Source organism: Streptomyces sp. NPDC003393, assembly GCF_053589015.1.
Map to the genome: position 1 here is coordinate 1 of NZ_JBSFRB010000041.1, position 86,557 is coordinate 86,557.

The following is an 86,557-nucleotide window of genomic DNA, read 5'->3' on the forward strand; positions in this document are numbered from 1 at the left end:
ATTCCCTGTCCCCCCTCTTCCCCCCCCCCCCCCGCGCCCCCTCGCCCCGTCCGGGCCGGGGGCCGGTACCCCCCGCCGCCCCCGCCGGCCGACGGCCCACAGACGGCCCAGGGGTGCGGTCACCCGCTCCGACCTGGGGCCATGTCACACATCGAAGTAGAGCTCGAACTCGTGCGGGTGCGGGCGCAGCTGGAGCGGGGCGATCTCGTTGGCGCGCTTGAAGTCGATCCACGTCTCGATCAGGTCCGGCGTGAACACGTCGCCCTGGAGGAGGAACTCGTGGTCGGCCTCGAGGCGGTCGAGGACGGCGCCGAGGGAAGTCGGGACCTGGGCGACGTTGGCGTGCTCCTCGGGAGCCAGCTCGTAGAGGTCCTTGTCGATCGGCTCGGCGGGCTCGATCTTGTTCTTGATGCCGTCCAGACCCGCCAGCAGCAGCGCCGAGAAGGCCAGGTACGGGTTGCCGGAGGCGTCCGGGGCGCGGAACTCCACGCGCTTGGCCTTCGGGTTCGAACCGGTGATCGGGATACGCATCGCGGCGGAGCGGTTGCGCTGCGAGTACACCAGGTTCACCGGGGCCTCGAAGCCCGGCACCAGACGGTGGTAGGAGTTGACCGTCGGGTTGGTGAAGGCCAGCAGCGACGGGGCGTGCTTGAGGATGCCGCCGATGTAGTAGCGGGCGGTGTCCGACAGGCCCGCGTAACCGGCCTCGTCGTAGAACAGCGGGTCGCCGTTGCTCCACAGCGACTGGTGCACGTGCATGCCCGAGCCGTTGTCGCCGAAGATCGGCTTCGGCATGAAGGTCGCCGTCTTGCCGTTGCGCCAGGCGACGTTCTTCACGATGTACTTGAACAGCTGAAGGTCGTCCGCGGCGGCCAGCAGCGTGTTGAACTTGTAGTTGATCTCGGCCTGACCGGCGGTGCCCACCTCGTGGTGCTGGCGCTCGACCTTCAGACCGGCCCGGTCCAGCTCCAGGGAGATCTCGGCGCGCAGGTCGGCGAAGTGGTCGACCGGCGGGACCGGGAAGTAACCGCCCTTGTAGCGGACCTTGTAGCCGCGGTTCTCCTCGAGCGCACCGGTGTTCCAGGCGCCGGCCTCGGAGTCGATGTGGTAGAACGACTCGTTCTCCGCCGTACGGAAACGGACGCTGTCGAAGACGTAGAACTCGGCCTCCGGGCCGAAGTACGCGGTGTCGGCGATCCCGGTGGAGGCCAGGTACGCCTCGGCCTTCTTCGCCACGTTGCGCGGGTCACGGGAGTACTGCTCGCCCGTGATCGGGTCGTGGATGAAGAAGTTGATGTTGAGGGTCTTGTCCCGGCGGAACGGGTCCACGCGCGAGGTGGACAGGTCGGCGCGCAGAGCCATGTCGGACTCGTGAATGGCCTGGAAGCCACGGATCGAGGATCCGTCGAAGGCCAGTTCCTCGTCGGGGTCGAACGCCTCAACGGGCACCGTGAAGTGCTGCATGACGCCCGGCAGGTCGCAGAAGCGGACGTCGATGAACTTGACGTCCTCGTCCGCGATGAACTTCTTGGCCTCGTCGGCGTTCTGGAACATCCAGCTCCTCCTACTCCCGACCGTCCCGCCGGGGTGGTAGATCGTTCGTGCGGCCAGTGCGGTGGCACACGCTGATGCCGACCCTAGGGACGGGTGATTTCTCGGGCGTGACCCATTTGTTTCGCAGAAGTTAACCGGCCCGGGTGGGGTCACGTCCGTGGACACCCCGGCCGGCCCCCAGCTTCCAGCCTCGCAGTACCGTGGACGGGTGGACAACAGGCAAGCAATCGGATCATGGCTCTCCGGGCCGCGGGCGGCCATGGAAGAAGCCGGGGCCGACTTCGGCTACCGGGGCGAGCAGCTCGGGCTCCCGGAGGAGGGGCCGAACTCGATCGCCCGCCCGGGCCGGCGTATCGGGGCGCTCGTCGTGGACTGGGGCGTGTGCCTGCTGATCGCATACGGTCTGATCGCGGACAGCTACAACAACGCGGCCCAGGTGTGGGCGCCGCTGCTCCTGTTCGCCCTGATGGTCCTCACGCTCGGCACCGTGGGTCTCACCCCGGGCAAGCGGCTCTTCGGCCTCCGTGTGGTCGCCCTGAACACGGGGCGGGCGAACCCCTGGCGCGCCCTTCTGCGTACGGTCCTGCTGTTCCTCGCCCTGCCGCCCCTGATCTGGGACCGCGACGGGCGCGGCCTGCACGACCGGCTGGCGGGGACCGTGGAGGTCCGGATCTGACGTCCGCACGGACCCGGCCACGCCCGCGGCATCGCTGGTCTGCTGAGTTCAGGTCACTGTGCGTCGATGCGTCCGGTGAACTCGATCATCGCCTTGGCCAGTTCTTCGGGAGCCTCCATGGCGGCGTAGTGGCCGACACCGTCGAGAGATGCCGAGCTCACTTCGCTCGCCGCGGCCTGGGTCATGGTGGCCAGGGTGAAGGAGCCTGCACGGGACCCGACCGCGAGCACGGGCACGTTCAGTCCGGGCCTCCGGGCGAGGGCCCTGATTTCGGAACCCTCGCTCAGCATCGACCGGTAGAGGCCGATCGCCCCGCGCCATCCGCCGGGCCGTGCGTAGGTGCGGGAGAACTCGTCGATGTCGGCCTCGGTGATCGCTCCCGGGGTCGCGCTCAAGGCCGGGAAGAGGAACTGTCCGAAGAACTCGCGCTCGCGGCCGGTCAACAGCATCTCGGGGATGCCGGGTGCGGCGAGAACCCCGATGTACCAGGCGCCGCCGCGGGTGATGTCGGCCAGCGCCTCCATTCCGAATCCGGGTAGTCCCGTCTCGATCGCGGTGAGGCTGAGCACGTCGTGCGGGTACGTGGTCGCGAGACGGAACACGCTCGGCCCGCCGATGTCCTGCCCGGTCAGATGGACGGGGCCGACGCCGAGCTGTTCGATCAGAAGGTGCAGGTCCTCGGCCGCGGTAGCGCTGTCGTACGTGCCGGGCCCGTTGCCGGAGTCGCCGAAGCCGCGCAGGTCGACGGCGAACACGCGGTGGTGGGCCGCGAGCAGCGGGATGAGCCTGTGGAAGGCCCACCAGGTCTCGGGGAACCCGTGGACCAGCAGGACCGGGGTTCCGCCGGTTCCCGCCGCCACGTAGTGCAGCGTGGTTCCGTTCACCTCGACGCGATGGTGGGTGATCCCTGCAATTGTCGCGCCGGCCGGTGTCGCCTTCATCGCGTCTCCCCAATTCGACAACCTGGTTGCCCGAATGTTAGCCAACCCAGTTGTCTAACTGCAAGCCCTTCTTGGCCCTTCCCGTACGCTGCTGCCATGTCCCGTTCCGGTGCCGCTCTCGCGCTGCTCCTGCTCGGGGGCTTCCGTTCGCTGGTGGACGAAGTGACCGGCGAGCTTGCTCAGCGCGGCTACCAGGACGTACGTCCTGTCCACGACTTCGCCATGCGGGCCATTGCCGCGGGCGCCGATGACGCCACGCGGCTCGGCCGCCGCTTGTCCGTCTCCAAGCAGGCGGCCGCGAAAACGATCGCAGTCCTGCAGAAACGCGGATACGTGACACGCGATACCGATCCCCTCGACGGCCGCCGCAAACGCCTTCAGGTCACCGCCCTCGGCTTCGAGGTGCTGCGCCAGGGCGAGGAGATCTTCGACGAACTGCGCGACCGCTGGGAACGGCAGATCGGCTCCGCCGAACTCGAGCGCCTGGAAGAGCATCTGGCGACACTGGTCGGGGCCTCCCCCGTCCGCCTCGACACGCCCGGCTGGATGACGCGTGACCTCGGCGAGCCGTCCTAGCGCAGCGCCGACGGTGAAGTCTTCAGCCATCCGTCCTGGCCGCGTCGGGGGTGGTGGTACGGCGGCGCTTGCGCGGCGCGGCGGAGCGGGGCGGCTGGGTGCGCATGTGGTCGCGTACGCGGGCCATGATGTCGCCGAGACGGTGCAGGTCGTCGTCGGTCAGGGGATCGAACAGCAGGCGGCGGGCGAGCTGGATATGGCCGGGCAGGATGCGCCGGACGAGGGCCAGGCCGGCCTCGGTGAGGGTGACTGCGGTCGCGCGATCGTCGTCGGGGTCGGGGCCGCGGGTGATCAGGCCGGCCTTCTCCAGCAGTCCGGCCTGGTAGGTCAGGCCGCTGCGGCTGTAGACGACACCGTCCGCCAGCTGGGTCATGGTCAGCGGGCCGGCCGCGTCGGCGAGGCGGGCCAGTAGCTCGAACTGCACGTAGCTGATGCCACCCTCGGCGCGCAGCTGCTGTTCGAGCTGGTACTGGAGCAGGCTGACGGACTCCAGCAGCACGAAGTAGGTGTTCAGCTGCGCGGGGTCGAGCGGCTGGACACCGTCGGCGTCGGGGCGGATCTCGGACATCCGCCCAGCATATGTGCTGCGAATTCAGAGCATCACGACTAGTTGGATGTGACGAACAACACGTTCCTGCCCCGGTATTGCTTTGGATTCGAAGCAAGTTATGGTCGTCATGCTTCGAGTTCGAAGCAACTGCTCACGACAGAGGAGTGATCATGAAGGCAGTGCGTTTCCACGCGTACGGCGACAGCGACGTCCTGGTCCACGAGGACGCCGACCGTCCGGTGGCGGGTGCGGGCCAGGTGGTGGTGCGGGTGGCCGGCACCACGTTCAGCCCCGTGGACGCCACGATCCGTGCGGGCTTTTTGCGTGAGGTGTTCCCGCTGACTCTCCCGCACATCCCGGGCATCGATGTCGCCGGAGTGATCGCGGAGGTCGGCGAGGGGGTCAGCGGATGGGAGGCCGGGGACGCGGTGGTGGCGTTCTTGCCGATGGACCGGCCCGGAGCGGCCGCCGAGTACGCCCTGGCGCCGGCGGTGGCGCTGGCCGCCGCGCCGAAGAGTGTCGACCTGGCCGACGCCGCGGCGCTGCCCTCGACCGGCCTGACCGCCTGGCAGTCGCTGTTCGAACACGCCGACCTCAAGGCCGGGCAGACCCTCCTGGTCAACGGCGCGGGCGGGGCGGTCGGCGGCTACGCCGTCCAGCTCGCCGGGCAGGCCGGTGCCGTTGTCACCGCCACCGCAAGTCCGCGCAGCATCGACCGCGTGCGCGCCTACGGCGCCGACCGGATCATCGACCGCACCGCCACCCCGCTGCCGCAGGCGGTAACCGGCCGGCGCTTCGACGCGGTGCTGAACCTCGCGCCCACCAGCCCCGGGGAGACCACGGCCCTGGTCGAGTCGGTCGCCGACGGCGGAGCCTTCGTCAGCACCACCACACCCGGCCCGGACCGTCCCGGGCGCGGCGTGCGCTCCGTACGGGTCTTCGTCCGCAGCGACGCCTCCCAGCTCGCCGGCCTGGTCACCCGGGTGGACGCCGGCGACCTGGAGATCGACGTCGCGCAGCGGCGCCCGCTGGCGGATCTGGCAGCCGTCCACGAGGACGCCGCCGCCGGACGGCTGCCCGGCAAGACCGTCCTGCTGCCCTGACCCATCCACATGTCGGCTGCGCCCGCCGGCCGCGCTGACCCCACCAGGAGTACCTCATGACCGCACCGGCTGTTTCCCCCACGCCTGTCCGTCCCCCGTACGACCCCGAACTCGACGCCCTGCTCGCCGACAGCCCGTTGCCCGCCGTGCTCACGCCGGACATGATCGGGCCGCTGCGGGCGGCTCCCTTCACCGCCCCGATCGAAGAGGCTCTCGCCGCACGGGCCATGGACCACGAGGTCGTCTCCGTACCCGGTCCGGATGGTGAGCTGACCGCGTCCGTCTTCACTCCGCGCGGCAGGACGAGGACCGGGCCGGGCATCTACTACCTGCACGGTGGCGGCTTCATCATCGGCGACCGGTTCACCGGCATCGAGCACATCCTCGACCACGCCCTGGACCACAACGGCGTGGTCGTCTCCCTCGACTACCGACTGGCCCCCGAACACCCCGACCCGGCCCCGGTGGAGGATGCATACGCGGGCTTTGTGTGGACCGCGGCCCACGCCGCCGACCTCGGCATCGATCCCGAGCGGATCCTGCTCGCCGGTACCTCCGCCGGCGGTGGCCTGGCCGCCGGAGTGGCCCTGCTGGCCCGTGACCGCAAGGGCCCCCGGGCGCTGGCGCAGCTGCTGATGAGCCCGATGCTCGACGACCGCGACCGGACCGCCTCCACCCTGCAGTACTCCAGAACCGGCTCCTGGAGCCGGGAGAGCAACATCACCGGCTGGAACGCCCTGCTCGGCGAGCGGCGCGCGACCGGGGCCGTCTCCCCGTACGCCGCTCCCGCCCGGGCCGCCGACCTGTCCGGGCTGCCCCCGGCCTTCATCGACGTCGGCTCCGCCGAGGTCTTCCGGGACGAGGACGCCGCCTACGCCTCCCGCCTGTGGGCTGCCGGCGTCCAGGCGGAACTGCACGTGTGGGCCGGTGGCTTCCACATCTTCGACGGCGCCGCCCCCGCAGCCGCCCTCTCCCGGGCGGCCCTCGCCACCCGCGACGCCTGGGTGCACCGCACCCTCGCCCACGGCTGACACGGCGGACGAGCAGGGGTTGCCGGTCCGACGTCTGGCTCGTGCCGTCTCCGAAATGAGCTCATGAAAGCCATGGAGGGCTTCGAAGATCTGCCCTCCCGCTGATCCTCACCCGCTGCCGCCCACGGGGATGAGCGGCGAGGTGAGGCAGGGTGTCATCCTCGCGGCGTCCGGGGGGAGCGACCGCGAAGGCCACGCCCGGGGACCGGGCCCTTGGGCAGCGGCATGTTGCTCATCAGGTCGCCCAGGGCGCGCAGCCGGTCGTTGGTGGCGGTGACCTGCGGGCCGGTCAGCACGCGGGGGAACTTCAGCATGGTGGTGCGCAGCTTCTTCAGTTCGACCATGCCCTCGCCCTGGCCGACGATCACGTCGTGCACCGGGACGTCCGCCACGATGCGGTTCATCTTCTTCTTCTCGGCGGCGAGCAGGGACTTCACCCGGTTCGGGTTGCCCTCGGCGACCAGCACGATGCCGGCCTTGCCGACCGCGCGGTGCACCACGTCCTGACTGCGGTTCATGGCGACGGCCGGAGTGGTGGTCCAGCCGCGGCCGACGTTGTCCAGCACCGCCGCCGCGGCACCCGGCTGGCCCTCCATCTGCCCGAAGGCCGCCCGCTCCGCCCGGCGTCCGAAGACGATCGCCGTCGCGAGCAAGGCGAGCAGGAGCCCCAGGATGCCCAGGTAGATCGGATGGCTGATCGCGAAGCCGATCCCGAGGAGGACACCGAAGGTGATGATGAAGATGCCCGCCAGGATCAGGCCGATCTTCGGATCGGCCTTGCGGGTCATCTGGAACGTCAGGGCGATCTGCTTCAGTCGCCCCGGGTTGGCAGCCTCGGCTGCGGTTTCCTTCCTCGCCATGCCACGAAGTCTACGTGGCCCGGCAAGCCCCGACGACGGCAGTGTCCGTAGCGCCGGGAGCGGCCCGGTCAGGGGCGGACGGCGGGGAACTGGTCGAGGACGCGCTGGGCCTCGACCCGGTCCTTGGCGCGGCGGCGGTCCTCCAGGACGGAGGTCCAGGCGTTGCGGCGGGCGGTGCGCTGGCCACCGCTCATCAGCAGCGACTCGACCGCGCGCAGTGCGTCGGTGAAGGACGGAATGGCTGTGGCGCGAACGTGCGCGGCCTGCATGGTGGAGGTCCCCCCTCGTAACGGCTCTGGTGTACGTGGTGTGAGTCCAGGGTCACTGATTGGTGTTACCAGGGCGTGACCCACCGGTCAAACACCGATGAAACCCGGATGGAGCAGGTCGAAAAGGTGACGCGGCCCCGACGGACGCCCTGATCTGGGGCGACGGTCGGGACCGCGTCGTATCGGCCACTACCTGCCGGTAGCTTCTTGTGCGTGAATTCACACGGCTGCCGGTATCCCTTGACGGGACGCTGGAGTGACGAGCTGTCAGACCGCCTGGACGGCGATGTAGCTGCCGCGCTTCTCCACGGCCATCTGGTACAGGCGCCCGGCGCGGTAGGAGGACCGTACCAGCGGTCCGGACATCACGCCCGAGAAGCCGATCTGCTCGGCTTCCTCCTTCAGCTCGACGAACTCCTGCGGCTTCACCCAGCGCTCCACCGGGTGGTGGCGCACGCTCGGGCGCAGGTACTGGGTGATGGTGACCAGCTCGCAGCCGGCGTCGTGCAGCTGCTTGAGCGCCTCGCTGACCTCCTCGCGGGTCTCGCCCATGCCGAGGATGAGGTTGGACTTGGTGACCAGGCCGAAGTCGCGGGCCTCGGTGATCACCTTCAGGGAGCGCTCGTAGCGGAAGCCGGGGCGGATGCGCTTGAAGATCCGGGGGACGGTCTCGACGTTGTGCGCGAAGACCTCCGGGCGGGAGGAGAAGACCTCCGCCAGCTGCTCGGGGACCGCGTTGAAGTCGGGGGCCAGCAGCTCCACCTTGGTACGGCCGCCCTCGCGGTCGGCGGTCTGCTGGTGGATCTGGCGGACCGTCTCCGCGTACAGCCAGGCGCCGCCGTCCTCCAGGTCGTCGCGGGCGACGCCGGTGATGGTGGCGTAGTTCAGGTCCATGGTGACCACGGACTCGCCGACGCGGCGCGGCTCGTCGCGGTCCAGCGCCTCGGGCTTGCCGGTGTCGATCTGGCAGAAGTCGCAGCGCCGGGTGCACTGGTCACCGCCGATGAGGAAGGTCGCCTCGCGGTCCTCCCAGCACTCGTAGATGTTGGGGCAGCCGGCTTCCTGGCAGACCGTGTGCAGGCCCTCGCTCTTCACGAGGTTCTGCATCTTGGTGTATTCGGGGCCCATTTTCGCCCGGGTCTTGATCCACTCGGGCTTGCGCTCGATGGGGGTCTGGCTGTTGCGGACCTCCAGGCGCAGCATCTTGCGTCCGTCGGGGGTGACTGCGGACACGACCGGCTCCCTAAAGCTTTGATTCCTCGGCGTACCTCAGGGTACGCCCATGATGTTCATGGCCCTCACGGATGGCCAACCCATGGCCCATGGGGCGCATTCCCCGTCCGGGAGGTCAGGCGGACGTCTTCTCGATCACGCGCGGCTGGAGGTCCGCGTTCCCGAGCACATCCTGCAGATGCTTCTCGGCGAGCGGCAGCACCTCGTCGATGGTGACCTCGCGGCCCAGCTCGTACGAGAGGGAGGTGACGCCCGCGTCGCGGATGCCACAGGGGATGATCTTGTCGAAGTTCGAGGTGTCCGGGTTCACGTTCAGTGCGAAGCCGTGCATCGTGACGCCCTTGGCCACGCGGATGCCCATGGCGCAGATCTTGCGGTCCTCGCGGCGCTGGCCGGCGTTCGACGGCGCGTACTCGGGGCCGTTGAGCCGGGGGTCGAACTCGGAGTCGGTGGTCCGCGGGTCGAAGTCGAGCTGGAGCCCGCCGAGCCTGGGGCGCTCCTCGACCGGGTCGCCGAGCACCCACACCCCGGCGCGGCCCTCGACGCGCGAGGTCTCGATGCCGAAGTCCGCGCACACCCGGATCATCGCCTCCTCCAGGCGGCGCAGATGCGCGACCACGTCCACGGGCCGGGGCAGCTTCTGGATCGGGTAGCCGACGAGCTGGCCGGGGCCGTGCCAGGTGATCTTGCCGCCGCGGTCCACGTCGATGACCGGGGTGCCGTCCAGGGGGCGTTCCTCGGGGGCGGTGCGGCGCCCCGCGGTGTAGACCGGCGGGTGCTCCAGGACGAGACAGGTGTCGGGGATCTCGTCGGCGAAGCGGGCGGCGTGCACCCGGCGCTGCTCGTCCCAGGCGACCTGGTAGTCCACCATGTCCGCACCGAATCCCATGCGGACGAACCGCAACTCACTCACGGCTAGCGCCTCCCTGGAAGGTCGTAAGGCACGAAACGTGCCCACGCCACTGTACGTCCGCCTGTCGCGCGTCAGCTCGGCGGGCAATTCTCACACGATCGGATGAATGCCGGACGAAGATTGCGGTCGACCGCTCACTCTCCGCTACATTCGCGCCGTTCACGAGGCCATAAGGGCTGCTCACAGGCAATCCGGGCACGCACGCGGCCGCGTGCGCTCCCGAAAGGCAGGAGACCGCACCGCAGATGACGGAACGACCCGCGCAGCGCACCCCCAACCGCCAGCTCGCCGCGCTCATCGCAGAAGCGGGGTTCTCCAACGCAGGTCTGGCCCGTCGCGTGGACCAGCTCGGTCTCGAACACGGGCTGGACCTCAGATACGACAAGACGTCGGTCACCCGCTGGCTGCGCGGGCAGCAGCCGAGGGGAACCACCCCCGCCCTCATCGCGGAGGTCTTCACCCGGCGGCTGGGCCGCCGCCTGACCGCGCAGGACCTCGGACTGGACGCCTGCGCGCCGGTTTACGCGGGGCTGGAGTTCGCCGCCGCCCCCGAGGAGGCCGTCGACATCGTCAGCGGGCTGTGGCGCAAGGACTCCGGCAGCCACGCCGAGCTGCGCAAGATCGCCTTCACGCCGGCCGGTCTCGTGGTGCCCAGCCGGGACTGGCTCATCGGGCGCGCCGACGACCGGGTGGCCCGCGGCGAGACGCCCGCCGTGCGGGTCCCGGCCCAGGGCCGGCCCACCGACGCCGCCGCGCTCGCGGACCGGCAGCCGCAGGTCGCGAGCGTGCCCCGGCAGCGCGGGCGGGCCGAACGGGACCGGACCGAGCGGGAGGCGGGCCAGCGGGTCACCGCGGGGGACGTCGCCGCGCTGCGCTCGGTCGGCGAGCTGTTCCGCACCCTCGACGACATGTACGGCGGCGGCCACGCCCGCCAGGCGCTCGTGCGCTATCTGGAACACGAGTGCGAGCCGATGCTGCGCGGCACCTACGGCGAGCAGACGGGCCGCCGGCTGTTCGCGGCGGCCGCCGACCTCACCCGGCTCGCGGGCTGGACGTCCTACGACATCGCCGCGCACGGGCTCGCGCAGCGCTACTTCGTGCAGGCGCTGCGGCTCGCCCAGGCCGCCGGGGACCGGCCCTACGGCGCCTATGTGCTGGTCACCATGAGCCGGCAGGCCGTCTACCTGGCGCACGGGCGGGAGGCGGTGCAGCTCGCGCGGGTGGCCCAGCAGGGCATCGGCACCTCGGCGCCGCCCGTCGTCCAGGCGCTGCTGCACGCCGCCGAGGCGCGCGGGCACGCCGTGCTCGGCGAGGTGCGCGCCTGCACGGCCTGCCTGGTGCGCGCCGAGCGCGCCCTGGAGGGTGCCCGGCCCGGCGACGAGGTGCCGTACTGGGCGCGCTCCTTCGACGAGGCCCAGCTCTCCGACGAGTTCGGGCACTGCCACCGGGATCTCCAGCAGTACCGCGCCGCCGCGCAGCACGCCGAGCGCGCGCTCCACTTGCGCGCTCCGGCGTACGCCCGCAGCCGCCTGTTCTGCCGCGTCGTCCTCGCCACCGCCCGCCTCGGACTCGGCGACCTCGACCAGGCCTGCCGCCTCGCCGCCGAGGCGGCAGGCCAGGCCGCCGAGATGCGCTCGGTACGCGCCCACGAGTACGTCCGCGACTTCGAGCGCCGTCTGGAGCCGTACAAGGACGCGACCGCCGTACGGACGTACCGCGACAAGCTCGCGACCCTGAACTGAGAGCGGCGCCCGGTGGGCGCCGAGGCCGCTCGCCGGGCGGCCCCGGTGGCGACGCGCCCTGGCCCGGACCCGCCCGCTCGGAGGCGGGCGGGTCCGGGCCAGGGCGGTGTCAGGCCGCCGCCGCCTTCGGTGACGTCGCCTCCGGGTCCGCGCGGTGCAGGGAGCGGCCCGCGCCCAGGTCCGCCAGGAGCGCGGCGCAGGCCCGGTGGGCCGAGTGCAGGGCTCCCTGGAGGGTGCTGGTGTCGCGGTGGTCGCCGCAGACGTACAGGCCCGTCAGGAGGCGCACCGGACGGCGGAGGTCGTGCGGGGGACGCATCGTGGGGACCGCCTCGGGGGTGCGGTGGACGGCGAGTGTCTCCCAGCGGGCGGTCGAGGTGCCGTACAGGCGGGACAGATGGCGGCGTACGGCGGCGTCGACGTCGGCCGGGGGTTCGCCCAGGACAGTGGAGGAGACCAGGGTCCGGCCGGCGGGGGCGCGGGACGGGTCGACATGGCTGATCACCGACGTGTGCGCGACCGGCCCGCCGCGCTCCGCGTCGAGCAGCAGGTGCCCGCCCGTCGCCGGGGGCTCGTCCGTCGTGTGGTGCACCACCGTCACCGGATGGAAGTCCGGCAGGCGCAGGCCCGGCAGCAGCTCGGCGGCGGTGCGGGCGTCGGTGGCGACCAGGACCGCGCGGCAGCGGATCTCGCCGTGCTCGGCGGTGGTCACCGAGTTGGTGGCGACGGAGGTCACCCGGACCCCGGTGTGCACGGTGCCCGGCGGCAGCGCCCCGGCGAGCAGCTCGGGCAGGACCTCCGCGCCGCCCTCCGGCAGGCACAGCCGGCCGCTCGCGAAGGCGTGCAGCGCGAGGTCCGCGCACCGGCTGGACGTGGTCAGGTCCGGGTCGCACAGCAGGGCGGACAGCAATGGCCGCAGAAAGCCGTCGACGGTGCGGGCGGGCAGCCCGCGGGCCGCCAGCGCCTGGCCGGCGGGCAGCTCCGGGCGGGCCAGGAGGCGTTCGACCGGGGTGGCGGCGATACGGGCGAGCGCGGTGCGCAGGCGCAGCGGCGCGCCGATGCCGAAGGGCTGGGCACGCTCGCCACGCCCGGGCCGGGCCCTGTCGGCGCGGACCGGGCGCGCGGTGCCGGGGAGGGACGCGTCGAGCCGTGCCGCGGGACCGGTCCCGGTGTCCGGCCCGGCGTCCGGAGGGAGCCCGGCGCCGGGCGGGGCGGGGCGCAGGGCACGGCCGGCCCGGACACCCCTGGAGGGCGCGGACGGCCGGGGGGCGCTCGCGAGGGCGCGCACAGCATGAAGTGCGCCCCATGCGCTCCCTACGCCCGCCGGGGCGCCCGCGCGGTGGTGCCGGCCGTCGCTGTGCAGCAGGACCCCCGGTGCGAAGGGGCGCAGCACGAGCGCGTCCAGCCCGGGACCCCGGCCCAGCTGGGGATAGGACGTGAACAGCAACTGCCCGATCCGGTCGAGCCGGAACCCGTCGACCTTCTCCGTCGACATACGGCCGCCCACGTAAGGGGCGGCTTCCAGGACCGCGGTCGTTACTCCTGCGCTGATCAGCCGATGGGCGGCCGAGAGCCCGGCGACCCCGGCTCCCACCACGACGACATCCACCTGGTACGCGGGCTCAAGCACGTGCCCCTCCTCGAGGTTGCGCGACCGGTGGAGCAGTGATGCCCCCAACCGGGTTGAGGAATACCCGAGTTCGGCACGAGGTTAAGGTCGTGATCGGTCAGGTGCAGTCGCGCATCGACAGGGCACGGTCGCACGGCGGTCGCATACGGTCGCACCGCATCACAGAGCGGCCCGTAGCGCGTCCTCGATCCCCGGGAACGCGAACGAGAACCCCGACTCCAGCAGCCGCTTCGGCACCACCCGCGCGCTGCCCAGCACATCGTCCGCCATCTCCCCGAGCACCGCCCGCAGCACCGGCGCCGGCACGGGGAACGGCGTCGGCCGGTGCAGCACCCGCCCCATCGCGGCCGTGATCTCACGGTTCGTCACCGGCTGCGGGGCGGTGAGATTGACCGGCCCCGACAGGCTCCCGGTGTCGATGAGATGCCGCAGCGCCGCCACCTCGTCGTGCAGCGCGATGAACGACCAGTACTGCCGCCCGTCGCCGAGACGTCCGCCCAACCCGGCCTTGAACAGCGGGAACAGCCGGCCCCACGCCCCTCCCCGGCGGGCCACCACCAGCCCGGTGCGCGCGAACACCGTCCGGATGCCCGCCTCCTGCGCCGCCGCCGCGGCCTCCTCCCAGGCCACACAGAGCTCGGGCAGAAAGCCGTCCCCGGGCGGCGCGCTCTCGTCGACCGCCTTGTCACCGGTGTGGCCGTAGAAGCCGACCGCGCTGCCGCAGACGAACACCCGCGGCGGCGTGTCGAGGGAGGCGACGGCCTCCGCGAGTGCCGCCGTGCCCAGCACCCGGCCGTCCCGCATCGTCTTCTTGTACGCCTCGGTCCAGCGGTGGTCGCCCACCCCGGCGCCCGCCAGATTGACCACGGCGTCGCAGCCGGCGAGCCCGGCCGCGTCCACGTACTGCCGCTCCGGGTCCCAGCGGACCTCGTCACCGCCCCGCGCCTCCCGGCGCACCAGGCGCACCACCTCGTGCCCGTCCGAGACCAGGGACCGCACCAGTGCGCTGCCGATCAGACCGGACGCGCCGGCCACCGCGATTCGCGAACGTTCCATGCGCCCATCCTGCCCGCCGCGGCACGGAAATACCGGCGCGCCCGTTCGGCCCCGGGCATAGAGTGATCACCATGTCGGCCGTCCACATACGCCCCGCCGCCCTCGACGACGAGGACCCGCTCGCCCGGCTCGACCGGGCCACCTGGTCCACACTGCACTCCGTGCAGCCGCGTCCGCAGCCGCCGTACGAGCCCTTCTTCACCGAGCGCTCCGGGCCGGACGAGATCCTCGTGGCCGAGGTGGACGGCGCCGTCGCCGGCTACATCCGGCTGGGCCTGGCCACACCGCTGAGGTCCAACGCGCACGTCCGCCAGATACGGGGTCTGGCCGTCGCCGAGGAGGCACGCGGCACCGGAGTCGGCCGCGCCCTGCTGCGCGCCGCCGCCGAGGAGGCCCGCCGCCAAGGCGCCCGGCGTCTCACTCTGCGGGTGCTGGGCCACAACACCGCCGCCCGCAAGCTGTACGAGTCCGAGGGCTTCGTCGTGGAGGGCGTCCAGCCGGAGGAGTTCCTGCTGGACGGGGCCTACGTCGACGACGTGCTCATGGGCCGCGCCCTGTGACCGACGCCCCTGACCCGCCCCGGGCGGGTCAGGAGGAGACCAGCGCGCCCGTGTCCACCGCCGTCGTCGCGGTCGCCGCCTGCCGCGCGTCCGAGGCGATCTCGTCCGCCGTCAGGGCGTAGCCCGTCTCGCTGTTCGAGGTGGAGCGGGCGAACACCATGCCGTACACGCGGCCGTCCACGGTGAGCAGCGGGCCGCCGGAGTTGCCGGGAAGGACGGTCGAACGGATCGCGTAGATCTCCCGGGTGACCGTGGCGGTGTTGTAGATGTTCTGGCCCGTCGCCTCGATCCGGTCCGCCACCGTCGCCGCCCGCAGGTTCAGGCCGCCGTCCTGCGGATAGCCCGCGACCACGGCCGGGTCGCCGCGCGCGGCGGTGCCGTCGAAGCGGAGCACGGGGGCGTCCAGGCCCGGGACGTAGAGCACGGCCACGTCCCGGTCGGGGTCGAACAGCACCACCCGCGCCTGGTACGCGTGCCCTGCGCCGCCGATCTGCACGGCCGGATCGTCGATGCCCGCCACCACGTGCGCGTTGGTCATCACACGCTCCCGCGCGTACACGAACCCGCTGCCCTCACGGCCCTGGTTGCCCGAGGTACCCAGGATCTTCACCGTGCTGAGCCGGGCGGCGTTCGTCGCCCGGGCCGTCACACTGTCGCCGGAGGGTTCGGCCACGCCGGCCGCCGGCTCGTTCTCGAACGGGTTGAAGACCTGCGGGAAACCCGCCTCGTTCAGCGCGGAGGTGGCACGCGAGAACCAGGCCGGCGTGGTGTCCGGCATCGCCCGCTGCACCGCACCGAGCAGCGCAGAGTCGCGTATCGCCGTCGTCACCACCGGGGACGAGGAGGCACCCAGCACGCTCGCCGCCACCCACGCCACGATCAGCACCGCCACCGCGTTGGCGGCGGCCCCGCCGATCCCGTCGGCCACCCGCAGCGGCCCGCGCTCCAGCCCGCCCCGCAGCCGCAGCGCCAGGCGCCCCGCCAGTTCGTGCCCCGCCACCGCGGGGATCAGCACCGTGACGACGGCGGTGACCGTCGCGGTGGTCGTCCCGCGCGTGACGAAGTCCATCACCCACGGCAGCACCCACACGCCGACGACCGCACCGCCCACGAATCCGGCCAGCGAGACACAGCCGGCCACCAGTCCGCGCCGGTAGCCGGACGCGGCGTAGAGCAGGATCAGCAGCACCAGCACGAGATCGAGCAGGTTCACCCACGCCGCCTTTCTCTCTGCCCTCTCCGCCCCGCACGCGCGCGAAACAGGCCCTTGCGGTCGACCGGCGGGCCCGTGAGCGGACGCCCGTCCACGAGCACGCGGACCCGGCGTCCGGCCACATGTACGTGTACCACCGGAAACGACCCCGACCAGGACGATGGTTCCACCAGGTGGCAGACCACACATCGCGGACGGACCGGATGGGGGTGACAGTGATCCCATGCGTGGAGTGCGGAAGGCAGGGCACACCTGGGGACGGCCGGGCCCGCTGGGGCGGAGCCGGCCCGGCGTGCCGCACCGGTGCCCGGAGCGGCTGCGGAGCACCGCCGTGACACTGCTGTGCTGCCTGACGGGCGCCGCCGCCGTCGGCGCGGTGCTGCTGGGCGCCCAGAGCGTCGATCGCACACTGGCCCTGGAAGCGCCGGACGCGCTGCGCGCCCAGGCACCGGGCTCGGAGCCCGCGCAGGCCGTGGCGCCGCGGCAGGCCGAGGGCCGGCACACCGCACCCCGGCCGCGCATCGTTCCGCGATCGGTGTGGCTGGACCCCACGACGCGGCACCAGCAGCCGCCACCGCGCTACGACGACAAGGTGGTCGCCGTCTTCGTCCACCACACTGACACGCCCAACGGCTACAAGTGCGCCGACACCCCGCGCATCATCCGATACCTGTACGCGGGACAGACCGGCGCCCGCAAATGGGACGACATCGGCTACAACTTCCTCGTCGACCGCTGCGGCACCATCTACGAGGGCCGCGCGGGCGGCGTCGACCGCCCCGTCACCGGCGCCCACACCCAGGGCTTCAACCACCGCACGGCGGGCATCGCGGCCATCGGCACGTTCGTGGCCGGTACCCCCGTGCCGCGGGCGATGACGGACGCGATCGCCGCGCTGGCCGCCTGGAAACTGGGTCTGGCCGGGGTCGACCCGCGCTCCTCCGTCACCCTGGTCTCCAGCAACACGCTCAGCCGGTACCCGGCCGGCACCACCGCCCTGCTGCCCGCCCTGGCCGGCCACGGCGACGGCTTCCCCACCGACTGCCCGGGCGCCGCTCTCAGGATCCGTCTCCCCGCCATCCGGGAGGCCGCGGCCCGGCTCCAGGGCAGGAGGAACTGAGCGGTGCGACCGGGGCGCGGGACGTCACTCCGGGACTCCGTGTTTCCCTGGGCCACTCGCGGAGTCCGTGTTTCCGGGATCACTCCCGGAATCTGTCCCACAGCCTGGGGTAGCGCTGGGCGAGTGCCCGGTCGTCCTCGAAGGCGATGGGGGAGCCCTCCGGTTCGGGCGCGGCGGGTGCGATGCCGAGGTCGGGGGCGACGGTGCCGGTGAGCTGTTCGTAGGCCTCGTCGGCCGCGTAGCCGAGCTCCTCGCCGTCCCCGTCGATCTCCTCGTCGAAGTCGTCCAGGAGATCGGCGAGCGAGTCGGGGTCGTTCACGGCTCCCTCGAAGACCTCCCGGCCCTGACCGATCAGCCAGCACCGGAAGAAGTCGAACGCGTCGTCGCTCGCGCCGTCCAGCAGCACCCAGGCGGCGCCCCACAGATCCCAGCGGTAGGCGCGGTTGTACCGCGCCTCGAAGTGACGGGCGAAGTCCAGCACCAGTTCCGGGTCGAACTCGAGCAGCCGCTCCACGAGCAGGTCCGCCTGTTCCTCGGGGTCCCCCTCGGCGGCCCCGCGCGTGGCGTCGATCAGCTCCCAGAACTCCGTCTCGTCCATCACGGGTCAAGCATCGGCCTTCGGGCCGGGGCCCGCACGCGGAGTGCGGCGGAGTGCGGCGGATCGTTATCAGGGGCGTGCCGTCAGCGGTACAGCGCGGCCAGACGCAGCGCGTCCCGCGCGAAGCGCTCGCGCAGCGAACCGGGGGCCAGCACCTCCACCTGAGGGCCGAGCGAGGTGAGCTGGTCGTGGGCGACCTCCTCGGACTCCACCGGGACGGTCACCGTCAGCCACCCGTCCTCGTCCGGCGATCCCGCGGCGGCCAGGGCCTCCCGGGCGGCGGCGGGATCGACGGCGTACGGCAGTCGGCGCGCGCCGGCCGGAGACAGCCGTACGACGACCTCGGCCCGCAGGATCGACCGCGCGAACTGTTCGGCGCGCTCCGCCCAGAAGGCGGGCAGCTCGAACTCCTCGTCGCGCTCGAACCGCTCCTCGCCCACCTCGACGGCCGTGAAGCGGCCGATGCGGTACACGCGGTAGGACCCTCGCGCCGCCACCCGCGCGCAGAGGTACCAGACCCCCGCCTTCAGCACGAGCCCGTACGGCTCCAGCTCGCGCTCCACCTCGGCCTCGCCGCGCCGGTAGCGCGCGGTGATCCGGCGGTCGCCCCACACCGCGTCGGCGACGGCGGGCAACAGTGCGGGCGTCCTCGGCTCGGTGAACCAGTTCGGAGCGTCCAGGTGGAAGCGCCGGGCGGCACTGCGGGAGGCGCCCCGCAGCGACGGCAGCAGCGCCGCCGACACCTTCAGCCGGGCCGCCGAAGCGGCGTCCTCCAGACCCATCTCGCGCAAAGCCCCCGGCACCCCGCTCAGGAACAGGGCCTCCGCCTCGCTCCGCGCGAGCCCGGTCAGCCGCGTCCGGTACCCGCCGATCAGCCGGTACCCGCCGGCCCGCCCCCGGTCCGCGTACACCGGCACACCCGCCTCGGACAGCGCCTGCGCGTCCCGTGTGACGGTCCGCTCGGACACCTCCAGCTCCCGGGCCAGCTCGGCGCCGGTCATGGAGGGCCGGGACTGCAACAGCAGCACCATCTTGATCAGGCGGGCGGCACGCATGGGCCCATGATGCCGGGGGCCACTGACAGCGAAGGGGTACGGCCAGTGCCGTACCCCTTCGTCACCTGTCGGCCGTCGGTCCTTACAGGCCGTACTTCTCCCGGGCCTCCTTGACCGCCGAGGCCTTCACCTCACCGCGCCTGGCGAGCTGGGCCAGGGCGGCGACGGCGATCGACTCGGCGTCCACACCGAAGTGGCGGCGGGCCGCGTCACGGGTGTCCGACAGACCGAAGCCGTCGGCGCCCAGCGAGGACCAGTCCTGCTCGACCCACTGCGCGATCTGGTCCGGGACCTGGCGCATGTAGTCGGAGACCGCCAGCACCGGGCCCTCGGCACCATGGAGCGCCTGGCGCACGTACGGCACCCGGTCCTCGCCGCGCAGCAGGGCCGCGTCGGCCTCCATCGCGTCGCGGCGCAGCTCGCCCCAGGAGGTCGCGGACCACACGTCGGCGGCCACGCCCCACTCCTCGGCCAGCAGGCGCTGCGCCTTCAGCGCCCAGTGGATCGCCGTGCCGGAGCCCAGCAGCTGGATGCGCGGGGCGTTCGCCGGGACCGTCAGGCCCGCGGACTCCGCCGTGTTGAAGCGGTACAGGCCCTTGACGATGCCCTCGTCGATGCCGAGGCCGGACGGCTTGGCCGGCTGCGGCAGCGGCTCGTTGTAGACGGTGAGGTAGTAGAAGACGTTCTGGTCCTCGCCCTCGGCCGCCTCGCCGTACATGCGGCGCAGGCCCTCCTTGACGATGACCGCGATCTCGTACGCGAACGCCGGGTCGTACGTCAGTGCCGCCGGGTTGGTCGCCGCGATCACCGGCGAGTGGCCGTCGGCGTGCTGGAGACCCTCACCCGTCAGCGTGGTGCGGCCGGCCGTGGCGCCGACGAGGAAGCCGCGGCCGAGCTGGTCGCCGAGCTGCCACATCTGGTCGGCGGTGCGCTGCCAGCCGAACATCGAGTAGAAGATGTAGAACGGGATCATCGCCTCGCCGTGCGTCGCGTACGCGGTGGACGCGGCGATGAAGTCGGCCATCGAACCGGCCTCGGTGATCCCCTCGTTGAGGATCTGGCCGTTCTTGGCCTCCTTGTAGTACATCAGCTGGTCGCGGTCGACCGGCTCGTACGTCTGGCCCTTGGGCGAGTAGATGCCCAGCGGGGGGAACAGCGACTCCATGCCGAAGGTGCGCGCCTCGTCCGGGACGATCGGCACCCAGCGCTTGCCGGTCTCCTTGTCGCGGACCAGGTCCTTGACCAGGCGGACGAACGCCATGGTGGTGGCCACGTTCTGCGAGCCGGAGCCCTTGTCGAAGGCGGCGAAGGCCTTCTCGGCCGGGGCGGGCAGCGCCGGGAGCGGGTGGACGCGGCGGGCCGGGGCGGGGCCGCCGAGGGCGGCACGGCGCTCCTGGAGGTAGCGGACCTCGGGGGAGTCGGCGCCCGGGTGGCCGTAGGGGACCTGGCCGTCGGCGAAGTCGCTGTCCTTGATCGGCAGGTCCAGACGGTCGCGCATCGCCTTGAACTCGTCCACCGTCAGCTTCTTCATCTGGTGGTTGGCGTTCTTCGAGGCGAAGCCGTCACCGAGGGTGTGACCCTTGACCGTCTGGGCCAGGATCACCGTCGGCGCGCCCTTGTGCTCCAGGGCGGCCTTGTAGGCGGCGTAGACCTTGCGGGACTCGTGGCCGCCGCGCGAGAGGTGGAAGCACTCGAGGATCTTGTCGTCGCTCAGCAGCTTCGCCATCTCGGCGAGCGCCGGGTCCTTGCCGAAGAAGTCCTCGCGGATGTAGGCGGCGTCACGCGTCTGGTACGTCTGCACCTGCGCGTCCGGTACCTCGCGCAGCCGGCGTACCAGCGCGCCGGTGGTGTCGAGCTGGAACAGCTCGTCCCAGGCGGTGCCCCACAGCGTCTTGATCACGTTCCAGCCGGAGCCGCGGAAGAGGGCCTCCAGCTCCTGCACGATCTTGAAGTTGGCGCGGACCGGGCCGTCCAGGCGCTGCAGGTTGCAGTTGATGACGAAGGTCAGGTTGTCCAGGCCCTCGCGGGCGGCGAGGGTGAGCGCGGTGGTGGACTCCGGCTCGTCCATCTCGCCGTCGCCGAGGAAGGCCCACACGTGCGAGTCGGAGACGTCCTTGATGCCGCGGCTGGTCAGGTAGCGGTTGAACCGCGCCTGGTAGATCGCCGAGATCGGGCCGAGGCCCATGGACACCGTCGGGAACTCCCACAGCCAGGGCAGGCGGCGCGGGTGCGGATAGGACGGCAGACCGTTGCCGCCGGCCTCCTGGCGGAAGTTGTCCAGGTGCTGCTCGGTGAGCCGGCCGTCGAGGAAGGCGCGGGCGTAGATGCCGGGGGAGGCGTGGCCCTGGATGTACAGCTGGTCGCCGGAGCCGTCACCCTCCTTGCCGTGGAAGAAGTGGTTGAAGCCCGTCTCGTACAGCCAGGCGGCGGAGGCGAAGGTGGCGATGTGGCCGCCGACGCCGTGTTTGCTGCCGCGGGTGACCATCGCCGCCGCGTTCCACCGGTTCCACGCGGTGATCCGGGCCTCCATGGCCTCGTCACCGGGGACGGCCGGCTCGGCGGCGGTCGGGATGGAGTTGACGTAGTCGGTCTCGAGGAGCTTCGGCAGGGCGACGCCGGTGCCCTCGGCACGCTCCAGGGTGCGGCGCATCAGGTACGCGGCACGGTGCGGCCCGGCCGCCTTGGCGACGGCGTCCAGCGAGGCCTGCCATTCGGCGGTCTCCTCGGGGTCGCGGTCCGGGAGCTGGTCGAGCTCGCTCGGCTGGATGGCGTTGGGGTCGGTCATGTCGCCGCCTTCCTCAGTCGAAGGGGGTTCCCTCATCTGGTAAGGGTTCGGGGGTGCCCTTGGTCTTTGGCAGGACAGGGCTGAGGCTCTGGTGGAAGCCCGTGGTGACTGTAACTCCCTGATCGATGATCGATCAAAGGTTTCAGGGTCAAAACCTCTCGATACCGAGAAAGTCGGCACGGGGTGCCTTTCGGGCAGGCACGCGGTGCCGCGTTTTCGAATTGTTTCCGCAGGTGAGCGGGGCGGTGCTCGACTGGGTGGCCCGGTTCACGCCCGCGGCGCGCACCCCAGGACATGGGCCTTCACCAACTCGGGGATCCGCGGGTCGCGCCTGCGGAACGCCTGCACCAGTTCCTCGTGCTCCTCGGCGTACGACTGCTGGACGGTGCCCAGCCAGCGGATCGACAGCGCGGTGAAAACCTCGATGCCCAGGCCCTCCCAGGTGTGCAGCAGCACGGAGTTGTGCGCGGCGCGCACCAGTTCCCGGTGGAAGCCGACCGTGTGGCGGACCTGGGCGGTGCCGTCGGCGTTGCGGTCGGCCTCGTACAGGGCCAGCACGTGCGGCTCCAGGGCCGAGCAGTCCTGCGCGAGACGGTCCGCCGCCAGCTCCGCGGCGATGGCCTCCAGACCGGCCCGGACCGGGTAGCTCTCCTCCAGGTCGGCGGCGGTGAGGTTGCGTACGCGTACGCCCTTGTTCGGCGCCGACTCGATCAGACGCAGGGACTCCAGCTCCCGCAGGGCCTCGCGCACGGGCGTCTGGCTGACCTCCAGCTCGGTGGCGATCCGCCGTTCCACGATCCGCTCGCCCGGCTTCCAGCGCCCGCTGACGATCCCCTCCACGATGTGCTCGCGGATCTGTTCGCGCAGCGAGTGGACGACGGGCGCGGTCATGAGGGCTCCTCAGTCGGGGCGTTTGACGTTTAGACAATACGGCGGGTTCGTTCCGCGGGAAGGGCGCGTGGGGGCGCTCGCGCGCAGGTGAGACGAGGCGCACACGGTGTTCGCGACGCCCGGGGCTCGGTTCCGCCCCGTCTCGGGCGGGTGCGGGTCGTTTGTGGTTGATCGTGCCCACGCGGCACAGCCGCATGCCGACACGGCCCCGCGCCCCCTACGCCGGTGCCCCCGCCCGGAGGTTCCGGACGGGGGCACCGACGTACTGCACTGACCGGCGACTACAGGCCCAGCTCGACCTCGAACTCGCCCGCCTCCAGGATGGCCTTGACCGCCGTCAGGTAACGGGCCGCGTCGGCGCCGTCGACCAGGCGGTGGTCGTAGGAGAGGGTCAGGTAGGTCATGTCGCGGACGCCGATGACCGTGCCCTCCTCGGTCTCGATGACGGCGGGGCGCTTGACGGTGGCGCCGATGCCGAGGATCGCGACCTGGCCCGGCGGCACGATGATCGTGTCGAACAGCGCGCCACGCGAGCCGGTGTTGGAGATGGTGAAGGTCGCGCCGGACAGCTCGTCCGGAGTGATCTTGCTGGCCCGGACCTTGCCCGCCAGCTCCGCCGTGGCCTTGGCGATGCCCGCGATGTTGAGGTCGCCGGCCCGCTTGATGACCGGGGTCATCAGGCCCTTCTCGGAGTCCACCGCGATACCGATGTTCTCGGTGTCGAAGTAGGTGATCGTGCCCTCGGCCTCGTTGATCTTGGCGTTGACGACCGGGTGGGCCTTCAGCGCCTGCGCGGCGGCCTTGACGAAGAACGGCATCGGGGAGAGCTTGACGCCCTCACGGGCCGCGAACGCGTCCTTGGCCCGGGCGCGCAGCTTCATCAGACGGGTGACGTCGACCTCGACGACCGACGACAGCTGGGCCTGCTCGTGCAGCGCCTTGACCATGTTGTCGCCGATGACCTTGCGGATGCGGGGCATCTTGACGGTCTGGCCGCGCAGCGGGGAGACCTCGAGCGCCGGGGCCTTCTTGACGGCCGGAGCGGCGGCGGGAGCCGGTGCCGCGGTGGCGGCCTTGGCGGCCTCGGCGGCGGCCAGGACGTCCTGCTTGCGGATGCGGCCGCCGACGCCGGTGCCCTTGACGGTGGCCAGGTCGACGCCGTTCTCCGCGGCGAGCTTGCGCACCAGCGGGGTCACGTACGCGCCCTCGTCGGTCGGCTGGACGGCGGCCGGAGCGGCCGGCGCCGGAGTGACCGGGGCGGGCGCGGGCGCCGGGGCGGGAGCCGCGGGCGCGGCCGGCGCGGCGGGGGCCGGAGCCGGAGCGGCAGGCTGGGCCGGGGCCGCGGGGGCGGCCGGAGCCTCGGCGGCGGGCGCCGGGGCCGGGGCCGGGGCGGCGGCCGGAGCGGCACCCGGGGCGCCGATGACGGCGAGCTTGGCGCCGACCTCGGCGGTCTCGTCCTCGCCGACCACGATCTCCAGGAGCACGCCGGAGGCGGGCGCCGGGATCTCGGTGTCGACCTTGTCCGTGGAGACCTCGAGCAGCGGCTCGTCGGCCTCGACGGAGTCGCCGACGGCCTTCAGCCAGCGGGTGACGGTGCCCTCGGTGACGGACTCGCCGAGCGCGGGCAGGACCACGTCCGTGCCCTCGGCGCCACCGGCCGGAGCGGCGGCGGGGGCCGGGGCGGCGGCGGGGGCCGGGGCGGCCGGTGCCTCGGCGACCGGGGCCGGGGCGGGCTCGGCGGCCGGAGCCGGGGCCTCGGCGGCGGCCGGGGCCGGAGCCGCGGCCGGGGCGCCGGTGCCGTCGTCGATGACGGCCAGCTCGGCGCCGACCTCGACCGTCTCGTCCTCGGCGACCTTGATGGAGGACAGCACACCGGCGGCGGGGGAGGGGATCTCGGTGTCGACCTTGTCGGTCGAGACCTCGAGCAGCGGCTCGTCGGCCTCGACGCGCTCGCCCTCGGCCTTCAGCCAGCGGGTGACAGTGCCCTCGGTGACGCTCTCACCGAGCGCCGGAAGGGTTACGGAAACCGCCATGGTTTCGGTTGCTCCTTAACGAAGTGCGGAAGTCTGTGTCGTCGCGCCCGAAGACTGAAGGCGTCAGTCGTGGGAGTGCAGGGGCTTGCCGGCCAGGGCCAGGTGGGCCTCGCCGAGCGCCTCGCTCTGCGTCGGGTGGGCGTGGATGAGCTGGGCCACCTCGGCCGGCAGGGCCTCCCAGTTGTAGATGAGCTGGGCCTCGCCGACCTGCTCGCTCATGCGGTCGCCGACCATGTGGACGCCGACCACGGCGCCGTCCTTGACCTGGACGAGCTTGATCTCACCCGCGGTCTTCAGGATCTTGCTCTTGCCGTTGCCCGCCAGGTTGTACTTGAGAGCGACGACCTTGTCCGCGCCGTAGATCTCCTTGGCCTTGGCCTCGGTGAGGCCGACGGAGGCGACCTCCGGGTGGCAGTACGTCACCCGCGGCACACCGTCGTAGTCGATCGGGACGGTCCGCAGACCGGCCAGGCGCTCCGCCACCAGGATGCCCTCGGCGAAGCCGACGTGCGCGAGCTGGAGCGTGGGGACCAGGTCACCGACGGCGGAGATGGTCGGGACGTTGGTGCGCATGTACTCGTCGACGAGGACGTAGCCGCGGTCCATGGCGACCCCGGCCTCCTCGTAGCCCAGGTTCTGGGAGACCGGGCCGCGGCCGACGGCGACGAGCAGCACCTCGGCCTCGAACACCTTGCCGTCCGCGAGGGTGACCCGGACGCCGTCCTGGGTGTACTCGGCCTTCTCGAAGAAGGTGCCCAGGTTGAACTTGATGCCGCGCTTGCGGAAGGCGCGCTCCAGCAGCTTGGAGGAGTTCTCGTCCTCGACCGGGACCAGGTGCTTGAGGCCCTCGATGACCGTGACGTCGGTGCCGAAGGACTTCCAGGCGGAGGCGAACTCGACACCGATCACGCCGCCGCCCAGGATGATCGCGGACTTCGGCACGCGGTCCAGGACCAGGGCGTGGTCGGAGGAGATGATGCGGTCGCCGTCGATCTGGAGACCCGGCAGGGACTTCGGCACGGAACCGGTCGCCAGGAGGACGTGGCGGCCCTGGATCCGCCGGCCGCCCACGTCCACGGAGGTCGGGGAGGACAGCCGGCCCTCACCCTCGATGTAGGTGACCTTGCGGGAGGCGACGAGACCCTGCAGGCCCTTGTACAGGCCGGAGATCACCTCGTCCTTGTACTTGTGGACCGCCGGGACGTCGATGCCCTCGAAGGTGGTCTTGACACCGAACTGCTCGCTCTCGCGGGCCTGGTCGGCGATCTCGCCCGCGTGCAGCAGGGCCTTGGTGGGGATGCAACCCCGGTGCAGGCAGGTACCGCCGACCTTGTCCTTTTCGATCAGGGCGACGTCCAGGCCCAGCTGTGCCCCGCGCAGGGCCGCGGCGTAACCACCGCTGCCACCGCCGAGGATCACTAGGTCGAAAACGGTGCTGGCGTCGTTCGCCACGTCACGTCCTCCATGCATGTGCGCCGTGCGCCGGTCGTCGCTGACCGGTCGGCGGCTGGTGTCCGGCCGCTCGTTCTTCGGCCCTTGGGTGGGGCCCTGTCCTGCCGACGCCCATCTTCGCACTTGTCGGGAGTGGACGAGACGCGGGGCCGGGGTGTGAGACATACCACCCGGTTGCCGCAACCGGACGAAACGGCCCCGAGTGCGAGGCGCACCCGGGGCCGTCACGGCAAGAGGACGAACCTTTAACCGAGGTCACCCGCGGCCGTCAGTTCGGCGAGCCGGACCAGCGTGCGCACCGCCGAGCCCGTGCCGCCCTTGGGCGTGTAGCCGAAGGGACCCTGCTCGTTGAAGGCGGGACCGGCGATGTCCAGGTGCGCCCAGGTGATGCCCTCGCCGATGAACTCGCGCAGGAACAGACCGGCGACCAGCCCGCCGCCCATGCGCTCGCCCATGTTGGCGATGTCGGCGACCGGCGAGTCCATGCCCTTGCGCAGGTGCTCGGGCAGCGGCATCGGCCAGGCCTCCTCGCCGACCTCGGCGGCGGCCTCGTGGATCGAGGTGCGGAACGCCTCGTCGTTCGCCATGATCCCGAAGGTGCGGTTGCCGAGCGCCAGCACCATCGCGCCGGTCAGGGTCGCCACGTCCACGAGCGCGTCGGGCTTCTCCTGCGAGGCGGCCCACAGCGCGTCCGCCATCACCAGGCGGCCCTCGGCGTCGGTGTTGAGCACCTCCACCGTCTTGCCGCTGAGCATGCGCAACACGTCACCCGGGCGGGTGGCGGAACCGGAGGGCATGTTCTCGGCGAGCGCCAGCCAGCCGGTGACGTTGACCTCCAGGCCGAGGCGGGCGGCCGTGACGACGGCGGCGAACACCGCGGCGGCGCCGCTCATGTCGCACTTCATCGTCTCGTTGTGGCCGGCCGGCTTGAGGGAGATGCCGCCCGAGTCGTAGGTGATGCCCTTGCCGACCAGCGCCAGGTGCTTCTTCGCCTTCGCGTTGGTGTACGACAGCTTCACCAGTCGCGGCGCCGACGCCGAGCCGGAGCCCACGCCCAGGATGCCGCCGTAGCCGCCCTTGGCGAGCGCCTTCTCGTCGAGCACCTGCACCTTCAGGCCGTGCGCCTTGGCCGCGTCCTGGGCGACGGCGGCGAACGCGGCCGGGTTCAGGTCGTTCGGCGGGGTGTTGATCAGGTCGCGGGCGCGGTTGAGCTCCTCGGAGACGGCCGTGGCGCGCTCGATCGCCGCCTTGTAGGCCTTGTCGCGGGGCTTGCCGCCGAGCAGCACGACGTCGGCGAGGGGCGCCTTGCCGTTCGAGGACTTCGCGTCCTTGCCGTTCTCCTTGTAGGTGTCGAACGAGTACGCGCCGAGCAGCGCGCCCTCGGCGACCGCGCCGGCGTCGGCGGCGTCCGTCAGCGGCAGCAGGAAGCCGGCCTTCTTCGACCCGGCCAGGGTGCGGGCGGCCACACCGGCGGCCCGGCGCAGCGTCTCGCCCTCGTAGCCGGCGTCCTTCCCGGGCTCCGCGCCGAGGCCCACCGCCAGCACGAGCGGGGCCTTGAAACCGGACGGCGCGGGCACCTTGGTCACCTCGCCCTCGGCACCGGAGGCGCCGAGGGTCTCCAGGACGTCGGCGAGCTTGCCGTCGAACGCCTTGTCGACGGCCTCGGCGCCCGGTGCGACGACCGGGCCCTTGGTGCCCTTGGCGACGCCGACGACGATCGCGTCGGCCCGCAGGCCGGGCGCCCCGGCGGTGCTGAGAGTGAGAGCAGTCACGGTGGTGAAATCTCGCTTCCCTGTAAAAGGTGATGTGGCCGAATGCGGGTGGGGTCGACCGTCCCGACGACCGACCCTAGATCCCTCCTGCGGTGCGGTCTTCACCCGGGCGGGCAAACACCCGGCACGAGCCTACGCGCGTTGCTCCGTCGACCGTGTCCCGCGGGTCGGCCCGGCGGCGGCGTCGCCGTCGGCCACCGGGCCCCGCGCTTCACGCCCGCGGGCGGTCCGAGGAACCAACTCCCGTTCCCGCGAGGGCGATCGGCGGTGATCATCGGGCGCGCGTTCCGGCGCGTCACCCGGCCGCTGCTCAGGAAGCGCCGACCGGGGGCGTGGCCCCGGGCGCGCTGCATTCCGCCGGCCCGGTGGGCGTCCGGGGCCCGGGCCCGAGCCCGAGTCCGGTGACCGCCGTACCCGCCACCCGGTCGGCCAGGGACCGCCGGCCGGGGAGGAGCACCGGCAGGGCGTTGAACAGGAAGACCAGTACGGCCACCGCCCACACCAGCACCGACAGCAGGAACTGCCCCTCGACCAGCAGCACGCAGGCCACGGCGTAGACGGCGACGTCGGCGGAGGTGGTGACGGCGGCGCGGGCGGCGGCCCGGCGGGCCCTGCGCGGGGTGACCTTCAGCCCCAGCAGCCCCTTGCCGACGGTGCGCCCGGCAAGGGCCAGGCACCCCCACTGGTAGAGGAAGGTGGCCGGCACCAGCAGCCCGAACGCCTCCTCCACGTACAGCACCACCTTGTCCCACAGCGACAGTCCGAGGTGCTCCGAGGCGCCGATGACGTCGCCGCGCGAGGTCAGCAGGTCCAGGCCGCCGCGAGTGGCGAGTTCGGGCACGTCGGTGACGAGCGCGGACATCCGGTGGAAGGTGAGCACGGCGAGCACGCAGGCCGCCGCGACCACCAGTGCGAAGTCGATGAACCAGGCCACGGCACGGCGCAGCTTCGGCACGGACGTCCCCCGATCACGTCACTGTCTGTCCGGCCGCTCAGGCTAGTGCTGTGGCCGGGGCCGGCCGAAGGGATCGGCGGAGATCGTTTCAGCCCAGTGACAGAAGGACCAGGGCGCTGGTGGCCGCCGCCTCCGCGAGGGCGCCGAAGACATCGCCGGTCACGCCGCCGAGGCGGCGCGTGCAGTGGCGCAGGAGAAGCTCGGCGACGAGCAGGGCGGCGATCACCGCGCCCGCCGCGAGCAGCGCGGCGCGCATCCCGAGGCCGGCTCCCGCGGCGCCGGCCGCACCCGTGACGACGAGCACGGCCGCCAGCGCGCCGGGCACCGGGACCACCCCCGCGACGGCCGCCCCCAGCCCCTCCGGCCGGGCGGCCGGCACCCCGCGGCGCGCGGCCAGGGTCAGCGCCAGCCGGGCGGCGGTCGCCGCGACGACGGCGGCCAGCGCTCCGTGCGCCCACGAGTCGCCGTAGGCCCGCGCCAGGGCGGCCAGCTGCGTGAGCAGCACGAGCACGAGGGTGATCACCCCGAAGGGGCCGATGTCCGACTGCTTCATGATCCGCAGCGCGTCCTCGGCGGGCTTGCCGCTGCCGAGCCCGTCGGCGGTGTCGGCGAGACCGTCCAGGTGCAGACCGCGGGTCAGTACGGCGGGCACGGCTGCGGTGGCGACGGCGGCGAGGAGCGGACCGGCGCCGAGGAACAGCGTCACCAGACCCGCCACGGCGGCGGCCACGCCGACGACGAGCCCGGCGACCGGCGCGCAGAGCATGCCGCCGCGCGCCGCGCCGCGGTCCCAGCGGCTCACCCGGACCGGAAGGACGGTCAGCGTCCCGAAGGCGAACCGGAGACCGTGCAGCGCGGGCATCCGCGAGGACGGCACGGAGGACGGGGGCGGGGAGGCGGAAGGCGACGACGGAGACGCGGGGGACGAGGGGGAGGAAGGCGCGGACACGCGGGCAGGTTACGGGACGCGCGCCGGACCCGGCTCGGGTGGCGGGACCCGGCGGCGCCGCCCGTACGGCCAACGGAGTCGTACGGCGGACAGCGCGCACATCAGCGCCACGGCCGCGAGCGCCACCAGATGCTCCCGGCCCGCCAGGTTCTCCTTCAGCGCCACCTCGACCGCCATCGCCGCGGCCACCGCGGCCGCCGTGACACGGGCGCCGTAACGCCACCCGAGGTACACCGCGAGCCCCACCACCGCCGCGGACGGACCGGTGTCCAGCACGTGCGCGTCGGTGCGGGGCAGGCCCAGCGGACGGCCCGGGCCGAGCGCGATGCCCAGTCGCGCGTACAGGGTGCCGGCGAGGGTGGCGGTGTAGGCGACGGCGAGGGTGCGCCGCCGGCCCAGGCAGATCTCGGCGACGCCGAACACGCCCAGGATCTGTGCCAGTGCCCCGTACACCGGCAGGTCGGGGGCCGGCACGAACAGCGACAGGGGGGTGCGCAGCAGGCACAGCCAGAGCGGGTCCTCGGCGCGTACGGACCCGAGGCCCTGGACGAGGCCGTGGCCCCAGGGCTGGTGCTGCGCGTACCGGAACAGCGCCGTCAGGCACACCGCGGCGAGCGTCATCGGGGCCGCCCGCAGACGGCGCCGCAGCAGCGGCTCGCGCACGGCGTCGTACAGCAGCCCCCATTCGGCGCGGGACCAGCGGGCGAGTGCCCAAGCGGGTGTTCTCATCACGTCGTCCTCGGCGTCCTCAGCGCGGTGTCTCCAGGCGCCGGCGGTACGGCCACCCGGGCAGCACCGGCGCGCCGGGCCCCGCCGCCAGGAAGCCCTCCGCGCGGGCCGCCGCGAGGCCGATGCGCGGCAGGTCCGCGCTCTTCTCGAAGAGCAGGAACCGCGGCTCCCAGACGGGCCGGTACTTGGCGTTGGCGCGGTACAGCGACTCGATCTGCCACCAGCGGGAGAAGAAGCTGAGCAGCGACCGCCACAGCCGCAGCACCGGTCCGGCCCCCAGGCGCGCGCCGCGCTCGAAGACCGAGCGGAACACGGCGAAGTTGAGGGACACCTGGGTGACCTGGATGTCCCGGGCGCGACGCAGCAGTTCGAGCACCATGAACTCCACCAGCCCGTTCTCCGCGTGCCGGTCGCGGCGCATCAGGTCGAGGGAGAGCCCGTGCGGCCCCCACGGCACGAAGGAGAGCAGCGCCTTCAGGTCGCCGTGGGCGTCGTGGCATTCCAGCATCACGCACTGTCCGTCCTCGGGGTCACCGAGCCGGCCCAGCGCCATGCTGAACCCGCGCTCGGTGGCCCCGTCCCGCCAGTCGTCCGCTCGTTGGATCAGATACGCCATCTCGTCCGCGGGGATGTCCTCGTGCCGCCGCACGCGCACCGTGTACCCGGCCCGCCGCACACGGTTGCGGGCCTGCCGCACGGTGCGCATGGCCCGGCCCTCCAGGGTGAACTCGGCGACGTCCACCACGGCCTCGTCGCCGAGTTCCAGGGCGTCCAGCCCGTGCCGGGCGTAGACCGTGCCCGCCTCCTCGCTCGCGCCCATCACCGCCGGGATCCAGCCGTGCGCCCGCGCCTGGTCCAGCCAGGGGCCGATGGCGCCGGGCCAGGCCTCGGGGTCGCCGAGGGGGTCACCGGAGGCGAGACTGACGCCGCCCACCACGCGGTAGGCGACGGCCGCCTTGCCGGTGGGCGACCAGATGACGCTCTTCTCGCGGCGCAGCGCGAAGTAGCCGAGCGAGTCCCGCTCGCCGTGGCGCTGGAGCAGCTCCCGCAGCCGCTTCTCGTCGTCCGCGGAGAGCGGGTCGACGGCGCGCCGGGAGCGGAAGGCGGCGTAGAGCACGGCGAGGACGAGGGCGGTGGACAGCGCGTTGACGGCGACGTTCACCCAGGTGGGGGTGGCGACGTGGGGGAAGCGGGCCTCCGGCGCGGCGACCGAGACCAGCCGCAGCGTGCCGTAGTGCCAGCGCTGGAGGAACGTCGAACGGGCCGCGTCGGGCGCCTGGTTGGTGACCGTCACCAGCAGTGCGGCCAGCAGTGAGGCCGCAAGAGCGCCGCCCCCGGCGACGGCGGCGGCCAGGCGGGGGTTGGCGCGGTCGCCCTTGGCGTAGAACTCGCGCCGCCCGAGCAGCAGCGCGGCGACGAAGGCGGCGGTCAGCCCCAAGGAGACCCAGTTCTGCGCGGAGCCGCGGACCTCCGGGAACGCCGCATGGGCGAACACGAACAGCGCCAGGAACGACCCGCTCAGCCCGAGGTTCAGGATCCAGGCGGCCCGCTTGCGGCGGCGCATGGTGACGGCCAGGAACGCGGTGAAGACGCCGGAGGCGAAGCCGGCGGTGAGCAGATACGGAGTGAAGAGGTTCTGCTGGTTGTGCCGCCGCACGTCCTGGCCCAGGGAGACCCACACCGCGCTCAGGAAGTTGACGAACGTGGCGGCCCGCAGGTACCAGACGGCGAACACGGCGGCCCGCCGGGCGCTCGTGCCACCGGGACGGACGGGTGCGACTCGGGCATCTCCCATGAAGATTGATCATATGGGGGCTCTTGCGACGAACATCCGTTTTGTCGACGGCCCGTCATCGCAAGAGCGGGCAAGGGAGGTGCGGCACCCGGCACGTCGCCGGACAGGCCCCGCGTCAGTCCGAGCCGTGCTCGGCCGCGCCCCCGTCGGCCTTCACCTCTTCGGCCTCCTCGCGCGCGGTGTCGTCGGGGGCGGCCTCCGCCTTCGCGGCCTCCTCGGCTCCTTCGGTCTCCTCCCCGGCCTTCTCGTCCGGCTCCTCGGCGGTGGCCTCGGGAAGCTCCGCCGCCAGTGCCGCCGCGGCCTGGACCAGCGGGAGCGCCAGCATCGCGCCCGCACCCTCGCCGAGGGTCACCTTGTGGTCGAGCAGCGGCTCCAGCGCCATCCGGTCCAGGGCCTTGGCCTGGCCCGGCTCCCCGCTGCTGTGCCCCGCGAGCCACCAGTCCGGCGCGCGGAACGCCACCCGTTGCCCCACCAGGGCGCACGCGGCCGAGACCACACCGTCCAGGATCACCGGCAGCTTGCGCACGGCACACTGCAACAGGAACCCCGTCATCGCGGCCAGATCGGCCCCGCCCACCGTCGCCAGCAGCCGCAACTGGTCCCCGAGCACGGGCCGGGCCCGCCGCAGCGCGTCCCGGATCGCGGCGCACTTGCGCATCCACGCCAGGTCGTCGATCGGCTGACCGCCGCGCCCGGTGACCACGGACGCGTCCGTCCCGCACAGCGCGGCGATCAGCACGGCCGCCGCGGTGGTGCCGCCCACGCTGACGTCACCCAGCACCACCAGGTCCGTACCGGAGTCGGCCTCCTCGTCGGCCACCGCGACGCCGGCCCGGAACGCCTCCTCGGCCTCCTGAAGGGTCAGCGCGTCCTCGACGTCGATGCGTCCGCTGCCCCTCCGCACCCGGTGCCGTACCACGTCCCCGGGCAGCGCGTCGGGCGCGCAGTCCAGGGCCATGTCCACCACCCGCACCGGCACCCCGAGCCGCCGGGCCAGCACGGACACCGGCCGGCCGCCCTCCAGGACCGCCCGCACCAGCCGCTCGGCACTGCCCGCGGGCCGCGCCGAGACGCCGAGTTCCGCGACCCCGTGGTCGCCGGCGAAGAGAATCACCCGTGGCCGGTCGACCGGCCGCACCGGCACGGCCCCCTGCGCCGCGGCCAGCCACTCACCCAGGTCGTCGAGGCGCCCCAGCGCACCGGGCGGCACGATCTGACGCTCCCGGCGCGCCTCGGCAGCACGGCGCGTGCCGCCGTCCGGACGCTCGATCAGATCGGTGAAGTCGTCGAGATTCAGCGAGCTCATTCGCCGAACAGTACCGGCCCCGGTGGAACGCGCCCGAGCCACGTCGCCACCACACCCGTACGGCGTCTTCCCGGCCGGGATCCCGATCTCATACGTTCCCTTTGCCGTGATTCGTCGTGGTGGGCCACCGGCATCGGGTCGCGCGGGCCGGCGGCCCACCACGCCCTCTCGCCCCACCGGGAGCCGCCCATGCCGCCCCTGCCGTACGCCTCGCGGGCCTTCGACCCGCACCGGATCGTGTACGCCACCGAACTCGCCCAGGGCATCGACCGGTTCCACGAGCCGCGCCGCGAGAGCTGCCCCTGGTGCGGCTCGGCCCGGCTGCGCACCCGGCTGCGCGCGCCGGACCTGCTCCAGCACAAGCCGGGCCGGTTCGCGCTCGACCAGTGCGAGGACTGCGGGCATGCCTTCCAGAACCCCCGGATCACCTGGGAAGGGATGGCCTTCTACCGCCGGGACCTGGACGAGACCGGTCCCGGCGCACTCCCGCACCAGGTGCTCGCCGCCCACCGGCACCGGCGCCGCCACCGCACCGACGCGCACCTGATGCGCAACGTGGGGGAACCGGAGAGCTGGCTGGACGTCGGCACGGGCCACGGCCACTTCCCGGCGGCGGCCCGCGAAGTGTTCCCGTACACCTCCTTCGACGGGCTCGACCCGTCCCCGCGCGTGGAGGCGGCCCGCGCGGCCGGACGGATCGAGGAGGCCCACATCGGCCATCTGGCCGACCCGCACATCGCGGGCCGCCTGCGCGGCCGCTACGACGTGGTCAGCGTCTTCCACCACCTGGCGCACGCCCCCGACCCGCGCGCGGAACTGCGCGGCGCCCTCGACGCACTGCGGCCCGGTGGCCACCTCCTCGTCGAACTCCCCGACCCGCGCAGCCTGTTCGCTCTGCTGCTGGGCAAGTGGTGGCTGCCCCACGGCCAGCCGCGCCACCTGCACCTGCTGCCCCTGCACAACCTCCGCGCGGAACTGGAGTCCGCCGGCTGCACGATCCTCGTCACCGACCGCCGCACCCCCCACACCCCCGACGACCTGTCGGCGGCCCTCGCGCTGGCCCTCGCCCACGCCCTGCCTGCCCCCGACGCCCCCTGGCGCGAGAGCCCGCCGGGCCCCCTGAGCCGCGCCCTGCGAGCGGTCCTCTCCACCGCCACCACCCCCCTGGTCGCCGCGGCGGCGGCCGCGGACCTCCTCCTCTCCCCGCTCCTGCGCCGCACCCCGGGTCTCTCCAACGCGTACCGGATCGTGGCCCGCAGAGACGCATAGCCGCACCGGGCGGCGCCCCGGCCGCGGCTCAGCCCCGCAGCACCAGCGCCTGGCCCGCCACCACCAGCAGCACCTGCTCGCACTCCGCGGCGAACGCCACGTTCAGGCGGCCGAGCTCGTCACGGTAGCGACGACCCGACGCGCTGGCCGGGACGATGCCGGAGCCCACCTCGTTGGAGACCGCGACCACCGTCCGGCGGCTCGCCCGGACCGCGTCCGTCAGCTCGGCCACGCGCTCCCGCAGGGCCCGCTCGCCGCCGCCCGCCCACTCGGCGTCGTCCCAGGCGCCGACGGAGTCCATCGCGTCCGTCAGCCACAGCGACAGACAGTCGATCAGCAGCGGCGGACCGTCCTCCGCCAGGAGCGGCACCAGGTCGCAGGTCTCGGCCGTACGCCAGGAGCCCGGCCGCCGGTCCCGGTGCGCGGCGACCCGGGCCGCCCACTCGGTGTCCCCGCTGCGGGTGCCGCCCGTGGCCACGTACAACACGCCGGGGAAGGTCTCCAGCCGCCGCTCGGCCTCCACCGACTTCCCCGACCGGGCGCCACCCAGCACCAGCGTGCGCCGCGGCACGTCCGGTACGTCCTCGTACGCACCGACCGTCAGCGTGGTGCCGTCCGGCACCGCCCGCGCCCCGGCCGCCGCGAGCCGCCGCCGCAGCTCCGGCCCCGCCGGCACGTCATGGTCCAGGTGGACGGCGAGGACGTCCGTGGCCGGGCCCGCCGCGCCGACCGCCCGGAGCCTGGCCAGGGCGTCCGGCCGCCCCACGACGTCCGCCAGGACCATGTCGTACGGCCGCGCCGTGTCGGTGTCCTCCTCCAGTCCGGCCGGCGCGCCGCCCGGTGGCAGGTACAGCAGCCGGCGTCCGTCCGGCCCGGTCACCGCGTACCCCGTGCCCGGCGCGTCCAGCGCCACGGCCCGCACCCGATGCCCCGTCGGCAGCGTCAGCTCGCGTCCGTCCGGTGCCCGGCCCGGCTGGGGCAGCCCGGCCGGCACCTCGACGGCGGGCCCGTCGTGCGGATGCGACAGCAGCACCTGCCGCACGCCGCTCAGCGACGTGCCCGCGCGCGCCGCCGCCAACGCCGCGCCCGGCGTCAGGTCCAGCAGCACCGCCCCGTCCACGAGCAGCGCCGTCGCCGCGCGCGTATACGCGCCGAGGGCCGTCGCGCAGGCCGCGCAGGGGCAGTGGGGGCGGGGCAGTCCCGCGGGGGCACCGGTACCGAGCAGAGTCACGTCCACGGACCCGATTTTCCCGGGTCACCGCAGGTCTCGCGCATCCAGCACTAGGCTGCGGGCAGGAGCCGGACCAAGATCCGGCTCCCGCTGTGGAGTGTGCTCATACCAGGGAGGCGTACATGGCGGCATGGACGTGGCGGTTCGAGACGGCCGACGGGACGGAGGTCCAGCCCGCGGTGCAGCCCGAGGAGTTCACCACGCAGGGCGACGCCGAGTCCTGGATCGGCGAGAACTGGAAGGCCCTGCTCGACGGCGGCGCCGACCAGGTGCGGCTGTTCGAGGACTCCACGGAGATCTACGGCCCGATGAGCCTGCACGCCGAAGGCGCCCAGGAGTAGCCGCACGCGCGGGGGAGGGGCGGTCACCGGCGGCCGCCCCTCGCCCCCTTCCCGTACGGCTGCCCACGGCTCTCGGGTCACCATGGCTCCTCACGTCCCCCGTCGCTTCCCGGCGGCTCACTGCTCGCCCAGCGTGACCTCGACCGTCTTCTCGACGCCGTCGCGCACGTACGTCACCTTCGTCTTCTGACCCGGCTTGTCGGACGCCAGCGCCTCCGACAGGGAGGTCGTCGTCGTGATGTCCGTGTCACCGAGCCGGGTGATGACGTCCCCGGGCCGGATGCCCGCCTTCTCCGCCGCGCCGCCAGACCTCACCTCGACCACGGCGACCCCGGCGGGCTGGTAGGAGGCGTCGACGACGGTGCGTCCGGTGATGCCCAGCGCCGCCCGTCCGGAGTCGACGACCTTGCCGTACTTCACGATCTGGCCGGCGATCGTCTTCACCGTCGACGCCGGGATCGCGAAGCCGATGCCGGGCGCCGCGCTGCCGCCGAGCTGCGGATCGGTGGCGGCGAGCGTCGGGATGCCGATGACCTCACCGTTCAGGTTGACCAGCGCGCCGCCGCTGTTGCCCGGGTTGATCGCGGCCGACGTCTGCACCATGTTGGCGATCGTGGCCCCGGTGCCGCCGTCGCTCTGCCCCTCGCTCACGGTCCGCCCGGTCGCCGACACGATCCCCTGGGTCACGCTCGACGACAGTCCGAGCGGCGAACCCATGGCCAGGACGATCTGCCCGACCTCCACCTTGTCCGTGTCGCCGAGGGTGGCCGCCTTCAGTCCGGGCGGCACCTTGTCCAGCTTGACCACGGCGAGGTCCTGTTCCGGGTAGGAGGAGACCAGCGTCGCGGCGAACGGCTGCTCGCTGCCCGCCGTGGTGACACGGAACTGCTTCGAGTTCCCGACCACGTGCGCGTTGGTGACGATGTGCCCCTTGTCGTCGTACACCACGCCCGACCCCAGCTCACCGCCGGTCTGGATCTGTACCACCGACGGCAGTACGTCCTTGATCACCCGCTGGTACGCCGCCTGGAGGTCCCCGGCGGTCGACGGCGCGGCCGCCTGCCGTTCCCCGATGGTGTCCTTCGTGCCCGAGGCCGTGGCCCCCTCAGGAGTCGACGAGCCGGTGCAGCCGGACAGCAGCGCGGCACAGAAGATCACGGCGACGGCGAACGGAACGGCCGGCCGGACGGCACGGCGGGAACGGGCAGGCTGGGAACGGGCACGGCGGGAACGGGCACGGCGGGAACGGGAAACGTCCATGCACCGAGTCTCAGGGCGGGGTCCACACCCGGCTTGCCGGGCTCACCCGAAAGAGCGGATCGACGACGGACAGCGGCCTCAGCCGCGCACCCCGCACAGATGCAGCAGCGCCGCGACCGCGCGATACGGGTCGGTGCGCCCGGCCCGCTCCTCCGCCGCCAGCAGCGTCTCCACGTCGGCCGGAGGCCGGGCATCGTCCGCCGCCAGGTCCGTGAAGACCCGCACCCCGTACCAGGCGTGCAACGGTGCCCCGATCCCGCCGAGCGTCGCCGTCAGATCGGCGAGCCGATCCGCCCGCACATCCAGCCCCAACCGGTTCCGGTAGGCCGTCGTGTCGAACGCGGCCAGCGCCCCCGGCCAGTCGCCGGACAGTCCCGGCCGCAGCGCCAGCGCGTCACCGTTGCGCACCAGCAGCGACAGCAGCCCGCCCGGCGCGAGCATCCGGGCCAGCCCCGCCAGCAACGGATCGGGCTCCTCGACGTACATCAGCACGCCGTGGCAGAGCACCACGTCGAAACTGCCCGGCAGGAAGTGGACCCCGGTGTCCTGGCCGTCGGCCTCGACGATCCGCATCCGGGCCCTGATGCCCTGCGGCTCGACGGCCAGCGCCGCACGGGCCACGGAGATCATCTCCGGGTCGCGTTCCAGGCCGGTCACCTGGTGCCCGGCCCGTGCCAGCCGCAGCGCCTGCGTGCCCTGCCCCATTCCCACGTCGAGCACCCGCAGCCGCTGCCCGACCGGGAACCGCCCGGCTATCTGCTCGTCGAGCTGCCGGGCCACCAGCTCCTGCCGTACGACGTCACGCAGCCGGCCCAGCCCGTCCAGCCAGGCCTCGGCCGCACCCCCGGTGAAAGGCTCCGCGCTCAGGGCCGCTCTCCGCGCTTGACCTGCGGCTTCGGCAGCCGGAGCCGGCGCATCTGGAGGGAGCGCATCAGGGCGTAGGCGACCGCGCCCCGCTTGTTCTCGTCCGGGAAGCGCTCGGCGAGCCGCTTCCTCAACCGGAAAGCGTTGCCGATCGAGTCGAGCACGATCAGCACGATCACCACGAGCCACAGCAGCAGCGCCAGGTTCTGCAGATAGCCCACCCGCACCATGCTCAGCACCAGGATGACGACGGCCATCGGCAGGAAGAACTCCGCGATGTTGAACCGGGAGTCGATGAAGTCACGGGCGAACCGGCGCACCGGGCCCTTGTCGCGGGCCGGCAGGTAGCGCTCGTCGCCACTGGCCAGCGCCTGGCGCTGCCGCTCCATCTGGGTGCGGCGCTCCTCGCGCTGCCGCTTGGCGGCCTCCTTGCGTGTGGTCGGCGTGTTGGCGACGCTGCGGCGTTGGGCCTGGGCCTCACTGCGCTTCGGCGTGGGGCGGCCCTTGGGAGCCTGCGGGTCACGGGTCTGCTTGGAGAAGTTCACCGGCGCCTTGTCGGCGGCCGGGGCCTTCTCTTCCTTGGCACGGCTACGGAACACAAAACCCAAGGGTAAGGGCTTGACCCGCATGGACCCCAGCCCCGCGGGGAACGATCCGGCAACACCGGTCGTCTTCAAAGGGACAGACGGGGACGTCACGCACGCGGCCGTCCGCGGTTGCCCGGGGGTCACCTACTCCCTACGCCGGAGCGGAATCGTGCGCAGTCGTCCTTGGGGATGACCGCATCCGTTCCCGAACAGTGCGGTAATGGATGCAGGGCCCGTACTGTGGGTTCTGTCGCAGAGCTGTGAGCTGGAGTCCGTCAGAAGGGGGCGCGCGAAGCCCATGAGCGGTGTCATGAAGCGTATGGGGATGATCTTCCGCGCGAAGGCGAACAAGGCCCTTGACCGGGCCGAGGACCCGCGCGAAACCCTCGATTACTCGTACCAGAAGCAGCTGGAGCTGCTGCAGAAGGTGCGGCGCGGCGTCGCCGACGTGGCGACCAGCCGCAAGCGCCTGGAGCTCCAGCTCAACCAGTTGCAGCAGCAGTCCGGCAAGCTGGAGGACCAGGGCCGCAAGGCGCTCGCGCTGGGCCGCGAGGACCTGGCCCGCGAGGCGTTGTCCCGCAAGGCCGCGCTGCAGCAGCAGGTGACGGACCTCGAGACGCAGCACGCGACCCTCCAGGGCGAGGAGGAGAAGCTCACCCTGGCCGCCCAGCGCCTCCAGGCCAAGGTCGACGCCTTCCGCACCCGCAAGGAGACGATCAAGGCCACCTACACCGCCGCCCAGGCGCAGACCCGGATCGGCGAGGCGTTCTCCGGCATCTCCGAGGAGATGGGCGACGTCGGCCTGGCCATCCAGCGCGCCGAGGACAAGACCGCCCAGCTCCAGGCCCGCGCCGGCGCCATCGACGAGCTGCTCGCCTCCGGTGCCCTGGACGACCCCACCGGCATGGCCAAGGACGACATCGCCGCCGAGCTGGACCGGATCTCCGGTGGTACGGATGTGGAGCTGGAACTGCAGCGCATGAAGGCGGAGCTGGCCGGCGGCTCGTCCGGCGACCGGCAGGCCATCGAGGGCGGCCAGGGCCAGGCGCAGCCCCAGCAGCAGCCGCAGGACACACCCCGCTTCGACAAGCAGTAGACCCACTCACCGACAGCCGGGGCCCACGCCGCCGAGGAGGGCGACATGATCGTACGGATCATGGGAGAGGGACAGGTGAGGCTGGCCGACGGCCACCTCGCCGAGCTCGACAAACTGGACGAGGAACTGCTGGCCGAGATGGAGAACGGCGACGGCCCCGGCTTCCGCCGTACCCTGCACAGCCTGCTCTCCAAGGTCCGTGAACTGGGCGAACCCCTGCCGGACGACTCCCTGGAACCGTCCGAACTGATCCTGCCGTCCCCGGACGCCAGCCTCCAGGAGGTACGCGACCTGCTCAGCGACGACGGCCTGATCCCTGGGTGACCATCCCGTCCGGGGACGTCCCCTCCGCGGCGGGTGCGCGGAGCGTGCCGCACGAGCACCCCGTACCCTTCGCAGGCGTGACCACCTCGTTCGAGCGCGCCCGCTGCCGGATCAAGGCGCACCCGTTCGCCCTGGACGCGGCCCTCGCGGTCGCCGTCCTCGCGTGCATGGTGGTCGGGTCCTTCGCGGACCCGCGCGGGCACAACGGCGTCAACTGGGCCGTGCGCCGCCCGGAGCTGCTCAGCCTCGTCCTGATGACCGTCGGCGCCGCGGCGCTGGTGCTGCGCCGCCGTGCCCCACGCACGGTCCTCGCCGTCACCGGCACCGTCTCCCTGATCGAGTGCGTCACCGGCGACCCGCGGGCCCCCGTCGCCATGTCCGCCGTAGTCGCCCTCTACACCGTCGCCGCCACCACCGACCGCCCCACCGCCTGGCGTCTGGGCCTGACCACGATGACCGTGCTGACCGGCGCCGCCATGCTCGACGGGACGCTGCCCTGGTACGCCCAGGAGAACCTCGCCATCTTCGCCTGGACCGGTATGGCCGCCGCCGGCGGTGACGCCGTACGCAGCCGCCGCGCCTTCGTCCGCGCCATGCGGGAGCGCGCCGAGCGCGCCGAACGCACCCGCGAGGAGGAGGCACGCCGGCGCGTCGCCGAGGAGCGGCTGCGCATCGCCCGCGACCTGCACGACGTGGTCGCCCACCACATCGCCCTGGTCAATGTGCAGGCCGGGGTCGCCGCGCACGTCATGGACAAGCGCCCCGACCAGGCCAAGGAGGCACTCGCCCACGTCCGGGAGGCCGGCCGGTCCGCGCTGAACGAACTGCGCGCCACCGTCGGACTGCTCCGGCAGTCCGACGATCCGGAGGCCCCCACCGAACCCGCCCCCGGCCTGCACCGCCTGGACGAACTCGTCGGCACCTTCCGCAGCGCCGGCCTGCACGTCGAGGTCGCCCGCGCCGACGAGAGCACGACCCTGCCCGCCGCCGTCGACCTGGCCGCGTTCCGCATCGTCCAGGAAGCCCTGACCAACGTGCAGAAACACGCCGGCGGCCGGGCCCGGGCCGAGGTCAGCGTCGTACGCGTCGGGCCGGACGTCGAGATCACCGTCCTGGACGACGGCGCCGGCACCGCCGCCGGTCAGACCCCCGCCGGCGGTGGCGGCCACGGACTGCTGGGCATGCGGGAGCGGGTCACCGCACTCGGTGGCACCCTCAGCACCGGCCCCCGCCACGGCGGCGGCTTCCGCGTCCATGCGATCCTGCCCGTCCAGGCCCGTAGCACCATCAGAACCGGCACCGGCGCGGCCGACGGCGACAGCGCCGCCACCGGCACCCGTGACCACACCCGCGCCCCGGGGGACGCCGCATGACGATCCGTGTCCTGCTCGCCGACGACCAGGCCCTGCTGCGCAGCGCCTTCCGCGTGCTGGTCGACTCCGAGCCCGACATGGAGGTGGTCGGCGAGGCGTCCGACGGCGCCGAGGCCGTGCGCCTGGCGGAGGAGCGGCGCGCCGACGTCGTCCTGATGGACATCCGCATGCCGGGCACGGACGGCCTGGCCGCCACCCGCCTGATCAGCGCCGAACCGGCGCTCGCCGACGTCCGTGTGGTCATCCTGACCACCTTCGAGGTGGACGACTACGTGGTGCGGGCGCTGCGCGCGGGCGCCTCCGGGTTTCTCGGCAAGGGCAGCGAGCCCGAGGAACTGCTCAGCGCCATCCGGATCGCCGCCCAGGGGGAGGCACTGCTGTCCCCGGCCGCCACCAAGGGCCTCATCGGGCGCTTCCTCGCGCAGGGCGATGCCGCGGACGACGGCCGCGACCCGGCCCGCTCGGAACGGCTGGACGCGCTGACCGTGCGCGAGCGCGAGGTGCTCGTCCAGGTCGCCGGCGGACACTCCAACGACGAGATCGCCGAACGTCTCCGGGTCAGCCCGCTCACCGTGAAGACCCACGTCAACCGGGCGATGGCCAAGCTCGGCGCCCGGGACCGGGCGCAACTGGTCGTCATCGCCTACGAGTCCGGGCTGGTGCGGCCCAGGGCCGACTGAGCCGCCGCCGCACCCGCTCCGTCCGAGGGTGGAGTGCACTCCACCCGGGCGTACTGCGCCAGGAGTAGGCGCGCGGCGGGGAAATGGACCAGGGGGCTACGGAACGGCCGGTGCCGATGCCGGAAGGTGTAGGGGTGGGCGCGTCTGCGCGCCCGTGCCGCGTTCGGCAGCTCACCGCCGCTCACCGACGTTCCCGGACGTCCACTGGAAGAGAGACCCTGACCCATGTCCTGGCTGTCCAGATTCAGCCTCGCGCAGCGGGCCCTGATCGGACTGATGTCGATCGTCGCGCTCGTCTTCGGCGCGATCGCCGTCCCCCAGCTCAAACAGCAGCTGCTGCCCAGCATCGAGCTTCCCATCGTGTCCGTGCTGGCCCCCTACCAGGGCGCGTCCCCGGACGTGGTGGAGAAGCAGGTCGTCGAGCCGCTGGAGGACAACCTCAAGGCCGTCGACGGCATCACCGGCGTCACGTCCACGGCGAGCGAGGGCAACGCCGTGATCACGGCGTCCTTCGACTACGGCAACGGCACCCAGCAGCTCGTCGCCGACGTGCAGCAGGCCGTCAACCGGGCTCGCGCCGGGCTCCCCGACGGCGTCGACCCGCAGGTGATCGCCGGTTCGACGGACGACATCCCGACCGTGGTCCTGGCCGTCACCTCCGGCAAGGACCAGCAGGCGCTCGCCGACCAGCTCGACAGGACGGTCGTGCCGGCCCTGAGGAACATCGACGGCGTCAGCCAGGTCACCGTCGACGGCGTACGGGACCTTCAGGTCACCGTCACCCCTGACGACGCCAGGCTCGCGCGGGCCGGTCTCACCTCCGCCGACCTGACGCAGGCCCTCCAGGCGGGCGGCGCCACCGTCCCGGCCGGCTCCTTCGACGAGGGCGGAGCCAACCGCACGGTGCAGGTCGGCGGCGGCTTCACCTCGCTGCAGCAGATCCAGGACCTGATGGTCACCGGTCAGGGCGGCGCCGCTCGAAGCGGCGCCCCGAAGAAGCCGGTCCGCCTCGGTGACGTCGCCGACGTGAAGCAGGAGCCGGCCAAGGCCGACTCCATCACCCGCACCGACGGCCGGCCGAGCCTCGCCGTCGCCGTCACCATGGACCACGACGGCAGCGCGGTCGCGATCTCGGACGCGGTCAAGGACAAGCTGCCCGAGCTGCGCAAGGACCTCGGCGCCGACGCGAAGATCACCACGGTCAGCGACCAGGGCCCGGCCGTCGCCAAGTCCATCCACGGACTGACCACCGAGGGCGCGCTCGGCCTGCTCTTCGCGGTCCTGGTCATCCTGGTCTTCCTGGCCTCGGTCCGCTCCACGCTGGTCACCGCGGTGTCGATCCCGCTGTCCGTCGTCCTGGCCCTGCTGGTGCTGTGGACCCGTGACCTGTCGCTGAACATGCTGACGCTGGGCGCGCTGACCATCGCCATCGGCCGGGTCGTCGACGACTCGATCGTCGTCCTGGAGAACATCAAGCGTCATCTCGGCTACGGCGAGGAGCGGCACGAGGCCATCCTGAACGCGGTGCGCGAGGTGGCCGGCGCGGTGACCTCCTCCACGCTCACCACGGTCGCCGTGTTCCTGCCGATCGGCCTGGTCGGCGGGATGGTGGGCGAGCTGTTCGGCCCGTTCAGCATCACGGTCACCGCCGCACTGCTGGCCTCGCTGCTGGTGGCGCTGACGGTCGTCCCCGTGCTGTCGTACTGGTTCCTGCGCGCGCCGAAGGGCACGCCCGCCGAGGCCGACGAGGCCCGCCGCCGGGCCGAGGAGAAGGAGGCGAACAGCCGCCTCCAGCGCCTCTACGTCCCCGTCCTGCGCTTCGCCACCCGCCGCCGCCTGACCAGCGTGCTGATCGCGGTGGTCGTGCTGGTCGGCACCTTCGGCATGACGCCGCTGCTGAAGACCAACTTCTTCGACCCCGGCGACCAGAAGGTCCTCACCGTCAAGCAGGCGCTGAAGCCCGGCACCAGCCTGGCCGCGACCGACGCCCAGGCGAAGAAGGTCGAGAAGCTGCTCGCCGGGACCAAGGGCGTCAAGGACTACCAGGTGACGGTCGGCTCCTCCGGCTTCATGGCCGCCTTCGGCGGCTCCACGGACACCAACCACGCCTCGTACCAGGTGATGCTGGAGGACTCCGCGTCGGCCGACGACGTCCGCGAGGACATCGAGAACGGCTTGCACAAGCTGTCCGGCATCGGCACGACCACGGTCAACGCCGGCGACGGCTTCGGCGACCAGGACCTGAAGGTGGTCGTCAAGGCGTCCGACGCGAACGTGCTGCGCCAGGCGTCGGAGCAGGTCCGCGGGACCGTCGCGGGCCTGGACGACGTCACCGACGTCACCAGCGACCTCTCCCAGAGCGTGCCGCGCATCTCGGTGCGCGCCAACGACAAGGCGGCGGCGGCCGGCTTCACCGACCAGACCCTCGGCATGGCCGTCGCCCAGTCCGTCAAGGGCACCACGGCCGCCAAGGCGACCCTGCACGACACCGAGCGGAACATCGTCATCAGGTCGGCCGAGCCCGCCGACACACTGGCCCAGCTGAAGAAGCTCCGGCTCGGTTCGGTGAAGCTGGGCGACATCGCGACCGTCGAGCTGGTCGACGGCCCGGTCTCGATGACCCGTATCGACGGTCAGCGCGCGGCGACCATCACCGCCAAGCCGACCGGCGACAACACCGGCGCGGTGAGCACCGAGCTCCAGTCGAGGATCAAGGCCCTGAAGCTCCCCGCGGGCGCCACGGCCGAGATCGGCGGGGTCACCTCCGACCAGGACGACGCGTTCAAGAATCTGGGCCTGGCCATGCTGGCGGCGATCGCGATCGTCTTCATGCTCCTGGTCGCGACGTTCCGCTCGCTCGCCCAGCCGCTGATCCTGCTGGTCTCGATCCCCTTCGCGGCCACGGGCGCCCTCGGCCTCCTGATCGCCACCGGTACCCCGATGGGCGTCCCCGCCATGATCGGCATGCTGATGCTGATCGGCATCGTGGTCACCAACGCGATCGTCCTGATCGACCTGATCAACCAGTACCGCAAGCAGGGCTACGGCGTCGTCGAGGCCGTGGTGGAAGGCGGCCGCCACCGCCTGCGCCCGATCCTGATGACGGCCCTGGCGACGATCTTCGCCCTGCTCCCGATGGCCCTCGGGGTCACCGGCGAGGGCGGCTTCATCGCCCAGCCCCTGGCGGTGGTCGTGATCGGCGGCCTGATCACCTCCACCCTGCTGACCCTCCTCCTGGTCCCGACGCTCTACGCGATGCTGGAACTCCGCAAGGAGCGCCGCGCCAAGAAGCGCGCGGCCAAGCGCGAGGCGAAGTCGGAGACGGAGGAGCTGGAGCCGGCGAGGGTCTGACGTCGGGTGACGGCGCGAACGGCCGGGTCTGCCGCACGGGCAGCCCGGCCGTTTTTCTCAGGCCTTCAGGCGGTCAGCTCGCTCCAGTCCCACGCGCGATCGAACATGGTCGACGGCTTCGGGATGCTGCGGTGCTCGGGGCGTGCCACGGGCGCCTCCCCTGCTTCCGGCCTGTGTCAGAGACGTGTTTCTGAGAAGTACATCTCTGAAGAACGCGCTCGCAGCCCCGAAGACATGCGCCGGGTACGGCGGTGCCCCGGCCGGTGGGTGGTCCGGCCGGGGCACCGCGCTGAGACGTACGTCCTACGGCAGCGCCAGCATGCGCTCCAGGGCCAGCTTCGCGTAGGCCTCCGTCTCCTTGTCGACCCGGATGCGGTTGACGAGGTTGCCCTCGGCCAGGGACTCCAGGGCCCAGACCAGGTGGGGGAGGTCGATGCGATTCATGGTGGAGCAGAAGCAGACCGTCTTGTCGAGGAAGACGATCTCCTTGCCCTCCGGAGCGAAACGGTTCGCCAGGCGGCGTACCAGGTTCAGCTCCGTGCCGATGGCCCACTTGGAGCCGGCCGGGGCCGCCTCCAGGGTCTTGATGATGTACTCCGTGGAGCCGACGTAGTCGGCCGCGGCCACCACCTCGTGCTTGCACTCGGGGTGCACCAGGACGTTGACGCCGGGAATGCGCTCGCGGACGTCGTCGACCGAGTCCAGGCTGAAGCGGCCGTGGACCGAGCAGTGGCCCCGCCAGAGGATCATCTTGGCCGCGCGCAGCTCCTCGGCGGTCAGCCCGCCGTTCGGCCGGTGCGGGTTGTAGACGACGCAGTCCTCCAGGGACATGCCCATGTCCCGCACCGCCGTGTTGCGGCCCAGGTGCTGGTCGGGCAGGAACAGGACCTTTTCGCCCTGCTCGAAGGCCCACTCCAGGGCCCGGTTCGCGTTCGACGACGTGCAGATGGTGCCGCCGTGCTTGCCCGTGAACGCCTTGATGTCGGCGGAGGAGTTCATGTAGGAGACGGGGACCACCTGCTCGGCGACCCCGGCCTCCGTCAGGACGTCCCAGCACTCCGCCACCTGTTCGGCCGTCGCCATGTCGGCCATGGAGCAGCCGGCCGCGAGGTCCGGCAGGACGACCTTCTGGTCGTCGGACGTCAGGATGTCCGCGGACTCCGCCATGAAGTGCACGCCGCAGAACACGATGTACTCGGCCTGCGGCCGGGCGGCTGCGTCCCGGGCCAGCTTGAAGGAGTCGCCCGTGACGTCGGCGAACTGGATGACCTCGTCGCGCTGGTAGTGGTGGCCCAGCACGAAGACCTTGTCCCCGAGCTTCTCCTTGGCCGCGCGGGCGCGCGCCACGAGGTCCGGGTCGGAGGGGGAGGGGAGTTCGCCGGGACACTCCACACCGCGCTCGCTCTTCGGGTCGGCCTCGCGGCCGAGCAGCAGCAGGGCGAGGGGCGTCGGCTGTACGTCGAGCTCCTGGGTTTGGGCGGTGGTCACGACACGCACCCTTTCTACTTTTCGTCGAACTGACGCTATCTATCATAACCGCTTCACGTCACTTTGACGATGGCGATTGTGTCCATGTGACGTGAATCCCGACACGCGTCCGCCGCCCGCCGGGCGCGCATCCGGCGGGCGGCCCGGCCCGTAACAGGCCCGCCCGGCGCCCGCCCGGCGTCGGCGTTGTCGCGTGCGTCGCTTCGTCCACAGGTCGCTGTCGGCCGTCCGGCGCATGTGCGAGCATGAAGGCGACGAGCTTGGACAAGAGAAAAAGCATGTGCTCGGCCCGGAATGAATCCGCGGCCCTGCCGGTTGCACTCGTCGGCAAGCAGTCTCCGTACAACCCGGGAGAGATGTAGATGTCCGTATCGGACGAGACCACCACCGTCACCGACGGCATCATCCTGACCGACGCCGCCGCGTCGAAGGTCAAGGCCCTGCTCGACCAGGAAGGCCGTGACGACCTCGCCCTGCGCGTCGCCGTCCAGCCCGGCGGCTGCTCCGGCCTGCGCTACCAGCTCTTCTTCGACGAGCGCTCCCTCGACGGCGACGTCAAGAAGGACTTCGGCGGCGTCAAGGTCGTCACCGACCGCATGAGCGCTCCGTACCTGGGCGGCGCCACCATCGACTTCGTGGACACCATCGAGAAGCAGGGCTTCACGATCGACAACCCGAACGCGACGGGCTCCTGCGCCTGCGGCGACTCCTTCAGCTGACCGGCCCGGCCGGAACCCACCGGCACGACCGCGTGACGCGAGAGGCGGCGACCCCCATGACGGGGGCCGCCGCCTCTCGCGTGTGCGTCCGGCGTCGCGTCCCGGTCACCTGACCGGTGCGCCCGAGGCCCGCGGCGGCGCGGGCAGCCGCGCTCCCGGCCGCTCCTGCGGGACCGGGCCGCCGTCCGACCCGACCACCGTCCGGTCCCCGAGCGGCCGGTCCAGGTGCACCGACCGGTGGTACTCCTTGGCGATCAGGATGCAGACCTTGTCCGGCCACGGGGTCTCGGTCACCGTGACGGTCACCCGGTCGGTGCTCTCCCGCGCCGACACCTTGTAGTCCGCGCACACCCCGCCCTCGAAGCTCACCGTCAGCTCGTCACCCTCGGCGGTGTAGCCCGACACCCGCACGTCACGGCTCGCCGGCACGGAGCCCGAACCGCTGGGCCGCGGCTCCGGCCGCACCGACGGCGCGCCCGGTGGGCTCAGGTACTCCGGGTCGACGGCCGGGTACGTCACCGTGAAGCCGTCCCGCCCGCCCGCTGTGCGCACCTCGAACAGCCAGGACGGCACCAGCGTCCGCCGCCCGTTCGAGGAGTGCGACGCCAGACCGAACACGGCCCGCTCGACGGTGAAGGCGTTCTGTCCGGTGACCTTCCCCGAGGCCCCGCACGGCGCCTCCAGCCGGTCCTTCAGCGGCACCGGACTGGCGCAGCCTCCGATGCCCATGCGGTGGTCCGTGCGCGGGGCCGCGTTCATCAGCTCCAGCGTCCTGCGCGCGCTCAGCACGGGATACGTCTCGCCCTTGACCGGCTCCTTCATCTGCCCGCTGCCGCCGACCACCTCGCCCTGCGGGCCGACGGTCAGGCCTGTCGTCCAGCCATAGGTCGGCAGGTCGTCGAACCGCGGATCGGCGTTGACGACCCGCTGGGCGCCCATGACCTGGCTCGCGTCCAGCTCGGCGTCGTCCTGCCCCAGCGCCTCGAGCACCGGAGTCGCCGCCTTCTCGGCCGCCGTCACGCTCACCGGGTGGCCGGTGTGCATGCCCGGGCCGGGTTTGCACACCGCGCCTTTGCAGTTGTCGGTGCCCGGCGCGTACCGGCTGAACGTCCAGGTCCCCGGCGCCTGCCGGTTCACCCGCAGCATCGGACCAGCCCCGTCCTTCCCGGTCCCCACCCGCCACGTCCGCCCGTCGGCCACGACGGTGCCCTCCACGCCGAGCGCCCTGGCCAGGCGGGTCACCTCGGCGCGGGTGACCTCGCCCCCCGGCTCGTACACCGACGCGGAGGCGGGCCCGGCGGGCAGCGTTCCGGCGGCGCGGTAGGTGGCGCCGTAGGGGTTGGGCTCGCCCGGTGCGATCCCGTTCGTGGCGCCCGTACTCCCCGCACGACCGGAGGTGTAGTCGTCGAGGACGAGCGGCGGGGGAGTGCCGTGGCCGCGGGAGGCTGCCGGACCCGTACGGTCGCCGGAGCCGTGGTACGCGCTCGTGGCGAGGTACGCCCCGCCGCCGCCCACCAGCAGCACGGCCGCGGCGACCGAGGCGGCGACCAGCGGAGGCCGGCCCCGGCCGAACCGGCCGCCACCGCCCCTGCCACTGCCGCCGCCGTCGCCTCCGTCACCCCCTCGGCCGTCGTCGCCTCCTCGGCCGTCGTCGCCCACGCCGCCGTCGCCGGCACTGCTCACCGGCGCGACCTCGGGCTCCGGCGCCTTCGGCGGTGCCGCGGTGCCCTCGGCGGCACCCGCGGCCTCGGCCGCCGCCGTGTCGTCGTGGTCGGGTCGCTCGGTGTTCACCGCATCGCTCCTTCGGCTGCACAGCTGTCCCTGCGGCCGACCCCGGCCCGGTCCTGACGAAGCAGCCGGCCCCACGGGTCGTACCCCGCCTCCCCCCTACGGGGGACAGCGATGGGACGCGGCGGGGGAGCGCGCGGTTCCCCGGTGTCAGTCCCCGTAGTCCGACATCGCGTCCAGCAGGCGGGCCGAGGAGTCCGGCACGTCCACGCCGTGGATGCGGGAAGGCGGCACCGGATGCCGGGATCCCCGGTCGGGAGCCGCCCAGTGCGGGGCCATCCGGGCGCAGTCCCCGCGAAGTGTCGCGAGATCGCCTTCCGGGTCGGCCGGAACAGGGGCAGCATGGACCGTGTGGTTCGTCATGGCCGCACCGTATGCACGGACGGGCATGCCAGGAAAGATCTACTATCGGGTAGTTTTGTCCGCTTCAGCGTCACCCGGCCACCGGGTAGCGTGAACTGTCAATCGTCTCCTCCCTCCCAGGAGAGTCCACGCCGTGCGCATCGCAGTCTCCGGCTCCATCGCCACCGACCACCTCATGACCTTCCCCGGCCGCTTCGCCGACCAGCTCGTCGCCGACCGGCTGCACACGGTCTCCCTCTCCTTCCTGGTCGACCAGCTGGACGTCCGGCGCGGCGGGGTGGCCGCCAACATCGCCTTCGGCATGGGCCAGCTGGGCACCCGGCCGATCCTGGTGGGTGCCGCCGGAGCCGACTTCGTCGAGTACCGCGCCTGGCTGGACCGGCACGGCGTGGACACCTCCTCCGTCCGCATCTCCGAGACGCTGCACACCGCCCGCTTCGTGTGCACCACCGACGCCGACCACAACCAGATCGGCTCCTTCTACACCGGTGCGATGAGCGAGGCCCGGCTCATCGAGCTCAAGACCGTCGCCGACCGCGTCGGCGGCCTGGACCTGGTCCTCATCGGCGCCGACGACCCCGAGGCGATGCTCCGGCACACCGAGGAGTGCCGTACGCGCTCCATCCCGTTCGCCGCCGACTTCTCCCAGCAGATCGCCCGGATGAACGGCGACGAGATCCGGATACTGCTGGACGGGGCGACGTACCTGTTCTCGAACGAGTACGAGAAGGGCCTCATCGAGACCAAGACCGGCTGGAGCGACTCCGAGATCCTCGGTCGCGTCGGCCACCGGGTGACCACCCTCGGCTCGCGCGGGGTGCGCATCGAGCGCGACGGTGCGGACCCGATCGAGGTCGGCTGCCCGGACGAAGAGCGCAAGGCCGACCCGACCGGCGTGGGCGACGCCTTCCGCGCCGGGTTCCTGTCCGGCCTGGCCTGGGGCGTCTCGCTGGAGCGTGCCGCCCAGGTCGGCTGCATGCTGGCGACCCTCGTCATCGAGACGGTGGGCACGCAGGAGTACCAGCTGCGGCGGGCGCACTTCATGGAGCGCTTCACCAAGGCGTACGGGGACGAGGCGGCCGAAGAGGTCCTCGCCCACCTGGGCTGACAGACCCCTGAGGGCTGTCCGACAGCCCTCAGGAGAGCCGGCGGACGACGTACGCCGTACCGTGGTCCGCCGGCTCCTCGCCCACGTACTCCTGCCCCCGCATCTCGCACCACGCCGGAATGTCCAGCCGGGCCGCCTCGTCGTCGGACAGCACCCGTACCGTGCCGCCGACCGGCACCTGGCCGAACACCTTGGCCAGCTCGATGACCGGGATCGGGCAGCGCTTGCCGAGAGAGTCGACGACCAGTTCTTCCCGGCGCACGCGGGCGGCGGGAGCCGACGGCGCGCCCAGCTTCTCCCGCACCCGCGCCACCGTCGCCGGCAGCACCTCCAGGAACCGCTCCACGTCCTCCTCCGGCGTCCCCGGCGGCAGTGACACCCGTACGTTGCCCTCGCTCAGCACCCCCATCGCCTTCAGCACATGACTGGGGGTCAGCGTGCTGCTGGTGCAGGAGGAGCCGGACGAGACCGAGAAGCCCTCGCGGTCCAGCTCGTGCAGCAGCGCCTCGCCGTCGACGTAGAGACAGGAGAAGGTGACGATCCCCGGCAGCCGGTGGACCGGATCACCGACCACCTCCACGTCCGGCACCAGCCGCGGCACCCGCCCCCGGATCCGCTCCGTCAGCTCCCTCAGCCGTACGCCCTCCGCCGCCGCCTCGGCCCGCACCGCCCGCAGCGAGGCCACCGCGGCCACGATCGCCGGGATGTTCTCGAACCCGGCGGCCCGGCCCGACTCCCGCTCGTCCACCGGCCCCCGGACCGCGAACCGCACCCCCTTGCGCACGACGAGCAGCCCCACCCCCGACGGACCGCCCCACTTGTGGGCGCTCGCCGCCAGCAGCGACCAGTCCCCGTCCACCGGTCCCCAGCCCAGTGACTGCGCCGCGTCCACCAGCAGCGGCACGCCCGCCGCCCGGCACACCTCGGCCACCTCGGCGACCGGCTGCTCGGTGCCCACCTCGTGGTTGGCCGACTGAAGACAGGCCAGCGCGGTGTCCGGGCGCAGCGCCTGCGCGTACGACGCGGCGGTCACCCTGCCCGCACGGTCGACCGGGACCTGGGTGACCGTCCCGCCCTCCGCCTCGTGCACCTCGGCCGAATGGAGCACGGAGGAGTGTTCGACCGCTGACACGATCAGGTGGTGTCCGGTGCGCCTGCGACCGGCCAGGGCCCCGGCGACCCCGGTGTGCACGGCCCGGGTGCCGGAGGAGGTGAAGCTCAGCTCGTCCGGCCGGCACTCCACCGCCTCCGCGGCCGCCTCCCGCGCCGCGTCCAGCAGCAACCGCGCCCGCCTCCCCTCCTTGTAGAGGCGTGCGGGATCGGCCCACCCCTCGTCGAGGGAGGCCAGGAGAGCCTGCCGGGCCACGGGATGAAGGGGAGCGGCGGAAGCAGCGTCGAAGTAGGCCACACGCCAACGCTACGACCCGTCGGGGTGCGGGCGAGCAGGGGGCGCGGGACCCTGCCGGTGTGCGGCTCCGCCGCGTGCCGCGCCCGACCCCGCTCGCGCGCGGTCGCCGCGGTGGCCCCGGTCCGGGCACGAGGCGCCTCGACTCACCGTCACATATCGCCCCAGCCAGGGGCATCCCACCCCTTCGGGGTGACCCGCGGCGCGTATGCCACCCTCCCCGCGACCCGCCGGAAGGCGTCCAGTAGGGTTTGGTCCGCATAAACATCCAAACCCCTGCCCGACGCAGGGCGGCGACCGACCAGCGAGAAGGCCGCAGCCGTACAGCGCGGGCGAGACTCTCGGGAAGGCGCTACGTGAGTCCCAACGGCTCCGACCGCTCGCCGCGGCGCCCGATGCGGCGGAAGCTGCTGCAGGCACTGACTGCGGGCCTGGTCCTGGCGACCGCGACCGGTTGCACATACAAGGACTTCCCCCGGCTGGGTATGCCCACCCCTGCCACGGAAGAGGCTCCGCGGATCCTCTCCCTCTGGCAGGGGTCCTGGGCCGCCGCGATCGCGGTCGGCGTGCTGGTGTGGGGTCTGATCCTGTGGAGTGCTTTCTTCCACCGGCGCAGCCGCACCAAGGTCGAGGTTCCTCCGCAGACCCGGTACAACATGCCCATCGAGGCCCTGTACACGGTGGTCCCGCTCCTCATCGTCTCGGTGCTCTTCTACTTCACGGCCCGCGACGAGTCCGAGCTGCTGGACGAGTCCAAGAAGCCCGACGTCACGGTCAACGTGGTCGGCTTCCAGTGGAGCTGGGCCTTCAACTACGTGGAGCCCGTCGCCGGTTCCACGGGTGACGCGAAGACCGACAAGAACCTGTCGGCCATCCCGGACCGGTTCAAGAACGACTTCCCGGCGAACGCCGGCGGCGTCTACGACATCGGTACGCCGGGCACGCGGAACCCGCAGAACGGCAACCCGGGTCCGACGCTGTGGCTGCCCAAGGGCAAGACCGTCCGCTTCATCCTCACCTCGCGGGACGTCATCCACTCCTTCTGGGTGCTGCCGTTCCTGATGAAGCAGGACGTCATCCCCGGCCACACCAACTCCTTCCAGGTGACCCCCAGCATGGAGGGCACCTACCGGGGCAAGTGCGCCGAGCTCTGCGGTCAGGACCACTCCCGGATGCTGTTCAACGTGAAGATCGTCTCTCCGGAGCGTTACGAGCAGCACCTCAAGGACCTCGCTAAGAAGGGGCAGACCGGTTACGTTCCCGCCGGCATCGCGCAGACGAGCCACGAGAAGAACCGGGAGACGAACAACCTGTGAGCATCCTCAACGAACCTCAGGGTGCCGCGGCGGCTGAGGGCTCTTACGAGAGCGAGCTGCCGGTCCGGCGCAAGCGACCCGGTAACACCGTGGTGAAGTGGATGACGACCACGGACCACAAGACGATCGGCACGCTGTATCTGGTGACGTCGTTCGCGTTCTTCTGCATCGGCGGCGTGATGGCGCTCTTCATGCGCGCCGAGCTGGCCCGACCGGGCCTGCAGATCATGTCGAACGAGCAGTTCAACCAGGCGTTCACGATGCACGGCACGATCATGCTGCTGATGTTCGCGACGCCGCTGTTCGCGGGCTTCACGAACTGGATCATGCCGCTGCAGATCGGCGCCCCGGACGTGGCCTTCCCGCGGCTGAACATGTTCGCCTACTGGCTGTACCTGTTCGGCTCGCTCGTCGCGGTGGGCGGCTTCCTCACCCCGCAGGGCGCGGCCGACTTCGGCTGGTTCGCCTACGCACCGCTGTCCGACGCGGTGCACTCGCCGGGCGTCGGCGGCGACCTGTGGATCATGGGTCTGGCCTTCTCCGGCTTCGGCACGATCCTCGGCTCGGTCAACTTCATCACCACGATCATCTGCATGCGCGCACCGGGCATGACGATGTTCCGCATGCCGATCTTCACCTGGAACGTGCTGCTGACCGCGGTGCTGGTCCTGCTCGCCTTCCCGGTGCTGGCCGCGGCGCTGTTCGCGCTGGAGGCCGACCGCAAGTTCGGAGCCCACGTCTTCGACGCCACCAACGGCGGTGCGCTGTTGTGGCAGCACCTCTTCTGGTTCTTCGGCCACCCGGAGGTGTACATCATCGCGTTGCCGTTCTTCGGCATCATCAGTGAGGTCATCCCGGTCTTCTCCCGCAAGCCGATGTTCGGTTACATGGGCCTGATCGGCGCGACGATCTCGATCGCGGGCCTGTCCGTGACCGTGTGGGCCCACCACATGTACGTCACCGGTGGTGTGCTGCTGCCGTTCTTCTCCTTCATGACCTTCCTGATCGCGGTCCCGACCGGTGTGAAGTTCTTCAACTGGATCGGCACCATGTGGAAGGGCTCGCTGTCCTTCGAGACGCCGATGCTGTGGGCGACCGGCTTCCTGATCACCTTCACCTTCGGTGGTCTGACCGGCGTCATCCTGGCCTCGCCGCCGCTGGACTTCCACATCTCCGACTCGTACTTCGTGGTGGCGCACTTCCACTACGTGGTCTTCGGCACCGTCGTCTTCGCGATGTTCTCCGGCTTCCACTTCTGGTGGCCGAAGTTCACCGGCAAGATGCTCGACGAGCGGCTCGGCAAGATCACCTTCTGGATGCTGTTCATCGGCTTCCACGGCACCTTCCTGATCCAGCACTGGCTGGGCGTGGAGGGCATGCCGCGCCGGTACGCCGACTATCTGGCGGCCGACGGCTTCACCGCGCTGAACACCATCTCGACGATCTTCTCCTTCGTGCTCGGCCTGTCGATCCTGCCGTTCTTCTACAACGTGTGGAAGACGGCCAAGTACGGCAAGAAGATCGACGTCGACGACCCCTGGGGTTACGGCCGTTCGCTGGAGTGGGCGACCTCGTGCCCGCCGCCGCGGCACAACTTCCTCACCCTGCCGCGGATCCGCAGCGAATCCCCGGCGTTCGACCTGCACCACCCGGAGATCGCGGCGCTCGACCAGCTCGAGAACGCCGGGCACGGGGAGAAGGCCCTCGCTGGCGGCAAGGAGGCCGGCAAGTGAAGATCCAGGGCAAGATGTTCATGTGGCTGAGCATCTTCTTCCTCATCATGGCCGTCGTCTATGGCGTGTGGTCGAAGGAACCGGCCGGCACCACGGCCCTCTTCCTGGCCTTCGGCCTGAGCATCATGGTCGGCTTCTACCTGGGCTTCACCGCCCGGCGTGTCGACGCGGGGGCTCAGGACAACAAGGAGGCCGATGTCGCGGACGACGCCGGCGAGCTGGGCTTCTTCAGCCCGCACAGCTGGCAGCCGCTGGCCCTCGGCGCCGGTGGCGCGCTGGCCTTCCTGGGCGTCGCCCTCGGCTGGTGGCTGCTGTACTTCGGCGCGCCGCTCATCATGCTCGGTCTGTGGGGCTGGGTCTTCGAGTACTACCGCGGTGAGAGCCGCACCCAGTAACACACGCTGAACGACAGGGAACCCGGACTCTCCCGACGGAGGGTCCGGGTTCCCTCGTTCGTCCGTACGCCACGGCCATGGATTCCCCCGTACGGACGACCCACCGTGCCGGAGTTGACGGAGCTACTTAGCGTGAAGTCATGAGCACCACCACTCCACGCACCCGCACCGTCGTCAGCTTCACCCTTCTGGTGGCCGCCCTCGGCGCGGGCGTCACCGCCTGTTCCTCGGACGGCAACCCACTGGCGGCCGACCCCTACGACGCGGCGGACCAGATCTCGTTCAGCGCCCCCACGGACCTGGGCAAGAAGGCCGACCCGGACAAGCCCCTGGTGGTCACTTCCGAGGACTCCGACGGGCGCATCACGGACGTCACGGTCGTGGACGACAAGGGCCGACGCGTCTCCGGTGAACTGGCCGCCGACGGCAGCCGCTGGCACAGCACCTCACCGCTGGCCGCCGGCACCCACTACACGGTCTCGGTCAGCACGGAGGACGACGACGGCGCTCCCGGCCGCAAGGTCCTCACCTTCGACACCAGCAAGCCCACCACCCAGAAGCACCTGAAGGTCACGTTCGGGCCGCAGGCGGGCACCTACGGCGTCGGCCAGCCCATCACGGCCGAACTCGACCAGCCCATCCACGACAAGGCGCAGCGCGCCGTCGTCGAGCGCGGCCTCCAGGTCGACTCCACCCCCGCCGTGCAGGGCTCCTGGTACTGGGTGGACGACAAGCACCTGCACTACCGCCCCAAGGAGTACTGGCCGGTTCACGCCACCATCGAGGTGCACAGCAACCTGGAGAACATCCGCATCGGCGACCGGCTGTGGGGCGGCGCCGCCGACCCCCTGACCATCACCACGGGCGACCGCATCGTCGCCGTCACCGACGCCGCCACGCACCAACTCACGCTGTACAAGAACGACGAGAAGGTCAAGCAGGTGCCGATCACCACCGGCAAACCGGGCTTCGACACCCGAAACGGCATCAAGGTCGTGCTGGCCAAGCAGGCGAGCGTACGGATGAAGAGCTCCACCATCGGCATCTCGGCGGGCTCCAGCGACTCCTACGACCTGACGGTCTACTGGGCCACTCGGGTGACCTGGAGCGGCGAATACGTCCACGCCGCCCCCTGGTCCGTCGGCTCCCAGGGCGTCGCCAACGTCAGCCACGGCTGCACCGGCATGAGCAACGCCAACGCCCAGTGGTTCTACAACACCATCCACATGGGCGACATCGTCCAGGTCGTCAACTCCAAGGGCGACCCGATGGAAGTCTTCAACAACGGCTTCGGCGACTGGAACATGCCCTGGCAGAAGTGGGTCCTGGGCAGCGCGCTGAACGCCTCGGGTTCGACGACCCAGTCGGACACGGCGAGGCTGCGCCCGCAGAGCCTGTGACGGCGCCCGGGACGGTCCGCGGTCCCCACGACCACGACGGCGGTCCGTCCCGCGCTCCCTGCGACCGGGCGTGCAGCCCTCAGGCGGCCAGGGCCTTCCTGCGCAGCAGGGACGCCAGTGCGGAGGCGAACTCCACCGGCTCCACCGGCAGGGCGACCGCCGCGTCGGCCCGGCTCCACGTGGCCAGCCAGGCGTCCTGCGGACGCCCGATGAGCAGCAGCACCGGCGGGCAGTCGAAGACCTCGTCCTTGATCTGCCGGCACATCCCCATGCCGCCCATGGGCACGGCCTCACCGTCCAGGACGCAGACGTCGATCCCGCCCCGGTCCAGCTCCCTGAGCACGGCCGCCGGGGTGGCGCACTCCACGAACTCGACGACGGGCGCGTCCTGGGCGGGCCTGCGGCCGGTGGCCAGCCGCACCTGCTCCCTGGTGCCCGCGTCGTCGCTGTAGACCAGCACCGTGGCGGTCGCCTGCATTGTTCCTCCACGCATCTCGTAAAGACACAGCTAGGGTCGGGAACTTCCGGGTAGCGATGGCGCGGATGCTACTCCCTTCGACTCCTGGTCAACACCGCCTGGAACGCCCCTTCGATGGGCCATCCGAGCTGGGCACACCCCGCAGACACTCCGAACGGCACCCCCCGGAGTGAGGGCGGGATAAGCGACCGACATAATGTCGGTCGTGGCGACAGCAACGACAGTAGAAACCGGGCACGCGCACCCGTCGGTCAACCGGCCGAACCTCACCAGCGTCGGAACCATCATCTGGCTGAGTTCCGAGCTGATGTTCTTCGCGGCCCTCTTCGCGATGTACTTCACCCTGCGATCGGTGACGGGACCCGATCACTGGAAGTCGATGGCGGACAGTCTCAACGTCCCCTTCTCTTCGGTGAACACCACGATCCTGGTGCTCTCCTCGCTCACCTGCCAGCTCGGCGTGTTCGCCGCCGAGCGCGGTGACGTGAAGAAGCTCCGGGGCTGGTTCATCGTCACCTTCATCATGGGTGCGATCTTCATCGGCGGTCAGATCTACGAGTACACGAGCCTGGTGAAGGAGGAGGGCCTGTCGCTCTCCTCCGACCCGTACGGCTCGGTGTTCTACCTGACCACCGGCTTCCACGGCCTGCACGTGACGGGCGGTCTCATCGCCTTCCTGCTGGTCCTCGGCCGCACCTACGCGGCCCGGAGGTTCACCCACGAGCAGGCGACCGCGGCCATCGTCGTGTCCTACTACTGGCACTTCGTCGATGTCGTCTGGATCGGTCTCTTCGCCACGATCTACCTGATCAAGTAGCCGACGAACCGATCCAAGTCCGCAAGCATCGACGCAGAAGATCCTGACACCGGGGTAATCCGTGAAAAAGCTCTCCGCACGACGACGCCATCCGCTGGCGGCAGTCGTCGTCCTACTTCTCGCGCTGGCGGCCACGGGGGGGCTGTACACCGCGTTCGCGCCCGCGAGCAAGGCGAAGGCCGACGAGTCCGCCCAGTCCCTCACCATCGAGGAGGGCAAGAAGCTCTACGAGGTCGGCTGCGCCAGCTGCCACGGCACCGGTGGTCAGGGCACCACTGACGGTCCGTCCCTGGTGGGCGTGGGCGCCGCGGCAGTCGACTTCCAGGTCGGCACGGGCCGCATGCCGGCCCAGCAGCCCGGCGCGCAGATCCCGAAGAAGAAGGTCATCTACAGCCAGGGCGAGATCGACCAGCTCGCGGCCTACATCGCCTCCCTGGGTGCCGGCCCCAACGTGCCGACGAAGAACGAGTACAGCCCGGAGGGCGCGGACATCGCCAAGGGCGGCGAGCTGTTCCGCACCAACTGCGCGCAGTGCCACAACTTCACCGGCAAGGGCGGTGCGCTCACGCACGGCAAGTTCGCCCCGGACCTCGAGGGCGTCGCGCCGAAGCACATCTACGAGGCCATGCAGACCGGCCCGCAGAACATGCCCTCCTTCCCCGACACCACGCTGTCGTCGAAGAACAAGAAGGACATCATCGCGTACCTGAACGCGGTCAACGGTGACGAGACGGAGAACCCCGGCGGTCTGGAGCTGGGCGGCCTCGGGCCGGTCAGCGAGGGTCTGTTCGCGTGGATCTTCGGTCTCGGCGCGCTGATCGTCGTCGCCGTGTGGGTCGCCGCCCGGACCGCAAAGGCCAAGAAGTCATGAGTAGCCAAGACATTCCAGAAGAGAACCTGCCTGCCGAGCAGGGCGCGGCGCACGGCGCCGTGAAGGTCGCGGACGAGAGGAACCCGTTCGCCGACCCGGGCCTGCCGCCCCACGAGCACCGGATCCAGGACCTCGACGAGCGGGCCGCCAAGCGGTCCGAGCGCACCGTCGCCCTGCTGTTCACGGTGTCGATGCTGGCCACCCTCGGCTTCATCGCCTCCTTCGTGACGATCCCGAACGACGAGTCGATCTACGTCTTCCCGATCGGGCACGTCAGCGCGATGAACTTCGCGCTGGGCCTGACCCTGGGCGTCGCGCTGTTCTGCATCGGCGCGGGCGCGGTCCACTGGGCCCGCACCCTGATGTCCGACGCGGAGATCGCCGACGAGCGTCACCCGATCGAGGCGTCCCCCGAGGTCCGCACGAAGGTCCACGCCGACTTCAAGCAGGGCGCCAAGGAGTCCGCGATCGGCCGCCGTCCGCTGATCCGCAACACCCTGCTGGGTGCGCTCACGCTGGTGCCGCTGTCCGGCCTGTTCCTGCTGCGCGACCTCGGTACGCTGCCCGGCACGAGCCTGCGCCACACCATGTGGGCCAAGGGCAAGCGCCTGGTCAACATGAACACCAACCAGCCGCTGCGTCCCGAGGACGTCGCCGTCGGTTCGCTCACCTTCGCCAAGCCCGACGGCCTGGAGGAGGCGGACGAGGACTTCCAGACGGAGATCGCCAAGGCGGCCCTGATGATCGTCCGGCTCCAGCCGGACAACATCAAGGACAAGCGCGAGCTGGAGTGGTCGCACCAGGGCATCGTCGCGTACTCGAAGATCTGCACCCACGTCGGTTGCCCGATCTCCCTGTACGAGCAGCAGACGCACCACGTGCTGTGCCCGTGCCACCAGTCCACCTTCGACCTCTCCGACGGTGCCCGAGTGATCTTCGGCCCCGCCGGTCACGCCCTGCCGCAGCTGCGCATCGGCGTGGACAGCGAGGGTTACCTCCAGGCGCTCGGCGACTTCGAGGAGCCCGTCGGTCCTGCATTCTGGGAGCGCGGATGAGTACTACAGCGAGCCACACGACCCGCTCGCGCGGGAAGGAACCGGCCGGCGAGAAGCTCGCCGACTGGGTCGACGGCCGGATGGGCATCTACAGCCTGGCCAAGGCCAACATGCGCAAGATCTTCCCCGACCACCCGTCGTTCATGCTGGGTGAGGTCTGCCTCTACAGCTTCCTGATCATCATCCTCACGGGTGTGTATCTGACGCTGTTCTTCCACCCCTCGATGAACGAGGTGGTGTACCACGGCAGCTACGTCCCGCTCCAGGGACAGCTGATGAGCGAGGCGTTCAACTCGACCCTGCACATCTCCTTCGAGGTGCGTGGTGGTCTGCTCATCCGGCAGATCCACCACTGGGCGGCGCTGGTCTTCCTCGCCGGCATGTTCGTGCACATGATGCGCGTGTTCTTCACCGGCGCGTTCCGCAAGCCGCGTGAGATCAACTGGATGTTCGGCTTCCTGCTGTTCGTCCTCGGCATGTTCACCGGCTTCACCGGTTACTCCCTGCCGGACGACCTGCTCTCCGGCACCGGTGTCCGCTTCATGGAGGGCGCGATCCTGTCCGTGCCGATCGTCGGCACGTACCTGTCGTTCTTCCTCTTCGGCGGCGAGTTCCCCGGTCACGACTTCGTGGCCCGGTTCTACTCGATCCACATCCTGCTGCTGCCGGGCATCATGCTCGGCCTGGTGGTCGGCCACCTGATCCTGGTCTTCTACCACAAGCACACGCAGTTCGCGGGCCCCGGCAAGACCAACAACAACGTCGTCGGCATGCCGTTCATGCCGGTCTACATGGCCAAGGCCGGAGGCTTCTTCTTCCTGGTCTTCGGTGTCATCGCGGCCATCGCGGCGGTCGCGCAGATCAACCCGATCTGGGCCATCGGCCCCTACCGTCCGGACCAGGTGTCCACCGGAGCCCAGCCCGACTGGTACATGGGCTTCTCCGAGGGCCTGATCCGTACGATGCCGGGCTGGGAGATCAACTTCTGGGGCCACACCCTCGTGCTGGGCGTGTTCGTCCCGCTGGTGATCTTCCCCTTGGTCCTGGTGGCGATCGCGGTCTACCCGTTCCTCGAGTCCTGGGTCACCGGCGACAAGCGCGAGCACCACATCCTGGACCGACCGCGCAACGCCCCGACCCGCACGGCCTTCGGCGCCGCGTGGATCGCGTGGTACTTCGTGCTGCTGGTCGGCGGTGGAAACGACCTGTGGGCCACCCACTTCCACCTGTCGATCAACGCCATCACCTGGTTCGTGCGGATCTCGTTCTTCGTCGTGCCGGCCATCGTGTTCGTCATCACCAAGCGGATCTGCCTCGGCCTGCAGCGCCGGGACAAGGAGAAGGTGCTGCACGGCCGCGAGTCGGGCATCATCAAGCGCCTGCCGCACGGTGAGTTCATCGAGGTGCACGAGCCGCTCAGCCAGGAGCAGCTGTACACCCTCACCGCTCACCAGCAGTACGAGCCGGTCGAGCTCGGTCCGACGGTCGACGAGAACGGCGTCGAGCGGAAGATCTCCGGCACGCAGAAGCTGCGCGCCAAGCTCAGCGGCGCGTTCTACGGCGAGGACAGCCAGATCCCTAAGCCGACCGTCGAGGAGTACAAGGAGATCACGAGCGGCCACGGCCACCACTGATCACTCAGTCCGAGCGTCGCCACGCCACGGCCGAAGGGCCCCGTCCGAACCCCGGACGGGGCCCTTCGCGGTGCGTCGGGCTGGATAGGGTGGAGTCGTTCGAGATGCGCGTCCCGCAGTCCGGGACACCGACCCAGGAGCGGCTTATGAACGCTGTGACCCCCGCTGGAGGCGACACCGCGGCGGGCCGTTCCTGGCCCCGGGTGCTGAACGGACTGCTGGACGGCCGGGACCTGACCGCCGACGACACCGCCTGGGCCATGGACCGGATCATGGGCGGTGAGGCGACGGACGCCCAGATCGCCGGATTCGCGGTGGCGCTGCGGGCCAAGGGTGCGACCGTCGAGGAGATCACCGGGCTGGTCCGCACGATGTACGAGCACGCGAACGTGATCGAGGTGCCGGGCGCCACCGTCGACATCGTCGGCACGGGCGGCGACGGCGCGAAGACGGTGAACATCTCCACCATGTCGTCGATCGTCGTCGCCGGCACGGGTGCGAAGGTCGTCAAGCACGGCAACCGGGCCGCGTCCTCGGCCTCCGGGGCGTCCGACGTGCTGGAGAAGCTGGGCGTCAATCTCGACCTGAGCCCCCAGCGGGTGGTGGAGGTCGCCGAGGAGGCCGGGATCACCTTCTGCTTCGCGGTGAAGTTCCATCCGGCACTGCGCCACGTGGGCGCCGCACGCGGGCAGTTGGGGATCCGTACGGTGTTCAACGTGCTCGGTCCGCTGACCAACCCGGCGAAGGTGAGGGCGCAGGCGGTCGGTGTCGCCGTGGCCCACGAGGCGCCGATCGTGGCGGGCGTCTTCGCCGAGCGCGGGAACTCCTCCCTGGTCTTCCGGGGCGACGACGGCCTGGACGAGCTGACCACCACCGCGACCTCGCGGGTGTGGGTCGTCCGTGACGGCAGGGTCACCGAGGAGGCCTTCGACCCGCGGGACGTGGGCATCGGCCTGGTGCCGGTGGAGGCGCTGCGCGGCGCCGACGCCTCCTACAACGCGGAGGTCGCCCGGCGCCTGCTGGACGGCGAGCAGGGGCCCGTACGGGACGCCGTCCTGCTGAACTCGGCGGCCGCCCTGGTCGCGCTGGAGCCGGGCTCCGGCACTCTGGTGGAGCAGATCAGGTCCGGCATGGAGAAGGCGGCGGAGTCCATCGACTCCGGGGCCGCCCGGCGCACGCTGGAGCGCTGGGTGACGGCCAGCAACGCATGACGTGACGGCGGGTGTCGTGGTCCCGCGATCCGGACACGGGTTGCGGGACCACGATCACCTCGCGTACGTTCCTTCCAGGTCATGAGTGACAGCCATGAGGCCCCGGCCGGCTGTCCGGCAACCCTCCGTCCGTGGCGGGGTGCCCCGGGTGAGGACCAGGCCGTAGGCAGCTGGGTCTACGGCAAGCGCGGACCCCTCACACGCTTGTGAAGAGCGTGGGGCCAGGGGTCCTGGTCGTACGAGGGAGCCTTCCGTGAGCAAGCGAATGCGATAGGGCCGCAGAGCCCCGCCTCCGCATCCCCCTTTTTCACCTTCACCCACGCTCGAGCCGTGCCCGCTCGCGTGGTGATTCCACCTGCTTCCACGGGAGTTCACCCATGTCCGTCTCCACCCTTGCCACAGACCAGTCCGTTCGTTCCCCGCTGCCCGTTCTGGGCAGGGATGTCACCGTGCCGCTCGTGACGGGTGGTGAGGTCACCTACGCCGCCCTCGACTACGCGGCCAGCGCCCCCGCGCTCCAGCGCGTCTGGGACGACGTGGCGGCGTACGCGCCGTACTACGGCAGCGTCCACCGCGGCGCCGGCTACCTCTCGCAGCTGTCCACCGACCTGTTCGAGAACGCCCGCGGCACGGTCGCCGAGTTCCTCGGCTGCCGCGAAGGGGACCAGGTGGTCTTCACCCGTTCGACGACGGACTCGCTGAACCTGCTGGCCCGTGCCCTCCCCGCCGGCTGCCGGGTGTTCGTCTTCGAGACCGAGCACCACGCCTCACTGCTGCCCTGGGAGTCGCTCCACGCCGCCCGGGGGAGGGACGCGCGGGTGACGTACCTCGACGCCCCGCGCACCCCGCAGCAGGCCGTGGCCACGCTGGAGCGGGCGCTGGCCGACCGCGAGCCCCACGGCCCGGCCCTGGTCTGCGTCACCGGTGCCTCCAACGTCACCGGCGAGCTGTGGCCCGTACGGGAGCTGGCCGCCGCCGCGCACGCGCACGGCGCCCGGATCGTCCTGGACGCCGCCCAGCTGGCCCCGCACCACCCGGTGTCGGTCTCGGACCTGGACGTCGACTATGTGGCCTTCTCCGGCCACAAGCTGTACGCCCCCTTCGGCTCCGGGGTGCTGGCGGGCCGCGCCGACTGGCTGCGCCAGGCCGAGCCGTACCTCGCGGGCGGCGGCGCGAGCCGCCGGGTCGCACGGCGCACCGACGGGGGAGTGGAGGTGGAGTGGCACGACGGCGCCGCCCGCCACGAGGCCGGCTCGCCCAACGTCATCGGCGCCTACGCCGTCGCCTCGGCCTGCAAGGCGCTGACGGAGGCCGGCTTCGACAGCCTGGTGGCCCGTGAGCAGCGGCTGATCCGCCTGGTGCGGGAGGGCCTCGCCGACGTCCCCGAGGTGCGGATCCTCTCCCTGTTCGGGGACGACGCCCCGCGCGTCGGCGTGATCTCCTTCGTGGTCGAGGGCTGGAACAGCTCCCACTTCGCCGCCGCGCTCTCCGCCGAGTACGGCATCGGCGTGCGCGACGGGCTGTTCTGCGCCCATCCGCTGGTGCGCACCCTGCTGGGCAGCGACCCCCGCACGCAGGGCGAGTGCGGCGCCCCCGAGGCCGCGCCCGGTGAGAGGTCCCTCAACGCCGTCCGCATCAGCTTCGGCGCGGGCACGCCGGACGAGCACGTGGCGCGGTTCGTGGCGGCGGTGCGGGAACTGGTGCGCGACGGCGCGAAGTGGCGGTACCGCACGGAGGACGGCCGCTGCGTCCCCGCGGTGTGACCCCGGGTCCTTCGGCGAGGCGGCGTCCGGGCGGTCGGGTCAGGAGTCCAGCCCGATGGCGAACGCCGCCTCCAGGTCGTGCTGTGAGTAGGTGCGGAACGCCACGTGCGTGTCGGTGGCCTCGACACCGGGGATCTTGCTGATCCGCCCGGGGATGATCTCCGCGAGGTCCTCGTGCCGGCGCACCCGGACCATGGCGATCAGGTCGTACGTGCCCGTGACGGAGAAGACCTCGCTCACGCACTCCAGCGAGGCGATCCGCTCGGCGATCTCGGGGATCCGGTCCACGCTGGTCTTGATGAGGACGATCGCGGTGATCACGGCTGGTTCTCTCCCTCGGGGGCCGGAGCAGGGGTGACCTTCACTCTAGTGGGCCGCCCGTACCTCGCCCACGCGTAGGCGAAGCCCAGCCCGAAGCCGATGACGTGGGCCAGGTAGGCCACCCCCGGGCCCTGGCCGGCCTGTCTGGCGGCCAGCCACTGCAGGGCCGCCCAGAACGGCAGCACCACCCACGCGGGCAGCCGCAGCGGCAGGAAGAACAGGAACGGGAAGAGGCTGGTCACCCGGGCCCGCGGGAACAGATACAGAAACGCCCCCAGGACCGCCGAGATGGCGCCCGAGGCCCCCACCAGCGTCTGCCCGGAATCGGCGTGGGCGGCGGCGTAGCCCAGCAGGGCCAGGTAGCCGCAGCCCAGGTAGAACAGCGTGAACTGAGTGCGGCCCATCCGCTCCTCGGTCATCGCCCCGAAGACGTGGAGGAAGAGCATGTTGCCCAGCAGATGCACCCAGCTGCCGTGCACGAACAGGGCCGTCGCGGGGGTCAGGGCGGCCCGTGGAGCCCCGGAGAACAGCTCGGCGGGGATCACCCCCCAGCGCTGGAAGTAGGACCGCTGGGCGAGCAGCAGCGCGTTCCCGCTGCCGTAGAAAGGAGTGAGGCCCGAGGCCGGGCCGAGCACGAACACGAGACAGCACAGGACGACCAGCGCACTCGTCGCCGGCGCCGGCATGGTCCGTACCGCCCTGAGGGCCCTGACCGTCCGGGCCGCCACCGCGTTCCTGTACCCGCTCATGTGCACAGAGCATGGCGTACCAGGACGCATCGGCATGGACCGCCTCGCCGCCGTGGACACCCGGGCGGCGAGTGCTCACCAGGCCGTAGGGTTACGAGCCGGCGCTCCAGGGAAGCTGGCGCGTCACGGACACTGGAAGGAAGGCGAACAGGTCGCGATGACGGTTCCCCTGCCGACCGCCACCACCCGGTGGCGCTGCACCCTCTGTGGCAACCTCACCCGCTTCGACGTGACGCGCTCGTCGAAGGTCGTCGAGTACGTACACCTGGACCTGGCCGGAGAGCCCACGGTCGAGGAGCGCGAGGTGGTCAGTGAGACCATCGAATCGGTGCGCTGCCGCTGGTGCAACGCCGTGGACAAGGTGGAACTCGTGGACAGGCCGGGCGCCGGCTCCTGAGCGGAGCGGGCCCCGCACAGGTGATCCCCCACCGGGGGTCCCGCAAGCATTGGGGTGACGGATGGTGGAGACACAAGGCGGGGAGCCGGACGACGGCGCCGCTGAGGTGCTCGACCGTCCGCTGCCCGACGGGGTGCGCCGCCGGGTCGTGCAGATCATTGCCGACGCCTTCGGCCGCCTGACGGTCGCCGAGCTGCCCGCACAGCTGCGGCAGTACGCCCGGTTCGCCCCCAACCGCAGGGCCAAGTTCGCGGGCAACGCCATGGCGGCGGCGCTGGAGACCGACACGCTGTTCCGGCAGCGCGTCGGGGAGAAGTTCAGAGAGGTCCAGCCGGAACTGTGCGGCGCCCTGGACTCCGGCTCGCCGCCCGCGGCCGCGGAGCCGCTCGACGTGGCGGCCGCGGCCTATGTGCTGCGCCCCGCGGGCTGGGTGAAGCTGGTGACCGCCGCCGGCGAGGAGGCCCAGCGCGCGCACGCCGAGCGCGTCGACGAGGAGAGCCGGGCCGAGCTGGAGCGGCTGCGCGCGCAGCTCGACGCGGCCCGCGAGCAGACGCGCACCGAGACCGAACGGCTGCGCGCCGAACTGGACTCGGCCAAGAAGGAGACCGAGTCGCTGCACCGCAAGCTGCGCGCCGCGCTCAGCGACGTCAAGCGCGGTGAGGCCGCCCTGCGCAAGGCGCGTGCCGAGACGGAGGCCCTGCGCGCCGAGGGGCAGGCGCAGGTGTCGGCCGCCGACAGCGAGACCCGGCGGCTCAAGGCCCGCCTGGGCGAGGCCGAGGCCGCCCTGGAGGCCACCCGCAGAGCGGCCCGCGAGGGACGCAGCGTCGAGGACATGCGGGTCCGGTTGCTGCTGGACACCATGCTGGACGCGGCCCAGGGGCTGCGCCGTGAACTGGCCCTGCCGCCGGTGTCCGTCCGGCCCGCCGAGACGGTGGACGCGGTCGAACCGGGACGGATGACGCCGAAGGACATCGCCGCCCGCGCCCTGTCCGAGCACGACCCCGCGATCCTCGACCAGTTGCTGGCGCTGCCCCAGGCCCATCTGGTCGTGGACGGCTACAACGTCACCAAGACCGGCTATCCGCAGATGCCGCTGGAGAAGCAGCGGCTCCGGCTGCTCGGGCAGCTCTCGCAGCTCGCCGCGCAGACCGGCGCCGAGGTCACCTGTGTCTTCGACGGGGCCGAGCTGGCCGCGCCGGTGCTGCTCGCGCCGCCGCGCGGCGTGCGGGTGCTGTTCTCCAAACCGGGTGTCACCGCAGACGAGTTGATCCGTCAGCTGGTGCGGGCCGAGCCGCCCGGCCGGCCGGTCATCGTCGTCTCCACCGACCGTGAGGTGGCCGACGGCGTCGCCCGGGCGGGGGCGCGCCCGGTGGCCTCGCTGGTGCTCCTGAAGCGCCTCTCACGCGGCTGAGTCCGCCCTGAAGCGCCTCCTCACCCCGCTGAGCCCACTTCTGTGCGGCCTCTTGTTCCGCTGAGCCCTTTCTGGCGTGAAGCGACGGCACCCCTTCCGTGCGATGCAAAACGGACATAAGGCGATCAGCGCATCAATCGCAACGTAGAGGTTTAACGCCTGAATTGACGGAACCGTCACGCAACGTAGCGTCAACCGTGTCTTACGCCCGGTGAGTTGTGTGCAAAGAATGCATGCTGTGATGGGATTTTTTGCTGTGAGGATTTGAATTCATCACGATGAGGTCACTAGGGTCTGGGCTCGAACCTCCAAGCGGGTGATCGCTCAGAAGAAGGAGCTCGCTTTCGTGGCCTCCCACCGTCGACCCAAACAGCCGAGCCGTGCGCGTGTGACCGTGCTCACCACCGCAGCTGCTGCCGCCGTTGCCATCAGTGCGCAGGCGGCCAACGCGGCACCGAGCGCGAAGCCGAGCAAGGACGAGGTGAAGTCCAAGGTCGACAAGCTCTACGAGCAGGCGGAGCAGGCCACCGAGAAGTACAACGGGGCCAAGGAGAAGCAGGAGAAGCTCCAGAAGGAGATCTCCACCATCCAGGACAACGTGGCCCGCGGTCAGCAGGACCTCAACAAGCTGCGTGACAGCCTGGGTTCGCTCGCGGCCGGCCAGTACCGCTCCGGCGGCATCGACCCGTCCGTGCAGCTCTTCCTCTCCTCCGACCCGGACAGCTACCTGGACAAGGCCTCCACGCTCGACCAGTTGAGCGGCCAGCAGGTCGACGCGCTGAAGAAGATCCAGGACAAGCAGCGCGAACTCGCCCAGGAGCGCGCCGAGGCCACCGAGAAGCTCAAGGACCTCGCCGCCACCCGCACCGAGCTGGGCAAGAAGAAGAACGAGGTCAAGGCGAAGCTCGCCGAGGCGCAGAAGCTGCTCAACACCCTCACGGCGAAGGAGAAGGCCGACCTCGCCGCCGCCGACAAGGCCCGCGCCACCCGCGCCAGCGAGCGCGCCGCGATGGGCAACACGGCCCCCGCCTCCGGCCGGGCCGGCGCCGCCTTCGCCGCCGCCCAGAGCAAGACCGGCTCTCCGTACGTCTACGGCGCCACCGGCCCCTCCTCCTTCGACTGCTCGGGCCTGACGTCCTGGGCCTACGCCCAGGCCGGGGTCGCCATCCCGCGCACCTCGCAGGCACAGGCGAACGCCGGCACCCGCATCTACTCGCAGAGCCAGCTCCAGGTCGGCGACCTGGTCCTGTTCTACGGCGACCTGCACCATGTCGGCCTCTACGCGGGCAACGGCCAGGTGCTGCACGCTCCGCGCACCGGGACCGTCGTGCGCTACGAGTCGATCAACAACATGCCCTTCCAGTTCGGCGTCCGCGTCTGAGTCTCCTCCCAGCCTCCCGGCGCCCCACTCGGCGCCGCCCGAACGAGCGAATCGCACCAACCCGCGTTTGACCCCTCGCCCCGCCCCTGACCTGCGTCGGAGGCGGGGCGCGGTGCTGTGCGCCCGTCGAGGTGCGCGGCCGGGGCGGGTGCGCGGGGCTAGTGTCGGCGCCGTTTCCCTCACCGCCGGGACCCGACCCGCGACCCGGCACCCGGGGAAGCTGCCCGTGTTGCCCAGTGGAGGGAGTTCGGCTTCCCGTGAGGTCCCATCGCCGCCTTGCACCGTCCGGGTTCGTCCGGGGCGCCGGCGCCGCCCGCGCCGCCTTCACCGTGATGTCCGCCGCGGCCGCCGTTCTCGGCGCCCTGCCGGCCGGCCCGGCCGCCGCCGAGCCGCACGACGGCGCCCGCTCCGAACTCGACCGCCTCTACCAGGAGGCGGAGAAGGCGACCGAGGCCTTTGACAAGGCGGGCGAGCGCGCCGGCCTGCTGCACCGGCAGGTCCGCGACTCCCAGGACCGCATCGCCCGGCAGCAGCAGCGCGTCAACACCCTCAGGGAATCGCTCGGTTCCCTCGTCGGCGCCCAGTACCGCTCCGGCGGCCTCGACCCGTCCCTCGCCCTGCTGTTCTCCGACGACCCGGCCGACTACCTCGACAAGGCGAGCACGCTCGACCGGATCGGCGCCCACCAGGCCGGCGAACTGCGGAACCTGCGGCAGGCGCTGCGGGAACTCGCCCAGGAGCGCGCCGAGGCCACCCACGCCCTCACCGAACTCCAGAAGGCGCGCAGGGCCGTCGTCACGCACAAGCGGGCCGTCGAGCAGAAGCTGGCCCGGGCCCGGACACTGCTCAACTCCCTGTCCCCGTCCGAGCGCGCGGCCTACGAACGGGCCTCCCGCGCCGGCCGCGACGACCTCCTGTCCGGTCTCTCCGGGCTCGACGGCCCGGCGGCCTCCGCCCGCGCGGCCGCCGCCGTGGCCGCGGCCCGCTCCGCGCTCGGCCGCCCGTACGTCTGGGGCGCCAACGGCCCCTCGGGCTTCGACTGTTCGGGCCTGATGCAGTGGGCGTACGCCCAGGCGGGGGTGCATCTGCCGCGCACCTCGCAGGAGCAGCGCCATGCCGGACGGCGGATCCCGCTGTCCCAGGCGCGCCCCGGCGACCTCGTCGTCTACCGGTCGGACGCCGGCCACGTCGGGATGTACGTCGGCCACGGCAGGGTCATCCACGCGCCCTACCCGGGCGCACCCGTGCGCTACGACCCGGTCGGCATGATGCCGATCTCCTCGGTCACCAGGGTCTGATCCTCTCGGTCAGGAAGGTCGGATGTCCTCGGTCACGAGGGTCTGACGGCGGCGTCCCGGCGCCGTACCATCGGGAAGTGGCTGGTCGAAGGCGGGTGTCGAGATCCTCGATGGCGGCGGTGTGCCTGCTGCTCGCCTCGCTGACGGCGTGCGGCGGCCAGACCGCCGCCGGCACGGCCCGGGACCAGGTGCAGCGGCTGCTCGACCGGCGCGCGGCCGCCGTGCTGCACCACGATCCCGCCGCCTTCGCCGCCACCGGCTACCGTGCGCCGTACCCGAACCTGAGGGCCGTGCCCTTCGCGGCCTGGTCCTACCGCGTCACCGCGCTGCGCCGCACCGGCCGGGGGGCCGTGGCCGACGCCGAACTGCGCTACCGGCTCACCGGCTACGACCGGGCGTCCGTCACCGCCGGCCGCACCCTGACCCTGGCCACCAAGGCCGACGGCACGTGGTACGTGGTCTCCGAGCGGCCCGCGCGCAAGGCCGCCCAGCAACTGTGGGACCAGGGCCCGGTGTCGGTGATCCGGGGACACAGCACCGTCGTCCTCGGGGTCGGCCAGAGCGGCGGGACCCTGCGCGGCTACGCGGACCTGGCCGACCGGGCGGTGCCCGCCGTCTCCCAGGCCTGGGGCACGGACTGGGGCCGCCGCGTCGTCGTCCTCGTCCCCAAGTCCCTCGACGACATGGCCGGACTGCTCGGCTCGCCCGCCTCCGAGTACCGGGGGATCGCGGCCGTCACCACCGGTGAGGCGGGCGGCGGCGGGCAGGCCCCGGCGGACCGTATCATCCTCAACCCCGACGCGTACGGCATGCTCGGCACGCTCGGCCGGCAGGTCGTCCTCACCCACGAGACCACCCATGTCGCCACCCGGGCCCACACCGACCCGGCCACCCCGCTGTGGCTGTCCGAGGGCTACGCCGACTGGGTCGGCTACCGGAACTCCGGTCGGACCCCGGACCAGGCCGCGCCGGAACTGGAGCACGCGGTGGCCGAGGGACAGGTGCCGTCCGCGCTGCCCGCCGACCAGGACTTCGGCTTCGCCGGGGACGCCGGCCGGCTCGCCCGGGCCTACGAGGGCGGCTGGATGGCCTGCCTGATGATCGCCGACCGCTGGGGCGAGCGGAAACTGGACGACTTCTACCGGGCCGTCGGCGCGCACCGGCAGCGCGCGGGCGCGGTCGAGGACGCCCTGAGGACCGTGCTGGGCACCGACCTGGAGGCGTTCACCGGGCAGTGGCAGGGGTACTTGCGCACGCGGCTGGGGTGAGCCGGGACGACTGGGTACGGCCGTCCGGGGCGGTGGGAGCGGATTGGATAGGGTCGGCGGCGATGCACAAGACCCTCATCGTGACCAACGACTTCCCGCCCCGGCCGGGCGGCATCCAGGCGTTCCTGCACAACATGGCGCTGCGGCTGGACCCGGACCGGCTGGTCGTCTACGCCTCCACCTGGAAGCGGAGCCGGGAGGGCGTCGAGGCCACGGCCGCCTTCGACGCCGAGCAGCCGTTCACCGTCGTACGGGACCGTACGACGATGCTGCTGCCCACACCGGCGGCGACCCGCCGCGCCACCGGGCTGCTGCGCGAGCACGGATGCACGTCGGTGTGGTTCGGGGCGGCGGCGCCGCTCGGGCTGATGGCGCCCGCGCTCCGACGGGCGGGCGCTCGGCGGCTGGTGGCCACCACGCACGGGCACGAGGCCGGGTGGGCGCAGCTGCCCGCCGCACGCCGGCTGCTGCGGCGCATCGGGGAGTCGACGGACACGATCACCTACCTCGGCGAGTACACCCGCTCCCGGATCGCCACCGCGCTGACCCCTCGGGCGGCGGCGCGGATGGTGCAGCTGCCGCCCGGCGTGGACGAGAAGACCTTCCATCCGGCCTCCGGCGGTGACGAGGTGCGGGCCCGGCTCGGGCTCACCGACCGGCCGGTGGTCGTGTGTGTCTCCCGGCTGGTGCGGCGCAAGGGGCAGGACACCCTGATCCGGGCCATGCCCCGGATCCTGGCCGCCGAGCCGGAGACGGTGCTGCTGATCGTCGGCGGGGGTCCGTACGAGAAGGACCTGCGCTTGCTCGCGGCGGAGACCGGGGTGGCGGGCTCGGTGCGCTTCACCGGCCCCGTGCCCTGGTCCGAGCTGCCCGCGCACTACGGCGCCGGTGACGTCTTCGCCATGCCCTGCCGCACCCGGCGCGGCGGGCTCGACGTCGAGGGCCTGGGCATCGTCTACCTGGAGGCGTCGGCGACCGGGCTGCCCGTCGTCGCCGGGGACTCCGGCGGCGCGCCGGACGCGGTGCTCGACGGCGAGACCGGTTGGGTCGTGCGCGGCGGCTGCCCCGAGCAGGCCGCCGACCGCATCGTCACCCTCCTCGGCGACGCCGCCCTGCGTCGCCGCATGGGCGAGCGGGGCCGCCGGTGGGTCGAGGAGAGATGGCGCTGGGACCTGCTGGCGGACCGCCTGGAGGAGCTGCTGTAGCGGCCGGGAGGGGCGGCCCGGCGGCCGGAGGGCGGGTCCGGCGCCGCCCAGCGGTCCCGGCGGCCCGGCAGCGGCCGGCTGCGCCGGGCCCCCGCGGACCTACTTCGCGTAGATCGCCTCGATGTCGTGGGCGAAGTCCTTGGCCACCACGTTCCGCTTGAGTTTCAGGGACGGGGTGAGGTGGCCCGACTCCTCGGTGAACTGGCTGGACAGGACGCGGAACTTACGGACCGACTCCGCCTTGGACACCGCGGCGTTGCCGTCGTCGACGGCCGTCTGGAGGGCGGCGAGCAGATCCGGGTCCTCACGCAGCGACGCCGGGGTGGAGCCCGCCGGCTTGCCGTGCTCGGCGGCCCAGCGGCCCAGGAACTCCTCGTCGAGGGTGATCAGCGCGCCCACGAACGGCCGTCCGTCGCCCACCACCATGCACTCCGCGACCAGCGCGTGCGCCCGGATGCGGTCCTCCATCACGGCCGGGGCGACGTTCTTGCCGCCCGCGGTGACGATGATCTCCTTCTTGCGGCCGGTGATCCGCAGATAGCCGTCCTCGTCGAGGGTGCCGATGTCACCGGTGTGGAACCAGCCGTCGGCCAGCGCCTCGGCCGTGGCGCCCGGGTTGTTCCAGTACTCCTTGAACAGGTGCTCGCCGTGCAGCAGCACCTCGCCGTCGTCGGCGATGCGAACCACCGAGCCGGGCAGCGGCTGCCCGACCGTGCCGATCTTCTGCCGGTCCCAGGGGTTGAACGCGGTCGCCGCGCAGGACTCGGTCAGGCCGTATCCCTCCAGCACCGTGAAGCCGATGCCGCGGAAGAAGTGGCCGAGCCGCTCACCGAGCGGCGCGCCACCGGAGATGGCGTACTCGCCGCGCCCGCCGAGCACCGCGCGCAGCTTGCTGTAGACCAGCTTGTCGAACGTCTTGTGCTTGATCCGCAGGCCCAGCGACGGACCCGCCGGGGTGTCCAGCGCCTTGCTGTACGCGATCGCCGTGTCGGCGGCCTTGTCGAAGATCTTGCCCTTGCCGTCCGCCTGCGCCTTGGCGCGCGCCGAGTTGTACACCTTCTCGAACACGCGCGGGACGCCCAGTATCAGCGTCGGGCGGAACGCGGCCAGCTCGTCGGTGAGGTTCTTGATGTCCGGGACGCAGCCCAGCTTGATCGGCGCCATCATCGGGGCGATCTGGACCAGCCGGCCGAAGACGTGCGCGAGGGGCAGGAACAGCAGGACGGAGCACTCGCCGGTGCGGAACAGCGGCCGCAGCCGCTCCACCACGTTCCCGCACTCGGCGAAGAAGCTGCGGTGGGTGAGCACACAGCCCTTGGGACGGCCGGTGGTCCCGCTGGTGTACACGATGGTCGCGGGGTCGTCGGCCTTCGCCAGCGAGCTGCGCTCCTCGACCGAGGCGTCGCTGATCCCGCTCCCGGCGCGGCCCAGCTCCTCGACGGCGCCGGCCTCGATCTGCCAGACGTTCTTCAGGGCGGGCAGGCTCTGGCGCACCGACTCGACGGCGGCGGCGTGCGCGTTGGTCTCCACCACGCAGGCGGTCGCGCCCGAGTCGCTGAGGATCCACTGGACCTGCTCCGGCGAGCTGGTCTCGTACACCGGCACGGTGATGGCGCCCGCGCTCCAGATCGCGAAGTCCAGCAGCGTCCACTCGTACCGCGTACGGGACATCAGTCCCACCCGGTCGCCCGGCTGGATGCCGGAGGCGATCAGCCCCTTGGCCGCGGCGTGCACCTCGGCCAGGAACGCCCGCGCGGTGACGTCCTGCCAGACACCGCCCACCTTCCGTGCGATCACGGCCACGTCGGGGTACTGCGTGGCGTTTCTGCGGACGATGTCGGTCAGATTGCCGTCCGCAGGGACCTCGTACAAAGCCGGAAGGCTGAACTCGCGCAAGACTGCTGCTCCTCATAGGGCGCCGGCGCCACGACGTTGTGTGATGCGACGGTGCGGTCCAAGGTCGAATCTGCTGCCCAGGGCTTCGCCAGGAGCCGCTTCGGGCTCATGGTTGAAATCCAGAGCACGACTGGACTGCCCGGAGGTTACCCGCCGGTATGGCTTTTTCGACAGGGGGTCCCTGCGAGATGTTCGCTGCGTCACACGATGGGTGTTTCTTCGCGCACAGTAGTAGACCGACTCAACAACTGGCCAGTAACAAGGAGCTCGGCCGTGACTGTTCACAACAGTGCCGCTCCCCCTACCCTTGATCGCCATGGCACCCACACCAGAGCTTGACCGCGGGACACGGATCCACGTGGTCAGCGACGTGCACGGCAACGTCCGCGACCTGGCCCGGGCCGGCGAGGGTGCCGACGCGCTGATCTGTCTCGGCGACCTGATCCTCTACCTCGACTACGCGGACCACTCGCGGGGCATCTTCCCCGACCTCTTCGGCACGGAGAACGCCGACCGCATCGTCGAGCTGCGCACCGCGCGCCGTTTCGCCGAGGCACGCGAGTTCGGCGCCCGGCTGTGGGCGGGTATCGACGGCGACCACGCCCAGGTGATCGAACAGGCCGTGCGCAAGCAGTACGCGGAGCTCTTCGCCGCGTTCCCCACCCCCACGTACGCCACCTACGGCAACGTCGACATGCCGCCGCTGTGGAAGGAGTACGCGCACAAGGGGACCACCGTGCTCGACGGGGAGCGGGTGGAGATCGGCGGCCGTGTCTTCGGGTTCGTCGGCGGGGGCCTGCGCACCCCCATGCGCACGCCCTACGAGATCGGCGACGAGGAGTACGCCGCCAAGATCGAGGCCGTGGGCGAGGTCGACGTGCTGTGCACCCACATCCCGCCCGAGGTGCCCGAACTCGTCTACGACACCGTCGCCCGCCGCTTCGAACGCGGCAGCCGCGCCCTCCTGGACGCCATCCGCCGCACCCGCCCCCGCTACGCGCTCTTCGGCCATGTCCACCAGCCGCTGGTACGGCGCATGCGGATCGGCATGACCGAGTGCGTCAACGTAGGGCACTTCGCGGGCACGGGCAGGCCCTGGGTTCTTCGGTGGTGACCGTTCGTGATCGTCGGCGACCGCGCCGGCCGGGTGATCCCTTCGCGCCACCTTCCCGTCATGTCCGCAGGTGGGGGTGGAGTCCGGCGCCCGGCCGCGCGGTAGCCTTCACGCTGCACACACGACCCGACTTCCGGCCCGCATCTGGAGGAGCCACGGCGATGGCGGAACACACCAGCTCGAGCATCACGATCGAGGCGGCACCGGCCGACGTCATGGGGGTGATCGCCGACTTCGCGCGCTACCCCGACTGGACGGGCGAGGTGAAGGAGGCCGAGGTCCTCACGGCCGACGAGCACGGCCGCGCCGAGCAGGTCCGCCTCGTCATGGACGCGGGCGCCATCAAGGACGACCAGACGCTCGCCTACACCTGGACCGGTGACAACGAGGTCTCCTGGACCCTGGTGAAGTCCCAGATGCTGCGCTCGCTCGACGGCTCCTACCTGCTCAAGCCGCTGGGCACGAGCTCGACCGAGGTCACCTACCAGCTCACGGTCGACGTCAAGATCCCGATGCTGGGCATGATCAAGCGCAAGGCCGAGAAGGTCATCATCGACCGCGCCCTGGCAGGTCTGAAGAAGCGCGTGGAGTCCGGCGAGAAGTAGCGCGTGGCGCCGGGCGGACCGCAGCGCACGGCAGGGCGGGAGCCGTGCCGGGGCGCGCGTCCTGACGCCCCGGCCGTGCGCCGGACGAAGGGGCCCGGGCCTCCGGTGGGCGAACGAGTCGCCGGACACGGCTAGCGTTCAGCCTTATGCGCACCCTCCTGATCACCGGCCCGGGCGGCTCCGGTCGCACCACTGTCGCCGCGGCCACCGCGCTGACCGCCGCCCGCCGGGGCACCCCCACCCTCGTCCTCAGTGCCGACCGCACCGACACCCTCGGTGCGGCGCTCGGCACCCCGACGGGCGCCGAGCCGGTGCGGGTCGCGCCGGACCTCACCGCGTGGCGCCCCGACGCCACGGCCGGCTTCCGCGCCGATCTCGCCGCCTTCCAGGACCGCGCGGCAGCCGTCCTCGACGTGCTCGGCGCGGCCCGCCTGGACGCCGAGGAGGTCACCCCGCTGCCCGGTACCGAGGAGCTGGCCCTGCTGCGCGCCCTGCGCGACGCGGCCCTGTCCGAGCGGTTCGAACTGCTGGTCGTCGATCTGCCGCCCGTGCCGCAGGCCCTCGCGCTGCTCGCCCTGCCCGCCGAGCTGCGCCGCTACCTGCGCCGGCTGCTGCCGCCCGAGCGGCAGGCCGCCCGCGCGCTGCGCCCCGTGCTCGGCCGGCTGGCCGGTGTGCCCATGCCGGCCGAGTGGCTGTACGAGACCGCCGCCCGCTGGGACGTGGAGCTGGCCGCCGTGGAGGCCGTCGTCGCCGACCCGGGCACCGCGGTGCGCCTGGTCGCCGAGCCCGGGCCGACGGGCCTGGACGCCGTGCACGGCGCCGCGCTCGGACTGGCCGTGCGTGCCCTGCCCGTGGAGTCGCTGGTCGCCACCCGGGTCCTGCCCGAGGCGCCCGCGGACTCCTGGCTGGCGGGCCCGGTGGCCCAGCAGCGCAAGGCACTGGAGGAGTGGCGGCAGACGTACACCGTCCGCCCGGCCGCCCACCTGGGCCGCGACCCGCGCGGCCGGGACGACCTCACCGCCCTCGCCGTGCCCGCCGCCGACCCGGCGTCCGGCGGCCCGGTCGAGTGGCCGGTCACCGACCGGCTCGCCGAGGACGGCGTGCTGGTGTGGTGCATCCCGCTGCCGGGCGCGGTGCGCGAGGAGCTCGACCTCGTGCGGCGCGGCGAGGAACTCGTGCTCACCGTCGGCCCCTTCCGCCGGATCGTTCCGCTGCCCTCGGCCCTGCGCCGGTGCACGGTCGACGGCGCCGCGCTGCGCGAGGGCGAACTGCGCATCCGGTTCGCCCCGGACCCCGCGCTGTGGCCCCGCGAGAGGTGAAGGGCATCCGCCCGTTCGGGTAACGTCGGAAGGACGAACCGTAGTCAGGAGTCCGCCATGAGCAGCGAAGAGCACACACCCTCCGACGCCGCTCGGGACGACGTCGCTCAGGAGCAGACCGCCGAGCAGACGGCCGAGCGGACCGCCGCCGGGACGCCGCACGCCGGTGACGCCGACGCGTGGGCCACGGCCTGCGCCGAGGACCTCGCGGCGGAGCAGGTCCGGCGCCGCGCGCAGTACGGCCCGCCGCCGGGTTCGGCCGCCGAGGAACTGCGCAAGTTCGTCGACACGGTCGCCGACAAGCTGTCCTCGTTGCAGGCGCCGCTGTTCGGCGCGGTCGCCGGGCCCGCCGCCCAGCAGGTGGTGCGGCAGGTCGTGCAGCAGGCGAAGGCGGCCGTGGAACCCGTCATCGAGCGCAACCCGGACGTCTTCAACCACCTGGCGGCGGCCGGTGGCGAGCTTTTGGCCGCCTACCGCTCGGCCGTCGAGGCCCAGGAGCACCGCTGGACGACGCGTGCGAGCGGCCTGGACGACGACCTCCGGGACGGCCTGCGCGACGGCGACGACCGCCGTGACCGGGGCGAGGGCACCGGCGGCGGGGAGCGCATCGACCTGGACTGACCGTCCCGGTGTCCCCGACCGGCCGTCCTGCCGCGGCGTCCGGCCTGCCCAGCGGGTGGACGACGCGAATCGGACGGCAGGGCCTCGGGTACGGTTGGCCGTAGCGGGGCTCGACCGAAACTGAGGGATTCATGGGACTCACCATCGGCGTCGACATCGGCGGCACGAAGATCGCGGCCGGCGTGGTCGACGAGGAAGGCAACATCCTCTCGACCTTCAAGGTGCCGACCCCCACCACGCCCGAGGCCATCGTGGACTCCATCGCCTCGGCGGTGGAGGGCGCACGCGCGGGGCACGAGATCGTCGGCGTGGGCATCGGCGCCGCCGGTTACGTCAACCGGCAGCGCTCGACGGTCTACTTCGCCCCCAACATCCACTGGCGCAACGAACCGCTCAAGGAGAAGGTCGAGGCGCGCGTCGGCCTCCCGGTCGTCGTGGAGAACGACGCGAACGCCGCGGCCTGGGGCGAGTACAAGTTCGGCGCCGGCAAGGGCCACCGCAACGTCATCTGCATCACGCTCGGCACCGGCCTCGGCGGCGGCATCATCATCGGCAACAAGCTGCGCCGCGGCCACTTCGGCGTGGCCGCCGAGTTCGGTCACATCCGCATGGTGCCGGACGGCCTGCTGTGCGGCTGCGGCTCGCAGGGCTGCTGGGAGCAGTACGCCTCCGGCCGCGCGCTCGTGCGGTACGCCAAGCAGCGCGCCAACGCCACCCCGGAGAGCGCCCAGGTGCTGCTGGCCCTCGGCAACGGCACCCCCGAGGGCATCGAGGGCAAGCACATCTCGATGGCCGCCCGCCAGGGCTGCCCCGTCGCGGTCGACTCCTATCGCGAGCTGGCCCGCTGGGTCGGCGCCGGCCTCGCCGACCTGGCCTCCCTCTTCGACCCGTCCGCCTTCATCGTCGGCGGCGGCCTGTCCGACGAAGGCGAGCTGGTCCTGGACCCGATCCGCAAGTCCTACAAGCGCTGGCTGGTCGGCGGGAACTGGCGCCCGGTCGCGGACGTGCTGGCCGCCCAGCTCGGCAACAAGGCCGGCCTGGTGGGCGCGGCCGACCTCGCCCGGGAGCCCGACCCGATCATGTGAGACGCCCGTGCGGCACAGGGGCGCGGGGAGCGGCGCGACGGGCCACGACGGACCGGCGGTCGCCCACGGACCTCGCGCCCCGGTCCTGGGCGTACATTGATCCACATGGCGCTGCTTCCCAACTCCCGCACCGAGCCCGACGGTTCCGCCGTCATCCGCGTCCTGACCTACAACATCCGGTCCCTGCGGGACGACACCGACGCCCTCGCCCGGGTGATCAGGGCCTGCGCACCCGACCTCGTCCTCCTCCAGGAGGCGCCCCGGTTCTTCCGCTGGCGCAAGAAGCTGGCGCGCCTGGCGCGGGAGTCGGACCTGGTGGTCCTCACCGGGGGCGCCACGGCCGCGGGGCCGGCGCTGCTGTGCTCGCTGCGGGCCACCGTCGAGCGGACCGAGGACGTGCTGCTGCCGCTCACCCCGGGGATGCACCGCAGGGGCCTGGCCACGGCGGTCGTCCGGTTCGGCGGCGCCCGGCTCGGTGTGCTCGGCTGCCACCTCTCGCTCGACCGCGCCGAGCGGTACGAGCAGGGCGGCATGCTCCTGGACCGGCTGGCCGGGATGGGCGTCGAGCACGCGATCGCGGGGGGCGACATCAACGAGGGACCGGACGGCCCCACGTTCCGCCGTCTGGCCGCCACCCTCCAGGACGCCCGGGCCGCGGCCCCCTGGGGCGGCGACCTCACCTGGAAGGCCACCGGGCCGGACCGCCGCATCGACGCGATCTTCGCCACCCCCGGCATCGAGGTCCTCGCCTGCGGCGTCCCCCACGACCACCCCGGAGTGACCGAACAGGACCTCCGGTCGGCCACCGACCACCTCCCGGTCCTGGCCGCTCTCAGGCTCCCGACGGCCCCGTAGCCCCTCGGCCCGGCCCCGGCGGTCCGGGACGCCGAGCCCCGTCGTCCCGGGGCGCGGTCCCCGCGGCCGCCGCGGTGGCGGTCCGCGCCACTGCCTACACCACCGCCCCGCGGCCCGGGTCGTCCTCGTCGTCGTCGCCGGGCTTCATACGGGCCACCAGGGTCACGACGCCGCCGAGGAACCCACCGATGCTGAGGGTGGTCAGCCACCAGGTCATGTCCCAGCCGAGCAGCACGGCCAGCAGGAGCAGCACCGGGCCGCCGGTGACGCCCAGCCACGCGAACTTCGCGGTCGCGTCCGCCTCGGGCAGCGGAGGCGGCTCCGGGGGCACGAAATGGCCCTCGCCGTCCTCGCCGAGGTCGTTCTCGGACGGCTCGCGCGGCGAGTAGTCGCGCGGGCCGGCGACGCCCGGTGCGAAGGAGACGGAGCTGCCGAGCGGCGGCGTGGCCGAGGCCGGCTCGCCCTCCTCCTTCGGCCGCTTCGACCGGGGGGGTTCGTCGTCCTCGCCCGGCATGTCCGGCAGCATCAGGTTCTCGATCGGCCGGAACGGCCGCGTGCCCGGCGGGTCCGGAGGCTCCTCGCCGTATCCGGCGACGATCGCCGCCCAGGCGGCCTCCTCGTCGAACGGGGTGCCGCCTTCCTGCCCGTCCGGCTCGTCGGATCCGGCCGCCTCGGACGCCGGCTTCACCGGCTCGACCGGCTCGCGGTTCTCGCGGCCCTCGCGGTCGGAGTCGTGCTCAGCCACCTGCCGCCGTCCCTTCCTTGCCGACACTGGGTGCGATCCGGCCGATGAAGCCGAAGCTCTCCGCGAAGATCCGGTCCGCGTCGTTGTCCAACGTCGCGACGTGGTAGCTGTGTTCCAGCAGCACCTCGGTGACGTCCACGGAGGAGACCCGGCTGAGGATCCGCGCGGAGTCGGCCGGCGGCACCACATGGTCCTGGGGGCTGCGCAGCAGCAGCAGCGGCTGCGTGACCTGCGGGAGCTCGCCGTCGACCAGCCGGAAGAAGGCCCTGAGCGAGTGCGCGCAGTGCAGCGGCACCCGGTCGTAGCCCAGTTCCGCGCTGTCCGCCTTGGCGATGTCGCTGGCGATGCCCTTCGTGGTGCGCACCAGGCGCCGGGCCACGGGCAGGGCGTACGCGGACAGGCCGTGCACCTTGTTCGCCGGGTTGACCACCACGACCCCGGCGACCGCGTCCCCGTGCCGCGCCGCCAGCCGGAGCGCGAGTGCGCCGCCCATGGACAGTCCGGCCACGAACACGTGCGCGCACCGCTCGCGCAGGGCGCGCAGTTCGCGGTCCGCCTCCGCGTACCAGTCCTGCCACCCCGTGATCGCCATGTCCTCCCAGCGTGTCCCGTGCCCGGGCAGCAGCGGGAGCGAGACCGTCAGGCCGCGCTCGGCGAGGTACTCGGCCCAGGGACGCAGCGACTGGGGGGAACCGGTGAAGCCGTGGCAGAGGAGGACGCCGACCTCCCCGCCCTCATGGCGGAACGGCTCGGCTCCGGGGAGGACCGGCACGTCGGTCTCCTGTTCGTGGAATCGGCTCGGCACGTCGATGACAGGTACTTCACCGTACGCGACGGCATTGACACCGACCAGGGCCGTCGGCTCCTTCGGCACCGGTTGGGGTTATGGTCTGATCGACACACACAGGAGGCAGTCGGTTGTTCTACGGCACGATGAAGGTCGCCATCGGGGGGCCGCTGAAGCTCGCCTTCAGGCCCTGGGCGGAGGGCCTGGAGAACATTCCGGCCGAGGGCCCCGCCATTCTGGCGAGCAACCACCTGTCGTTCTCGGACTCGTTCTTCCTGCCCGTGATCCTCGACCGCAAGATCACCTTCATCGCCAAGGCCGAGTACTTCACCACGCCCGGAGTGAAGGGCCGGCTCACCGCGGCGTTCTTCAAGGGCGTCGGTCAACTCCCCGTGGACCGCTCCGGCGCGCGCGGCGCGGGCGAGGCGGCGATCAAGAGCGGCATCGAGGTGCTGGAGCGCGGCGAGCTGTTCGGGATCTATCCCGAGGGCACCCGCTCGCCCGACGGCCGCCTGTACCGCGGCAAGCCGGGCGGTCTGGCCCGCGTGGCGCTGGCCACCGGCGCGCCCGTCATCCCGGTCGCCATGATCGACACGGAGAAGATCCAGCCCCCGGGGAAGGTCGTTCCCAAGCTGATGCGTCCGGGCATCCGGATCGGCAAGCCGCTGGACTTCACCCGCTACCAGGGCATGGAGCAGGACCGCTTCGTGCTGCGCGCGCTGACCGACGAGGTCATGTACGAGATCATGAAGCTGTCGGGGCAGGAGTACGTCGACATCTACGCGACCGCCGCCAAGCGGCAGATCGCGGAGGCGGCCAAGGCGGAGAAGGACGCGGAAAAGGCGGCGAAGGCCGCCCTCGCCCAGGCCGCGAAGGAGCAGGCCGCGAAGGAGCAGGCCGAGAAGGACCAGGCCGAGGGGGAGAAGAAGGCGCAGTGACGCGGTAGGGGCGGAAGGCGCAGAACGGGACGGGCGGACCGCACAGCCGGCGGTCCAGGACCAAGGGGGGGCATGCCCGGGCGCGAGCGTGTCATGAGAATGTCGGTCGAGCAGCCCATGTGGCGTGCGCTCGCCGGCTACCGCGTGCTGACGATGCTCTACGCGGTCGGCCTGTTCGCCACCGCCTACGACCGCTTCCCGCGCCCCTGGGTCGCCGTCGCCTACTACTGCGTGCTGTGCGTGTGGACCCTCGCCACCCTGCCCAGGGTCGCGAACGCGGCGAGCTGCACCAAGCGGTTCCTCGCCGTCGACCTCGCCGTCGCGGTGACCGGCATCCTCCTCACGCCCCTGGCCGACACCCAGGCGCGGATCGCGGACGGCGGCCCGACCCTGTCGTCGATCTGGACCGCCGGCTCCGTCCTCGCCTTCGCCCTCAAGGGCGGCTGGCGCTGGGCGGCCCTCGCCTCCACCGCGGTCGCCGCCGCCAATCTCGTCGAGCGCGGCGCCCCGGCCCGCGACACCGTGCACAACGTGATCCTGGTCTGGGTCGCCTCGATCGCCATCGGCTACGTCGTCGAGGTCGCCCGTGCCTCCGAACGCACCCTCGCCCGCGCCCTGGAGATCGAGGCCGCGACCCGCGAGCGGGAGCGGCTCGCCCGGGACATCCACGACGGCGTGCTCCAGGTGCTGGCCATGGTGCAGCGGCGCGGCGCGGTCATCGGCGGCGAGGCGGCGGAGCTGGGCCGGCTGGCGGGGGAGCAGGAGGTGGCGCTGCGCACGCTGGTCTCCGGTGGACTGGTCCCCGTCTCCCGGGTCTCGCGGGACGCGGCCGACGGAGCGGTCGTACGGATCGTGGACGACGGGACGGACGAGGACGGCGAGGAGCAGGACGGGAGCGGCCCCGTCGACCTCCGCTCCCTGCTGGCCCGCTGGGCCGGCTCCCGGGTCAGCCTCGCCGAGCCCGGCGCCCCGGTACCGCTGCCACCGGCGGTCGCCCGGGAGCTGGCCGCGGCCGTCGGTGCCGCGCTGGACAACGTGCGCCGGCACGCGGGCGAGGACGCGCGGGCCTGGATCCTCGTCGAGGACGAACCGGACGGCGTGTTCGTGACCGTCCGGGACGACGGGCCCGGCATCCCCGAGGGCCGGCTCGCCCAGGCCGAGGGCGAGGGCCGGCTCGGCGTCGCCCAGTCGATCAAGGGCCGGCTGCGCGACATCGGCGGCACCGCCGAGCTGATCTCGGTGCCCGGCCAGGGCACCGAGGTCGAGCTGAAGGTCCCCAGGAACCAGAAGAAGACGAGAGCGGAGAGCAGATGAGCGCACAGCAGGACCCGATCAAGGTCATGGTGGTCGACGACCACCCCATGTGGCGGGACGCCGTCGCCCGCGACCTGAGCGAGTCCGGCTTCGAGGTGGTCGCCACCGCGGGCGACGGCGAGCAGGCGGTGCGCCGCGCCCGGGCCGCCGCCCCCGACGTGCTCGTCCTGGACCTCAACCTGCCCGCCAAGCCCGGCGTGCAGGTCTGCAAGGAACTCGTCGCCGTCAACCCGGCGCTGCGGGTCCTGGTGCTGTCCGCGAGCGGGGAGCACGCCGATGTGCTGGAGGCCGTGAAGTCCGGGGCCACGGGCTACCTGCTGAAGTCGGCCTCCACCGAGGAACTGCTGGACGCGGTGCGCCGTACCGCGGTCGGCGACCCGGTGTTCACTCCCGGTCTGGCCGGCCTGGTCCTCGGCGAGTACCGCCGCCTGGCCGCCGAGCCCGCTCCCGCCTCCGGGGCCGGTGCCGACGAGCCGAAGGCGCCGCGGCTCACCGAGCGTGAGACCGAGGTGCTGCGCCTGGTCGCCAAGGGCCTGAGCTACAAGCAGATCGCCGAGCGCCTGGTGATCTCCCACCGCACGGTCCAGAACCATGTGCAGAACACCCTCGGCAAACTCCAGCTGCACAACCGTGTCGAGCTGGTCCGCTATGCCATCGAACGAGGCCTCGACGGCGACTGAGAGCGCCGCCCGGCATCCCGCCGGGCGGTCCCGCCGACGCCCGCGTCAAGCCGCGTACGCGGTTCATCCACTCTTTCGGGTGGATTTGCCGTGATCAACTAGCGGACATTCCACCGGAATTGACTTTCCCGCCCATGCCGAAGTGACGTGCGTCACCATTAGCGTGACCTTCACCAGGCAACCGCGGCGAAGGGACATTTCCATGCGGGTCGGAGTACTGACCGGAGGCGGCGACTGCCCCGGACTCAACGCCGTCATCCGGGGCGTCGTCCGCAAGGGCGTGCAGGAGTACGGCCACGAATTCGTCGGCTTCCGGGACGGCTGGCGGGGGCCCCTGGAGAACGACACCGTCCGCCTCGACATCCCCGCGGTGCGCGGCATCCTGCCCCGCGGCGGCACCGTCCTCGGCTCCTCGCGCACCAACCCGCTCAAGCAGGAGGACGGGATCCGGCGCATCAAGGACAACCTCGCCAAGCAGGAGGTGGAGGCGCTCATCGCGATCGGCGGCGAGGACACCCTGGGCGTCGCCGCCCGGCTGAGCGACGACTACGGCGTGCCCTGCGTCGGCGTCCCCAAGACCATCGACAACGACCTGTCGGCCACCGACTACACCTTCGGCTTCGACACCGCGGTCGGGATCGCCACCGAGGCCATCGACCGGCTCCACACCACCGCCGAGTCCCACATGCGGGTGCTGGTCTGCGAGGTGATGGGCCGGCACGCCGGCTGGATCGCCCTGCACTCCGGCCTCGCCGGCGGCGCCAACGTCATCCTCATCCCCGAGCAGCGCTTCGATCTCGACCAGGTGTGCGCCTGGATCACCTCCCGGTTCAAGGCCTCGTACGCCCCGATCGTGGTCGTCGCGGAGGGCGCCATGCCCCGGGACGGTCAGATGGTCCTCAAGGACGAGTCGCTGGACTCCTTCGGGCACGTGCGGCTGTCCGGGGTGGGGGAGTGGCTCGCCAAGGAGATCGAGAAGCGCACCGGCAAGGAGGCACGGACCACCGTCCTCGGGCACATCCAGCGCGGCGGCACCCCCAGCGCCTTCGACCGCTGGCTCGCCACCCGCTTCGGGCTGCACGCCATCGACTGCGTCCACGACGGCGACTTCGGCAAGATGGTCGCCCTGCGCGGCACCGACATCGTCCGCGTCCCGATCGCCGACGCCACCGCGAAGCTGAAGACGGTCGACCCCGAGCTGTACGAGGAGGTCGGGGTCTTCTTCGGCTGACCGGACACTCCGGAGGGGGGGGGGGGCGGGCCGGGGGGCGGGGCGCCCCCCCCGCCCCCCCCCCCCCACACAC

78 protein-coding genes and 1 riboswitch are annotated in these 86,557 nt (G+C 71.9%); of the genes, 42 read left to right on the top strand and 36 right to left on the bottom strand.

The genetic code is table 11. The features are described from left to right. Window positions 1-144: 144 nt before the first annotated feature. Window positions 145-1,554 carry a type I glutamate--ammonia ligase gene (gene glnA / locus ACWDUZ_RS30445; RefSeq protein ID WP_451635023.1) on the bottom strand — a complete coding sequence of 470 codons (1,410 nt, stop codon included), beginning with the start codon at window positions 1,552-1,554 and terminating at the stop codon, window positions 145-147. Window positions 1,555-1,762: 208 nt separating this feature from the next. On the opposite strand from glnA, the gene ACWDUZ_RS30450 reads away from it, so the two are divergent. Further along, a complete protein-coding gene (locus ACWDUZ_RS30450; RefSeq protein ID WP_451635024.1) occupies window positions 1,763-2,230 on the top strand; it encodes an RDD family protein in 468 nt (155 codons plus the stop codon). Between the two features lie 53 nt (window positions 2,231-2,283). Here the strand turns inward: ACWDUZ_RS30450 and ACWDUZ_RS30455 are convergent, their stop codons facing one another. After that, window positions 2,284-3,171 (bottom strand): alpha/beta fold hydrolase, encoded by an 888-nt coding sequence (locus ACWDUZ_RS30455; RefSeq protein WP_451635025.1) that lies wholly within the window; start codon window positions 3,169-3,171, stop codon window positions 2,284-2,286. A 96-nt stretch (window positions 3,172-3,267) separates the two neighbouring features. On the opposite strand from ACWDUZ_RS30455, the gene ACWDUZ_RS30460 reads away from it, so the two are divergent. Then, the gene (locus tag ACWDUZ_RS30460) at window positions 3,268-3,747 is read left to right on the top strand and encodes a MarR family winged helix-turn-helix transcriptional regulator (RefSeq protein ID WP_451635026.1); all 480 of its coding nucleotides are present in this window, start codon (window positions 3,268-3,270) and stop codon (window positions 3,745-3,747) included. Between the two features lie 22 nt (window positions 3,748-3,769). On the opposite strand, the gene ACWDUZ_RS30465 is transcribed toward ACWDUZ_RS30460, so the two are convergent. After that, window positions 3,770-4,315 (bottom strand): MarR family winged helix-turn-helix transcriptional regulator, encoded by a 546-nt coding sequence (locus ACWDUZ_RS30465; RefSeq protein WP_451635027.1) that lies wholly within the window; start codon window positions 4,313-4,315, stop codon window positions 3,770-3,772. A gap of 152 nt (window positions 4,316-4,467) precedes the next feature. Here ACWDUZ_RS30465 and ACWDUZ_RS30470 point away from each other — a divergent pair, with 152 nt between their 5' ends. Then, a complete protein-coding gene (locus tag ACWDUZ_RS30470) occupies window positions 4,468-5,400 on the top strand; it encodes an NADP-dependent oxidoreductase (protein WP_451635028.1) in 933 nt (310 codons plus the stop codon). A gap of 56 nt (window positions 5,401-5,456) precedes the next feature. Continuing rightward, a complete protein-coding gene (locus ACWDUZ_RS30475; RefSeq protein ID WP_451635029.1) occupies window positions 5,457-6,431 on the top strand; it encodes an alpha/beta hydrolase in 975 nt (324 codons plus the stop codon). Window positions 6,432-6,586: 155 nt separating this feature from the next. On the opposite strand, the gene ACWDUZ_RS30480 is transcribed toward ACWDUZ_RS30475, so the two are convergent. The 4 genes from ACWDUZ_RS30480 to lipB all read right to left on the bottom strand — a co-directional run bounded on the left by ACWDUZ_RS30480 (window position 6,587) and on the right by lipB (window position 9,706). Further along, entirely contained in the window at window positions 6,587-7,291 is a 705-nt protein-coding gene (locus ACWDUZ_RS30480) for a DUF4191 domain-containing protein (protein ID WP_451635030.1), read from the bottom strand. A gap of 68 nt (window positions 7,292-7,359) precedes the next feature. Further along, a complete protein-coding gene (locus ACWDUZ_RS30485) occupies window positions 7,360-7,560 on the bottom strand; it encodes an SCO2195 family GlnR-regulated protein (RefSeq protein ID WP_358867156.1) in 201 nt (66 codons plus the stop codon). 267 nt (window positions 7,561-7,827) lie between these two features. Further along, entirely contained in the window at window positions 7,828-8,793 is a 966-nt protein-coding gene (gene lipA, locus ACWDUZ_RS30490; RefSeq protein ID WP_451635031.1) for a lipoyl synthase, read from the bottom strand. Between the two features lie 115 nt (window positions 8,794-8,908). Beyond that, the gene (gene lipB, locus ACWDUZ_RS30495; protein ID WP_451635032.1) at window positions 8,909-9,706 is read right to left on the bottom strand and encodes a lipoyl(octanoyl) transferase LipB; all 798 of its coding nucleotides are present in this window, start codon (window positions 9,704-9,706) and stop codon (window positions 8,909-8,911) included. Window positions 9,707-9,951: 245 nt separating this feature from the next. Between lipB and ACWDUZ_RS30500 the strand changes: the two genes are divergently transcribed. Further along, window positions 9,952-11,448: a regulator gene (locus tag ACWDUZ_RS30500; RefSeq protein WP_451635033.1), complete on the top strand. Its 1,497-nt coding sequence runs from the start codon at window positions 9,952-9,954 to the stop codon at window positions 11,446-11,448. 109 nt (window positions 11,449-11,557) lie between these two features. Here the strand turns inward: ACWDUZ_RS30500 and ACWDUZ_RS30505 are convergent, their stop codons facing one another. Continuing rightward, window positions 11,558-13,075: an NAD(P)/FAD-dependent oxidoreductase gene (locus ACWDUZ_RS30505; protein WP_451635034.1), complete on the bottom strand. Its 1,518-nt coding sequence runs from the start codon at window positions 13,073-13,075 to the stop codon at window positions 11,558-11,560. A 159-nt stretch (window positions 13,076-13,234) separates the two neighbouring features. After that, on the bottom strand, window positions 13,235-14,131 hold the full coding sequence (locus ACWDUZ_RS30510; RefSeq protein ID WP_451635035.1) for a TIGR01777 family oxidoreductase: 897 nt from the start codon (window positions 14,129-14,131) through the stop codon (window positions 13,235-13,237). A 71-nt stretch (window positions 14,132-14,202) separates the two neighbouring features. On the opposite strand from ACWDUZ_RS30510, the gene ACWDUZ_RS30515 reads away from it, so the two are divergent. Continuing rightward, complete coding sequence (locus tag ACWDUZ_RS30515; protein ID WP_451635036.1) at window positions 14,203-14,691, top strand: N-acetyltransferase family protein; 489 nt, start codon at window positions 14,203-14,205, stop codon at window positions 14,689-14,691. Between the two features lie 28 nt (window positions 14,692-14,719). Here ACWDUZ_RS30515 and ACWDUZ_RS30520 read toward each other — a convergent pair whose 3' ends face one another. Continuing rightward, window positions 14,720-15,904, bottom strand: a complete 1,185-nt coding sequence (locus tag ACWDUZ_RS30520) for a MarP family serine protease (protein ID WP_451635037.1) — start codon at window positions 15,902-15,904, stop codon at window positions 14,720-14,722. A gap of 223 nt (window positions 15,905-16,127) precedes the next feature. Between ACWDUZ_RS30520 and ACWDUZ_RS30525 the strand changes: the two genes are divergently transcribed. Beyond that, window positions 16,128-17,024 (top strand): peptidoglycan recognition protein family protein, encoded by an 897-nt coding sequence (locus ACWDUZ_RS30525; protein ID WP_451635038.1) that lies wholly within the window; start codon window positions 16,128-16,130, stop codon window positions 17,022-17,024. A 79-nt stretch (window positions 17,025-17,103) separates the two neighbouring features. Here ACWDUZ_RS30525 and ACWDUZ_RS30530 read toward each other — a convergent pair whose 3' ends face one another. From ACWDUZ_RS30530 to cobT, 12 genes are all read right to left on the bottom strand, one after another. Further along, window positions 17,104-17,622, bottom strand: coding sequence for a DUF4240 domain-containing protein (locus ACWDUZ_RS30530; RefSeq protein WP_451635091.1), 519 nt, complete (start codon window positions 17,620-17,622; stop codon window positions 17,104-17,106). 83 nt (window positions 17,623-17,705) lie between these two features. Then, the gene (locus ACWDUZ_RS30535; protein WP_451635039.1) at window positions 17,706-18,677 is read right to left on the bottom strand and encodes a helix-turn-helix transcriptional regulator; all 972 of its coding nucleotides are present in this window, start codon (window positions 18,675-18,677) and stop codon (window positions 17,706-17,708) included. An 82-nt stretch (window positions 18,678-18,759) separates the two neighbouring features. Further along, a complete protein-coding gene (gene aceE, locus ACWDUZ_RS30540; protein WP_451635040.1) occupies window positions 18,760-21,462 on the bottom strand; it encodes a pyruvate dehydrogenase (acetyl-transferring), homodimeric type in 2,703 nt (900 codons plus the stop codon). Between the two features lie 267 nt (window positions 21,463-21,729). Then, window positions 21,730-22,353, bottom strand: coding sequence for a GntR family transcriptional regulator (locus ACWDUZ_RS30545; RefSeq protein ID WP_389825263.1), 624 nt, complete (start codon window positions 22,351-22,353; stop codon window positions 21,730-21,732). 281 nt (window positions 22,354-22,634) lie between these two features. After that, complete coding sequence (sucB, locus tag ACWDUZ_RS30550; RefSeq protein WP_451635041.1) at window positions 22,635-24,386, bottom strand: 2-oxoglutarate dehydrogenase, E2 component, dihydrolipoamide succinyltransferase; 1,752 nt, start codon at window positions 24,384-24,386, stop codon at window positions 22,635-22,637. A gap of 63 nt (window positions 24,387-24,449) precedes the next feature. Further along, window positions 24,450-25,838 carry a dihydrolipoyl dehydrogenase gene (gene lpdA, locus ACWDUZ_RS30555; protein WP_451635042.1) on the bottom strand — a complete coding sequence of 463 codons (1,389 nt, stop codon included), beginning with the start codon at window positions 25,836-25,838 and terminating at the stop codon, window positions 24,450-24,452. A gap of 245 nt (window positions 25,839-26,083) precedes the next feature. Then, window positions 26,084-27,610 carry a leucyl aminopeptidase gene (locus tag ACWDUZ_RS30560; protein WP_451635043.1) on the bottom strand — a complete coding sequence of 509 codons (1,527 nt, stop codon included), beginning with the start codon at window positions 27,608-27,610 and terminating at the stop codon, window positions 26,084-26,086. 310 nt (window positions 27,611-27,920) lie between these two features. After that, window positions 27,921-28,565, bottom strand: coding sequence for an RDD family protein (locus ACWDUZ_RS30565; protein ID WP_451635044.1), 645 nt, complete (start codon window positions 28,563-28,565; stop codon window positions 27,921-27,923). Between the two features lie 88 nt (window positions 28,566-28,653). Beyond that, window positions 28,654-29,427 carry an adenosylcobinamide-GDP ribazoletransferase gene (locus tag ACWDUZ_RS30570; RefSeq protein ID WP_451635045.1) on the bottom strand — a complete coding sequence of 258 codons (774 nt, stop codon included), beginning with the start codon at window positions 29,425-29,427 and terminating at the stop codon, window positions 28,654-28,656. Window positions 29,428-29,523: 96 nt separating this feature from the next. Continuing rightward, a complete protein-coding gene (locus ACWDUZ_RS30575) occupies window positions 29,524-30,243 on the bottom strand; it encodes a hypothetical protein (protein WP_451635046.1) in 720 nt (239 codons plus the stop codon). A 19-nt stretch (window positions 30,244-30,262) separates the two neighbouring features. After that, on the bottom strand, window positions 30,263-32,038 hold the full coding sequence (locus ACWDUZ_RS30580; protein WP_451635047.1) for a phosphatidylglycerol lysyltransferase domain-containing protein: 1,776 nt from the start codon (window positions 32,036-32,038) through the stop codon (window positions 30,263-30,265). Between the two features lie 115 nt (window positions 32,039-32,153). Then, window positions 32,154-33,344, bottom strand: coding sequence for a nicotinate-nucleotide--dimethylbenzimidazole phosphoribosyltransferase (gene cobT / locus ACWDUZ_RS30585; RefSeq protein ID WP_451635048.1), 1,191 nt, complete (start codon window positions 33,342-33,344; stop codon window positions 32,154-32,156). Window positions 33,345-33,533: 189 nt separating this feature from the next. On the opposite strand from cobT, the gene ACWDUZ_RS30590 reads away from it, so the two are divergent. Further along, entirely contained in the window at window positions 33,534-34,613 is a 1,080-nt protein-coding gene (locus tag ACWDUZ_RS30590; RefSeq protein ID WP_451635049.1) for a class I SAM-dependent methyltransferase, read from the top strand. Window positions 34,614-34,641: 28 nt separating this feature from the next. Here ACWDUZ_RS30590 and ACWDUZ_RS30595 read toward each other — a convergent pair whose 3' ends face one another. Then, a complete protein-coding gene (locus tag ACWDUZ_RS30595; protein ID WP_451635050.1) occupies window positions 34,642-35,850 on the bottom strand; it encodes a bifunctional adenosylcobinamide kinase/adenosylcobinamide-phosphate guanylyltransferase in 1,209 nt (402 codons plus the stop codon). Window positions 35,851-35,966: 116 nt separating this feature from the next. Between ACWDUZ_RS30595 and ACWDUZ_RS30600 the strand changes: the two genes are divergently transcribed. Then, a complete protein-coding gene (locus tag ACWDUZ_RS30600; RefSeq protein ID WP_451635051.1) occupies window positions 35,967-36,185 on the top strand; it encodes a hypothetical protein in 219 nt (72 codons plus the stop codon). A 117-nt stretch (window positions 36,186-36,302) separates the two neighbouring features. Here ACWDUZ_RS30600 and ACWDUZ_RS30605 read toward each other — a convergent pair whose 3' ends face one another. From ACWDUZ_RS30605 to ACWDUZ_RS30615, 3 genes are all read right to left on the bottom strand, one after another. Next, window positions 36,303-37,445 carry a S1C family serine protease gene (locus ACWDUZ_RS30605; RefSeq protein ID WP_451635052.1) on the bottom strand — a complete coding sequence of 381 codons (1,143 nt, stop codon included), beginning with the start codon at window positions 37,443-37,445 and terminating at the stop codon, window positions 36,303-36,305. A gap of 78 nt (window positions 37,446-37,523) precedes the next feature. Then, window positions 37,524-38,225 carry a methyltransferase domain-containing protein gene (locus tag ACWDUZ_RS30610; RefSeq protein WP_451635053.1) on the bottom strand — a complete coding sequence of 234 codons (702 nt, stop codon included), beginning with the start codon at window positions 38,223-38,225 and terminating at the stop codon, window positions 37,524-37,526. Between the two features lie 83 nt (window positions 38,226-38,308). Then, the gene (locus tag ACWDUZ_RS30615) at window positions 38,309-38,908 is read right to left on the bottom strand and encodes a DUF3043 domain-containing protein (protein WP_451635054.1); all 600 of its coding nucleotides are present in this window, start codon (window positions 38,906-38,908) and stop codon (window positions 38,309-38,311) included. A gap of 286 nt (window positions 38,909-39,194) precedes the next feature. Here ACWDUZ_RS30615 and ACWDUZ_RS30620 point away from each other — a divergent pair, with 286 nt between their 5' ends. From ACWDUZ_RS30620 to ACWDUZ_RS30640, 5 genes are all read left to right on the top strand, one after another. Next, window positions 39,195-39,992, top strand: coding sequence for a PspA/IM30 family protein (locus ACWDUZ_RS30620; protein ID WP_451635055.1), 798 nt, complete (start codon window positions 39,195-39,197; stop codon window positions 39,990-39,992). A gap of 45 nt (window positions 39,993-40,037) precedes the next feature. After that, complete coding sequence (pspAA, locus tag ACWDUZ_RS30625; RefSeq protein ID WP_451635056.1) at window positions 40,038-40,316, top strand: PspA-associated protein PspAA; 279 nt, start codon at window positions 40,038-40,040, stop codon at window positions 40,314-40,316. A gap of 77 nt (window positions 40,317-40,393) precedes the next feature. Then, window positions 40,394-41,689, top strand: a complete 1,296-nt coding sequence (locus tag ACWDUZ_RS30630; RefSeq protein WP_451635057.1) for a sensor histidine kinase — start codon at window positions 40,394-40,396, stop codon at window positions 41,687-41,689. After that, on the top strand, window positions 41,686-42,369 hold the full coding sequence (locus ACWDUZ_RS30635) for a response regulator (protein WP_451635058.1): 684 nt from the start codon (window positions 41,686-41,688) through the stop codon (window positions 42,367-42,369). Before ACWDUZ_RS30630 ends, ACWDUZ_RS30635 begins: the two co-directional genes overlap by 4 nt. A gap of 225 nt (window positions 42,370-42,594) precedes the next feature. Further along, entirely contained in the window at window positions 42,595-45,720 is a 3,126-nt protein-coding gene (locus ACWDUZ_RS30640) for an efflux RND transporter permease subunit (protein WP_451635059.1), read from the top strand. A 303-nt stretch (window positions 45,721-46,023) separates the two neighbouring features. Here the strand turns inward: ACWDUZ_RS30640 and nadA are convergent, their stop codons facing one another. Further along, window positions 46,024-47,208: a quinolinate synthase NadA gene (gene nadA / locus ACWDUZ_RS30645; protein WP_451635060.1), complete on the bottom strand. Its 1,185-nt coding sequence runs from the start codon at window positions 47,206-47,208 to the stop codon at window positions 46,024-46,026. Between the two features lie 362 nt (window positions 47,209-47,570). On the opposite strand from nadA, the gene ACWDUZ_RS30650 reads away from it, so the two are divergent. Beyond that, on the top strand, window positions 47,571-47,927 hold the full coding sequence (locus ACWDUZ_RS30650; RefSeq protein ID WP_030181969.1) for a HesB/IscA family protein: 357 nt from the start codon (window positions 47,571-47,573) through the stop codon (window positions 47,925-47,927). A 105-nt stretch (window positions 47,928-48,032) separates the two neighbouring features. Here the strand turns inward: ACWDUZ_RS30650 and ACWDUZ_RS30655 are convergent, their stop codons facing one another. Next, complete coding sequence (locus tag ACWDUZ_RS30655) at window positions 48,033-49,718, bottom strand: hypothetical protein (protein ID WP_451635061.1); 1,686 nt, start codon at window positions 49,716-49,718, stop codon at window positions 48,033-48,035. Between the two features lie 147 nt (window positions 49,719-49,865). After that, window positions 49,866-50,078 (bottom strand): hypothetical protein, encoded by a 213-nt coding sequence (locus ACWDUZ_RS30660; protein WP_451635062.1) that lies wholly within the window; start codon window positions 50,076-50,078, stop codon window positions 49,866-49,868. Window positions 50,079-50,211: 133 nt separating this feature from the next. Between ACWDUZ_RS30660 and ACWDUZ_RS30665 the strand changes: the two genes are divergently transcribed. Next, window positions 50,212-51,186: a carbohydrate kinase family protein gene (locus tag ACWDUZ_RS30665; protein WP_451635063.1), complete on the top strand. Its 975-nt coding sequence runs from the start codon at window positions 50,212-50,214 to the stop codon at window positions 51,184-51,186. A gap of 28 nt (window positions 51,187-51,214) precedes the next feature. On the opposite strand, the gene ACWDUZ_RS30670 is transcribed toward ACWDUZ_RS30665, so the two are convergent. Next, window positions 51,215-52,594, bottom strand: a complete 1,380-nt coding sequence (locus ACWDUZ_RS30670) for an aminotransferase class V-fold PLP-dependent enzyme (RefSeq protein WP_451635064.1) — start codon at window positions 52,592-52,594, stop codon at window positions 51,215-51,217. 353 nt (window positions 52,595-52,947) lie between these two features. On the opposite strand from ACWDUZ_RS30670, the gene ctaC reads away from it, so the two are divergent. From ctaC to ACWDUZ_RS30690, 4 genes are all read left to right on the top strand, one after another. After that, the gene (ctaC, locus tag ACWDUZ_RS30675; protein WP_451635065.1) at window positions 52,948-53,907 is read left to right on the top strand and encodes an aa3-type cytochrome oxidase subunit II; all 960 of its coding nucleotides are present in this window, start codon (window positions 52,948-52,950) and stop codon (window positions 53,905-53,907) included. Next, a complete protein-coding gene (gene ctaD / locus ACWDUZ_RS30680; protein WP_451635066.1) occupies window positions 53,904-55,640 on the top strand; it encodes an aa3-type cytochrome oxidase subunit I in 1,737 nt (578 codons plus the stop codon). Before ctaC ends, ctaD begins: the two co-directional genes overlap by 4 nt. Beyond that, window positions 55,637-56,035, top strand: a complete 399-nt coding sequence (locus ACWDUZ_RS30685) for a cytochrome c oxidase subunit 4 (RefSeq protein WP_451635067.1) — start codon at window positions 55,637-55,639, stop codon at window positions 56,033-56,035. The genes ctaD and ACWDUZ_RS30685 overlap by 4 nt, the downstream gene beginning before the upstream one ends. Before the next feature lie 140 nt (window positions 56,036-56,175). Next, a complete protein-coding gene (locus ACWDUZ_RS30690; protein ID WP_451635068.1) occupies window positions 56,176-57,435 on the top strand; it encodes an Ig-like domain-containing protein in 1,260 nt (419 codons plus the stop codon). 79 nt (window positions 57,436-57,514) lie between these two features. On the opposite strand, the gene ACWDUZ_RS30695 is transcribed toward ACWDUZ_RS30690, so the two are convergent. Then, window positions 57,515-57,913, bottom strand: coding sequence for a hypothetical protein (locus tag ACWDUZ_RS30695; RefSeq protein WP_451635069.1), 399 nt, complete (start codon window positions 57,911-57,913; stop codon window positions 57,515-57,517). Window positions 57,914-58,109: 196 nt separating this feature from the next. Here ACWDUZ_RS30695 and ctaE point away from each other — a divergent pair, with 196 nt between their 5' ends. From ctaE to ACWDUZ_RS30725, 6 genes are all read left to right on the top strand, one after another. Further along, on the top strand, window positions 58,110-58,730 hold the full coding sequence (gene ctaE, locus ACWDUZ_RS30700; RefSeq protein ID WP_358864437.1) for an aa3-type cytochrome oxidase subunit III: 621 nt from the start codon (window positions 58,110-58,112) through the stop codon (window positions 58,728-58,730). Between the two features lie 61 nt (window positions 58,731-58,791). Next, a complete protein-coding gene (gene qcrC, locus ACWDUZ_RS30705; RefSeq protein WP_451635070.1) occupies window positions 58,792-59,601 on the top strand; it encodes a cytochrome bc1 complex diheme cytochrome c subunit in 810 nt (269 codons plus the stop codon). Beyond that, the gene (qcrA, locus tag ACWDUZ_RS30710) at window positions 59,598-60,656 is read left to right on the top strand and encodes a cytochrome bc1 complex Rieske iron-sulfur subunit (RefSeq protein WP_451635071.1); all 1,059 of its coding nucleotides are present in this window, start codon (window positions 59,598-59,600) and stop codon (window positions 60,654-60,656) included. Before qcrC ends, qcrA begins: the two co-directional genes overlap by 4 nt. Then, window positions 60,653-62,290, top strand: coding sequence for a cytochrome bc1 complex cytochrome b subunit (gene qcrB / locus ACWDUZ_RS30715; RefSeq protein WP_451635072.1), 1,638 nt, complete (start codon window positions 60,653-60,655; stop codon window positions 62,288-62,290). Before qcrA ends, qcrB begins: the two co-directional genes overlap by 4 nt. A 146-nt stretch (window positions 62,291-62,436) precedes the next feature. Further along, window positions 62,437-63,501: an anthranilate phosphoribosyltransferase gene (gene trpD, locus ACWDUZ_RS30720; RefSeq protein WP_451635073.1), complete on the top strand. Its 1,065-nt coding sequence runs from the start codon at window positions 62,437-62,439 to the stop codon at window positions 63,499-63,501. Between the two features lie 77 nt (window positions 63,502-63,578). Next, window positions 63,579-63,695, top strand: a riboswitch (SAM riboswitch). A gap of 183 nt (window positions 63,696-63,878) precedes the next feature. Next, complete coding sequence (locus ACWDUZ_RS30725; RefSeq protein WP_451635074.1) at window positions 63,879-65,264, top strand: aminotransferase class V-fold PLP-dependent enzyme; 1,386 nt, start codon at window positions 63,879-63,881, stop codon at window positions 65,262-65,264. A 39-nt stretch (window positions 65,265-65,303) separates the two neighbouring features. Here the strand turns inward: ACWDUZ_RS30725 and ACWDUZ_RS30730 are convergent, their stop codons facing one another. Beyond that, on the bottom strand, window positions 65,304-65,585 hold the full coding sequence (locus ACWDUZ_RS30730; protein WP_451635075.1) for an Lrp/AsnC family transcriptional regulator: 282 nt from the start codon (window positions 65,583-65,585) through the stop codon (window positions 65,304-65,306). Beyond that, window positions 65,582-66,334, bottom strand: a complete 753-nt coding sequence (locus tag ACWDUZ_RS30735) for a rhomboid family intramembrane serine protease (protein WP_451635076.1) — start codon at window positions 66,332-66,334, stop codon at window positions 65,582-65,584. Before ACWDUZ_RS30735 ends, ACWDUZ_RS30730 begins: the two co-directional genes overlap by 4 nt. A gap of 157 nt (window positions 66,335-66,491) precedes the next feature. Between ACWDUZ_RS30735 and ACWDUZ_RS30740 the strand changes: the two genes are divergently transcribed. The 6 genes from ACWDUZ_RS30740 (at window position 66,492) to ACWDUZ_RS30765 (ending at window position 73,294) form a co-directional block, all read left to right on the top strand. Then, the gene (locus ACWDUZ_RS30740; RefSeq protein WP_018567422.1) at window positions 66,492-66,731 is read left to right on the top strand and encodes a hypothetical protein; all 240 of its coding nucleotides are present in this window, start codon (window positions 66,492-66,494) and stop codon (window positions 66,729-66,731) included. A gap of 61 nt (window positions 66,732-66,792) precedes the next feature. Then, a complete protein-coding gene (locus ACWDUZ_RS30745; RefSeq protein WP_451635077.1) occupies window positions 66,793-68,142 on the top strand; it encodes an NYN domain-containing protein in 1,350 nt (449 codons plus the stop codon). A gap of 346 nt (window positions 68,143-68,488) precedes the next feature. After that, entirely contained in the window at window positions 68,489-69,523 is a 1,035-nt protein-coding gene (locus ACWDUZ_RS30750; RefSeq protein WP_451635092.1) for an NlpC/P60 family protein, read from the top strand. A gap of 257 nt (window positions 69,524-69,780) precedes the next feature. Then, window positions 69,781-70,821, top strand: a complete 1,041-nt coding sequence (locus tag ACWDUZ_RS30755; protein WP_451635078.1) for an NlpC/P60 family protein — start codon at window positions 69,781-69,783, stop codon at window positions 70,819-70,821. A gap of 110 nt (window positions 70,822-70,931) precedes the next feature. Further along, window positions 70,932-72,089: a hypothetical protein gene (locus ACWDUZ_RS30760; RefSeq protein WP_451635093.1), complete on the top strand. Its 1,158-nt coding sequence runs from the start codon at window positions 70,932-70,934 to the stop codon at window positions 72,087-72,089. A 62-nt stretch (window positions 72,090-72,151) separates the two neighbouring features. Continuing rightward, window positions 72,152-73,294, top strand: coding sequence for a glycosyltransferase family 4 protein (locus tag ACWDUZ_RS30765; protein WP_451635079.1), 1,143 nt, complete (start codon window positions 72,152-72,154; stop codon window positions 73,292-73,294). A 99-nt stretch (window positions 73,295-73,393) separates the two neighbouring features. On the opposite strand, the gene ACWDUZ_RS30770 is transcribed toward ACWDUZ_RS30765, so the two are convergent. Continuing rightward, entirely contained in the window at window positions 73,394-75,190 is a 1,797-nt protein-coding gene (locus tag ACWDUZ_RS30770; RefSeq protein WP_451635080.1) for an AMP-dependent synthetase/ligase, read from the bottom strand. 316 nt (window positions 75,191-75,506) lie between these two features. Between ACWDUZ_RS30770 and ACWDUZ_RS30775 the strand changes: the two genes are divergently transcribed. From ACWDUZ_RS30775 to ACWDUZ_RS30800, 6 genes are all read left to right on the top strand, one after another. After that, a complete protein-coding gene (locus tag ACWDUZ_RS30775) occupies window positions 75,507-76,304 on the top strand; it encodes a metallophosphoesterase family protein (protein WP_451635081.1) in 798 nt (265 codons plus the stop codon). Window positions 76,305-76,465: 161 nt separating this feature from the next. Continuing rightward, complete coding sequence (locus ACWDUZ_RS30780; protein ID WP_451635082.1) at window positions 76,466-76,909, top strand: SRPBCC family protein; 444 nt, start codon at window positions 76,466-76,468, stop codon at window positions 76,907-76,909. Between the two features lie 146 nt (window positions 76,910-77,055). After that, window positions 77,056-78,228: an ArsA family ATPase gene (locus ACWDUZ_RS30785; RefSeq protein ID WP_451635083.1), complete on the top strand. Its 1,173-nt coding sequence runs from the start codon at window positions 77,056-77,058 to the stop codon at window positions 78,226-78,228. A gap of 57 nt (window positions 78,229-78,285) precedes the next feature. Further along, on the top strand, window positions 78,286-78,849 hold the full coding sequence (locus ACWDUZ_RS30790) for a DUF5304 domain-containing protein (RefSeq protein ID WP_451635084.1): 564 nt from the start codon (window positions 78,286-78,288) through the stop codon (window positions 78,847-78,849). 131 nt (window positions 78,850-78,980) lie between these two features. Further along, the gene (locus ACWDUZ_RS30795) at window positions 78,981-79,934 is read left to right on the top strand and encodes an ROK family glucokinase (protein ID WP_451635085.1); all 954 of its coding nucleotides are present in this window, start codon (window positions 78,981-78,983) and stop codon (window positions 79,932-79,934) included. A 105-nt stretch (window positions 79,935-80,039) separates the two neighbouring features. After that, the gene (locus ACWDUZ_RS30800; RefSeq protein WP_451635086.1) at window positions 80,040-80,789 is read left to right on the top strand and encodes an endonuclease/exonuclease/phosphatase family protein; all 750 of its coding nucleotides are present in this window, start codon (window positions 80,040-80,042) and stop codon (window positions 80,787-80,789) included. A 94-nt stretch (window positions 80,790-80,883) separates the two neighbouring features. Here ACWDUZ_RS30800 and ACWDUZ_RS30805 read toward each other — a convergent pair whose 3' ends face one another. Continuing rightward, on the bottom strand, window positions 80,884-81,534 hold the full coding sequence (locus tag ACWDUZ_RS30805) for a hypothetical protein (RefSeq protein ID WP_451635087.1): 651 nt from the start codon (window positions 81,532-81,534) through the stop codon (window positions 80,884-80,886). Continuing rightward, window positions 81,527-82,306: an alpha/beta hydrolase gene (locus ACWDUZ_RS30810; RefSeq protein ID WP_451635094.1), complete on the bottom strand. Its 780-nt coding sequence runs from the start codon at window positions 82,304-82,306 to the stop codon at window positions 81,527-81,529. Before ACWDUZ_RS30810 ends, ACWDUZ_RS30805 begins: the two co-directional genes overlap by 8 nt. A gap of 161 nt (window positions 82,307-82,467) precedes the next feature. Here ACWDUZ_RS30810 and ACWDUZ_RS30815 point away from each other — a divergent pair, with 161 nt between their 5' ends. The 4 genes from ACWDUZ_RS30815 to ACWDUZ_RS30830 all read left to right on the top strand — a co-directional run bounded on the left by ACWDUZ_RS30815 (window position 82,468) and on the right by ACWDUZ_RS30830 (window position 86,484). Further along, the gene (locus ACWDUZ_RS30815) at window positions 82,468-83,259 is read left to right on the top strand and encodes a lysophospholipid acyltransferase family protein (protein ID WP_451635095.1); all 792 of its coding nucleotides are present in this window, start codon (window positions 82,468-82,470) and stop codon (window positions 83,257-83,259) included. Window positions 83,260-83,331: 72 nt separating this feature from the next. Beyond that, entirely contained in the window at window positions 83,332-84,573 is a 1,242-nt protein-coding gene (gene macS / locus ACWDUZ_RS30820; protein ID WP_451635088.1) for a MacS family sensor histidine kinase, read from the top strand. Beyond that, the gene (locus ACWDUZ_RS30825) at window positions 84,570-85,253 is read left to right on the top strand and encodes a response regulator (RefSeq protein ID WP_451635089.1); all 684 of its coding nucleotides are present in this window, start codon (window positions 84,570-84,572) and stop codon (window positions 85,251-85,253) included. Before macS ends, ACWDUZ_RS30825 begins: the two co-directional genes overlap by 4 nt. Before the next feature lie 202 nt (window positions 85,254-85,455). Next, a complete protein-coding gene (locus ACWDUZ_RS30830) occupies window positions 85,456-86,484 on the top strand; it encodes a 6-phosphofructokinase (protein ID WP_451635090.1) in 1,029 nt (342 codons plus the stop codon). Window positions 86,485-86,557: the final 73 nt, after the last annotated feature.

Excerpts from the sequence above, each read along its gene's own strand:
- cobT (WP_451635048.1), bottom strand. The coding sequence starts at position 33,344 with ATGAGCTCGCTGAATCTCGACGACTTCACCGATCTGATCGAGCGTCCG.
- ACWDUZ_RS30535 (WP_451635039.1), bottom strand. The coding sequence starts at position 18,677 with ATGCGTGCCGCCCGCCTGATCAAGATGGTGCTGCTGTTGCAGTCCCGG.
- ACWDUZ_RS30765 (WP_451635079.1), top strand. The coding sequence starts at position 72,152 with ATGCACAAGACCCTCATCGTGACCAACGACTTCCCGCCCCGGCCGGGC.
- ACWDUZ_RS30690 (WP_451635068.1), top strand. The coding sequence starts at position 56,176 with ATGAGCACCACCACTCCACGCACCCGCACCGTCGTCAGCTTCACCCTT.
- ACWDUZ_RS30460 (WP_451635026.1), top strand. The coding sequence starts at position 3,268 with ATGTCCCGTTCCGGTGCCGCTCTCGCGCTGCTCCTGCTCGGGGGCTTC.
- ACWDUZ_RS30570 (WP_451635045.1), bottom strand. The coding sequence starts at position 29,427 with ATGCCCGCGCTGCACGGTCTCCGGTTCGCCTTCGGGACGCTGACCGTC.
- qcrA (WP_451635071.1), top strand. The coding sequence starts at position 59,598 with ATGAGTAGCCAAGACATTCCAGAAGAGAACCTGCCTGCCGAGCAGGGC.
- qcrB (WP_451635072.1), top strand. The coding sequence starts at position 60,653 with ATGAGTACTACAGCGAGCCACACGACCCGCTCGCGCGGGAAGGAACCG.
- trpD (WP_451635073.1), top strand. The coding sequence starts at position 62,437 with ATGAACGCTGTGACCCCCGCTGGAGGCGACACCGCGGCGGGCCGTTCC.
- ACWDUZ_RS30510 (WP_451635035.1), bottom strand. The coding sequence starts at position 14,131 with ATGGAACGTTCGCGAATCGCGGTGGCCGGCGCGTCCGGTCTGATCGGC.
- pspAA (WP_451635056.1), top strand. The coding sequence starts at position 40,038 with ATGATCGTACGGATCATGGGAGAGGGACAGGTGAGGCTGGCCGACGGC.
- ACWDUZ_RS30600 (WP_451635051.1), top strand. The coding sequence starts at position 35,967 with ATGGCGGCATGGACGTGGCGGTTCGAGACGGCCGACGGGACGGAGGTC.
- ACWDUZ_RS30500 (WP_451635033.1), top strand. The coding sequence starts at position 9,952 with ATGACGGAACGACCCGCGCAGCGCACCCCCAACCGCCAGCTCGCCGCG.
- aceE (WP_451635040.1), bottom strand. The coding sequence starts at position 21,462 with ATGACCGACCCCAACGCCATCCAGCCGAGCGAGCTCGACCAGCTCCCG.
- ACWDUZ_RS30785 (WP_451635083.1), top strand. The coding sequence starts at position 77,056 with ATGCGCACCCTCCTGATCACCGGCCCGGGCGGCTCCGGTCGCACCACT.
- ACWDUZ_RS30790 (WP_451635084.1), top strand. The coding sequence starts at position 78,286 with ATGAGCAGCGAAGAGCACACACCCTCCGACGCCGCTCGGGACGACGTC.
- ACWDUZ_RS30590 (WP_451635049.1), top strand. The coding sequence starts at position 33,534 with ATGCCGCCCCTGCCGTACGCCTCGCGGGCCTTCGACCCGCACCGGATC.
- ACWDUZ_RS30815 (WP_451635095.1), top strand. The coding sequence starts at position 82,468 with ATGAAGGTCGCCATCGGGGGGCCGCTGAAGCTCGCCTTCAGGCCCTGG.
- ACWDUZ_RS30695 (WP_451635069.1), bottom strand. The coding sequence starts at position 57,913 with ATGCAGGCGACCGCCACGGTGCTGGTCTACAGCGACGACGCGGGCACC.
- ACWDUZ_RS30775 (WP_451635081.1), top strand. The coding sequence starts at position 75,507 with ATGGCACCCACACCAGAGCTTGACCGCGGGACACGGATCCACGTGGTC.
- ACWDUZ_RS30480 (WP_451635030.1), bottom strand. The coding sequence starts at position 7,291 with ATGGCGAGGAAGGAAACCGCAGCCGAGGCTGCCAACCCGGGGCGACTG.
- ACWDUZ_RS30735 (WP_451635076.1), bottom strand. The coding sequence starts at position 66,334 with ATGAGCGGGTACAGGAACGCGGTGGCGGCCCGGACGGTCAGGGCCCTC.
- sucB (WP_451635041.1), bottom strand. The coding sequence starts at position 24,386 with ATGGCGGTTTCCGTAACCCTTCCGGCGCTCGGTGAGAGCGTCACCGAG.
- ACWDUZ_RS30800 (WP_451635086.1), top strand. The coding sequence starts at position 80,040 with ATGGCGCTGCTTCCCAACTCCCGCACCGAGCCCGACGGTTCCGCCGTC.
- ACWDUZ_RS30580 (WP_451635047.1), bottom strand. The coding sequence starts at position 32,038 with ATGGGAGATGCCCGAGTCGCACCCGTCCGTCCCGGTGGCACGAGCGCC.
- ACWDUZ_RS30470 (WP_451635028.1), top strand. The coding sequence starts at position 4,468 with ATGAAGGCAGTGCGTTTCCACGCGTACGGCGACAGCGACGTCCTGGTC.
- ACWDUZ_RS30475 (WP_451635029.1), top strand. The coding sequence starts at position 5,457 with ATGACCGCACCGGCTGTTTCCCCCACGCCTGTCCGTCCCCCGTACGAC.
- ACWDUZ_RS30745 (WP_451635077.1), top strand. The coding sequence starts at position 66,793 with ATGGTGGAGACACAAGGCGGGGAGCCGGACGACGGCGCCGCTGAGGTG.
- ctaE (WP_358864437.1), top strand. The coding sequence starts at position 58,110 with ATGTCGGTCGTGGCGACAGCAACGACAGTAGAAACCGGGCACGCGCAC.
- ACWDUZ_RS30575 (WP_451635046.1), bottom strand. The coding sequence starts at position 30,243 with ATGAGAACACCCGCTTGGGCACTCGCCCGCTGGTCCCGCGCCGAATGG.
- ACWDUZ_RS30825 (WP_451635089.1), top strand. The coding sequence starts at position 84,570 with ATGAGCGCACAGCAGGACCCGATCAAGGTCATGGTGGTCGACGACCAC.
- ACWDUZ_RS30465 (WP_451635027.1), bottom strand. The coding sequence starts at position 4,315 with ATGTCCGAGATCCGCCCCGACGCCGACGGTGTCCAGCCGCTCGACCCC.
- macS (WP_451635088.1), top strand. The coding sequence starts at position 83,332 with ATGCCCGGGCGCGAGCGTGTCATGAGAATGTCGGTCGAGCAGCCCATG.
- ACWDUZ_RS30485 (WP_358867156.1), bottom strand. The coding sequence starts at position 7,560 with ATGCAGGCCGCGCACGTTCGCGCCACAGCCATTCCGTCCTTCACCGAC.
- ACWDUZ_RS30455 (WP_451635025.1), bottom strand. The coding sequence starts at position 3,171 with ATGAAGGCGACACCGGCCGGCGCGACAATTGCAGGGATCACCCACCAT.
- ACWDUZ_RS30640 (WP_451635059.1), top strand. The coding sequence starts at position 42,595 with ATGTCCTGGCTGTCCAGATTCAGCCTCGCGCAGCGGGCCCTGATCGGA.
- ACWDUZ_RS30620 (WP_451635055.1), top strand. The coding sequence starts at position 39,195 with ATGAGCGGTGTCATGAAGCGTATGGGGATGATCTTCCGCGCGAAGGCG.
- ACWDUZ_RS30830 (WP_451635090.1), top strand. The coding sequence starts at position 85,456 with ATGCGGGTCGGAGTACTGACCGGAGGCGGCGACTGCCCCGGACTCAAC.
- ACWDUZ_RS30780 (WP_451635082.1), top strand. The coding sequence starts at position 76,466 with ATGGCGGAACACACCAGCTCGAGCATCACGATCGAGGCGGCACCGGCC.
- ACWDUZ_RS30530 (WP_451635091.1), bottom strand. The coding sequence starts at position 17,622 with ATGGACGAGACGGAGTTCTGGGAGCTGATCGACGCCACGCGCGGGGCC.
- ACWDUZ_RS30515 (WP_451635036.1), top strand. The coding sequence starts at position 14,203 with ATGTCGGCCGTCCACATACGCCCCGCCGCCCTCGACGACGAGGACCCG.
- ACWDUZ_RS30635 (WP_451635058.1), top strand. The coding sequence starts at position 41,686 with ATGACGATCCGTGTCCTGCTCGCCGACGACCAGGCCCTGCTGCGCAGC.
- ACWDUZ_RS30545 (WP_389825263.1), bottom strand. The coding sequence starts at position 22,353 with ATGACCGCGCCCGTCGTCCACTCGCTGCGCGAACAGATCCGCGAGCAC.
- ACWDUZ_RS30525 (WP_451635038.1), top strand. The coding sequence starts at position 16,128 with ATGCGTGGAGTGCGGAAGGCAGGGCACACCTGGGGACGGCCGGGCCCG.
- ACWDUZ_RS30725 (WP_451635074.1), top strand. The coding sequence starts at position 63,879 with ATGTCCGTCTCCACCCTTGCCACAGACCAGTCCGTTCGTTCCCCGCTG.
- ACWDUZ_RS30650 (WP_030181969.1), top strand. The coding sequence starts at position 47,571 with ATGTCCGTATCGGACGAGACCACCACCGTCACCGACGGCATCATCCTG.
- ACWDUZ_RS30760 (WP_451635093.1), top strand. The coding sequence starts at position 70,932 with ATGGCGGCGGTGTGCCTGCTGCTCGCCTCGCTGACGGCGTGCGGCGGC.
- glnA (WP_451635023.1), bottom strand. The coding sequence starts at position 1,554 with ATGTTCCAGAACGCCGACGAGGCCAAGAAGTTCATCGCGGACGAGGAC.
- ACWDUZ_RS30795 (WP_451635085.1), top strand. The coding sequence starts at position 78,981 with ATGGGACTCACCATCGGCGTCGACATCGGCGGCACGAAGATCGCGGCC.
- ACWDUZ_RS30605 (WP_451635052.1), bottom strand. The coding sequence starts at position 37,445 with ATGGACGTTTCCCGTTCCCGCCGTGCCCGTTCCCGCCGTGCCCGTTCC.
- ACWDUZ_RS30740 (WP_018567422.1), top strand. The coding sequence starts at position 66,492 with ATGACGGTTCCCCTGCCGACCGCCACCACCCGGTGGCGCTGCACCCTC.
- ACWDUZ_RS30660 (WP_451635062.1), bottom strand. The coding sequence starts at position 50,078 with ATGACGAACCACACGGTCCATGCTGCCCCTGTTCCGGCCGACCCGGAA.